Here is a 115,343-nt window from a genome sequence, read left to right on the forward strand (position 1 = left end):
TATGCCCCGGTCGTAGAGTTGCATGTGTTTTTCGGGTCCGAAGCGTGCGAATACTTTTTGCCGCTGCTCTTCAGTAAGCCGCCCCAGGTCCAACTCGTCGTGGTTGCGCAGGAATTGTGCCCATTGTGCCGTCGGGAACAACCCTTTGGTTGCTTCCAGGGCTTTAACCAAGGGTTCGGTATCAGCGGTAGCCAGGGTATAAAAAACATGCTGGTTCACATAGAAGTTAAACATCAAGTGAATGCCGTCACCTTCTTCGCCAAAGTATGGCTGGGTCTCTTCCGGCAGCACATTGGCCTCGCCCAGCAGCACGGCATCGCCCTGCCGCCATTGCAGGAAACGGCGCATCTCACGCAGGTACTCAAACTTCAGCTTGTGCTGGTCTTTGCCCGGAACGGTGCTTTCAAGTATAAAAGGAACGGCATCTACCCGGAAACCAGCTACCCCCAGCTCCAGCCAGAACCCCATGATCTTGTAAACCTCTGCCCGTACTTCGGGATTGTCCATGTTCAGGTCGGGTTGGTGCTCAAAGAAGCGGTGAAAAAAGTAGGCGCCTGCTTTCTTATCGTACGTCCAGGTAGCTTTCTGTACTCCCGGGAATACCATGCCTTCGTCCCAGTTGGAAGGTTTTTCTTCAGACCAGACATACCAGTCGTAATACCGGGAGCCTTTGCCATTTCGCGCTTCCTGGAACCAGGGGTGCTGGTCCGAAGTGTGGTTCACCACGAGGTCCATGATCACTTTGATGCCGCGTTTTTTAGCCTGGTGCATGAACTCCACAAAATCGCCGCTGGAGCCATGCCGGCGGTCTACACCATAGTAATCGCTGATGTCGTAGCCGTTGTCTTTGTTCGGGCTGGGCTGGAAGGGAGCAAGCCAGACGGTATCTACCCCCAGAGAGTTGAGATAGTCCAGGCGGCGGCAAAGCCCTTCAAAGTCGCCTACGCCATCTCCGTTCACATCCATGAATGTTTCAAGGTCGAGGCTGTAGATAACTGCATTTTTGTACCAGAGGTCTTCTATCATAGAGGTGTTTGTGTGTAGGAAAAGAATAATCAGCGATTCGGGTTCTAGGTGATCAGGCGTGCGGCATTATACTTTGTATAACATGGAGCGATGCTGCCTTCAGGTATACTTATACTATAATGCTTGCCGGGCAGAGACTACTCAACAACCCTGTAACTGCACGCGCCTTCGGTCTGATATTCTATTTTCTCATCGGCCATCAATTCCTCTATTATTTTATCGGTATACTCCTTACTAAAGCCCAGGCTTTCTCCTAAGGCTCTTTCGTCGAGTTTGCCATCGTTTTGCCGCAGGGCTTCCAGGTATTTTTCTTTGTCTTTCTCCATGGTTTTTAAGTTGGTGGTTGGTTGGCCAGGTAAAGCATACCTGGCTGGTTTAGCCTTCCTGTATACTTCTTTCAAAATGGCATGGTTGTGTTGGCGGAGCTTAGGTAAAGGTTTCGCTGTGCTTTTCTCCATACTTCTGTGGTGCGTAGTGCTGGCTTCTGTTTGCTGCCAGAAAGTATGGTTAGGCTGCAACTGTACCAAATGTTTTTTAACCTAAGTGCTGTATCGGGTGCCACACACTTCTGGAGTTTTTATACTTACTGTCAAGGTGTAGAAAGGGGATGTTCTATTGGCTAAACACCAAAGTTGTGACACAGCTGCAGTGTCGTGACTTTGGTGTTTAGCCAATAATTGTGAGGCCGGCTGCATGCCCTGAAATAGCTCAGAAAAACTGTATAGCATGCGGTAAAATAAAATGAATATATGAAAAGTGGAATGTTACTTTTTGCATTAAAATGGCCTTGTTGAAGTGCGTTGTATCTTGTCTTTTAGTCTTAAAATTCAATTTTGTCCTGTAAATACGTCTGACGAAGCTTGTTACTTTTTGGTGAGGTTTTTCCTTTAAATCAAGGTTGTTATTTCTAATATTTGACATACAACATTTTATTCTCACCTAAAAACAAGTTAACTATCATGATTAAAAATTACTTAACAGCAGGCAAGTCTGCTGTAATTATGGCCATGCTGTCTGCCGCTGTACTTACAAGCTGCGAGAAGGAAACGTTAATGGAGAACAATGAATTCGCAACTTCTCAGACGTCTGAGGCTGCTGCCGGAAAGCAGAACTTCGTAGCCAACGAGGTGCTTGTGAAATTCAAAGCAGGTGTATCAGCAGAAGCAAGAGCCGCAGTCCTGGAGCGCATTGGAGGAAATGTAAAGGAGAGAATCCTTACAAAAGCAATGGAGCGCTTTGGTGACAAAGAAGGTCTTACATTGGTACATACGCCAATGGCAGCGCTTGAAGCGTTAAGCAAGCTGAAAGGAGCCGCAGAAATAGAGTTTGCAGAGCCTAACTACATCTACACGCATAATGCAACCTCTTCAGATCCTTACTACACCAACGGTTCGCTGTGGGGCTTGTATGGCGATGCTACAACTCCTGCCAACCAGTATGGCAGCCAGGCTGGCGAAGCCTGGGCAGGTGGTAACACCGGATCCAAGTCAGTAGTAATAGGTATCATTGACGAAGGTGTACAGTATACACACCCTGATCTGGCCGCTAACGTATGGACAAACCCTTACGACCCGGCTGACGGCGTAGACAACGACGGCAACGGTTACGTAGATGATACCCATGGCTGGGATTTTGATGGCAATAACAGCCAGGTTTATGACGGCGGATCAAGCGGTGGTACGGATGACCACGGTACGCACGTAGCTGGTACTATTGGTGCCGTAAACGACGGCAAAGGCGTGGTAGGCGTTAACTGGAACGTGACCATGATCTCTTGCAAGTTCCTGGGCCGCAGAGGTGGTACTACTGCCAATGCTGTAAAAGCAGTTGACTACCTGACTGACCTGAAAAAGCGACATGGTATGAACATCGTAGCCAGCAACAACTCATGGGGTGGCGGTGGCTTCTCTCAGGCATTGTATGATGCCGTTAACCGTGCCAACAGCAACGAAATTTTGTTCGTAGCAGCAGCCGGCAACGGTGGCAGCGACGGTGTTGGTGACAACAACGACGTTACAGCCAGCTATCCATCTAACATGGACCTGCCAAACGTGATCGCGGTAGCAGCTATCACTAACACAGGTGCTAAATCTTCGTTCTCTAACTACGGTGCCACTACTGTAGATATCGGAGCACCAGGTTCAGCTATCAACTCTACTACAGCGTTCAACACGTATTCTTCTTACAACGGTACGTCTATGGCAACGCCTCACGTAACCGGTGGTGTAGCCCTGTATGCAGCTTCGCACCCAGGTTCTACAGCAGCAGCTATTAAGAATGCCATCATGAGCAGCGCAGTTCCTACTGCTTCTCTGTCTGGCAAGTGCGTTTCAGGTGGTCGCCTGAACGTAAGCGGTTTCTAAGAGAACATCCTGATAAGCTTAAAAGCCGCTCCAGCAACAGCTGGAGCGGCTTTTTTCTGTTTTATACTTTCTGAAATACGGCATAAGCAACTCCTTGTACCTGCACAGAGGGACATCCGGTTATGTAGGGGAAGTATAAACTGAAGCAAATGGCTATACAAAAGTATAGCTTCAGGGCCACTTACCATACTTGCTGGTTTGCCCGGGTTACACTTGTGCTTTTATTTTCAGCTTTACCCAAAGGTTCTGCCGTTGGTGCGTATAGTTAGTAAACGAAAGCTAAAGATACTATGGAGGATAAAGTTAACATGACACCCCTGGTTCAGGTGCTCGCCCAGCTGCGGAAGGAAGGTATTGCCACAGATTTTACGATAACGGAAGAAGGAAGGCTCAGCACCATGGATGGGAAAGAATCTTTTACGCCACAGCAGGTACAGATCGTGAATTTTTACCGTTTTGAAGGAGAGTCTTACCCCGGCGATATGGCCATACTCTATGTGCTGGAAACCAGTACCGGCTTAAAAGGGACCATCTCCGATGCCTATGGATTATACTCCGACGAAGCGATAGAGAACTTTATGAAGCAGGTAAAAGACCTGGGCAAAGACCTGGATAAGCACAGCGGCAACTAAGTATAAAGCCGGCTACGTTACAGCAACAGCGCATCAATGCGGTGGGCGTGCACCATCCCTTCGCACGGCGACCAGGTAAAGATCGTGAAACGGCCATCCTGCGACGCTATCAGGGCGAGGGTGTTGCGCTGGTCGTGTACAAACTGTGCTGCCGAAAGGTGCCGGGTGCCGCCGCTTTGGGATGGATGAACGATTACGGCTCCTTCGTTCACGACCGGTTCGGTCATGATTATCTGTTCTACGGGTGTGTGGCCTCTGCGGCGCCCTATTTTAGCGCCGAAAGCAAGCAACTCATACTTGTCGCTGATCACGGTGGCGCCATCCACTGCCGTAAGCCCTGCTATGTTGTCGATTACCCGTTGGTTTTCCCTTTGCCAGAGCGATTGCTGTTGTTCCTCTTTGCTCTGCTGCATCAGGTCCGACAGACCTGAAAAATGCGGTTGTACAGCGTAGGTAATCGGTTGGATGATGGATTCCTGCCATTCGTCTGTATCGGCCGGCACTACCAGCAGCGAACCGCCGTGCCCGTGCGCACGCATGGATACAGCCAGTTGTACAAGCACATTTACCGAGCTGGTCCAGGAAGAAGGGGAGGAGAAGCCCAAAAGCGAAGTAAGTACTTCCGGGCAGTCTGGCAGGCTGGCGCTTTCTTCATCTACTACCTTTACCTGATCGCCTTTGAGCACCACCACATTGGCAAATTTGCCCATGCCCTTTTTGCGCCGGTGCTTTACCACCAGCAAACCGGGCTCAGAAACATCCACTACAAAGCAGAAGTACTTGATATCGCGCGTGGTTCCCCAGATATACAGCTCATCATCCTCATACCAAACCCCAAGGTGAATGCCGGGGCGCTCCACTCCGGGCGATAGTTTGGCAAGTACATCGGGTTTGAAGGGCAGGCGCTGCTTAAACAGCAGGGGCAAACCTGCCATCTCAGGCGGCAGAAAAACCAGCGAAATTTTTGGAGACTGGCCTTCTTCGTGCCGGAGACTTGCCCAGAAAGCAGTGTCGATGATGGTCTCGATAACCTGGGCGGAAGGTACAGGTGCTAGTTTCTGCTCGCCGCGCTCGCGTGCAGCGGCATAATAATCTGCGAAATGCTGTTCTACTGTTTTGGCTACTTTCTGTGCTGCCTGGTAAGTTGATTTTCCGATCATCGTTACGATTTCAATGCTCCTGTGGGCCAAGCCTGCGGTAGAAGAAGCATGCACCAGGCATACTGTTCTTCCACATGCTCCATTTTTTACACCTTACCAGCTAAAATAGTTTTGTGGCGAACACCACAAAAGGAGAGGAGAAGGGCATTGTAACGATAAATCGCAGCAACTTAAAGGGCAATGACAGCAGCAGCCGGCTACTGACTTACCTGGTCGAAGAAGCGTACTTTCAGGCTGCCGGGTACCAGTTTTAAGCCTTTCGGAATGCCCTGGTGCGCCTCTTTCATGTGGTCTTTATACCATACTTTGTAGCTGTCTTCATCTGTCCAGGAGGTCATCACCCAAAACTCATTTACATTCTCCTGCGGCGAGAATACCTTCATACCTAAAAAGCCAATGGCGGTGTCTACCTGGTGGGGCCTTGCAATAAAAGCTTCTTTTACCTCTTTTGCCATGTCGTTGGCAATTTCAAATACACTAAGTGCTATAAACATTTGTTCTTTCAATAGTATGAATTCTCAACTTCACTAAAGCTTTGCTTCTGCCCAGGCGCGTGTCTGTTACGCTTCTTCTTTTTTAAAGTATAACTTAAAGGTAGTGCCTTCTCCCAGCTTACTCTTTACTTTGATTTTGCCGCCTGCATTATCCATGATGCGCTTTACAATATACAGCCCCATACCTGTGCCGTCCACATGCGAGTGGAAACGTTTGAACAGTGTAAACAGCTTGGTCTGATTATCCTCGCTGATACCAAGTCCGTTGTCAGCAACCGACAGCACCACGTACCCGTCTTTCTGTTCGGTTTGGATCTTTACCACAGGTGTTCGGTCCGGAGCCTGGTATTTGATGGCGTTGCTCAACAGGTTGTACAAAATGCTGTACAGGTTCTTTTTAGAAAAACTGATGCAGGTATCCTCCGTAAAGTTTACCTCCACCTGTGCGTTCGACTCGGTAAGCAGCTCCTGCAGATTGGCTTTCACATCTTCTAAAACAGCCTTCATGTCCACCGATTCAGCTTTGCCGTCCACGTCACGCTGTACTTTGGCTATATCGGTCAGGTCTTTGATCACGTTTTTAAAGCGCCAGATAGAATCTTTGATCATGTCGAACAAAGGCTTGGTTGGTTCTCCCGGCAGTGGGTCGGCTGCTTCTATCTGCTCTTCCAGCAGCAGCATCAGACCTTCGATATTGCTGATCGGCGATTTCAGGTCATGCGATGCAGTATAAACAAAGGTATCCAGGTCCTCGATCACACGCAGCAGGTGCTCGTTTGTGAGTTGGAGCTTCTCCTGGGTTGCTTTCAGGTCTGTTAGGTCGATGAAGGAGCCCAGCACGCGGTAAGGAATCTGGTACTCGTTGTGCATGATGTAGGCACGGTTCGATACATAGGAATAAGTGCCGTCTGCTTTCTCCAGCCGATACTCGCCCGACCATTGGTCTTTGCCCATGTTGATGGCCTTGTTGATTCCTTTTACAACCTCTTCGCGATCATCCGGGTGAATTTTGTCGAACCAGCCTTTTACGCCCTGGCCCATCTGGCTTTCATCATACCCAAACATGGTACCGAGGCTATCGCTCCACCATAATTCGTTGCTTACCAGGTTCCAGTCCCAGATCACGTCGTTGGTGGCCATGGAAACCAGTCGGAAACGCTCTTCGCTCGCTGCCAGTGCATTGGTGCGTTCCGCTACCCGTTTCTCCAGTTCGTTATTCAGTTTGATCAGGTTTTCTTCGGCTAACTTGATTTCTTCGTAAGCCATCAGCACCTTCTCTTCGCTGCTTTTCTTTTCGGTGATGTCAGCCATGGTCACGGTTACACCATTGCCCATTTTAACTGCTGCGATCTCGAACCAGGATCTCTGCCCGTTTATTTCGAGTTGCTGCTCGATGTGCAACGGCTGCCCGGTTTCGGCTACTTTTACATACTTGCGGAACAAACCGGTCTTTCTCAGGAACGGCATTTTTGACAGCACACTGGAGTTCAGGAGCTCAGCGTGTGATGCTCCCAGCATTTCTTCTGTCTTTTTATTCAGCAGGCTCCAGGAGAAATCCGTTATTTCCTGCTTCTCGTTCAAAACACTGCTAAACGCCATGATGCTGTTCAGCGAGCTGTTCAACACCCCCTGCACCACGTTGCTGAGCGTTTTAAGGGTAGTTACATCTACAAAACTGATCACCACGCCATCCTTGTTGCCGTCGTGTTTCAGGTAAGGTATGATGCGCATAAGGTAATACTTACCGGAAGTTGTCTCGATTTCCTGTTCTATCTCAGACGAGGTGTTGTTCACCTGCTGGATGTCTTCCATCAGGCGGGAGTACTTCATGTTATGCGACAGGTGGTGTATCGGCCTGCCCACATCGCTGTCGATGATGTTTATAAGCCCTTCGATGGAAGGCGTGAATTTTCGGATCGTCAGGTGGTGGTCTACGAACAACTGGCCGATGTTGGAGCTTCGGATGTAGTTGTCCAGGTCCTCGTTGAGTTCCTGCAGCTCTTTTATCTTCAGCTGGTGCTCGGAATTTACTGTGTGAAGTTCCTCATTGAGTGACTGCATTTCCTCATTGGAGCTTTGCAGTTCTTCGTTAGACGACATGAGTTCTTCGTTGCTCGACTGCAGCTCTTCGTTGGAGGTGCTCAGGTCCTGTACGGTCAGGTGCAGGCTCTCGCGGGCTTCTTTCAGCTCCGTTTCCAGAGCCGTAAGCTGTTGGTAGTAATCAGAATCCGAAACAAACGTAAGGTCCGAAACTTTCGGCAACGGAGTGACTTCGCCCATTTCCTGCAGCAGCACCAGGATTACCTTTGGCTGCCCTTTTTCCATGGTTATCGGGCGGATGGAAACGTGCACCAGCTGTTCCTTTTTACCTAACCTTACCTTTACCTGCCGGGCCACTACTTTGCGGTCCTGCTTCAGTGCCTTGCGTATGCCCACACTCAGGGTTACAGCCAGCTCTTCGGGCACCATTTTGATCAGGTTGAAGTGCAGGCGCTTGTCCGGAAACTTGAGAAATCGGTTGATATCGCCAATGCCGTGCAACAGCTGGTAATTCTCGTCTACATAGAGCCCTATCACCTTAAAGTCTTCGGCAACGGCATCCATAAAGGAATCGTTGTAGCGCCCCAGCGTAGTATTTTTGTACTGCGTGGATTGGCTCAGGTAATTGGAGCTGCTGGAATAATCTTTTATACCATAGGTTTTCTGAATGCTGCTGCTCTCCTTTATTTTCCGGTAGAGCTTCCATTTGCGGTTCTCTTCCGAAAAGAAGGACTGCATTTCACCTATGTTTTCACTCGGGCCCAGGAGCAGGTACCCACCCAGGTTCAGGGCGTATGGAAACAAGGCAAGCACCTTATTCTGAAGAGCAGGGTTCAGGTAAATGAGCATGTTGCGGCACGTGATCAGGTCGATCCGGCTGTAAGGCGGATCTTTCTGAAGATCGTGCTGGGCAAACACCACCAGCTTGCGGGTGTCTTCGTTCACAATGTAACGGTCGCCTTTCAAATAGAAACGGCGCGCCAGCCTTTCGGCAGACACATCCTGGGCAATGGAGAAAGGGTAACTTCCTTTAGATGCCTGCGTGATAGCCTCCTGATCAATATCGGTGGCGAATAGTTTTACCTGGGGTTCACGCCCCAGCTTTTCGTAGGCTTCCTGGAAAAGTATAGCCAGCGAGTATACTTCCTCGCCGGTGCTGCAGGCAGCCACCCATACTTTCACTGCTTCGTTCTCGGCCTTCTCGTCAATGATCTGCGGTATCACTTCCTGTTCCAGCAACTCGAACGCTTCCGGATCGCGGAAGAAGCGGGTTACGTTGATAAAGAACTCCTGGCAAAGTTTCTTGATCTCGGCAGGGTTTTCATGCAGGAAGTTCAGGTAATCCTTCAAATCCTGGACCTTCAGGTGATCCATCCGTTTCCGGATCCTGCGGTTTATGGTAGCCTGCTTGTAATCTGTAAAGTCCGTTTGTGTATGGGTGCAGATCAGGTCCAGGATCTCCTGCAATACAAGATCATCCTCGCTCTGTTCGCTCTGTTCAATCAATGTTTTCACCAGTGGAATTTTACGGGTGTATTCTTTTATCTCCTCAGGCATCTGCTCCGGAGGAAGCACGAAATCGTAATAGCCGGCATCGATGGCGCTGCGGGGCATGCCGTCGAATTTGGCCGAATCAGGATCCTGTACCACTACCATGCCTCCGGCAGATTTAATTGCCTTTGTACCTTTGGTGCCATCGGTGCCGGTGCCGGATAACACAACACCTATGGCATACTTGCCACGGCTTTTCGCCATCGATTCGAAGAACAGGTCGATGGCAAAGTTCGGTTCGCGGCTCCGGGTCTTATCTGCCAGGCGCAGCCGCCCGTGTTCCATGGTAAGCTGTTTGCCGCTGGGCAGTACGTACACACAGTTAGGCCTGGTGAACATATTGTCCTCGGCCTCCTGCACCTGCATGCTCGTGTGTTTGGACAAGAGCTCTGCCATCAGGCTTTTATGGTCCGGCGACAGGTGCTGAATGATCACAAAAGAAAAGCTGGAATTGCTTGGAAAATGGTCAAAGAGCTTATGGATTGCTTCAAGCCCGCCCGCAGAAGCGCCTATACCGATCAGGTAATGATCTGCAGGTTTCATGAGTGCCTCTTTGTTAGTGGTCTTGGAATCCATTCTGCTTTGTTCTTTTTCCATATCTTATCCGGGTGTTTCTGGCAGCTATCGTATGGCAGTTATACTTTAAAATCGTTCTTTGATGATCTTTTCCAGCACAGCGTTACGCAGTGTTTCAGCGGCATCTTTCTCTTCTTCCTGCCACGGAAGCGAAGTATACTTTACGGTTTCTTTGTAAGTAGCAAAGGAGTTGCGGGGGTGATACGTCTTTCCGTCCGGCTCCATCTGGATGGCATTATTCGGGTTTCCGCCCCAGTTCACCGTCTGCACCACTTCCGGCCTGAAACCCAGAATGTACTCTCCCTGCTCGGCATTGATTGGCAGCGCTATCAGGCCGCTTGCTACGTCTTTATACTCTTTGCTGTGCGGGTATTCAAGTGGCAGCGTATCGGTAGCGTATAGTTTTTGCGCTTTATTGCGACGCAGCCAGGATACCAGTTCTTTTAACTCCTGCCTGGAAGGAGTAGTTCCGCTGGTCCAGGTATTGCCTTCGAAGATCACTGCTGCTCCCGATAGCGATAACAGGCTCTGTACCGTAGTGGCGCCTTCCAGCAAGCCTTCAGCAAAGTTCGGGGTGGTATACAGTTGCTCCAGCAGTTCTGCATGCAGGCCTCGCATTTTTACCCGAAGCATCATGTTCTTTTCTTTTTCTTTTGCAGCCACCTGCGCCGATAAAATACCGGAGAGTAATTCCATAGCCGAGCGCATCTCATAGCTTGGGAGCTTGGCCGTTTTGTGGTGGCAGGAGATCAGGCCCCAGAGCTGGTTATCGATGATCAGGGGCAACGACATTGAAGCCGTAATGTTCAGGTTTGCCAGGTACTCCAGGTGCACGGTTGCTACACTACGCAGGTTGCAATCCGAAAGATCGGTGAAGCGCTGGGTAAGCGGGTTTACGATAGGGATAAGGCGAGCCGGCACATAATCCTTTGTCGGGATCATGCGGTACGGATTTTTGAAGTACAGATCGCGTGCCTGCTTGGGTACATCCGATGCCGGAAAGCGCAGGTCCATGTAATCATCCATATCGTCCTCTTTCGCCTGGGCGATCACGATACCGTTCCAGTGCGGATCGAACTGGTAAACCAGTATGCGGTCGAATCCGGTAAATTTCTTTAGCTCTTCGGCTGCAAGTTGTGACACTTCCCGGGTTTCTGCTGACTGCTTCAGGAGCGACGTAACATACTTTATGTGCTGGTAAAGGGTGATGAAAGACTCCTGCGGAGTGCTCTTGCTTTCTTCCATCTCTACCAACACGTAGTCCGGACCGGGATGTACCAGCGCTGTAAAGGCTGTTTCTTTTCCGGATACCGAGAAGTTAAGTGTAAAGGGTATCTTTTCCTGGTTGTTCTGACTGTTGATCTTGGCCAGCATGTCGTCGTATTGCCCGGCTGGGAGGAATTGCGAAAGCGGCTGCTCCAGCAGTTGATCAACCGGGGTGGAGAGAAACTGCTCTGCATTTTCGCTGGCCTGTACAATGCGCAGTTCCACTTTATCCAGCACCAGCAAAATACCGTAGGGTTGTATCAGGTTTACCAGGTGAAGCGGTATACTTCCGCAAAACTCTGAATCGTAATTCTTCTCGATGGTGATGTTAATCAGTGCTGTGTTGTTTTCCATAGGTAAAGTAATAGGTTAATATTGGTAGAAGCGATCTATACTAGTTGTCAGCAAACGCTTCCTTTTTACTATCATACCATCATTACTTGAAGCAGCTTTTCAGAGCGTTTTCTTGGGATGGGTATCAGGCGAAAGTGCCTGCCTGGCTTGCAGGTAATGCAGGTGTAAAACCAGCTATTACCAGGAGAAGTTTATCCTTTTGTTACCAAGCCTTTTATTTCTGTGCATTATCAGCATGTAATTTACTCTTTATTTCAGCCACTCTCACTATTATGCTATGATTTGCTTGTAAAAACCTGGTATAATCCTGTTTTGGCCAAGTATACCCATTGGTTTTCAAATAAATAACAGCAGAGAAAAAGCGGGATCAGCAGGAGGTAGTATTATAGTTTTCGAGCCATTCCATTGCTTCCTTTTTGTTGCCGAAGGTATGGAATCGTACCTGGCTATCGAGGATGGAGCGTAGGCTTTTTCCAATTTTATCGCCAAAGGTATTTGGCTTTGCCACATGTATAAAATTAGTGACACCAATTCCCTGCATCTTTGGCATCCAGTTACGGGAAAACCATTGGAGGGAATCTGCCCAGACAGAAATAATTTTGCTGCAATCGTTCATAATGGAGGTGCAGGGCATGAAGCGGGCCTGCTCTTCGATCCAGTTGGTTACCTGCTCAATCTGTTGGTTTGTAGTATAACCGTGCCATTCTACTACAACTGTGCAGAAGTCGTGCAAATAGCTGACTTTACTGAAAGTCTTGCCAAATTCATTTTCGAATTCTCTCTCCATGTAAATGAATGGGTTGGCAGGTGGAGTTTGGGTATTTGCTATAACGTTAATCTTTGTATGGTTCAGGATAATGAAGCACTGGTGCAGGCTGATCGATAGGATTTATCCTGACAAAAAGTAAGTATAAACTGCTATTCAGATACTTTATCAGTTTAGCAGTTTTGGGAGTAACAGTGCTTTTACAAAGATACGTGCAAATAACGGCTAAGAGGCCGTGTTGTTACTAAAGTGGTGTAAAGAAACCCGCTATTTTATTGTCGTATTTTCTGCGACAAGAGCAGAAGAAGGTTAAGCCAGGTAGGTAAGGGTGAAGTTCCACCTGGTAGCCTGCCAGGCACCATTTCAACTACTTTTCACCATAGGTTTCCTGTGGCCTGCAGCCTGCACCTGTACTGTAACAACTGGTTGCGTTAAACTCCTGAATTGCAAATGCTTTTAGTAGGCTACGACAGTACGACCTGTCAACTGGTAAGAAAGTTGAGGGCATAAACGAAGGCCTGTTCATGCAGCACAATCAGGTTGTAGCTGCAAACTGTTGCCTGGCAGTTTTGTAAAATATACCGCCTCTCTTTTGAGTCTTTTTGAAGTAGGAGCAAGCCCTGTGACAGGCATTGTATTGTCTGCCTGCAGTGCATCGCTGAGAGCAATTGGAATGGATTGTCTGTAAATTGTGTTGGTTTTAAATCTTTGCCTGTGCCTTCGCCTGTTTGCATGTTAGGCGGCTGATACTTTCACAGGTATACTTTTGCTATAGGGTTTCGGCTTTAAAGCGACAGCGTTTTCAGATGCCATAATGCAATATGCCCTTGTCCGGCATGTGCACAGAAGCAGTTTGTTTAACCTAAAATCTAAATTATGTCTGATACCTCATGCATTGCTTTACCGGAAAAAACCAGTACCCAGGCTTTGTTATTTTCCAGCGTATTTGATGCCCAATCAGGTTTAACCTTGCTGCTCTCACCGCAACTTATCATACAAGGTATATCAGACGCTTTGCTCAGGGAGACATTTACGGTAAGGGAAGATATTATCGGAAGGAGTCTGTTTGATGTTTTTCCGGATAACCCCGCTGCTCCGGAAGCCCAGGCAACCACAAACGCAAGAACTTCCATTGAACTGGCACTTGCAACCCGCACGACTCAGAAAATGCACCTGCAGCAGTACGATATACCAGATCCTGCCAGTCCAGGTAAATTTATCGAACGCTACTGGAGCACCACCAGTATTCCGATTCTCGGTGAGCAGGGGGAAGTACTCTGTATCCTGCACGAAACAAACAATATTACAGAAGAAGTACAAGCCAAACACCAGTTAAAGGAAAGTCAGGGAAGGGAGCAGACGGCCATGGCACAGGCTGAACAGCAACAGTTGCGCCTGAAGCGCCTGTTTGATCAGGCGCCGGCTGCCATGGCCATTTTAGAGGGACCGGAACTGGTTTTCAAAGAGATAAATGATACGTACAGGCAGCTGTTTCCCGGGCGCCGGCTGCTCGGCCTGCCGTTGTTTGAAGCGCTCCCGGAATTAAAGTATAACCCAGCAGGCGCTGCCATCCGGAAGGTGTTTGAGACTGGGGAGACCTTTGAAGGAAAAGAAGTCCTGGTTCCGGTTGCCCGCTACCAGGATCAGCCGGAGGAGGATATTTACTGGGATTTTATCAACCAGGCAATTTACGATGCGCACGGGAAGGTAAGCGGTGTGTTAGTATTTGCCCTTGATGTTACCGACTACGTAGAGACGCGCCGGAAAGTAGAGAAGAATTCGGAAGCACTGCGATACTTGAATCAGGAGTTAGAGGAGCGGGTAAGGCAGCGAACAAGAGAACTGCAGTTAGCCGAAGCCGAAGCCGACCGGCAAAGCAAACGCCTGAGAAATTTATTTATGCAGGCCCCGGCGGCCATCTGCATACTTGACGGACCCGAACTGGTGTATGAACTGGTAAATCCGGTGTATGAAAAACTTTTTCCGGGGCGCGAACTGCTCGGGAAACCTATCCTGGAGGCCCTGCCCGAAATAGAGCATAACCCGGTTTATACAGCGTTTCGGGAAGTATATGAAACAGGAGAGACCCACGAGGAAGCAGAGCTGCTGATACCATTTGCCCACCCGGAAGATGGCGTGCTGGAAAACAGATACTTCCGGTACATTCTGCAAGCCCGTTTTAATGAGCAGGAGCAGGTGGATGGCATTGTGGTTTTTGCGCTGGAAATAACAGAGCAGGTAGAGGCACGCAAAGCAGCAGAAGCAAGTGAACAACAGCTCAGGCTGGTAACAGATGCGCTACCCGTACTTATTGGTTACCTCGACAAAGAAGAGAAATACCGCTTTACAAACAAGGCCTATGAACGGTGGTTTCCAGTGAAGTCAGAAGAGCTTATCGGCCGGAGGGTACGCGATGTGATAGGCGAAGCTTCTTATCAGAACGTGAAAGGATATATAGAGCACGCCTTTACCGGTACTGCGGTTGATTTTGAAGCCTGTATGCCTTACCGGGATAATTTTACAAAGTATATCCAGACCAGCTATGTGCCGGATGTTAAAAATGGAAGTGTGCAGGGGTTTTATACTTTGGTAACAGATGTCTCAGAACAGGTACAGGCTCGCAAGGCACTGGAAGAGAGTGAGCATAAAGCCAAACTAATAGCCGAAAAGCTGGCCATAGCCAACCAGGATCTTAAAGCGGCGAACGAAGAGTTGGGCAAGTATAATTCTCAACTGGAGGAACGTGTAGCAATCCGAACTTCTGCCCTGCAAAAATCAAACAAGCTGTTGCAGGAACAGATTGCAGAGAACAAGAAAGCTGAAGCTTCCCTTTTTGCATCGCATAAGCAGCTAAAGGCACTTACCAAGCACCTGCAGGTAATGCGGGAGGAGGAGCGGAAGTATATTGCCCGGGAACTGCACGACGAACTGGGGCAATCGTTTACAGCGCTGAAGATCGATGTATCGTTGTTGCTCAAAAAGCTGGGTGCCGGTACGGTAGAGCAGCAGGTGCTGCACGGAGAGTTGCAGTCCATGATGAGTACCATCAACGGCTCCATTGCATCAGTGCGTAAAATTGTAGCCACCCTGCGGCCGGCGCTGCTCGATAACTTCGGGTTGCTATCCGAGATAGAGTCGCAGGCACAGGACCTGCAGAAGCGTACTTCCATTTCCGTTGAAGTGCATTCTGACCTGGATTACGTGGACCTGGGGCAGGAGGTGTCTATCGAGGTTTTCCGCATCATACAGGAGTCCATGACCAACATTGCCCGGCATGCGGAGGCATCCAGGGCAGTTATCACCGTTTCCAGATCTGACGGTCATTACCAGTTCATGGTCTCAGACAACGGTAAAGGAATACCTGCCACAGGCTCACCGAAGTTAAAAAGCTTTGGCCTGCTCGGCATGCACGAAAGAGCAGAACGGATTGGTGCTACGCTTTCCATCGACTCAAAGCCAAAGAAGGGCACTTTGGTAAAACTAAAAGTGCCTTTCCATGAAACTGGCCATCTTGTAAATGATTTAAAAATACACCTGAACGATGATTAATCTATTGATTGCAGATGATTATGTACTGATCAGAGAAGGGCTGAAAAAAGTACTGAAAGATGAACCTGAAATCAAAGTAGTAGCCGAAGCTGTGAATGGAGCTGAGGTGCTGCATAAACTGAAAAAAAGCCAGACTAATTTTGTTGTGCTGGATATTAATATGCCCGTTAAAAGTGGGCTGGATGTGCTTCTGGACATCAGGCGTATGCACCCGAACATACCTGTACTCATACTGAGCATGTACCCCGAAAAGACCTATGCGCTTCGGTCGTTGAAGGCAGGGGCAGCCGGTTATCTTTCCAAGGAAAGTGCTGCGGATGAACTGGTGACAGCTATATATAAGATACAAAGCGGCGGCAAGTATATCTCGGCTTCGCTGGCAGAACTCCTTGCCGAATCAGTGGTAAATAACGGCAAACCCGATATGGCACACGAGATACTTTCGGACCGGGAGTTTCAGATCCTGTGCAAGATCGCAGAAGGAGAGTCGCTGAAAAGTATAGCCGATAACCTGAGCCTCACGCTGAGCACCGTGAATACATACCGTAACCGCATCTTTGAGAAAATGAAGTTTGCTTCCAACACCGACCTGATCCGCTACTGCCTGACAAACGAGCTGGCCTAAATCCTTCCTCCTATCAAGGGCACTGTGATAGGTTACCTAGCAGAATAAAGCGGCTGAATACAGTTGCACTTCTTTTCAGCCAGGTACACCAAATAAGCTCGATGCTACTTCACGTAACACGTTACTTGAAGCAGCTTTCACAAGTATAAAATAAATTGATAGTGGTCGCTGCAATGGGCTCTACCTACGTAGTCTTTCCTGGTTAGCCCCTACTGCCAGCTTGTTGAAGCTGGCAGTTTTTATTGATAAGCCCCCTCATGTTGTCTTCAGACATTTGCCTGGAAGAAGGACGGTGAAAAATAATCAGTCTTACCTTCACCTTCTCATTCAAAAGGCGCGTAAGCTTATTCGGATTGATATATTTTTATATAATTATCAGTTGGTATTAGGATAATGACTCACTAATTTTCTAACACTAATACAAAGTGCCTTTCAGCATGAACAAGAACTTCGAGCGCCTATACCAGATCATCAACAAAGAAACCAGGAATATCATAGGCCTAATGTCCGGTACATCGCTCGATGGGCTTGACATAGCGCTGTGCCAGTTTACAGGGCATGGTACAGCAACAGAGGTAAAGGTACAGAAATTTGCAACCATGCCTTATCCACCTGCTTTCAAAGAAGAGGTGAAGCAGGTCTTTTCCAGGAGACAGGCAGACCTGGAAAAAGTTTGTATCCTGAATGCTTACATCGGGACCTACCATGCGGATCTTATACTAGCCTGTTTGCAGGAGTGGGGTGTGAATCCGGAGGAGGTGGATGTAATAGCAAGTCATGGACAAACCATCTATCATGCTCCGGCCTCTCTGCACCAGCAGCGCAACAGCCCAAATGCTACCCTGCAAATAGGAGACGGGGATCACATAGCTGTTAAAACAGGTATTATTACCTTAAGTGATTTCAGGCAGAAGCATATCGCAGCAGGGGGCGAAGGAGCACCTCTGGCAGTTTATGGAGATTATCTTCTCTTCTCAGAAAAGGGGCAGAACAGGATCATGCTCAACATTGGCGGCATCGCTAATTTTACTTACCTGCCTGGGAGCCTGGACACCACAAAAATCTTTTCGACGGATGTGGGGCCTGGCAACACCCTGATGGATGCTTATGTACAATCCCGGTTTGAGGGTAAATTCTACGACGCCAATTCAGAAATTGCGCTTGGCGGCACCTTTAATCCAGAGCTGTTAGCAGCGCTGTTGGATCATCCTTTCTTCTCCTACGACTTCCCTAAAACAACCGGGCCTGAATTGTTTAACCTGCAGTACCTGATGCAGGCACAGGAAAAGGCCGGGCTAACTCATCTTTCTCCGGAAGACACGATGGCTACGCTGAACTGCTTTTCTGCAGTCGGAATTTGCGAAGCATTGAAGAGCAGCCTTCAGGGGGAAATATTTGAAATATTTGTGAGTGGAGGAGGCATGCACAATCCCTTGCTGATACGCAATATCAGAGAGTTACTGCCGGGTATTAAAATCAGAGATACTGCCGAGCTGGGCATTGCGCCGGATGCGAAGGAGGCAGTACTTTTTGCCACCCTGGCTAATGAAACGCTGGTTGGGAACAGGATCGATTTTGGACCGCACCAGGTCCGCTTGCCTTCCGTGCACATGGGGAAGATCAGCTTACCTGAATAAAATTAACCTTTCAAATAAACAGTGCTAAATCAATAATCTATGAGAAGAATCTACTCATCTGGATGGCCCAAATTGAAGGTGACCTTCATGTGGGCATTCATGCTTTGCCTGATGAGCCAGCTGGCATTCGGGCAGGCTACGCGCTACACCATTACAGGAACTGTAACCGACGCCCGTACCAAAGGGGCCTTGCCGGGCGTGGTGGTAAGGTTTCAGAACAACAACATTGCCACGGCAACCGATGCAAACGGCACGTATAACCTGGCAGCGAGCCTGCCTGCCGGAACCTACCAGCTGACCTTCTCCTTTCTGGGGTTTAAACCCGAAACACGTTCTGTGGTTTTAGGAACTTCCGAAACAGTAGACTTGAGCGTGCAATTAGCAGAAGATATCGTAGGTCTGGAAGAGGTGATCGTAACCGGAACGTCCGTTGCGACCAGCAAAAAGCAATTGGGCAATGCCGTTTCTACCGTTTCGGCCGCTGCTCTGCAAAACAGCGTGGCTACCTCGGTAGACCAGGCGTTGGCCGGTAAAGTACCGGGTGCCCAGATCACCCAGAACTCGGGTAACCCCGCTGGTGGTATCAGTGTGCGTTTGCGCGGTACCAGCACGGTAGTAGGCTCAGGTGACCCGTTATACATTGTAGATGGTGTGATCATCAACAACAGCTCGCCGGAACTGATTGACCTGGGCGGCTATGCTCAGAACCGTTTAGTGGATATCAACCCGAACGATATTGATCGCATTGAGATCATAAAAGGAGCGGCTGCGGCAGCTATTTACGGATCGCGGGCGAGCAATGGGGTGGTGCAGATATTTACCAAGCGCGGTAAGGAAGGCAAGCCGAAAGTGTCGGCCTCCACTCAATTCCGGGTAAGCAAAATTCGCGAAACGCTGGACTATAACGATTATCCTTTCCGTTTTATAAATACTGACCGTACAGACCTGACACAGGAACCGGTGCAGCGCTACGACTACCAGGATATGATATTCCGCACTGGTTATGGTACCGAGAATAACGTGTCCGTATCGGGTGGCAGTGCCAACACGCAGTATTTTTTAAGTGGTAATTTCTTAAGCAACCAGGGCATTGTCGATAAAACAAAATTCGACAGGGGAGGTGCGCGCCTGCGTATTGACCAGACGTTTAACGACTGGCTTTCTGTGTCGTTAGGAGCCAACTATGTGCTGAGTACAAGCGAGGAAATTCCGAATGGTGGCTTGGTGGAGGCATACGGCGCGTTAACCGGTTTTATTTTCAGCAACAACTTCATCAACCCGGAACCGGACCCTGTAACTGGTGTGTATCCGTCAACCGCCCCAACAGCCATACTGCGAAGAACAAATCCGCTGGAGGCGATCAACCGCTTCGACTTCCGTCAGCGCACCAACCGCTTTATTGGTGACTTGCAGGTGATGCTGACGCCGATCAACAACCTGAACGTGAATTATACTTTAGGGTATGATAATGCTACTCAAATTGCCACCGGGTTTATTCCGGTAGGCAACACCACGCCTTCGTACAACGGCGGCTACTCCCGCCGCGCCGACCTGACTTCGTACCGGCTGAACAACGACCTCAATGCTTCTTATAAAACTATGCTGGCCGACTGGGTGGAATCTACAACGGGTATCGGGGCAACAGCGCAGGTCGAGAAGAACTATGGTACCGCTATTTCGGCCACGCAGCTCGGGCCGATAGCAACCACTGTTAATGCCGGCGCAAACATTATCGCAGGCGAAAGCAGAAGTGATATCAACATCCTGGGCTTCTTTGCGCAGCAGACCTTTGGTTTAGGCGATCGCCTGTTCCTGACTGGTGCCGGGCGCTACGATGTATCGTCTGTTTTTGGAGCAGAGAACAGGTGGCAGTTTTACCCGAAAGTGAGCGGTAGCTACCTGATCTCCAATGAAAGTTTCTGGCAAAACCTGAGCAGTATCGTACCGATCTTAAAACTACGCGCATCCTACGGGCAGGCGGGTAACTTAACAGCGATTCCTGCCTACGGGCGTTATACCAACTACAATCCGGTGTCCTTGCCTGGTTTACCAGGTGTCGTTTCTTCGACTCAGTTAGGAAACGAAGGCATCAAGCCGGAGAGACAGGTGGAAACAGAAGTTGGTGCTGATATGAGTTTCCTGAATGGCAGACTAGGCCTGGAGTTCTCCTTTTACAAAAAGGACGTGGAAGATCTGCTGTTGTTCATCAACCTGACGCCTTCCTCCGGTTTTGTGAACCAGTACGCCAACGTGGGCACCATGACCAATAAAGGATTTGAGCTGATGCTGAATGGTGCCCCGGTTCAGAATGAGAATTTCAAGTGGACATCAACGCTCATCTACTCCAGGAATAAAAACAAGCTGGATAATATACCGGGAGGTGTGGTGACATTTCCGGGCGGATTCGGACAGGTAGCCGCTGTGAATGGCTATCCGATAGGCGCGTTTTATAGTACCTACTTTGCCCGCAACCCCGATGGCTCGCTCTTGTTAACACCAGCCGGGCTGCCGCAGCCGGAGCGGGCCAGCCGTAACCCGGAAACAGGGCAGCCAACAGGCGCCACGGTGCCTAAAGTGATCGGCGACCCGAACCCGGACTGGACAGGCTCCTGGGTGAACGAATTAACGGTAGGGAGTAATTTCTCTTTCCGTTTGCAGTTTGATGCTGCCTATGGCTTTGACGTGTTCAACTTTACCCGCCGTGTGGGAGAGCGTGATTTGTATGGTGGTTTGGCAGGCTATGAGCCGGAACTGCGGGGCGAAGTGCCAAAAGGAACATCAGCGGCTCTGTTCAGTATCTTTGAGAACTACATAGAAGATGGTTCTTATATCAAGCTAAGGGAAATATCGGCTGCCTACGATCTAAAGCCTGCCTTTTTAGGAAACAACAGCATGCGCCTGACGCTGGCAGCACGCAATCTTTTCTCTATTGACGATTACAGTGGTTACGATCCGGAGGTAAATGCAGCAGGTCAGACCAATGCTGTTCGCGGCTTCGACTTTGTGGAGGTACCGATACCAAGAACCTATGCACTGGGTGTTACCGTCAACTTCTAATCTTCTTTACTTCAAACAGAAAATTACATGAGAAATATAAGTTCATACTTAAAGATCGGTGTTCTGTCGGGTTGCCTGCTGCTTACCAGCGGATGCGAGCTTGATTTACCGAACCCGAATGCTGCAAGCGACCAGCAGGTGCTTACTACCCGGGAAGGTATAATAGCCCTGAGCGTCGGGGTAAGGCAATTTTACTCAACAGCTGGTATAGAGGCTGCTTACTTATACCCTGGCGTAACCGGCCGCGAGCTGAAAGGCGTAGCCACTTTTACTAATGTGCTGGAGCTGGAAGCCGGCGGCACTGCTTTGCCAACTTTTAACGGTAACATACTTTCGTTGTGGTCACGGATGCAGCGCACCATGCTCATGAGCGAGCAGCTACTGGACAACGCTCCGAATATTCCGACTTTGACAGGCGGTACGCTGAGCGGAATTCTGGCGCAGGCGCACTTGTTTAAGGCCATAGCCTTAGGCAATTTAGCGCTGGCCTATGAGCAGGCAAACACAGAGACAAGTATAACAGAAAAGGTAACCTTTAAACCAAGAGCTGAAGTGCTGGCAGCGGCTATTGCGCACCTTAATGAGGGCATTGCGCTGTTGGACGCTACCCCAATTTCACCGGAGTTTATTTCGCTGGTCACAGGTCCGGCCTTCGATCTGAAAAATACACTGTATGCATTCAATGCAAGGTATAACCTGTATGCAGGTAATTATGAGGCGGCCATATCAAATGCCAACCTTGTCGATTTAACTAAAAGCTCCACCTTTGTGTACAGCACCCAGAGCATCAATCCTGTTTTTAATGCTACGGACGCGAATATCGGGCTAGGCTACTTCAGGCCGCGGAATAATTTTGGTTTACCAGCCGAGCTGTTTGAGGAAGGGGATGACCGCGAGGATTTTTATATGCAGGATCCAAGTGCCGTTGTGAATGGAGATTCGGTACGTACGTTAAAAGGCTTCTTTGCAACGCAGACCTCCAGCATACCGGTGTACCTGCCCGATGAGATGAAGCTGATAAAAGCGGAAGCCATACTTCGTAGCAATGGCTCGCTGGATGAGGCACTGGCACTGATCAACGAAGTACGCACCCAGACTGCCGGCGACCTGTTTGGCGTAAATGCCGCTTTACCTGCCTACAGTGGCCCGGTTACGCAGGACGCGTTGCTGCTGGAAGTATACAAGCAGCGCTCGGCGGAGCTATACTTAACTGGCCAGAAGTGGGAAGACAGCCGCCGTTTCAATCGTCCCGGGCCGCCGGAGAGTACTGAGGAACGAAACAGGAACTTCTATCCGTATCCGAATCAGGAGCGGTTAACCAATCCAAATACGCCGGCGGATCCGGCTATCTAAACAAGAAAGGCGGCCTTTAGGGCCGCCTTTCTTGTTTTAACAACTGATGCAGCAAAGACATCAGACCTCAATTATTGCTATAAGAGGCTAGTTGATGGTAGTTGCGGTAGCTGGTTTCAGCAACGTAATCTTCTCCAGGTTAGCCTGCTTTGTCAATTGATTGAATTCAGCAATGTCCTTGTTGATCAGCGCTGTCATCTTTTCTTTTGATTTCTGCCACGAAGAAGTAAGTTCAGCCAGTCTTTCCTGCTGTGACCTGGTCACATAAGGCATGTCCGTATCCAGATCATCTTTCAGGTACAGGAAGTGAGCACTTAACTTACTTTCAAAGTTGAGGAAGTCGTTGTTGGACTTGGAGCGGTTCTGTACCAGTTCCTCTTCCCACGCATCAAGTTTCTTAACCAGGCTTTTCCCTTGCGTAATTACGGGTTTCATACTTTGATCTTCCTCCAGGAGCTCTACTAGGGCATTTACCTGGTCCTTCACTTTACGCATGCGAAGTATGGAATTATGGATGTCGCGTACGCCGTCTTCTAAAGCAATAAGAACTTTCTCCTGCTCTTCGAAGTCTTTTTCGGAAGCCTTCAGGCGTGGATCAGCCAAGGTTTTGAAGGAGACCAGCTTTTCCTGGTTGCCCACTTTCAGGCGAGCCTGGTAAGTGCCCGGTGCAGCTTTATGGCCAACGTAACTGTTTGGCATAAATGCTGTCGGTACGCCCGGAAGTGTAGCATAGCGCATATCCCAGACAAAACGGTTCAGGCCAGGCTTGTTAGGCAACACAGGATCAGCAGACGGGCTGCCGGGATAGGCAACAAACTTCGGATCTGCTTTGCTGGAATATTTGCGAATCAGGTTACCTTTTCCATCCAGTATTTCCAGTGTAATCAGGCTGTCTTTGTGCACGTTAGTTGGCAATTGGTAGTAAAGCACCACACCTGTGGAAGGGTTTGTGCCTGCTGCTGATATGTTTTCCTCTTCTGTTTTATCCAGTGCACTGCTACCGGATACTCTGAAGGCATCCTCTGGCTGGTACAAAACCACATCTTTGGGCGAAGCCTGTTTGTTGTAATTACGGATCATAGCCAAGTCATCCAGGATCCAGAAAGATCTGCCTTGTGTTGCTGCCAGCAGATCGCCGTTGTGTACTTTCAGATCGGCAATTGGCGTAACAGGTAGGTTCAGCTGGAAGTTTGTCCACTCTTTTCCTCCATCATAGGAGATGTATAAACCAGTTTCGGTGCCTGCAAAAAGCAGGTCCTTGCGTTGATTGTCTTCCCGTACTACACGCGTAAAGGCGCCATCGGGTATGCCTTTGGTTATCTTCTTCCATGACTTGCCATAGTCGGTAGTTTTGTAAATAGATGGTCTGAAATCGTTGAACTTGTAACGTGTGGTTGCAATGTAAGCAGTTGCTTTATCATGCGGAGAAACTTCAATGCTGTTTACGAGACATTCTTCCAGGCCTTTCGGCGTCACGTTTGTCCAGGTTTTGCCTCCGTCGCGGGTCAGTTGCACCAAACCATCGTCGCTGCCCGACCATAGTACCCCTTTTTCATGTGGCGATTCGATCAGGTAAGCAATGGTGCCATAGTTTTCTCCACCAGCTCCCTCGTTTGTGAAAGGTGCTCCGCTGATCACCATTTTAGTAGAATCGTGGCGGGTTAGGTCAGGGGAGATGGTAGACCAGGTTTTGCCCATGTCGTTGGTTTTAAAAACAACATTACCGCCATGGTAAAACGTGTTTGGTTCGTGCGCTGAATAGATGATCGGGGCATTCCAGTTGAAGCGGTATTTCATGTTCTTCGGCGTCATGCCAAGGTACAGGATAGGGGATACCATGATCGATTTTCGCAAATTTGTCTGGGTATCGTGAACATCGATATTGCCCTGATAGCTGCCACCCACCACATAACGCGGATCATTCGGGTTGAAAGCAAGGAAAGCACTTTCGCCCCCGGCTGTTTCCCACCAGTCTTTGTCGCCAATCTGGCCACCTGCGGTGTTTCTGCTGGAGATCTTTATCGTTGAATTGTCCTGCTGACCGCCGTAGAGGTTGTAAGGGAACAGGTTGTCGGCGTTAACGCGGTAGAACTGGGCAGTAGGCTGGTTGTTTTGTGTCGTCCAGGTTTTGCTCCCGTTAAAGCTGATGGCTGCACCACCATCGTTGGAAACGATCATGTTCTCGCTGTTCTTCGGGTTGATCCAAAGCTCATGGTAATCGCCGTGCGTGCCTGAGATCTGCGTCCAGGTTTTGCCCCCGTCTGTAGATTTCAGGCCCGGGGCGTTGAGCACATACACGGTGTTTTCATGCTGCGGATCAGCGAATACTTCGATGTAGTACCAGGCGCGTTGCGTTAGCCGGTGGTCTTTGCTGACACGGCTCCACTTTTCGCCGCCATCTTCACTCACAAATAAGCCACCCTGTTCTTTGTAAGTATCGCTTTCGATAACCGCGTATACTTTGTTGGAATTGGCTCTTGATACAGATACGCCTATTTTACCCAGTTCTTTCGGGAGTCCGTTCTCCAGCTTTTTCCAGGTCTCGCCTCCGTCTGTAGATTTGTAGAGACCGCTGCCTTTTCCGCCACTTATCACCTGCCAGGGCGTACGGCGGTGATCCCACATGGCAGCATACAGAATGCGTGGGTTGTTCATGTCCATTTTGATATCGGCACAGCCTGTATTCTCATCTACAAACAGCGTTCGCTTCCAGGTCTTGCCACCATCCGTGGATTTATACACCCCGCGCTCTTTGTTTGGTCCATGCAGTGCACCCTGCGCCGCCACGTATACAATATCGGGGTTCTGAGGATGAATGCTGATACCGGCAATATGGCGCGTTAAATCCAGGCCTAGCTTAGACCATGTCTTACCTGCGTCAGTGGATTTGTAGACGCCGTCTCCGTAGGAGGTCATGACACCGCGCGGCGCATGCTCGCCCATGCCTACATACACCAGGTTCGGGTCTGATTCTGAAACGGCTACGGCCCCAACAGAGCCTGTTTTAAAATACTTGTCCGAGATATTAAACCAGCTCTGGCCGGCATCTTCTGTTTTCCAAACACCGCCACCTGTGGTGCCCATGTAGTATACCAATGGGTTGTTTACTACACCGCTGGCTGTATTTGAGCGACCGCCACGGGATGGCCCCACGTTGCGCCACTTTACCGGCTTAAAGTACTGGTCGGGGCTGGTTACCTGGTCTGATTTTGAGGCAGGCTTGTTGCCTGCATTTTTCTTCTGGGCTGATACACCCGAGACGGACAGGCAGAACAGTAGAAAGTATAAAGGCTTTTTCATAAAGAGAAGAGTTTGTTTGACATGATTTAAGGTGATGGCTAAGATGTTGAAGTATACTTTTGCTCAACTTAAACTGAGACTTATACTTTACAGGTTGGTCCTTATATAAGGAAATCTACCAGCCCTGCGTAGAGGGCTGGTAGATTTAATGGAGGCATCGAAGAAGATATACCTCTTTATACTTTTGCTTCAGATACTGTGCAGAAGTATAAGTACTAGTTGATGGATGAGGTTGCTTTTGACTCTGATTTCTGGTTTTTCAGGGTAATGGCATCTATTCCTTTATCCTTTACAACCTTATTCAGGGCCGGTACATCCTGCGCCTTTATCTGCTTAAACAGGCTCAGCTGCTCATCGATCTTTGCTGTTACTTCTTTCTTAAATTCATATGCCTGCTCTGTTGGTCTGAAATCGCCGGCATTAACCTGTGAAGCCAGGTTTGCCAGCTTATTGTTAAGGCGGATTGGGAAGTTGAGCGGATCCTGGTTACTGCGGTTCTTGGTCTGGTATAACGTTTCCTCAATAGCCGTGATTTTCTTATCTATAGCATTAGCAGATTCTACTACATCCTTATAATTATCCTGGCCTTTCAGGTTACCTTTCAGTGTATTAAGCTGGGCACGGATCGCACGAATCTCCTTGATGGCATCGTGTGTTTCGCTGAGCTTGTCGCGGGACTCCATCAGGAACGCAAACTGGGCCTGCAGGTCTTCCGGAGTAGCCGAGGAGCGAGGGTCTTTCAGAATAGCAAAATTCGTTTCCTGGCTTTCCTTGTTCACTGTTAATCTCGCCTTGTAGTTACCCGGTAAAGCTCTCGGGCCTCTGGTGTTGCCACCCCACATGATCAGACCGTCAAAGCCGCTGGCATCAGGGTAGTACATATCCCACACAAAGCGGTTCATGCCTTTCTTTACATCCAGTTTCTCTTTCTTATCCTTGGCATTGCTGGCGTAGCTGCGGATCAGCTTGCCGTTCTGGTCCAGAATCTCCAGTTTAACTGTGGTGGAAGTGTCTGGCTTTTGCTGCATGAAATAATGCACCATCACGCCACCCGGGTGGTTCTGACCTTCCAGTTTCAGGTTAGGTCCGCCCCAGCCGCTTGGCGCTCCCATTTTATAAGAGTCCATTGGTTTGTACAGGTGGAATTTGCTTTCTGCAACCGATTTGTTTAACTGGTGCAGTGGCGTCAGATCATCAATAATCCAGAAGCTACGGCCTTGTGTGGCAGCGATCAGGTTATCGTTCTTGATGGTCAGGTCGGTGATCGGAACAATAGGCAGGTTCATCTGGAACGGCTGCCAGTTCTTGCCATCATTGAACGAGACATACATGCCATACTCTGTGCCGGCATACAGCAAACCATTTCGTTTAGGGTCTACACGAACCACGCGTGTAAAATGGTTGTCGTCAATTCCTTTGGTGATCTTGTCCCAGCTCTTGCCATAATCTGTGGTCTTGTAGATGTAGGGTCTGAAGTCACCGGATTTATACATGGTGGCAGCCACGTACGCTGTTCCTTTTATACTTGGGTGCGCATCAATGCTGTTAATCATGATCCACTCCGGCATACCTTTCGGCGTAACGTTTGTCCAGTTCTTGCCACCATCGCGGGTTACGTGGATCAAGCCATCATCCGAGCCGGTCCAGATAACGCCTGCTTCCGCCGGCGATTCGTTAATGGCGAAGATAGTACCGTAGTACTCTACACTGGTATTGTCCTGTGTGATCGGTCCGCCGGAAGAGCCGAGTTTTTTAGAATCGTTACGTGTCAGGTCCGGGCTAATGGTTTGCCAGGAATGTCCGTTGTTGGTTGTGAAATGTACGTGGTTGGAAGTGGTGTACAACTTCTTCGGATCGTGCGGGGAATACATGATCGGGAAGTTCCACTGGAACCTGTACTTCATACTTTCAGCTCCGGCTCCCATCGGGTTATCGGGCCACACGTTAACAGTGCGTTGCTGTCCGCTGTTGTGGTCTACCATTTCCAGGAAGCCGCCGTAATTGCCGCCAAATACAAGATCAGGATTTTCAGGGCTCACCGCTATATGGGCGCTTTCTGACCCTGCGGTTACTTCCCAGTCATTCTCAGTTATACTTCTGCCATCTGTGCGGTGCGAGATCCTTACGGTTGTATTGTCCTGCTGGGCTCCGTAAATGCGGTACGGGAAATGGTTATCTGTCACTACGCGGTAGAACTGCGCGGTAGGTTGGTTCATGTAGGTGCTCCAGTTCATGCCGCCGTCTGTAGAGACCTGCGCTCCACCATCATCTGCTATTACCATGCGGCGCGGGTCTTCAGGTGCTATCCAAAGGTCGTGGTGGTCGCCATGAGGAGCATTGAAGCTTTCAAATGTTTTGCCGCCATCCTTGCTGCGGTGGTAAGAAACGTTCATTACGTACACCTGGTCCACATTCTTCGGGTCGGCATAAACGCGGGTATAGTACCACGCACGCTGACGCAGGTTCCGGTCGTCGTTTACTTTGGTCCAGGAAACACCGCCATTATCTGAACGGAACAAACCTCCGTCTTCGGCTTCCACCATGGCAAACACGCGCTCAGAGTTTACCGGGGAAACGGTAACCCCGATAATGCCCAATGTACCTTTGGGCAGGCCCTCGTTTCTTGAAATATCTTTCCAATTGTCGCCGCCGTCTGTACTTTTCCATAAGCCCGAACCCGGACCACCGGAAGAGAAGCTATACGGGGTGCGGCGTGCGTTCCAGGTGCTGGCGTACACAATCCGCGGATTCGAAGGGTCGAGGATGAGGTCTACGGCCCCGGCGTCCTTGTTGGCAAACAGCGTTCGCTTCCAGGTCTTGCCACCATCCGTACTCTTGTATACACCACGCTCTTCACCAGACTTATAGATGTCGCCAATGGCTGCCACATACACGATGTCAGGGTTCTGAGGGTGTATGCGGATGCGGCCAATATGCTTTGAATTTTTGAGCCCAACATGGTGCCATGTTTTACCGGCATCCACTGACTTCCACACGCCAAACCCAGAGGAAACGTTTCCGCGCAGCGTCTGCTCACCTTCCCCTACATATATAATATTCGGATCGGCTTCGCTCACGGCAACAGCTCCGATCGAGCCCCCGAAGAAACCGTCCGAGATGTTTTCCCAGGAAGCACCGCCATCAGTAGTGCGCCATAATCCTCCACCAGTTGCCCCGGAATAATAGAGGTTCGGTTTGCCTGGCACGCCCGTTACACTGCTTGCCCTTCCACCCCTGAAAGGGCCTATAGAGCGCCATGTGAGGCCATTGTACAGGTCCGGAGAAAAAGCGACATCAGTCTTTTTACTCTTTGACCGTTGCTGTTGAGCTTCACTAGGCGGTCCTGCCAGCAGGAGCGCCAGTCCTAAGCCTAGCATGAAAGTAGGCTTCAGAGCGCCGGGTAAATTGTTCTTCATGAGGTTATGGTTTAAAGTGAAAGAAATTGATTGCTTAACTATAAAGAGGTGACTTTTCAATGAAAAATGAAGGGGTATTCATTGAAAAGTATAAAATTGATGTTTGATTTACAAATTATATATATGAAAAGCAAGTAGTTTTGGTAACTGTTAAAGGATAAATTTTTATACTTATCTTAAATTGTCTTTATGTTAGCTGATATTATCCTGAGCTTGTAAAGGTGTTTGTTATTTTATATAATTATTCTGCTGTAGTTGATTCTGTATGTGATCACCTGTTTAAACCTCTTTGGTTAACAGTATCGCCTGGTGCTATGTCTGTTTATCTGGAAGGACAACGTTCCCGATAAGAATATCAGAGGATTGTTAGCTTGCTGCCTGTGCTCTTGCTGTTTTGCTGACCAGACGAGAGAAAAGTTTTACCAGGTACAGCAAAGCACGCAAAGGGGAGCTGGTAAAGGCTTGTAAAGCCCTGATGATGAATGTTTGTTGTGCTTATAAACTCTTTGGGTATTTTATAGTATAACTATATACCTATATAAATAGCAAAGCATAAGATTGTCTCCTTCACAAGTAGAGATCAATCTGTTGACCATATTTTTCCATGTTTATCTATTTCTAGAATAAGATTCTAGGAAGTGAAAAAGGCAAGATCTTTCCCGAGATCAGATCAGCATGGTGATCTAAATATCCTGAAGTGAGGCTCGCGTTTTAAATGCGGGATTGTATAATATTGTTTAGGGGCCTGTGCTTTTACAGTTGTGTTTTTTGAAGCTGTTATGTCAATGCCTTGTGTAGTTGTTTGCTTCTGAAGCAATAGGAGTAGCCAATAAGATCACAATAAAATTACCCAGTAAGTATTTGCTGTTACGTCCAGTTGTACCTGAATTGTCCAAATTCAGGCAGGAGTTGCTTTGCTTTGTTTTCTAACCATAATTTTAATCTCACCTCTTAACATTTTCTCTTTATGAAACAGATTATACTTGTCTTTCTTGTCTGCTGCCTGGCTGCTGTCAATGCGATGGCACAAGGGCGTACCATAACCGGGAAGGTAACCTCCCGGGAGGATGGTACTGGGCTCATTGGGGTTAGTGTTATCTTAAAAGGTACTTCAACCGGTGTTACAACCGGCCTGGACGGTGCCTATCAGTTAAATGTTCCTGCTGAGGGAGGCACCTTGTTATTCAAGTATATAGGATATCAGCAACTGGAGGTCGTAATCGGGAGCCAGAATGAGGTAAATGCAAGTCTTGTAACCGATACAAAAAATCTGAAAGAGGTGGTTATTACCGGCTACGGCGAACAGGACCGTAAGACACTGACCAGCGCGCAGACGTCGGTGAGCGCCAAGGCTATAGAAAATATTCCGGCGGCAGGCAGCGACCAGCTGATGCAGGGCAGGGCAGCAGGTGTGCAGGTAAGCTCCAACTCGGGTACACCGGGCGGTGGGGTGTTCGTACGCGTACGTGGTACTTCTTCTATCAATGGCTCCAGCGACCCATTGTATGTAGTGGACGGCGTACCGATTCAGGCAAATAACTTGTCCGGCGTAGGTGTTGGGGGTGGTACAACGAGCCCCATCGCTGATATAAACCCAGCCGATATCGAATCGATGGAGATTCTGAAAGACGCTTCTGCTACAGCAATTTATGGTGCCAGGGCCGCAAACGGTGTGGTATTAATTACAACGAAGCGGGGTGCGAATAAAAAAGCAAAAATCAGCTTTGGCTCCTACTATGGTGCACAAACGGCACCCAGAATGCCAGACGTGGTGGATGGCCCCACCAATGAAAGACTACAGAACGAAGCAGCTGCCAACAACTGGATTGATAGTTATGGTTCTTTGAACGCACTTAATCCGAAAGGGGATCCTTTTAAAGCACCTTTTGCTAACCCGGATGCTGCCATCACCACCGATTGGGCTGATGCTGTTTTCAGAACCGGTATCCTGCAGAATTATGACGTATCGGTAAGCGGGGGCAGTGATAAGGTGCAGTACATGGTTTCGGGCAACAACTTCAACCAGGAAGGCATCCTGAGAGCTATGGACTTCGACAGAAAGACCGGACGTATTAACCTGGACTTTTTTCCTGTAGATAAACTGAAGGTTGGTACCAGCATGTTATATGCGCGTACCAAACGCAATCGTCTCAGAAACGATGACTCTATTTTCGGAGCAGTGCCGGGCTCATTCTCTATTCCAACGAACCTTCCTTTTTATAAAGAGGATGGCTCTTATACCAAATTCAGTATTTTCGAAAACCCTATTGCTGCAGTAGAAGAGGGGCATCATGTCATGAACACGAACCGCTTTTTAGGTAGTATTTATGGAGAGTATGAAATCCTGAACGGCCTTCGTCTTAGATCAAGCTTCAGCCTGGATTACACTGGCCTGCAGGAAGATCTTTATGACAACACATTTCTGAACAGCGGTGCAGGATCGAACGGATTCGGGCAATCTGTAGCAGCTACTGATAATAACTGGATCCAGGAAAACGTACTGAGCTACCAGTTTGGCAAAGCCGACCATGCGTTCAATGTACTGGTAGGTACAACTTTGCAGGAGTCTTCTTTTGACAGAACCATTGCTACTGGCGAACAATTTCCAAGCAACGACTTCAGGAAGATCATTTCGGCGGCCGTACAGCGTGCAAGCTCTGAGTCTACCAGCTGGGGTATCGCTTCTTTGTTTACCCGCATCAACTACGATTTCAAGAGCAAATACATCGCTACCATAAACGTTCGCCGGGATGCTTCTTCCAGATTTGGTAAAGACAACCGCTGGGGTACTTTCCCTTCTATAGCTTTGGGGTGGGTAGTGTCCGAAGAGCCTTTCTTCAAAGAGTCGATAGAAAGTATAAGCAGTTTAAAGCTGAGAGCTAGCTACGGTATCACCGGTAACCAGAGTGGCATTACCAACTTCCAGTCACTGGGTACCTGGTCGGGTACACCGTATGCCGACCTGCCAGGTATAAGCCCGGTGCAACTGGCTAACCCTGATCTTAAATGGGAGACAACAGCTCAGACAGACATTGGCATCGATTTAGGCCTGTTCCAGAACAAGCTTAATTTAACTGCAGATTATTATGTGAAGAAAACGACTGACCTGCTGCTGGCTGTTCCTTTACCAAAAACATCCGGCTTCAGCTCGCAGGTGCAGAACTATGGATCGTTGGAAAACAAAGGGATTGAATTAGGCATCAATGCTACCGTATTGCAGAAAGGTGATTTTAACTGGGATGCAAACTTCAACATAGCCGGTAACAGAAACAAAATCACAAAGCTGGCAGCTCCTTTCAACGTTTACAACCGCGACATCTTCCGGTATGAGGAGGGTTACCCGATGTATTCCTTCTATTTTCATGAGCAAACCGGGGTAGACCCACAAACCGGAGCTCCGATCTTCAAAGACGTGAACGGGGATGACAAATTTGATCCGAACGTAGATCGTAAGATCGTTGGGAATGCAAACCCGGACTTCTTTGGAGGCCTGACAAATACCCTGAATTACAAACGCTTTGACTTGTCTTTCTTCTTCCAGTATTCTTACGGCAATGAGCAGTTAAACTGGAACCGCTTTTTCGGCGAACACGGCGGTACAAGACAATTCGGATTTATGGGCAGTCAGCTAGACAGATGGCAGAAACCGGGAGACAACACCATGATCCCGAGAATGAGCCAGGCAAACTATAACGCTAACCTGAGACCATCCCGCTTCCTGGAAGATGGCTCTTACCTGAGAATGAAGAACATCACCTTAGGGTATGCGCTACCAACTTCTCTGATTGAAAAGGCTGGCATATCTGCTGCCAGAATTTATGTGTCCGGGCAGAACGTGCTGACCTTCACAAAGTATTCAGGTCTTGATCCGGAGATTACCGGTACTGCATCTACCACCCTCACACAAGGTATCGAGTTTTACAGCGTGCCACAGCCAAGGGTATTCATGGGTGGTTTCAATGTTACTTTCTAAATGTTAATTGCTATGGTTATGAAAAAAAGTATATATAAATCGGTACCTGTGATGGCAGCAAAGCAACTAACGGGACTGTCATCTATTGCACCTGTTAAGAAAGGAATTGCTTATACTTTGCTGGCATGTTCACTGATGCTTGCTACCGGTTGCGAATCCGTTTTAGACCAGGAGCCACAGACCGAAGTATCAGAAGATGTAGCGATCGCAAATCTAAAAGGCGCACAGGCAGCGCTGGCAGGTATGTACAACCAACTGCAGGATGGTAACTACTATGGCCGTAACCTGCAGATCATGTCGGATGTTTCTTCGGACCAGGCGCAGAGTGTCGGTACCTGGGACTTCTATCGGGAGATGGATACCTATGTGATCGATAAGGGTAACATCGAGAACGGAAACTTCTGGCTGCGTGCTTACCAGGCAATCAACGTGGCGAATAACATACTTGAGAAGGTTCCTTTGTTAACGGATGTGTCAGAAGCTGATAAAAGCAATATTATGGGGCAGGCACATTTTGTGAGAGCCTTAGCTTATTTTGATCTGACGAGAGTGTATGGCGGGGTTCCGGGTGTAGTAGGCACGCTGGGGGTACCACTGGTTACCACTCCATCTAAGAAAGTGGATGATTCTCTTTTTCCTGCCCGGGCTACGCTGGATGCCTCGTATGGCCAGGTAGAAAGTGATTTGCTGAAAGCGCTTGAACTGTTACCGGAATCGCAGAAAAATGATGCCATGACCAGGTCGCAGGCAGTAAAAGGAACAGCACGCGCCCTGCTCTCCAGGCTATACCTGTACACGAACAAACCGGATCAGGTTATTAAGTATGCCGATGAAGTACTGGCGGATACCAAGTATAAACTTTCGGATAGCTACGAAAATATTTTCGCCAACAAGCTTACTTCAGAGTCTGTTTTCGAACTGAACTTCAACAGCGCTGACCAGAGCGGTATCAGAAACTGGTACTTCCCGTCAACTTCCGGCGGCAGAGGTGATGTGGCTGCCCATACAAGCTTTTACCAGGAAATATCAGCTGATCCGAATGATGCAAGAGGTAAAATGTTTGCCCAGAATACGGTATCGAATGTGTACTACCCGATCAAGTACAGCAAAGCAGGCAACATCGATAACATACATATCATAAGAGTAGCAGAAGTATACCTGAACCGTGCGGAGGCAAAAGCAAAGCTCAACGACGTGGAAGGTGCCCTGGCCGATCTGAACAAGATCAGAACCCGTGCAGGAGTAGCTCCAATCACAAGTGTAGCAGGACAACAGGAGTTGCTGGAAGCGATCTGGAAAGAGAGAGACTTTGAATTAGCCTTCGAAGGCCACAGCTTTTTTGACCTGGTACGCACCGGCCGTGCACTTACAAAGCTTACCAACGTGGCCCGTAAGAACGGGCCTCCGGTAAGCCTTTCCGCCGCAGGCCGCCAAGTATTCCCGATTCCGGCTTTTGACATCGATGCCAACAAGAACCTGGAGCAGAACGAAGCTTACAGGTAATTTAAAAACAGCTTTTCTACAAAGCCGCCCCTAAAGTATAGGGGCGGCTTTGTTTTTTATACGTTAATCACTCTTGACTTTGGCAGTGAAGCGCTAGCCTGCTGCTGAGAACGTAACCTTTAGCAGGTTTAACCGGAAAGATAACCTATGGCAAACTATGCAAGAATAGCAGAAACAGGAAAACCGCGGGTGGTGGTAGTGGGTGGAGGCTTTGGTGGCCTGGAGTTGGTGAAGTCTCTGGAAAAGGCAGACGTGCAGGTTATCCTGATCGACAAGCAAAACTTTCTTACGTTCCAGCCTTTGCTGTACCAGGTTGCTACCTCCGGCGTAGATGCCGACTCCATCGTTCACCCTTTCCGAAAGATCCTGCATAACCAGGAAAACTTTTATTTCCGGCTTGCGGAGGTGCAGTCCGTTGACACGCAAAGGCAGTTTGTAGAGACATCCATCGGCCTTATAAAGTATGATTTCCTGGTGATAGCAACCGGCGCTACTACCAACTACTTTGGCAATGATCAGATGGAACAAAATGCCATCTCAATGAAAAACATCAGCGATGCCACCACGCTGCGGAACACAATCCTTTGCAATTTTGAGAATGCCCTGCAACTGGATGATGAGGTGCAGCTCAACAGTCTGATGGATTACGTGATTGTGGGAGGTGGTCCGACGGGCGTAGAACTGGCGGGCGCCCTTTGCGAGTTGCGCAAGTACGTATTTCCGAAAGATTACCGGGAACTCAATTTCAAAGAAATGGACATCCACCTGATCCAGAGCGGAGATCAGTTGCTGAAAGGTATGTCCGGAGAAGCCTCCCTAAAGGCGCTGGAGTATTTGCAGGATCTGGGTGTAAAAGTATGGCTGAACCGGCGTGTGAAAACTTATGACGGCTATACGGTTACCATGGACTCCGGCGAAACGCTGATCACGCGCACGCTGATCTGGGCCGCAGGCGTAAAAGCAGCACCCGTAGACGGAATACGGAAAGAGAGCCTGTTGAAAGGAGGCCGCCTGCAGGTGGATCAGTACAACCGGGTGGCAGGCTATGAAAATGTTTTTGCCATAGGCGATGTGGCTGCGATGGTTACAGAAACTAACCCGCAAGGCCACCCCATGCTGGCACAGCCTGCCATGCAGCAGGGGGAACTGCTGGGTGAAAACATCGCAAACATTATCGCCGGCAAGACATTGCATCCATTTGAATACAAAGACCGAGGCGCTATGGCAACAGTAGGGCGCAACCGGGCGGTGGCAGATCTGAAGCTGTTTAATAAGGAAATCAAAACCCAGGGCTTTCTGGCCTGGCTCATCTGGATGTTCATCCACCTGATCTCGATCATAGGGTTCCGGAACAAGCTTGCCGTTATAACAAACTGGGTATGGAATTATTTTACCTTTAACTCCGATAACCGCCTCATACTTGGAAACAAGCAGGAAAACATCCCCATTGCCGAAACCATCACGCATAAAACGTTGATCTGATAAAGTATAAGCCAAAGATGTGACAAAGAATAAAATAACTCCCTCTTTTAAGAGACGTCTTGACTATTTGAATTCTGTAGCATCTACCATTTGCTTTTAAAACAAGGTTTTATAATTTTGTTAACCAAATGGTTAAACACCGTGGTTAACAACATGCAACAATCAACAGAAGAGAAAATATTAGCGGCAGCTGCGAAGGTCTTTATGGAGAAAGGTATGGCCGGTGCACGCATGCAGGACATTGCCGACGAAGCGGGTATAAACAAAGCCCTGCTGCACTACTACTTTCGCAGTAAAGAAAAGCTGTTTGACGAAATATTCAAGGAGGTTTCCGGGCAACTGCTTCCGCGCCTGAACCAGATCATCGAGTCTGATATCTCGCTTTTTGATAAGATCTGGGCTTTTTGCCAGGAATACATCTCCCGTATGGTAGAGAATCCCTACCTGCCGCTTTTTATCGTAGAAGAAACTAATAAGCAGCAAGGTGCCTTCCTGGAGCGCCATCTTGGAAATAAAAGGCTGAGGCTGGATAAACTTGCACAGCAGGTGCAGCAGGAAGTGGCCAGAGGAACTATAAAGCCTATTCACCCTTTAGAGCTTTTCTTGACCATAATATCGATGTGTGCATTTCCTTTTCTGGGGAAGCCTTTATTGCAGCACATGTCAGGTATGAACGATGACATGTTTAACGCTATGATGGAGGCCCGCAAAAGCGAAGTGCCAAAATTTATCATCAACGCAATCAAGAAATAAAAAATTTATGCGGGGATTAACTGGATGGTTAAATTTTGTAGTTAACGTAATCTTGCTGTTTTTGGGCCTGTTACCCGGCATGGTATACGCCCAGCAGAACAAGACACTGACGCTGGAGCAGGCACAGGAGTTAGCCCGGCAGAACTATCCTGTAACGCAGCAGTTTGAGTTGCTGCGTCAAACAGAGCAGTATTCACTGGAAAATCTCAGCAAGGGGTTTTTGCCGCAATTTACCCTTGTCGGGCAGGCAACTTACCAGTCAGATGTTACCATAGTACCTGTAGATGTTCCTAGTATAGAAATTCCTGCACCCGCCAAAGATCAGTACAGGATTAATGCCAATGTCAGCCAACTCCTCTATGATGGCGGCCAGATAAGGCAGCAAAAGAAAGTAGAGCAGCTCAATACCATAGTAGAAAACCAGCGGGTGGAAGTAGAACTGCACAAGCTACGCGACCGCATCAACCAGTTATACCTGGGCACGCTCTTGCTGGACGAGCAACTGAAACAGGTAGACCTGGTACAGCAGGACCTGGAAACAGGCCTTCGAAAAGTAGAAGCTCAGGTTAAAAACGGAGTCAGTTTCAAATCGAATTTATACTTGCTGCAGGCCGAGCTGCTCAATAATGAACAACGCCGGGCAGAGTTGCAGGCTTCCCGCAGGGCTACACTGCAAACCCTGGGCCTGTTCCTGGGAGAGCCGCTCAGCGAAGGCGTTGTACTGGCTACACCTGCTGCAGCAGAAATAAACGGAAATGTAGAAATACAGCGCCCCGAACTGAAACTTTACACCAGTCAGCAGACGCTGTTGGAGCAACTGAACCGCCTGCTGTATGCCCGCAACCTGCCTAGAACCAGCTTGTTCGGGGAAAGCGGCTACGGCAGGCCGGGCCTGAACTTCCTGCAGAATACACCGGACTGGTGGTATATAGGCGGCATACGGGTGAGTTGGCCGCTTGGTAATTTTTATACTTACCGTAACGACCGGAAGCTCATCGATGTAAGCCAGCAACAAACCGAAGTGCAGCGCGAAACCTTTCTGCTCAACACCAATGCCGAGCTGACGCAGCAGCGGGCCGAGGTAGATAAACTGAAAGAAATGCTGGAGGCGGACAGGGAAATTGTGGCGCTACGCGAGAAAGTAAAACTTGCTGCCAATTCCCAGCTCGAGAACGGCGTCATCACGGCTAACGACTACCTGCGCGAAGTATACGCCGAAGACCAGGCCAGGCAACAGCTCATCCTGCACCAATTACAGCTGTTACAGGCACAAATCAACTATAAAACCGTACTTGGCTACTAACCCGATTATGCTATGCTTAAGAATAACACAACGTTTCTGTATGTTCTGTTAGCCGGATTTATACTTTCCGGCTGTGGCAACAAAGGGCCGGAATTCGACGCATCCGGTACGTTCGAGGCCGATGAAGTGATTGTGTCATCGGAGCTTGCCGGCAGAATAGACTCCTTCACGGTGGAGGAGGGGCAGCGGCTGGCAGCAGGCAAGGTGGTCGGCATAATTGATTCGGAGAACCTGACCTTGCAGAAAGAGCAGGTAGAGGCAAGTATAGACGCCCTGCAGGAAAAAACACTGGATGTACAGCCGCAGATAAAGCTGCTGCTGGATCAGTTGGACGTGCAGAAAACCCAGATGGTAACCCTGGAGCGGGAGCGGAAGCGTACCCAGAACCTGCTGGCCGCGGATGCTGCCACCGGCAAGCAGCTCGACGACATCAATGATCAGATTGAGGTGCTGAAAGGGCAGATGCTCGTAACGCAGCAACAGATCCGGGTGCAGCGCACCAACGTCTCTACCCAGAACCGGGGCATCCTGAGCGAACACAAGCCTTTGCAGAAACGCGTAGCGCAGCTGGAAGATCAGCTTTCGGATGCTAACATCACAAACCCCATCAACGGCACCGTGCTCGATACTTATGCGGAGCAGGGAGAAGTTACGGCTGCCGGCAAAGCCCTTTACAAGATAGCTGACCTTACCTACCTGAACCTGCGCGCCTACATTACCGGCGACCAGTTGCCCCAGGTGCGGCTGGGGGAGCGGGTAAAAGTACTGATAGACCAGGGAAAAGGCTACAGGGAGCTGCCCGGCACCATCACCTGGATATCGGATAAAGCGGAGTTTACTCCCAAAACCATCCAGACCAAAGACGAACGGGCCAACCTGGTATACGCCATGAAGGTGCGGGTAAAGAACGACGGTTACCTGAAAATAGGCATGTATGGCGAGGTGATGTTACCGGAACAAGAGCCGAAAAAGAAATGAACGCAGCTGTGATCGCTCAAAACCTGGTAAAAACCTATGGCACCAAAAAAGAAGAAGTACAGGCGCTGAAAGGTGTCTCGTTTGAGGTGGCACCAGGGGAGATTTTTGGTATCATCGGCCCGGACGGGGCTGGCAAGACCTCGCTCTTCCGCATCCTGACAACGCTGCTGTTACCCGATGAAGGGCAGGCACAGGTAGATGGATTTGATGTGGTAAAGGACTACGAGGCTATCCGGCACCGGGTGGGCTATATGCCGGGCCGTTTCTCGCTGTACCAGGACCTCTCGGTAGAGGAGAACCTGAAGTTCTTTGCTTCCATTTTCCACACCACCATCAGGGAGCATTATGAATTGATTAAAGACATCTACGAGCAGATCGAGCCATTCAAGGACCGGAGAGCCGGGAAGCTTTCCGGAGGTATGAAGCAGAAGCTGGCGCTATGCTGCGCTCTGATTCACCGGCCTACTGTGTTGTTTCTGGACGAGCCTACTACTGGGGTTGATGCCGTGTCGCGGAAAGAGTTCTGGGAGATGCTACGGAACCTGAAACAGCAGGGTATTACCATACTTGTCTCCACACCTTACATGGACGAAGCCAGCCTCTGCGACCGGGTGGCGCTGATCCAGAACGGGGAGATCATGTCAATCGATACGCCCGAAGGTATCGTCCGCAGTTTTGAACATCCGTTACTGGCTGTTAGGGCCGCAAACATGTTCCGCCTGCTCAAAGACCTGCAGCAATTCCCCGGGCTGTTAGACACCTATCCTTTTGGTGAATACCACCATGTGGTACTAAAGCCGGAGACAACGGAGCAGGGATTGTATGCTTACCTGCAGCAAAAAGGCCACACGGAAACCAAACTGCAGCAGGTTGAGCCAAACGTGGAAGATTGTTTTATAGCACTGATGAAAACGGCTACCTGATGGAAAGAGAAAAGGTGATCACTGCAAAAGGACTTACCAAACGCTTCGGAGATTTTACAGCCGTGGATGCGATTTCTTTTGAGGTGGGAAAAGGGGAGATCTTCGGTTTCCTGGGAGCCAACGGTGCCGGCAAAACCACAGCCATCCGCATGCTTTGCGGACTTTCTATCCCAACAGACGGCGAGGCCACTGTGGCGGGCTTTGATGTATACCGGCAAACGGAGCAGATTAAACGCAACATCGGCTACATGAGCCAGAAGTTCTCGCTTTACAATGACCTGACAGTGCGTGAGAACATCCGGTTCTTTGCAGGTATTTATGGCAAGAGCCATCAATTTATAAAGGAAAACACAGAGCGACTGTTGGACCGGCTGCACCTGCAGGCGGAAAGTAACAAGCAGGTAAAGTCGCTGCCGCTGGGCTGGAAGCAGAAACTGGCTTTTTCGGTGGCCATTTTTCATGAACCGGATATCGTGTTCCTGGATGAGCCCACCGGTGGTGTAGACCCCGTAACGCGTCGTGAGTTCTGGAACATGATCTACGAGGCGGCAGAGTCGGGCATTACGGTCTTTGTAACCACGCACTACATGGACGAGGCCGAGTACTGCAACCGCGTTTCGATCATGGTGGACGGACGCATTGATGCCCTGGGCACGCCACAGGATCTGAAGCAGCAGTTCAAGGCAGAAAGTATGGACAACGTATTCCTGAAGCTGGCAAGGAAAGCCACAAGAGGAGAGTAAGCTATACTTGTACTCCAGGCTGATGGAAAGTTAAAGACCTTATTATGAAACAGTTCCTATCCTTTGTCAGGAAAGAATTCTACCACATCTTCCGCGATGCGCGTACGATGCTCATTTTGCTGGGCATGCCGGTGGCCCAGATCATTATCTTTGGTTTTGCCCTCACCAACGAAGTAAAAAACTCCAGGATTGCCGTGCTCGACATGTCGAAGGATGCGGCGACAGCTTCGCTTATTACCGAACTGGAAGCCAGCCGGTACTTTGAGGTCGAAAAGCGCCTGCATACTTACAAGGAGGTGGAGGAGGAGTTTAAACTAGGGAACATAAAAATGGCCGTGGTCCTGCCGCAGAACTTTGGCGCCGACTTGCTGCACTTCAACACAGCCCAGGTACAGCTCATCGCCGACGCCTCCGACCCGAACGTGGCCAATACCCTGACCAATTATGCTTCTGCCATCATACAGGACTATCAGAACCGGATAACGGATGGCCGCAGGCTCCCTTATACCATCAAAACGGAGCTGCGCATGCTCTACAACCCCCAGATGGAAGGCGCTTATAGCTTTGTTCCGGGTGTGATGGCGATGGTGCTGCTGCTTGTCTGCACCATGATGACGGCCATCACCATTGTGCGGGAAAAGGAAATGGGTACGATGGAAGTATTGCTTGTATCCCCAATACAGCCAATAAAAATCATAGTGGCAAAGGCGGTGCCCTACCTGCTGCTTTCCATGGTAAATATTGCCAGCATCCTGTTGCTGAGCGTGTTCCTGCTGGATGTGCCTATTAACGGAAGCCTTGTGCTGCTGGTGCTCGAAAGTATTCTTTTCACGGTAACCTCGCTGGTGCTGGGCCTGTTTATTTCTACCATCACGGATTCGCAGCAGGTAGCTATGTTTATCTCGCTTACGGGTTTGTTTATGCCTACCGTCATGCTCAGCGGCTTCATGTTCCCGATCGAGAACATGCCCCGTGTATTGCAACTTATCTCCAACATCGTGCCTGCCAAATGGTACTACATCATAGTTCGATCTGTCATGATAAAGGGCGTCGGGCTGGAAGCTGTGTGGAAGGAAACGCTTGTCCTGTTTGGCATGATGGTTTTCTTTTTGATCATGAGTATCCGCAAGTTTAAAATCAGGCTGGCATGAGAACATTGCTGTTTTTACTTCAGAAAGAGTTCCGGCAGATTTTCCGGGACAGGGCTATACTTCGGGTGATCTTTGTCATGCCGATTCTGCAGCTGATCCTACTACCAAACGCTGCCGATTATGAAATGAAGAACATTCGCCTGAGCGTAGTAGACCACGACCGTTCCGAATACGCGCGACAGCTGGTGCAGAAGATCACCTCCTCGGGCTATTTCCGGTTGAATTCGTATACCGCTTCCTATGCTGACGCTATGCGTGAAGTGGAGTTAGATCATGCTGATCTTATCCTGGAGATCCCGGCTGACTTTGAGAGAACGTTGGTGCGGGAGAACGAAGCCATGTTGTTTATGTCGCTGAACGCCATAAACGGTGTAAAAGCCAACCTGGGCGGTTCCTACCTGCGCTCCATTATTCAGGATTATAACCGGGAAGTACGCCTGCACTGGATACAGTTGCCACGCTTTAATCCTGAAACCAACATTGAGATTACCTCCTCTAACTGGTTTAACCCGGAAATGAATTACAAGCTTTTCATGGTGCCGGGCATTCTGGTAATACTGGTAACCCTGGTAGGTTCTTTCCTGACGTCGCTTAACATTGTGCGGGAGAAGGAAATCGGTACCATGGAGCAGATCAACGTGACACCCATCCGGAAGCACCATTTTATACTTGGCAAGCTCATCCCGTTCTGGATACTGGGGCTGTTGGTACTTACGGTAGGGATGTTTATTTCGTGGGTAGGGTATGGCATTGTACCGGTGGGCAGCTTTTTTACGATTTACGTGTTTGCAGCTGTTTTCCTGCTGGCCGTATTAGGGCTGGGGCTGCTCACCTCCACTTACTCCGACACACAGCAGCAGGCCATGCTTATCTCTTTCTTCATGATGATGATCTTTATCCTGCTCAGCGGCCTGTACACCCCGATCGACAGCATGCCGGAATGGGCGCAATACATTACCCACCTTAACCCCGTTGCCTACTTTATAGACGTTATGAGGCTGGTGGTGCTGAAAGGGGCGGGGCTGTACGAAATCCGCCGGCAGCTGCTGATCATGCTGGGTTTTGCCGTGGTGCTGAACGGTTGGGCTGTGCTCAGTTACCGGAAGCGGTCGTAGTGCAGGCGATCTTCTCCTCCGGGACCGGAGTTTATCAGATTTTATAAACCCTTCTGCCGCCGATAAGGTAAGAACTATATGTGTTGAATTTCAAGTAATACAATAGTCCTATGCCTGAACAGATGAGAGCGGCTACCTATACCGAATTTGGTGGCCCGGAGAAAGTAAGTATAAACAGCGTTGCCATACCTGAACTGAAGGAAGGAGAAGTGCTGATCCGCATCAAAGCAGCCGGTGTAAACCCGGTGGACTATGCCGTGCGGGAAGGCTACCTGAAAGATTTCCTGCCTACACAATTTCCGGTCATTCCGGGTTGGGATGTGGCCGGTGTGATAGAAGACAGGGGCTTCAGCGCCCGAAGGTTTGCGGTGGGCGAAGAAGTATACGCCTACGCGCGGCGGCCGGTGGTGCAGTACGGTACCTTTGCCGAATACATCGTTATACCTGAAAGCTACATTTCTATCAGGCCCAAAAGTATAAGCTGGGAGGAGGCAGCCGGTATTCCGCTGGTGGGCCTAACGGCGTACCAATCGTTGTTTGACGCGGGCAACCTGCAGCAGAACCAGACGGTGCTGATACTGGGTGCGTCGGGTGGCGTGGGAAGCTTAGGCATACAGCTGGCAAAAGCGAAAGGTGCCTGTGTGATAGGCGTAGCCAGCAGCAAAAACCACGCGTTTATGCAAGAGCTCGGTGCTGACCATACGGTAGACTACAAGAACAACCACGTAGGCGAAGCGGTACAGGCTATCGTGCCGGAAGGTGTGGACCTGATCTTCGACTGCGCGAGCGGCGAAACATTGCAGCAGAGTTTGCAGGCGCTGAAGCCATCCGGCAAGCTGGTTTCCATCCTTAACCAGGGCCAGGACCTGGATAAAAGTATAAATTTCACTTACGTGTTTGTAGAGCCCAACTCAAGCCAACTGGACCACCTGCGGGAACTGGCCGACGCTGGCAAACTGCGCGTGCACGTAAGCCAGACTTATACTTTGGACGAAACAGTGGAGGCGATGAAGCAGATCCAGACGCAGCATACCACAGGTAAAATTGTGATCGTGCCGTAGGCGCTGCAGTACAGATAAGTATAAAAAGTATGGCCCTGCCTTCGATCGAAGGCAGGGCCATACTTTTTAGAGCAGTTTGTTAAGCTTACGAACTGCAGGACAGCATTGAGCAGCCAGCCTTCTGGCTCGCCCACTCCGGCCTTGTCTGGAAGAACTCGTCGAACTTATCCGAGTAGGGCTCTTTCATGGCCTCCTGCAATTTCAGGAACAACGTGTTCTCGCCTTTCTCCAGTTCTTCGATGGCCTGGTGCAGCAGGTAGTTGCGAAGTATAAACCGAGGACTTGTTTCCCGCATGCGCTGCTGCGACTCTGCCCGCTTGATGGTGTTTTTGTTAAGCCGCTCCAGGTAAGTCGCAATCAACGTGAACAGCAGCTCGCTTTGCTCCGGGCTCAGCTCATCATACAAAGCGTCTTTAAAATGATCGGCTACTTCCTGTGCCGTATCCATGTAAAGCGGCAGGTCGATGAGCAGTTGGTAAAAGATCGTCATGTCGGGCTTGACAGCCGCAAGCGTTTTCTCGAACTGCGTGATCAGCTCCACATCCTTTTCCGTAGTCAGCCCATCCAGCCCGAGCTTGTTGGCCATCATGGTATAGTACTTTGTCCAGTAGATTTCCTGGAAGCTTTCCAGTGCCGCAACCAATTGGTCTTTGTGTGTTAAAGGCAGCAAGGCGCCGGCCAGACAGCCCAGGTTCCAGTAGGCAATGGAGGGCTGCTTGCCAAAGGCATACCTTCTGCCCGGCAAATCGGTGGTGTTGGGCGTAAAGTTCGGGTCGTAGTCGTCTACAAAAGAGTAAGGGCCGTAGTCGATCGTCAGGCCAAGTATAGACATGTTGTCGGTGTTCATTACGCCGTGTACAAAGCCCACGCGCTGCCACTCCACCATCAGGCTGGCGGTACGCTCCACTACCTCTGCGAACCAGTCCAGCACTTTGTTTTCGCCCTGGATGTGCGGGTAGTAGCGCTCGATGGTCCAGTCTACGACCTTGCGCAGGTTGTCTGTTTCTTTGCGGGCATTCAGCAGCTCGAAGTTACCGAAGCGCAGGAAACTCGGCGCCACGCGCATCACGATCGCACCGGGCTCGTATGCGGCGTTGCCGTTGTAGAACATATCGCGCAGCACGGGCTCGCCGGTGGCTACCAGGCTTAGCGCCCGTGTAGTAGGCACACCCAGGTAGTGCATGGCTTCGCTCATCAGGTACTCGCGCACCGACGAACGCAACACCGCCCGGCCATCGGCACGGCGGGAGTAGGGAGTAGGGCCGGCACCTTTCAGCTGCAGTTCCCAGGTTTCACTGTTGGCAGCTTCCCACTCGCCTAAAGTAATGGCGCGGCCATCGCCCAGCTGCCCCGCCCAGTGGCCGAACTGATGCCCGGCATAGCAGGCTGCGTACGGGTACATGGTGTCGGTAACGCGGTTACCGCCCAGTATGTCGATCTCCTTCTGCTCAGTTGGTTTCTGCACGCCTAGTTTCCGGGCCAGTTCTTCGGACCAGGCCAGCAGCGTTACTTTTTCTACCGGCGTAGGAATGGCTTTGCTGTACAACACGCCCGGCGTCTGGCGCGGCTTCAGGTCACCGCTGTCGTCGCCATCGAAGGTGCTGACAAATTCTTTTTTATAGGCTTTTGAGCTGAGGCTCTCCATAAATCTGGTTTTAAAGTATAAATAGGTTGATACGGCGTCCTGCCTGTACCAACATCCTCTCTTAACAAGAATTCTGCAAGATTAGTTAAATTTTGACGAAGGTTCTTCCTAAGGCTCTAAAACAGCGGCCGCGCTTCCAGGATAGCGCACAAACAAAGTATAATAGGCAGCCTGCAGGCTGATGCGGTTAATCTGTAGCAAAACTTCTATATCTTATCTGCAGGGCCTGACGTATCTAGTAGGAAAAATAAAAAAAGCGACAACATCATGGAAAATACATCACTGCTGGGCCTGGTACAGAATCCCACAAGTCTTGCTGACATCATCAACGATCCTGCAAAAAAAGGAATGGAGTTCTATCAAGGCCTTTCTGTTAGAGAAAAACAATACATCCTTTTTGCTGCTGCTGCAGGCCTTATCGGTTATGCCATCTACTTGGGCAGACAGGAAAGTGGTGCTTATACTTCTTCTTCTTCTGGAGGAAGTTCCACTACCGGAGGAAATGCTAATACTTCAGACAAATCAAAACAATAGTAATTTGCTGTCGTATAATCAGATACACATTTTTTGTTATCGCTCTGACAGGGTGCAAACCTGAATAAAGCTTGTAGAAGCTTTTAGAAGCTAGCTTCTATGTTTGATCGATTCACAAAAGTGAAAGGCCTGCCTTAAGTTATACTTAGGGCAGGCTCTTTTTATGCCTTTGCTTGCTGCTCAGGCTGTCTTTTTACCTCCCTCTTGATTTTCCCCAACTATAAACACCAGTCCTTTAGCGAAGTATAAATCTGTTGCTACAGCGATCATATTGTTTCAACAGCGAAAATTTCTTTGTTCCATTATAAAGTATAAATTGCTGCTGATACTACCGTTTTACTATGTCATTTCTTATCGTTAACCAGGGCAGGTATATCAGCCATTGGGTGCAGGCCCTGAAAGAGAAAAAGCCGGATCTGGATGTGCGGGTTTATCCGGAGGTGGGTGCCCCGGAAGATATTGAGTTTGCGCTGTCCTGGAACCATCCTTTGGGTGCTTTCAAGCAATTCCCCAACCTCAAGTGCATTGCCTCTACCGGCGCCGGGGTAGACCATATCCTGCGCGATCCTGACCTGCCCGAGCAGGTGCAGATCACCCGCATCATAGATGAGAACCTTACCCGCGATATGGCCACTTTTGTGCTGGCGCTGGTGCTAAACCATATGCGGGATCTGTCGCACTACAAAGCGCTGGAAAGTACCCATACCTGGAAGCCAAAACGCTACCTTCGCACAGAAGACGTGACGGTAGGTATCATGGGACTTGGCGTACTAGGAAGCCACACTGCCAGTCAGCTGGTGAATCTAGGCTTTAACGTGAACGGCTGGGCACGAACGGGTAAGGAGCTCGATAACGTAACCGTGTACACGGGCGCTGAGCAGTTGGATACGTTCCTTGCCACAGCCGACATCCTGGTCTGCCTGCTCCCGCTCACCAAAGAAACAGCCAATATTCTGAATAAAAACCTTTTTGAAAAGCTGCCGCAAAATGCATTTGTGATAAACGTAGCCCGGGGCGAGCACCTGGTGGAGGCAGATCTGATCGAAATGATCGACAAGGGGCATTTGTCGGGAGCGAGCCTGGATGTTTTCCGGGAGGAGCCTTTGCCGGAGAACCACCCGTTCTGGTCGCATCCCAAGGTCAACATCACGCCGCATATTGCCAGCACTACCGATCCGGATTCTGCTGTATTGCAGATACTGGAAAACTATGAGCGGCTGCAGCAGCACAAGCCGCTGATTAATGTAGTTTCACGAACCAAAGGATACTAAAATATGAATGCATTTCACTACGCTTTCAAAGTAAAGGACATCGAATCGACCCGCAGGTTTTATGTAGACATCCTAGGTTGCCAGGAGGGCCGCAGCACCGAGCACTGGATCGACTTCGACTTTTTCGGGCACCAGCTTTCTGCCCACGTAAGTGCCAACATTCCCGAGCTGGACTACTGCGGAAAAGTAGACGGCATCAGCGTGCCGGTGCCGCATTTCGGCTGTATTTTAACGCTGGAGCAGTTCGACCAGCTGCAGGAAAAACTGACGCAGCATGAGGTGAAATTTGTGGTAAAACCTTACACCCGCTACGAAGGGCAGGTAGGAGAGCAACGCACTATGTTCACCCTGGACCTGAGCGGCAACCCGCTGGAATTTAAAGCCTTCCGGAACCCGGAGGAAGTATTTGCTTCGTAAGTATAGCTTTTACTTTTTACCCTTCTTGGCTTTCTTCTCTTTGTTGTACTGAGCTTTAAGATCTTTGTACTCGTCGTTCGAGACGGTAACCGTATATTCCACAGAAGATAAGATAGACTGCTGTTCTTCCTCGTCATACATCATCAGCACCGACAGGAATTTATTTTCATTCAGCACGTAGTCATCCTCTACTTTATCATACACCTGGAAGTCGTATTCACCTTCTTCCAGGTGCTTGGTATCCATGCGGGCCAGCTGATCGCCGGTGATGACAACTGGCTCCTCCAGATCCACGATCAGGTTGAAGGGCTGGTAGTACTTGCCGTCTTTTTTGTGGGTAACATACTCTACCCGGTCTATCAGCAGCTCGATGCCTGCATTTTTGCTGTCTCTCTTGTTCTTGATGTTGAGTATGTTGCCTGTTAATTTCATATGCTGATGTATACTTTGTAGCTCTATAGGTTATACTTAAAAGTGCTGCCTGAAGCAGATGAGCGTGCTGCAAAATTACGCTTAATTTTATTTGCCTTCTCTTTAAAATTCACTCGTAACTTTGTCTCTTATCTGAAAATGCCTCTATACAAGACTGTCAGCTTTTGGAGTAGTTGCAGGCAAAGTATAAAACAGGGGCAGCGTACAGCTATAGTTTGAGTATAAAGCATGTCTACTGTCGATACGAACGATTTTTTTAAAGAACAGCGCAGCACTTCCGAGATTAAGTCGGAGCTGCTGAACGAGTATTTCAAGGCCTGGAGCAGCACCACTTTGCAGGGGCAGCGCTACATCTCCAATCCTGTACTGGCTTTTATCGACCTGTATGCCGGCGAAGGAAAAGCAGAAGACGGCAAGCCGGCCACACCTGTCAAGATCCTCAACAGCATTTTCGGGGCTACCGATAAATTCAACCTCAACAAGATCGTCAGGACTTTTTTTAACGACGAGAAGAAGGCCGTTGCCGCCAAGCTGAAGCAAAACCTGGAAAGCCTTCCCTATTACGAGAACCTGGTGCACAAGCCGGTGATGCTGCACGAAGAAGCCAATTTCAGTTTGCTGGCCAGGCTGCTTGGCAACGACACGCCCACGCTGCTGTACCTCGACCCGTTCGGCTACGCGTTTTCGCAGCAGTTGCTCCTGCAGTCCATCAGACGCTGGGGGCTGGATGTGTTCATGCTCTTTACGCCGGCCAAGCTGCGCGAAGCCGTAGTAAGCGCTACCGAAGGCGACGTGGTGACCGATATTTTCGGGGCGGAGCGGCTAACCAAGATCAAAGAATTTTTCGAGCGCTACCAGAACGCTCAGCAGCGCGAAGACTTTATGGTGGACAGTTTTGAAGATATTTTCCGGGAGCGGGAGTATAAGACCTTCCGTTTCAAGATCAGTTTGCCGAAGAAGAACCAGACCAGCCATTACCTCTTCTTTGTGTCTAAAACAGATACAGCTTACATGAAAATGAAAGAGCTCCTGCTCATGTACAGCGATTACCAGGAAGACGGCGTGCCGCTGTTCGGAGCCAACATCAAGCACCAGCTCTCGCTTTTCCAGGAACAGTACCGTTACTCCATCAAAAACCTGATCGCTGATTTAGCTAGCAAACCTAACTACTACCACAACCTGTCGCTGGACAGCATTTACCGGCACCACAACATCGGCACCAATTACATCCGTGGTAATTACATTGAAGCATTCGAGCACCTCAAAAAAGAAGGCGTAGTGGAAGCCATCAACCCGGTATCGCGGCAGCCCATGCGCAAGGTATCGTTTAACTCGATCATTGCATACCGGTAGGGGTTGGAAGGTCCTTGGCGCTATTCTCCTGATTCGTGAATAAATAATGAGGTTGAGTCTCTGACCCGACTGGGCCAGAGGCCCACATGATAGCCAGTCACGAGCGAGGACGCTCGCGCCATGAACAGCAACTATGAAAGTATAACCTCAGCAAAAGCAAAGGCAGAAAATACCCTCCCGTAGACTAGCCAAAACGAGAGCTTTGAGCTAGCGAGCGCAGCTCTCAAGGGTAGGAAAAAAAGTATAAACTTTATTCAAACTGATCAAACAAAATAACACAATGCCACAACCTAAACTCTTTATGCTGATGCTGGGCTGCCGGCCGGAAGGGCGCAACACCGAGCAACACGACATGTTCTTCAGCGTCGGAAATACGATAAAAGACCTGGTGCCGGAGATAAAGGCTTTTTGGCCTGAGGCAAAAGGCAACATCCACGTGGATGCCTGGCGTGAGGTAACGCAGGTAAATGGGTACCGCATTACGGTTGTGCCTAAAGAGGGGGAAGCAACTGCAGAAGAAGCAACCGACAAACTATTCTTCCTGAACCTGGGCGGGTACAAGCCCGGCGAGTTTGACGAATTTCACTACAAGATGCTGGCCGTTGCCGGCGATCAGGCAGGCGCCATAAAGCAGGCGAGGGAAACGGCTTTTTACAAGCACACTGGTTTTAAAGGTGCCACCTCGCACATCGATGATAAGTTTGGGGTGGATGTGGACGAGCTATTCCAGGTTAAGGACATTCTGCCGGAAGCTGTGAAGCAGCAGTACAGTCTGCAGGTCACTGCTAGCAACACGGACGTGGAAGATGAAATGCACCTCGGGTATTTTCAGCTGCACAAGCTTTAGCCGCTACTGATAAGATGTTTTATACTTTTTGAAAGTATAAAGTAAACGAACATGCGCGGGCTTGCTGCGTTATTAAGGGGAGTGATTTCAAACCTAAAAGTGAAAGCTATGAACAGAAACTTTGAGAATAACGATCGCCCCCGCAAAAACCATTACGCTGACTTCGACGAGCACGGCAACCCGCGCACAGGTAACGTGAACAGCCTCTCCCGCCACGAGCCGGAGAGCAGAGACAGAGCCAACTATAGAAATTACCAGGGTAACTATGGACAGGGCAGTAACTATGGCCGTGTAAGCCACGATGCCCGCGCTTATGGCGATTACAGCCAGGGTACCCGCTACGGAGAGGGAGGAAGTACATCCGGTGGTGGGTCTGCTTACGGTAACTCATACTATGGTATGCACGGCGAGCAAGGCCCGCGCAACCGTGACTCCGACAGAAACCGTTCCGGCGATGTACAGCGTGGCTACGGCGACTACAACGACTACAGCAGCCGCAACTATGGCAGCTTCGGCGGCAACGAGTACAGTGGCTACATGAGCGACGACAGAAACACAGGTTACCGCGGCGCTGGCTACGACGAACGTTTCAAACCAGACTATGGCGCCACAGGCCGCGAAAGTACTGGCTACGATCGCGGTTTCCGAAACTACAGCGGCACCGGCTACGGCTCAACCGGTTACGATAACCGCGACATGGATCGCGAACGCAGTGCCTACAGTAACTACGGCGATTACCAGGACCGCAACTCCCGAAATGAGAATCGTGAACATAGAAATGAAAGCCGCAGCGACTACCGATCACAAAACCAAGGCCGCAACAACGAGCGCAATCGTCCGCTAGGCCTCTTCAATCCTAACCGCGATCCGAACCGTAACAGGTAAGCGATTATACTTTATACTTTGAAAAAAGCAGCCGCTTGTTCTTCGGAATAAGCGGCTGCTTTTTTTCTGGCCTGCCGGATCTCCTGAAGAGAGTATAGTTCTACTTTTATACTTTAAGGCATTGGGTATAGCCGCAGAATTGCGTACTTTTTGGCTATGAAAATTCCGATCTCTAAAGTTTTATTTCTGTTGGTAGTATGCACCCTGTTTCATACTATCGCCTGGTCACAGGCTGTGCCTGCAAAGCTTACTGCTGCTTTTGCAAAGTTTGAGCAGGACCCGCAGCTGCGGAATGCCATTGCCTCTTTGTATGTAGCCGATGCACAAACAGGGCAGGTCGTGTTCCATAAAAATGGGCAGGTGGGGCTGGCACCGGCTTCTACCATGAAAGTAATTACCAGCATCAGTGCTTACGAATTGCTGGGCAAGAACTTCCGCTACGAGACCAAATTTGCCTACCGCAAAGAGCAAGGAAAAGGAAAGGCAAGCCTGTTTATTTTGCCAAGCGGCGACCCCACCTTTGGCAGCTGGCGCTGGCCCGAAACCAGGGAAGCCGTTGTTCTAAGTAAGCTAACGCAGGCAATCCGGAAAACAGGTTTTCGTACGTTCGAAGGCGTGTATGTATCCAATGAAGGCTGGAATGAAGAGACTGTTCCGGATGGCTGGATGTGGCAGGATATTGCCAATTACTACGGGGCAGGTCCTGCCAAACTGAACTGGCGGGAAAACCAATACGATGTGATTTTACAGTCAGGCAAATCTTTAGGCGACCCGGTGAAAGTCGTGAAGACTGTGCCACGGCTCAATGGCTATGGGCTGCGGTCGGAGCTTACGTCAGCCGCCGCCGGCACCGGCGATAACGCCTATATTTATTTCCCGTTGAGCGCCTCCGCTGCTACTATACGTGGTACCATCCCTGTCAACGAAAACAGTTTTAAAATATCTGGCTCCATGCCTTCAGCTGCCACCCAGTTTGTCAGCACCCTGTCTGATACCTTAAAAACTCTTGGTATACAGCTGCCGCAGCAACCCGTGTTGCAGCATGTCAAGAAGCAGCCGTCTGAGCAGTATACTTTGTTCCACACCGTTTCGTCGCCTCCGCTCGACAGCATCGTGTACTGGTTTAACCGGAAAAGCATCAACCTGTATGGCGAGGCCTTGCTGAAAACAATCGCATATCAGAAACAGGGGAGCAGCGATTCGGATAAAGGCCTGGAGCTGATCCGGGATTTCTGGCAGAAACAGGGTATCGCCAAAACCGAACTGGCCATGGTCGATGGCTCTGGCCTCTCGCCGCTGAACCGCGTTACGACCCACGCACAGGTGCAACTGCTGCAGCATGCCCGTAAGCAGGACTGGTACCAAGGTTTTTATACTTCGCTACCGGTATACAATGGCATGAAAATGAAGAGCGGAACGATCAGGGGCGTGAAGGGCTATTGCGGCTACCACAAAGGCAAAGACGGAAAAGAGTATGTTTTTTCTTTCCTGGTGAACAACTACAACGGTTCGGCTTCGGAACTGGTGCAGAAGATGTACAAAGTGCTCGATGAGCTGAAATAAACGGCTGGCAACAAGTATAAAACCAGAAGCCCCGGCATATGCCGGGGCTTCTGGTTTTATGTTAATATTAACGTATAATCTTACTCTTTCTCGTTGCCGAGGCCTTCCTTGTTTTTATGGCCTTTCAGTGTGCTGGCGTTCGGTTGGTTGTTGCGGAACTCCTTATCAGAGCTATCAGCCCCACGGTTATCAGATGGGTTGGCATGTGAGCCTTGCGGGCTGTTCTGGTTAGGTGTATTTTTACCAGCTTTGGCACCGCCACTGCTGCCTTCCCGGCTTGGCTTGTTCTCGCCACGCGTGTTGTCCGCGCCACCTGCCACAGGACCCGACTGTGATCCGCCCTGTCCGCTTACATTCTGGCCTTTTCTTGAGTTATTATCTCCTGAGATATTTCTGTTATTACTGCTCATCGCTTTTCTCCTTCTCTTTTATAAAACAAATCATATTCAGCCGCCGGATTTCGCCGGGGTAAGTAAGTTGTACGGAGGAAAGCAGCGTTAGGGTTAAGAAAGTGTGCTGTGCCGGTAGGCAAAATTGCCGCTGATAACGTAAAAAGCTATGCTTTATCTGTTACAAAAAAGCTTCAGGAAGAGCCCGTTGCTGCATCATCCTGAATATAGTCTAAACCTATGTAAATCATTTTTATTCAGGTGAAAAACGGCACTCCAACTTTATTAAGAAAAGAGAGTTAATAGGAGGGTCATCTGGAAATATACTTGTCGGATAGGCTTTTGTAGAATTGTATGAAATTTCACCGGTTTATAAAGTTTTCCCTGATAGTTGTAGGGCTCGTACTTTCGTTGGTACTGGTGGTCCTGCTGATGCTGCCCATGCTCTACCAGGAGAAAGCGCCCGCTTTGCTGCGCCAAAAGTTCGAAAGCAGTTCCGACATGGTCCTGGCACCTTTCCAGATGGAGATCTCGAGTTGGAGGAATTTTCCCTATCTTACTTTTTCCATTGATGATGTTGCTTTAGTAGATACCAGTAACAACAGGTCCATAGAGGTGCTGCGAATAAAACATGCGGAAGCACTTGTTTCGGTGTTGCAGTGGCCGTTTGGAGTTGTACGGGTAAGTAAAGTATACCTCGACGGGCTGGTGTTCCATCAGCAGGTAGATTCTACCGGGAAAAAGATCGGCCTTTCTTTCAGGGAGCGCGAAAGTGCAACCGATGCTTCCGGCGATGTATCGCTCCATATTCCGCACGTCAGAATTCGGAACGCCCGCATCCTTAGCGAAAATCACTACAAAAAAGGTGCGTTTTCCATACAACTGCTCAACTCTGACCTGGCTTTGGAGGTGCGAAACAATGCGTTGAATCTAAAAGGCAAGCTGAACGGAAAGATCGACTACATTGCCAGCAGAGAGCTGCGCCTGTTTCAGGACAAGAAGTTTACGGCTGATGCCTTTTATACTTATGATCTGAAGAAAAAGCTGGGCAGGATACAGAACAGCAAGGCGATACTGAACGGGAACGAAGTTTTGATCTCGGGCACGCACCAAAAGCCAACCACAGGTCCGGGTGCCGAACTGGACCTTCACTTCCAGGGGGACCAGCCGTTTTTCTTCTTGCTGAACCAGATGGAATCCGTGCGGTCTATCCCGTTGCTGAAGCGGGTGAAGAGCGAGGGCCGCGTAAAATTACACTACCACATTGCCGGGAACTCCAGCCCGATGCAGCGCCCCAGATCCAGGTTATACTTTGCCCTGCAGGATGGCAAGTTGCACTGGCCTACAAGCCGCATTACCTTGTCGCATATACAAATTGCAGGGCAGCTCGACAACGGACCTGAGCATTCGCCTGAGTCGAGCTCGTTTACGCTGCACAACCTGTCTGCCCGCTCCGGTACCGACAGTGTACAACTAAAAGCAACGATCACCAACTTCACCGAACCGTTTGTAGACGCTCACCTCAGCGGAAGCTATACCCTGGACAGCCTGGCGCAGGTGTTGCCGCCCACTTACATTGCATTGCCTAAGGGCACACTTGCCGGTAATATCGCCATCAAAGGGAACCTGCATGCCAACGATGGCCGGAAGAAAGAGCAGGACCTGCAATGGAAAGGCGCCATCAGCCTGCAAAACGTGGCTTTCCGGCCGGCAAACCTGACCGTTGCCTGCACAGAAGTAAACGGGAAAGCCGTGCTGACGGGCAACGAACTGCGCTTGCCGCAATTTAGCGGTAAAGTAGGAGGGGAGCCTTTCTCGGTAACTGGCTCTGTGAAAGATGTCATGAACTATCTGTTGGGGCAAAGCCCTACGATAACTGTAGATGGAGCGGTCCGGCTGAAGCAGGTAAATACCGCCTGGATAAAGCTGGAAGCGGGTGCTGAGGCAGGCAGGCAGAAGAAGGCTGTGGCCAGTACAGTAAAAACAGATAACAGTATACTTCCGGCTTTCCTGCGCCTCAACATGCGCCTGCAGTGTGAGCAGCTTGAACTTGAGAAAGCGACGATCCGGAAAATGCATGCCCGCTTAAGAAGCAACGGCAATCGGCTTACCCTTTCCGATATAGGTTTGACCACACAGGGCATCACAGTGAAGGGCAACCTCTCGGTGCCGAACAACAGCAGGCAACTGCACGCAGCCAACCTGCAGCTCTCTGCTAACCTCGACTCGCTGGACCTGACCAGCATGCAGCAGATCAACGCGTTGGCAAATACCAGCGGCCGCGACAAAGCTGCTGAAGCTACGCAGAAAAATGGTCTGGCATACATCCTTCCCCTGCAAAAGGCGCAGCTTTCCGTACATGTCAGGAACGTAAATCTGCCCGGTAACGAAGATATGAAGAACTTCTCGCTGCAGCTAAACAAAAACCGCAACCACGTAACCATGCGTGACATGCGTTTTACAACCTCAAAAGGCGGTAAGGCTACAGCCAGCGGTGGTTTTCAGTTGAACAAATCAAAATTGACCAAGCCTTACCTGGATGTAGCCATGCAGTATAAATTCCTGGACCTGCAGGCATTTATGCAAAACTTTGCCGCGCTCAAGACCCTGCTTCCGCCCCCTGACACAGCAAGCACTCCGGCCAGGGCAGACGGTAAGTATAAGTTCAAGGAGAAAGCATACGACTTAAGCTTATACATAAAAGCCGGTGAACTGAAGTATGAATACCTGCGGGGCGCCAACCTGGCTATAAATGCCCGCATGAACCGGGAGCAGGCGCAGCTGGACAGGCTGTACCTCGACGCTTTTGGAGGCATGATCTACGCGCACGGCCTCATGGACCTGAACGAGCCGACCGATACCGTGCCGGTAAGGCTGAAAGCACAGGTACAGGATGTCGATCTGAAACAAATATTTGCGTTTGCCGAGCAAATGGAATTGGACGTGCTGGGCAGCCGGAACATAGAAGGCAAAGCCGACTGCAACCTGACTGTTTTCACTAAACTGGACCAGACGTTTACCCCAAGCTTTGACCGGACGGTTGCCTATACAAAAGCTACGTTCCGGGGGATGGAGCTAAAGGACATAATGCCGATACAGGAAGCGCTCGGCTTTATGAGAAAAGAGCGGACCGAGCACCTGTACTTTGAGGATGTGAATGCCGATTTTGTGCTGTACAAAAACAAGTTCTTAACGCCCGGTTTCAGTCTGAACAATAACCTGTCTTCCTTCGACTTAAGAGGGTCCTATACCATGAAAGGAAATGCGAACCTGAGCATGGATGTGAACGTGCTCAATATTTTGTTCGGTAACAACGAGCGCCGCATAGAGCAGATCCAGGAAGACTCGCTGGCCTTAAAAAGCAACAAAAGGCAGCAGCATCTGCTATTGGTGCGGGAACAGGACAAGTATAAAGTAAAACTCAGCAACCGAAAGGAAAGAGAAAGTATAACAGATACCCTCCGCAACGAGTTTACGGATGTGCTGAACCGCTACCAGATCGATACCGTGTTTACAGTGGTAAAATAGCGACTAACATTGTGCTCACTCTTTAAGAGTGGCACAAATAGATCAACAGAAGTATACTTTTGCTGCACCCAGCCTTTGCCTTAGAGTAGCGCCCGGGTATTCTGAGAAAGTCCCATCCCTTATCGGGCTATTATAATCATAAATTTACTTATTTTTATACCTTCAGACTGTGCTGGCGCGTGCGTCTTCGCTCGTGTCGAACTATGTTGCGGTCCTCTGGCCCGGTTATATTACAGAATATCTTTAGCTGCAGGTTTGAAAGCGTGTGATAGAGAAGAGCAAAACTTGACAGACATGCGCCATAGAAGCAGTACAGCAAACTGTAACATTCCTGCTGATCAGGTCTGAAATTTTATTTTTACCGGGCAACCCTTCTGAAAGTCGCCTTGTCTTACCATCAGAACCGCAAGCTGAAAAGTATGAGAAGACATGTATCAAACATAGGCATCCTGCAACTGCTGGCCGTTATCCTGTTGCTGTGGGGGTGCGATAAAACCGAAGAGGATGTGATCCCGCGGTCTTTTCAGGAGTTCACACTTTACCCGGATGATATTTATACTTTCAACAGCAATTCCGACTGGATCAACCGGCTCGATCCGTTGGCAAATGACAGCGTAAAAGCGCAGGTAAAAGTAACCTACAGCCAGCCCCAGCATGGGCAGCTGCTACCGGAGTTCGATGGCCCCGGCACCATGGGCTACAAACCCAACAACGACTTTTACGGGATAGACAGCTTCACCTATACCGTTTGCACGAGCGAAATTTGTAAATCGGAAACGATCCGAATGATTGTGGAAAAGCCCTACGATCCGGCTACCTGCACCACACTGCTGGCGCCTGATTCGCTGGAAACAACTAAAAACACCTTCAAAGGGATCCGGATCTTTGAGAATGATAGGATCTGCTTCAACGACAGCTATGGTGGCAACTACATCGAGAAGCCGGTGAAAGGCACTTTCCGGACCATTGAGTATTCCGGCAGCTACAAGAACACCATCTATGTATACTACCCGCCAAAAGATTATGTAGGCGAAGATTCCTTCCGCTACCGGGTGTATACCAGCCGTGACCGTTCCACTTACCAGGAAATTATCGTGAAGGTGACGGTTAAATAATATGAGCGACAGCAGCTTATACTTCAATCGCTCTGAACGCTACTCCACACGGGCCGCAGGTGCATACCTGGGGCTTTTCCTGTTTGCAGTTGAATCTCTGAACGTGTGCCGCATCCTTAACCCGTAGCATTTGAGATAAGTGTACTCAGAAGAAGAGATCATTGCGGGCTGCCAGATGGAGAAGGCATCGTTCCAGGAAAAGCTGTACCAGCTCTATTCCCGGCGCATGATGGCCGTGTGCGTGCGCTACACCCGATCCAGGTTTGAGGCAGAGGACATTTTTCACGAGGCGTTTGTGAAGGTGTTCAGGAATATCAGTGCGTACAACGGGGGTTCCTTTGAAGGATGGGTACGCCGCATTTTTGTGAATACTGCCATCAACCATTACCACAAAAACCGCAAGTACCAGGACCAGCTGGACTATAGCTCGGTGGAAGAAAGTGTACCTGCAGATGATGACATCATCAGTACTATTTCCGGCCAGGAACTACTGGCGCTGATAAACCAGCTGCCGGAAGGCTACAGGCTGATCTTTAACCTGTACGTGGTGGAGGGATTCAACCACCGTGAGATTGCCGAGATGCTGAACATTGCGGAAGGCACGTCTAAGTCGCAATTGGCGAAGGCAAAAAGCCATTTAAAGAAGATGCTCCAAAAACTTTCAATCTCTGAAAATGCTGACTGATAAAGAACAGGAAGAAATACGGCGCAAACTGCTGGGGCTCGAGGAAGAGCCGCCTGCCGACGGTTGGGGCAGGATCTTGCCAGAGATCCAACCTCAACAGAAACCACGTTTGGTGTGGTGGCCTGCCGCTGCCGCGCTGCTGTTGCTTTTATCCCTGGTAGGCGGGTATTACCTCCTGCAGGATAAACCTGCTACCCTTGTGCAGGTAAGCAGCGGCAAGTATAAACAGGAGCAGGCACCGGCGGTTGCTGTGGCTCCCTCTGAAAGTATAAACACAGAGCAGCATACCAAGCAGGGAAAAGAGACCTCATCCGGAACAGGAATCTCCCTGCCTGCTGACAAGCCCTATTATTCAAAAAACTCTGTCGAAAAACCTACCCAGCAGAAAGAAGAAACAACAGATCAGATCGAAAAACCAGTAGAAAAAGGTACAGTGGCCGCGCATGATCCGGTAAACAAAGAGCAAGCAGCTAAACCGGTTATTGCAGCTCCCTCGGAACCACAAGACAAGTATGATGCTGAGACGCTAGCTACTGCAGTAAAAGCCGATAGGCTCGGTACAGAATCTGCCGATGCGCTGTCCGGCGTAAAGCCCGAGCTCCAGAGCAATGGCGCGTTTGTGTTGCCCGATTCGGTATGTAGCACCTTGACTGAAAGTGCAGTGGCCAGAACAGAAACAGCAGCAGATTCGAGTGCAGCAGTGGAACCGAAGGAATGGTTTATCGGAGTTACTGCAGCCCCCCGCTATGCTTTCCGGTCGTTTACGCCTACAGGCACAGACGATATCTACATCACGAAGTTCAATAACATGAAAAAACTGGACCCGGAGCGCATGGGCTATGAGTTTGGGCTGAACTTTGGCAAGGAGATCAGGCAGAATTTATACCTGGAAACTAGCCTGTCTGTCATGCAGCTGCGCGAGAACGTTTCCTATTCATTTACGACCGGCAAAGTGGATACACTGATCAAGCGACTGGCAAGTGATGGATCGTTTCAGGCAACGCCGGTGTATGTGGAAGGGGAGCGCCAGTTAAAGAGTTCGTTTACGTATGGCGGCCTTCGTGTTGGGGCAACCTATTTCTTCCTCGAAGGCCTGCAAAGCCGCCTCAGCCTGACCATGGCGGGCGGCGTGAACGTGCTGGTAAAAGGCCATACAGAAGAATACCTTAACGGTGAATTAAACGAAACCATCGTTTTCCCTTCAGAAGATAACCTGCTGGAGCAGACAAACTATAACCTGCTGCTGGGGGTGGGTTATAACAGGAGGCTGCACGACAAGTATGAACTGATGCTGATGCCAACCCTGAATTATTTCCTGGGCTCTACCTTTAGCAAACGCGAACCCTTCGGATTGCGGCCTTATACTCTGGGGGTAAGTTTCCAGGTAAGAAGGCGGCTTAGCAGGTAACCGGCTGCTGATCTGAGGTATCAAAAAGCGCCGTGGTATTACGCCACGGCGCTTTTTGATGCAAGTATGTTTCTTTGAAGAAGACAGCTTAGCGGAGCAGAAATAAATTCTGAAAATTTTTATGCTCCAGGCAACGGTTTCGATTGGGGGCTGGTCTTACCCTTGAACGAACAAAATACTACTATGAAATCTACTACTTTACTGCTTCTGGCGGGTATCAGCTTATCTGTCGTGCTGTCGTCCTGTGATAAGGAGGATGTACTGCCTCTTACCCAGCCAAAGCCAGCGCCGGGCACCACGCCGGGCTCTGGTGGAAACACAACGCCCCCGGGCACTACACCAACTCCTGGATCCGGTTCTACACCACCGCCTACTACCACGCCGCCACCCACCAACCAGACACCACCGCCACCAACAAACCAGACGCCTCCGCCTGTAACCGCCAGCAGCCTGCTTGCGCAATTCGGAACGAAGGTCCTGAAGTATGATGCACAAGGCCGGCTGATTGACGTAAGTTATTCTGACCTGACTCACTTGGGCTATGCCATTGTGTACGAAGGCGATAAACCGGTTCGACTCAACTACAAAACCGGCGGCTGGCTGATTTATACTTATGAGGGCGACAAAGTTACAGAGGCGGTATCTTATTACGGCGAGAACCTGGTTAACTATCGTTACAGGTTCGAATACAACGGCGACAAGCTGGTGAAAACGACGGAGATGAGCTATGCGCGCTACGATGAAGGACGCCTTGGCATTACGACGTATAGCTACGATGCAAACGGCAATCTTGCAGAACTGGTCGTTCGGTGGTCGACCAGCAACAAAGCCGAAGATTTGGGCCGTCCGTCTGTGATCAAGTGGGGCAACTACGATAGCAATCCAAATCCGATGCCGTATGCCGAGAGTACTTTATACCTGCCCGGCATAAAGCTGTTCAACAACAACCCGGGGTATCGTGACCCAGGCTCTGGTAAAGAATTGTACAGCTACATTTACCATGATTCCGGTATGCCACAGCAGCGCTACACCAAACTGGAAGCGTACCCGCATGTGCAGCCTTTTACGGACAGGTATACTTATAAGTAAGCATTAAAGTATAAACCCGCCTTCTACACAAATTAGAAGGCGGGTTTATACTTTATAATGATCTGTATTATCTGCAGACACTGTCTTTGTTTAGGATAAGAACGACATCCACAATTTTATGCGCGAGCTCCGTATCCAGGTCCAGGGCAGAGTATAAGTATTGAATAAGCTCTTTTTCCTTGTTTGTAACCACACAATCCGAAAGCACCAGCTGAATGGTAAGGGCAAAAAGTGTTGCTTTGTTTTCTGCAGAAATCTTATCTACTGCCTGGTCAATCAGTACTTTGCTACCGTACTGTGCGTGGGCATAAAAAACAGTGCGGCTGTAGGCCATGATGTCGTGTCCTTCGAAAAGTTTTTTATCCGCCAAGGTCTGGGCTAAAACATCAAGCTCTTCATCGGCAACATTACCATCCACCGCTATACAGGCCTGCATGATGGCAATCCAGGCTTCCTGCTCGTTTTGCGGTGTATAAGTATGAGAGGCAGGTACTGTTGAGTTGCCTTTGGTATTAAAGATCCCTTCCATAAAATTTTAATGTGTATACTTCTAACGTTGTTACTCCGTTAGGCCTGCATTTGTTATCCTTCCCATCCTATGCTGGTATAGTCTTATATTTTTCTAACTTTATATATAAATAGTGCGTTTGTTGGCTTAAGTAAACGCTTGTATATTAATGGTATAGGCTAAGCGGAGTCTGAACTTACACAAAATAAAAGCACTATGGACAGATTTTTAGGTACTTACAGCCCACAGTTGTATGCTATACTTCGGATTGTGGCAGGATTGATGTTTGCCATGCACGGAACCCAGAAATTGTTTGGCTGGCCGGGAGGCGGCGACACCGTAGAAGTAGCCTCGCTGATGGGACTGGCAGGTATCATTGAACTGGTAGGTGGCCTGATGATAGCATTTGGCTTGCTAACCAGCTGGGCTGCCTTTATTTGCAGCGGTGAGATGGCAGTTGCCTACTTTATGGCGCATGCCTCGCAGGACTGGGCTCCTTTAATCAATAAAGGGGAACTGGCTATTTTATACTGCTTTCTTTTCCTGTACATGGCTGCCCGCGGATCGGGTATCTGGAGTATAGACGCTGCTACGGGCCGAGGCGTGAGAACCCGGGATGTAGGTCATAGTTATTAAAGAAAAGCCAAGCTAACTTTCCAGCTTCGAAGAGATTATAGTTGCATATTGCTAATAATATTAGTAATATGCAGCTAATTACTCCACTTACAGTAACTTTATATTTCTTTTTGCGTAAAATATTAGCAAAAAGAAGTAATAATATGAAACTGAAGATAGAAGAAAAACCATTTCTGCCGGAAGGAAGGCACGTCGTGAAGATCACAGAAGTGGAAGAAGGGAGAAGCGAAAACAAGGACATTCCTTTTATCAACTGCCGGCTCGAGAACGAAGAAGGGTTTGTGAACCAGCGCTTTTACCTGAGCGAACCGGGGCAGCCGATCCTGGCATCTTTCCTGAAAGCGCTGGGTATAGATAAAACCGAAGTAGATTCAAAAGAGCTGAAGGGCAAATCCCTGTCTGTGGAAGTAGAGGAGCGATCTTACGAGGACGCTGATGGCAAAGAGAAAACCATCAAACAGGCTACTCATTTCGAAGCTGTTGGCAAGGCAGATACTTCAAACCGGTTTTAAGTACTGTAAGTATAAAAAACAAAAAGGAGCGCTTGCGCTCCTTTTTGTTTTAAAGCATTTGCTGCGGTAAGTTATCTGTTTACGGTAGCAAAGCCTACGTTCAGATATTTGCCGGTTCCGACTGCTTGGCTTGTGCCTGGTTTGTTTGGGGCTGCTGGTTTTCGTTGAAGCTCACCATCCACTGCACCCCGAATTTATCGGTCAGCATGCCGAAGTAATCGCCCCAGAACGTATCCTCCATTGGCATGTTTACCTTGCCGCCTGCCGATAACCCGTTGAAGATTCTGTCTGCTTCTACCTTGCTTTCCACACCTATTGAGAGTGAGAAATTATTGCCGGCATTCAGCTTTTGCCCCATCGACTCGAGCATGTCGGTTGCCATCAGAATGGTGCCCTGGCCTACAGGCAGCGCAATGTGCATGATCTTGTCCTGTTCCGCTTCCGGAACCCTGCTACTTTCGGGGGGTGTCTCTGAAGCGGAGCAGCATCAGAAACTCTCCTCCAAAAACGGATCTGTAAAAAGTAAAGGCTTCTTCGGTGTTGCCTGCAAAGTTCAGATAAGGATTGATAGTTGCCATAGTTTATACTTTGTAAGAGGTTTAAGCTTGTACTTTCAGTTTTGCAAGGTAATCTTCCAACTGGTCGAAGGTGCCGGTGCAGCCCTTATGCAGTGCATCAAGAGCTTGCTCAAATGTTTTGCGCTCTTCTGCAGTCGCATGAATGGGCTGAGACCTTTGGGTGAGGGTAGTTTTGCCATCCTGTTCGGTCAGGGTCAGGGTGTTGTGGATTTCCAGCGGCCATTCCTGGCTGAACGGAGCGCGGATTATTTCGCCTGTCTCATCCGAAAAGGAGTTGATGTACACAAGGCGCTCTGGCTCCACAATGCTGCTGTAGATAAAACGCCCCCACATGCTCTGGCCATCCGGCAGCCCTATGCAGTAGTGAAACATGCCACCCGGTCGCATTTCAAGTTTGGCTACTTTCAAAGATAGTCCTTTCGGTCCCCACCATTGCTCCAGTTGTTCTGCCTCGGTCCAGGCTTTAAAAACAAGGTTGCGGGGCGCATCAAATACGCGTGAGATAACAAATTCTCGTGCTGCTGTTTCCGGCCTCGTTTCATTCAGATTTTCCATGTTTATAGGTGTTTTTAGAGTTTCAGATCTTATTCGCTATAGTACTTTTTCTTCCAGGCTTACAGCCGGTTTATTCGTTTTTTGCAGCGTGCAAAAGGGAAAAGAAGTATACATAATTAATGCTATTATTCCCAATTGCGACAGTACAAACATACTATAAAGGAAAGGGAAAAAGCGGGTATAAATCCGGCAATGAAAGGGTTGATTGCGACAACAAAATCGTATACCTTAGAAGTATGAAGCATATATCCATTCTTGTTCCGAAAGGGGCTGTTTTGGGCAGTATTGAAGGCCCACGGCAGGTTTTTACAGAAGTAAACAAGCTGATGCAAAGTATGGGAAAACCTGCTTTGTTTGATGTGCAACTGGTGGGGCTTTCTGAAAACGTGTCAGCTGCCGGCGGTATTTACACCGTGTATACCGACGTGGTGGTACAGGATGTCAGCAAAACAGACCTGATCGTAATTCCTGCGCTGGATGGCGACATTGTGAAAAGCCTGGAGTATAACCATGGCTTTGTGCCCTGGATTGTGGAGCAGCACCAAAATGGAGCTGAAGTAGCGAGCCTGTGCCTGGGCGCCTTCCTGCTGGCCTCCACCGGGCTCGTTACCGGGAAGCAATGCGCCACCCACTGGATGGCTGCCAACGATTTCAGGAAGATGTTTCCGCAGGTGCAGTTGGTAGAAGATAAGATCATTACGGATGAGCAGGGGATCTACTCCAGCGGAGGCGCCTTCTCATACCTGAACCTTATTCTGTACCTGATAGAGAAGTATGCCGGGCGGGATGTGGCCATTTTTATGTCGAAGGCTTTCCAGATAGAAATTGAGCGCCGCAGCCAGTCGCCGTTCATGATCTTTAAAGGGCAGAAAGAGCACGACGATGAACAGGTAAAAGCCGCGCAGGAATACATCGAGAAAAATTTTCAGGAAAAAATAACGGTAGACGAGCTGGCTTCCATGGTGGCCCTGAGCCGCAGAAATCTGGAGCGCCGCTTCAAGAAAGCGACGGCTAACTCCATTGTAGAATACATCCAGCGCGTGAAAATTGAAGCAGCCAAAATGAGCCTGGAAACCTCCGGTGAGCATGTGAACGAGGTCATGTATAACGTCGGTTACTCTGACCCGAAAGCCTTCCGGACCACCTTTAAACGCATCACAGGTTTATCGCCGGTGCAGTACCGCAGCAAGTATAACCGGGAGATGGTGGCGGTGTAAAAGTATAAATTATACTTTGTGCCTGTCCCGGATCATGCTCAGGAAGCTGTCGCGGTAGGTTTCACCCAAAGGGATTTCCTTTTCGCCAATGTAAACGGTATGGCCGTCTATCATACTTACTTTATCGATGGAGATGATGTAAGAGCGGTGCACGCGGTAAAATGGCGGCTGGGGTAGCTGCTCTGACAGGTCTGTTAAGGATTGGTAGGTAACCAGCCGTTGCCCCGGCAGGAACAGCGATACATAATTTTTCAGGCCTTCCACATACAGGATGTCGCTGTAAGCCACCTTCAGGAATTTATTCTTGCTTTCGCCCTTTACGAACATGTAATCCGGTACCGGTGATGCGGCAACCGGCTCGGCAGGTTTTAGGGCTACAGCCGGCGCTACTTTTACCGGCTCCTGAAGCTGCAGCATACTTTGCGCCTTGTGCACTGCCTTCAAAAACCGGTCGAAGGGAATGGGCTTGAGCAGGTAATCCACCACGTCGTGCTCGTAACCTTCCAGCGCATACTCCGGGTAGGCGGTTGTAAGTATAACTTTGCACTTGCTGCCGCAGATCTTCAGAAACTGTATGCCCGTCAGTTCCGGCATCTGTATATCCAGGAACACCAGGTCTACCTTACCTTCCTGCACCCAGTTGATAGCCTCTATCGGGCTGGTGGTTTTGCCGACCAGCTCCAGGAAAGGCACCTTGCTGATGTAATCGGCAATGATATTGGCAGCGTACGCTTCGTCGTCAACGGCAATGCAGCGGATCATGGGTTTTAATTATGAATTACGAATTACGAATTATAGGAAGTGTAAGGATTTTCAGGATTAAAATAACACAATTAGGATTAATATACCGCATTGTCATTGTAAAATCACTTTTACTTTAATCCTCACTATCCTTTCTTATCAACTCCTGTCCATCCTTCCAAATCCTGTAAATCCTGATTCAGACAGCTTTGTCAAAGACCTCACAGCGTCTTTCAGACCTGTGAGTGTCTCGCTAAAACGAAGCAACACCTGTACCTCAGACGCTCACAGGTTTGTTAAACACTGTGAGGTCTAATGTTCAGCCAGTCTGCAGCCTCAGCATGGTTTTATACTGCCGGCCATCTTCGTGTACGTACAGGCTATACTTTCCGGGGTAGATCAGCTCCAGGCGGCGGCGGATGTTGGGCAGGCCGATGCCGGTGGTCTGGTCTTTCTGGCTTTTGTTGATGCGGTTGCTCACCTCAAAGTATAAACTGTCCTTTTCCAGCTGAAGGTTGATAGTTAACGGGGCGGAGGCATCGTCTACCACGCCATGCTTCAGGGCGTTCTCTACAAATGGGATCAGCACCAACGACGGCACCCGCTGCCCGTTTACCTGGCCCTGAATGGTAAAGTTCACAAAGAAGTTGTCCTCGAAGCGAAGTCGGTAGATGTCGAGGTAATTGTGCAGGTAATCCACCTCTTTCTGCAAGTCCACTTTGCCGTCTTTGCTCTCGTGCAGCATGTAGCGCATTAGGTCAGAAAGTTTAATAATAGCGCCGGCCAGTTTATCAGAAACTGGGTAAGCCAGAGAGTATAAATAGTTGAGCGTGTTGTAAAGGAAGTGCGGGTTGATCTGCGTTTTCAGGAAGGCCAGTTCGGCCTGCGTTTTTTCCTGCTTCAGGTTGCGGTTTTCACGTTCCTTCTGCAGGGTTGTCTCAAATGCCCATACTACTCCTCCCAGAAAAATGCCTGGCATAGACCAATACAGGTTATCAAAGAAAAAATAAGAAAGAGTAGTGTTTATTCCGTAGTTCCGGAAGCCAAACAGGTACGGGTACAGGGTTTCTTCGATAATATAGCGAAGGGCGATATAGGTGAACATGACGCCAACAATACCCAGCACAAGTAGGAACCAGTTTTTAAACTTCAGCCAGAGCGGAAAAACCAGAAAATAGCAAAGGTAGAACTCCACCATGCGCAACACATCCTGTGAAAAGGAAAGCATCAGGATATTGAATTTCCAGTTGTAGATAAAATAACCTAAAAGGGTATAGCTGAAATAGAGCGTCCAGCCCAGCAGGTGAAGTCCTATCTTTTTTTGTAGTGCATTCATACTCTAAAAGTATAAATAAGTAAGCTCAGGCGCACTTTTATTATATCAGCCCATTGTTTTATTATGCCAACCCTCGCTTTTCTGATTTCAATCCGTATTCGGCTGCTATTTCAGGTTTAGGATAGTAGTTGAGGCGGTTCGGATAATATAATTTAGATCGCATAAACGGTGCTGCATCTTTGGCTCAATATCAACAGAACAAATACCTGAGCCATGAAAAAAGCATTTACCACTACGACAAAAGCCAAAGGACAAAAGGCGTTCAGAAGTATAGCCTTGGCTATAGTTTTCTGCTTTATAGCATTTACTGCATGGGCACAAACAGGCGCAACGGTGAAAGGGGCCGTCACAAACGCTACCACGCAAAAGCCGCTGGACTATGTGTCGGTGGTGTTGCTGCAGTTGCCCGATTCGGCAGTAGCGGCCTCGGAGATGACCGATGCGGCAGGTGCTTATACCTTTGCGCAGGTGAAGCCGGGCAGGTATACCGTTAAAGCGCTGATGGTAGGTTTTACCCCGGGCAGAAGTATGGCCTTTGAGGTGAAGCAGCAGGTGGTGCAGGTGCCGGGTATAGCCTTGCAGGAAAGAAGTAATGCACTGCAGGAAGTGGTGGTAAAAGGCCAGAAGCCGCTGCTGGAGCAGGAGGCAGATCGTGTGGTGATGAACGTAGAGCAGCTGAACACGGCAGGCGACAACGCCCTGGAGGTGCTCAAGTATGCGCCGGGCGTACGGCTGGACAAAGACGACAACATCCTCTTTCGGGGAAGCGGCAGCGTGCAGGTGCTGATCAACGGCAAAATGACCTACATGAGCGGTGCCGAGCTGCAGAGTTACCTGAAATCGCTTCCGGCCTCTGCGGTAAGCAAAGTGGAGCTGATCGCCAATCCGCCAGCCTCTTTCGATGCAGCGGGAACAGCCGGTATCATCAACATCAAGCTTAAAAGAGACGAAACCCTGGGCATGAACGGCTCGGCGAACCTTGGTACCGGCTATGGAAAGTATGAGAAAGTATGGGGAGGCCTGAACCTGAACTATAACACCGGCAAAGTGAGCCTGTACACCCGCCTGAACGCCGGCCACTACAACTCTTTCAACCGCCTTATTTTAAAGCGCAACATCAACGACAGCCTTTACAACCAGGTTAACTACTGGCACCCGGTCACCAACAGCTACAATGTAACGGCAGGTGCCGATTATTTTATCAGCAAAAAACATACGGTAGGGATCATGGCCAAAGGATACGCCTCGCCGGAGAACACCCTTACCACCAGCAACTCCACCAATTACGATGCCGCCGGCAAAACTTTCGGGCGTATGAGCATGCACAACCCTAAAGAGTCCGGCACCGACAACTACAGCCTGAACCTGAACTATAAATTCGACATCGACAGCACAGGCCGCAGCTTAACCTTGGATGCGGATTATGTAAACTACAGCAGCTATGCCGATGAGCACTTCACGAATAACTTTTACACCGCTTCCGGAGAGGCTACACAGGCTCCTTTGCAGCTGCGCAGCTTCAGCAAAGGCGAGGCAAGTATACGGTCGCTGAAAGTGGATTATGTACAACCCTTTGGCAAAGGCTACAAAGCAGAGGCAGGCTTCAAAACCAGTAGGGTAAGCAACGAGAGCGATATCAGGTTTGAAGAGCAGCAGGAGCAGGAATGGGTAAACGACGGGAAGCGCACCAACAGCTTTGTATACAACGAAACCATACATGCGGCCTACCTGAGCCTGAACGGGAAGCTTAGCGAAAAGCTAAGTATGAAAGCCGGTCTACGGGCAGAGCAAACCATTGCCGATGGCCACTCTGCCACCACAGGAGAAAAGATAAACCCGGACTACCTGAAGTTTTTTCCAAGCGTGTTTGTAAGCTACAATGCGAATAAAAACAATCAGTTCTCGGTATCCTACAGCCGCCGCATCAGCCGCCCATCCTACCGCAGTATAAATCCATTCACTTTTTACGCTGATCCCTACACAGCTATACAGGGCAACCCATTTCTGCAGCCTTCTTTCTCTAACTCGCTGCAGTTTAATTACAACTACAAAAGCTTCCAGTTACTGAGCCTGAGCTATATCGAGACGAACGATTTTGTGTCAAACGTAATTAAGCAAAACGATGAGACAAAAGTGAGCATCAGCCGGCCCGAAAACCTGAGCAAAGCCACCTACCTGAGTGCCAGCAGCGGCGGCAGCCTGCCAGTAAAGGATTGGTGGACAGCTACCCTGCAACTGGAAGGTTCTTATAACACCGTTACGTCGCCACTACAGGGCTCGGAGTATAACCACTCCCGCTTCAGCTGGTCGGCCAGCACCGAAGAGAACTTTAACCTGCCTAAAGACTACAAACTGCAGCTTTCTGCCTACTACATGTCGCCGTCGGTGCAGGGTTTGTACAAGACAAAAGCCGGCTACCAGCTGGACCTGGGTGCGCAGAAGATCCTGTTGGGCGGCAAAGCCACGCTCAGCCTGAAACTGCGGGACGTGTTTAACACCAGCCGCTTCAGAGCCAACTTAGCGTACAACAACGTGAACATGTACTGGCAAAACCAATGGGAGAGCCGCCGCCTGAACCTGACGTTCGACTATAAATTTGGCAGCAGTAAAGTAAAGACAGCCCGCAACCGCAAATCCGGTACCAGCGAGGAGGAGGGAAGGCTGTAACAGCTCAGGCGGCGGTATTTCGCCGCCAACAACTCTTCTGCAAGGGATGTCTCCAACAGAGTTCATGCGGAAATGGATGTCCTCATGAACTCTGCCCCTTACCTATTACCCATTACTTTGGCATTAGGATTTATACTATCGACGGCTTTTATACTTTGCGCAACCGAAAACTTACCTGCACAGCAGCACCGGTTTCTCGTATGCTATAAAGTGCTCATACTTTATCAGATGCGAAGAAATGGTAACAGCAAGAGGCAAGTATAAAACTGGTAGGCTAACTACAAAACCAGGCAAAACAGGCAGCAATGCCGAACCGAAAACGGGTTTCCAGCGGCTCGGGTTGGATACGCAGAAGGACGGATTCATTTACGTACCCCAACGGTATGACAGCAGTCGTCCGGCTGCGCTGGCTGTTATGCTGCACGGCGCAGGAGCCCCGGCCGAACAAGGGCTCTCGCTGCTCCATGACTATGCCGATGAGGAAAACATCATCCTGATTGCGCCGGCTGCACGGTCCTATACCTGGGATCTTATCGCAAGCGATGCCTTCGGATCGGACGTCATTTTTATAGACCAGGCACTTGCCCAAGCATTTGGAAACTATGCCATCGATACAACGCGTGTTGCTATTGGTGGTTTTTCGGATGGTGCTTCGTACGCGCTCTGCATCGGCCTGACAAACGGCGACCTGTTTACCCACATTATTGCCTTCTCACCGGGTTTTGCCTACGCCCTCCAAAAGAAAGGGAAGCCTGCCGTATTCATATCGCACGGCGTGCAGGATGCTGTCCTGCCCATCGACCCATGCGGAAGGCGGATCGTGCCGTTGCTGAAACACGATGGGCTGGAAGTAAAGTATACCGAATTTCAGGGAGGGCACGAAATTCCGCCTGCTATAGCTCAGAGTGCGGTAGAGTGGCTCACCAGGTAACGTATAACCAGTAACTCAGAAAAAGCATCTTATGGCAACTGCTGCTAAAAACGTGTTTACCTTTCACAAAGAACCGCACGGCACCTGGTACATCGACCTGCCAGCTTACCCCGGCCCCAAAGGCGATTTGGCCATGGTGGCCGGTGCCGACGACATGCTGGACCACCTGGCCAAGGGCAGAACACGCGTTGTAGTAGAAATGAGCGAAAAGCCCTTTGACGGCGCACTGGCAATGGAGCAGGTAAAAGCAGGAGAGCCCGGAGGTGGGGCTTATTACAAACCCATCGACCACAAGATCCAGTCGGTATGGCTTTGCGATGTGACTACATTTGCCTTGGGCCACTTCCCGGAGAAGATCTATTTCCGGGCTGTAGCATAACAGTTACATTAGTCGTCCGACTTATCCGAAGCATCAGTAGGGTTGTATAAAGGCGCAGTCTCTTCTTCGGCATACGCTTCCTTGCCGAGTATATAACCGTAGGGGTGTAGCCGCGGAACACGATCAAAAATCACTTTCAGGCTGGCAAACAAAGGCACGAACAGGATCATGCCGGGTATGCCCCAGAGCAGGTTGCCCAGCAAGATCACCATGATCGTGGCAAGGGGGTTCAGCTTAACCCGGGAGCCGGTAATATAGGGCGTCAGCAGGTTGGCCTCAATCAACTGGGTTACCATAAAAAAGATCAGCACCAGCACCGGCGCCCAGAATGAATCTTCGGTCAGGAACGCGAATGCGATCGGGAAAGCAATGCCCAGGAAGGAACCAAAGTAGGGTACGATGCGCAGCAGCGCTGTAATAATGGCAAAAAGCAGCACATGTTCCAGTCCGATTGCCCAGAAGCCCAGCGCGTAGGTTACAGCCAGCACCGTGATAACAGTAAACGTGCCTTTCAGGTAATCGTGGATGATCCGGGAGATCCGGGCCAGCATCACTTTTGATTCCTTCTGGCTCTCAAATAGCCGCAGCCTGACAAAGAAGTTCTGGATTCTTTGCTGGTAGATCAGGAAGAAGAAAGTATAGGTGAGGACGATGAAAACAAACAGCAGGACGGAAAGCCCCTGCACCAGGAAATCCCTGACGCTTTTGAAAACGGCTTTTGCAATATCCGGCTTCTTTTCCTCGATGATCTCTTCTTGCTCATTTTGCGTCAGGTCGGTTGTTTCGTACAGCAGCCACTGCAGCCGCTTAGTTTTTTCCTTTACCTTTTGCTCCAGCCTAGGCAGGTCAGCTTCCAGGCTCCTCACCTGATGGTAAACAACGGTACTTAGAAAGACAAAGGCAGCCAGCAACACGAGGATAGCGATCAGCGAGGCCACAGAGTCCTTCATGTTATACTTGCGCTGCAGCCTGTGCACCATCGGGTACAGCAACATGGCAAAAAAAGCGGCAATGGCTAAGGGTACAAGAAAGGGCTTCCCCAGGTACAAAAGTATGGATACCAGCACTACTGAAAGTAAACCTTTATTCAGCCGGCTCAGGTTGATATTTTTTGTGTTCATCTGTAAAGAGAAGTAAACGCAAAAGCCCGGCCGATGTTGGTACTGCCTGTACGGGAGTTCAGACTGTTATTACAATTTGCTGTTGTTGTCGGCTAGTACTGCAATAACAACCGTCTGGGAGAGGCGTAGAATCAGTGAGATAGTATGTTAGTTACAAGCGCAGGAGCAGCGCGGAAGAAGCTTTTTCTTATAATCAGATAAATTGCAGCCTAGAAAGCTAAACAGAACATCACCATGAGTCAAACCTATAAGCCCATAGACCCGGCTTTTCGCGATGAACTGCAGGTACTGGCAGCTAAAAGAGCCGCTGCGCGCATCCAATTCTACAGCGACATACACGAGTTCCTGAGCCTGCATGCTACATTGAAGGAAATGGTGTCGAAAGAGGATGGCGAATACCTGGTGCTAACCACCGGCGAGGAGATCCGGCTCGACAGGATCGTAAGGATCGGTGACAAACCTGCCCCGGGATATGATGATGATTTCTTTAAATGCGACCTGGGAAGGTAGTATTTACCTGTTCTGCTTCTGCGGAAGAACTGCCTGCACTGCCTCCAGTATTTTTCCCCAAACCGGCGACTGCGGCGCCACCACATCAAAATGGCCGGCATTTGGAAGGAGCATCGTTTCAGCTGCATCGCCTTTGCTCTTAGCAAGGGTTACATATGCAGTTGCCTGGCTTACGGGCACAATAGGGTCCAGCATGCCTTGCACCAGCCGCTGCGGCACCCTGAGCGGCAGCAACTGTATAGGGGCGGCCTGTGCATAACGGGCCGGAACGTCTGCCGGCATGCCGCCCATCAGCTTCGGTACGGCAGCATTGCAGCTTCCTTTGTCTGCTGCATATTGCTCCAGGTCGGCAATGCCCGCCAGCGAGACAACTCCTTTCAATTTTAAGGGCTTTCTGGTGTAGAGCTCACTTTTGCGCGGCAGGTTTTTGCGGCCTGCCAGCCATAATGCCAGGTGCCCGCCTGCCGAATGCCCTATAACGGCTACCTGCTTTCGGTCCAGCGGGTATTTCTTTGCCAGTTCACGCACAAAGTCGGTGCCTTTAGCTACATCCAGGAAAGTACCGGGCCAGCCGCCTCCCACATCTCCCACGCGCCGGAACTCAAGGTTCCAGGTAGCATAACCGGCCTGGGTAAGGGCCGCGCTAAGTTGCGACATATACTGCAGATCATACTGCGATAACCAGCAACCGCCGTGCACCACAACCACCACCGGAAACGGGCCTTTGCCCTCAGGCAAACGCAACTCCCCGAACTGCAGCGAGTCGGAGCCATAAGCAATGCGGGAACCTGCAACAGGGGCGGGAAGGGCTGCGATGTCCTGCCAGGTAATCAGTTTCGGCTTTTGCTCCTGAGCGAAAAGTGTGGAAGATAAAAGAAGGCAGAAAAGCAGGGTGCAAAGTATAAAGCGCATAAGGGTGTGGATGGTGTGAGGGCGTAAAGATACTCGAATCAGTCTGGTTTTGTATGGCTAAATTCGTTGAGTACGCTTGCCAGTTCCCGCTGGTAATCCGGGTTCTCGTTCATGCCGTTGTGTCCCTGTCCCTGCAGTATGATCACTTTATCCTTTGGTTTCAAGTGCGGCCTTAATTTCTCTGAAGAGCCCTGGTAAATGATCTCGTCCGCATCACCATGGAAAAGCACGACAGGGGCGCGTGTTTGCTCAACAAAGCGGTACGTCTCGAATTTATACTTTAGCAGAAAGGCAGGTACAAACGGGTAGAGGCTCTGCATCAGATCAGCGAGGCTGTAATACGGCGCCTGCAGGATCAGGAGTTTAGGGCTATTGGCAGCGGCAAGCATGGCCGCCGCTGCTGTTCCGATCGAGTACCCGGCAACTATTGTGTTGTCTTCGTTATACCTCGTTTTCATGTGATCGTAGGCAGTCTGCACGTCTTCGTAAAACTGTTTCTCGCTGCTTATTTTCCCTTCGCTTTTGCCGTAGCCGCGGTAGTCAAGCACAAAAATATCGTAGTTCAGGTTGGTATAGGTTGGCGCAATCCAGCCCCAGGAATCAACCGAACCTGCATTGCCGTGCAGGTAAAAGACCAGCCCCTTGGGTGCAGCAGCTTTGAAAAGTATACCGTGCAGCCTGGCCCCATCCCTGGCGGGTATAAAGATCTCTTCAAATTCCTGATCAAAGCTAAACCGATGTTGTTGCGGAAGCTTCTCAGGGAAAAAGATCAGGCTCTCCTGTTGAAAAGATAAAAGGCTCATGAGCAGAAGATAAATAACTAAAAGTATACTTCCTGTGACTAGGATTTTCTTTCCCAATATTCTTTAAGAGTATAGCCAAATGGATGTTAATCATGTTCAGGGTCTCCCGCCACATGGTCGGCGTGGTATGCGTTCCGCTGGCCCAACGGTTTTTCTGCGCCAACGGTGGTGTCTTTAGCGGTCTGATGTTCCAGTTCCGAGTTGATTTCGGCGCCCAGCAGGATAATGAAACTGGTCAGGTTAAACCACAGCATCAGGATAATGACCGATGCCACCGGGCCATACGTTTCGTTGTAATTAGCGAAATTGTTTACATACAAGGAGAACAGGAAAGAGCCAAGCAGCCATAAGATGGTGGCGAAGGCAGATCCCCAGCTAACCCATTTGAATTTTGGATTATCCCGGTCGGGAGCGATTTTATAGATAAGGGCTAAGCCAAGCATTACGATAACTGCCAGTAAAAGCCATCTGCCTAAACCAATCAGGGTTTTTATAACGTCGGGAAAGCCCAGTGTGTCTATGACGGCAGGAAAAGCTATTACCAGCAGCAGGCTAATGAGGCCTACAAGTATACCTGCAAAGGTAAAAAGCATGGTAAGCCCGTTCAACTTGAAAAAGCCGCGTTTGATCTCTTCATCATAAGCGATATTGATGCCTTCAAACAACGATTTTGTACCACTATTGGCACTCCATAAACTCAGAAGTATACTTAACAGAAAGCCCCAACCCAGTGTAGTGTCTGAATTTTGTACAATGCTGTGCAGCCTTTCGGTAAGCATTTCGTGTGTGTCGCGTGGCAGGTAAGCCGTCAGGTCGGAGAGGTGGCGTTCTACTTCGGCGGGCTCTGTAACAAGCCCGTAAAGGGATATGAAAGCCGCCAGCGTAGGAAACAAAGCCAGGAAAAAGTAAAAGGCGACTCCGGCAGCAACAATGCTGATGTTATCGGTGCCTACCTGTTCTTTTACCCGCAGCAACACATCTTTCCATCCGGCTTTAGGTATTTCACCCGGGCTCTTTGCTTCTCTTCCTCTGGTATTATCTTTCATGTATACTTGCCTGTAACTTCCATAGCTTCAAACGAAGTGCAGTTTCGATGGTTAACGATTTTTGGAAATCCCTGACCTGAAACATCAACTTTGAGGAGTATGCGTAAATGAATTGATTTGAATATACCATTTATAAAAGCCTGCCAGAGTATGTTTTGAAATCAGGCTAAAGGTAGGTAAGAATAATCAGGCTATACTTTAGAAGCTATGAAACAACTACTACTGCTAACATGCTTACTGGTACTAAGTACAAATCTTTTCGGCCAGGGCAACCAGGTCCGGTATGCTGAGCTGGTAAACAGGCTGACAGATCTGAAAGCCCTGGCTGTATCGCCTGCGGCAGGAGAGGGCAGCGCCATGTGGTCAAGCTACGACCGCCGGAGCAAAGTTGACGCCAACGGGAAATTCATTTTTTGGGACGCTAACAACGATGGCTTAAGCCCGCAGTACATCCGCAAAGAAGGAAAGAATATGGTGCTGGCCGAAATGGAAGGCCCGGGAGCCATTGTGCGGATGTGGTCGGCCAGCCCGGGAAAAGGACATGTGAAAATATACATTGATGGCCAAAAGACGCCCGTAGTAGATCTGCCTTTTATCAAGTATTTCGATACTACTTCCATTCCTGCTTTTGGCTACCCGCAACTGGTGTATGAAACTGCTGCTAGAGGCTTCAATAACTACGTGCCTATTCCGTACCAGAAATCCTGTAAAATAGTGGCGGAGCCGGAGTGGGGGCAATACTATCATTTCAATTACATCAGCTTTCCAAAAGGAACAAAGCTGGAAACTTTTACTTCAAAACTTTCTTCCGAGAACAAAGCTGCCTTAGCCAAAGTCAACCGGTTTTTTGATGATCAGCTTGAGGAGCTACCCTATACGGTGAAGGAGGCCGAGACTCGGAAGTTATCGGAAAGTATACCAGCTGGCGAAACAAAGACCATTAAGATCAAAGGCAGAAAAGCGATCTATGCACTGAAGGCAAGCCTCATGGTAGAAGATAAAAACCGGCTGGACGAGGCGCTGCGGAAGCTGGTGCTGCAGATCCGGTGGGATGATGAAAAGGAACCTGCCGTATGGTCGCCTATCGGAGATTTTTTTGGCTCTGCTCCTGGCTATAACCTGTACAAAACCCTGCCTATGGGCATGACAGAAGAAGCCATGTACAGCTACTGGTACATGCCTTTCGAGCAATCTGCAACCATAGACCTGATCAACAACTTCGACCAACCTGTGCAATTATACCTTACTCTCGGACTGGAAGAGTTAAGCGGAAAGGAGGCAAACCTGAGCCGGTTCCATGCCAAATGGCACCACAACCTGGAGCCCATAGCCGACACAGCCCGCTGGCCCGACTGGACGGTTTTGGAAACAGAAGGCAGGGGCCGTTTTCTGGGCATGTCGCTGCTGGTCTGGAACCCCAAGGGAGGCTCCAACAAGCAGTACGGCGGCGAAGGCAGTTGGTGGTGGGGCGAAGGCGACGAAAAGTTCTTTGTAGATGGAGAGAAGTTTCCGTCCACGTTCGGGACCGGTACCGAAGACTATTTTGGCTATGCCTGGTGTATCCCCAATTATTTTACCCGCGCTTTTCACAGCCAGAACCACACCGAAGGCAACATGGGCTACCAGTCCCTCAACCGATGGCAAATCATCGACAATGTACCGTTTCAGAAGTCTTTCAACGCCTACCTCGAGAAATATTTTCCTGATAAATGGCCCACGCAATATGCTGTTACAGCTTACTGGTATCTTGATAAAGGAGGAAAAGATTCCATTAAACCCACACCTGTCGCCGAGCTCTATGGTTTCGAAAACCGCTTTGAAGCATACCGCATGCCCGGTGTGATAGAAGGAGAAAGTATGAAAGTGGAGAAGAACACCGGTGGCTGGGAAAATACGGATTGGTTTGTAGACGAGCAGCTGTTTGATCAGGTAAGCGGGCATAAGGTGCTGATCTGGCATGGAGAGCCGAAAAAAGAGAGCAGGCTTTCTGCTGCCTTCAACATCGATCAGCCGGGAAAGTATAAACTGGCGTTGCAGGTAATAAAGTCTCCGGATGGAGGCAAATTTCAGGCGGCAGTGAACGGGCAGGCTGTAAAACAGGAGCTTAACTTTAAAAGCGAGGTTAAACCTGGCAAAGCTGAAACAATAGAGCTGGGTACTTTTGATCTGAAGCAGGGAAAGCAGGTACTGGAATTTAGCTGGATTCCATCGAAGTCTGGCCAGAATCTGATGATCGATTTCATAGACCTAGAAGCTGTTCAGCAATAGCCCTTACTGCTAAGAAGACAAAGTATAAATGGCTTCAGACTGGATGTTTTCTGCTGATACTTTAGTGATGGCGGGTGAGGTCAGTGGATATACATAGCAGAGCAATTTTTTTCATACACATTGAATGTCTAAAAGGACACTGAAAAGGTATCAGGTTTGCAGGAGGAGCAATGCTGAAACAGGATAAATACTGATAAAAAATCGGTGTTTGTCCCCGGAGAGCGTTAAATCTTGTTCGTTACCTTTATAAAACATTTCGGTCTGATGATCAGTCTCAAATCCCCGGAAAACAAAAAATATGGTAGAGAATGTGTCGCAGGTTTTGGAGAAGTTTGAAGGTTTGGTGAAAGACGGGAAAATAACCGCTTTCCGGGTAGCTGTAGCTGACGAATGCCTTCAGATAAAAGCCGTCAACAATCCGTTGCAGCAGATAGTGCCTCTGTCCCAAGACATATACGAATCCCTTCATACGTTCTTTCATGGGGTTGGTCAGATTGCCAACGAATCACACGATTACGCAAACCTTAAAAGCTTCGTCAACACCAGGGTAATGCTCGACAAATTGCTAAGCCAAGGCCGTAGCTAAGTTCAACTCCTTTTCCTATCATTGATCATAGAGCTGCAACCGCGTGTTTTTCAAATGCAGCAGCAGTAATCTATACTTCGCGCATCTTTCTTGTATTCTTCCTTTCCGTTTTCAGGCTTATAGTTTCAAAGTAAATAGTTCTATCTGAATATAGAGGTATCTGTTTAAAATACAATTTTTGAAACTTTGAATCTATAGATTAGTATCTATTTAGACTTGAATTTAGTATTTGTTCAGAAGCAGGTCCTTTTACCGGATTCTGAAAAGTACTAATTCATACTTTGTTCAACACTAACTGAAAACAAACTTATGCTGGCAATGAACTACCGGGGGCCCCAGCGGGTCCGCATTGATCATAAACCTGAACCCAAGATTCTGCATCCGGAGGATGCCATCGTTCGGGTTACCCGGTCCTGTATCTGTGGGTCTGACCTTCATTTATACAATGGCAACGTACCGGATACCCGCGTGGGCACGACCTTCGGGCATGAATTTACCGGGGTTGTAGAAGAGATAGGCCCGGAGGTAACAAAACTGAAAGTAGGCGACCATGTGCTGGTGCCTTTTAACATTGCCTGCGGCAAGTGCCACTTCTGTAAACAAGGCTTGTTCGGCAACTGCCATGAATCCAACTCTCAGGCCACTGCAGTAGGAGGTATCTTCGGGTACTCGCACACTGCGGGTGGTTATGATGGGGGCCAGGCAGAATACGTGCGTGTACCTTATGCTAACGTGGGACCTACCGTGATACCCGAAGGTATGGACCCGGACGATGCCGTACTGCTGACCGACGTGGTGCCTACCGGCTACCAGGCGGCCGAAATGGGCGGCATTCAGCCCGGCGACACCGTTGTGATTTTCGGAGCTGGTCCGATTGGTATTATGGCTGCTAAATGCTCGTGGCTGTTCGGAGCCGGCCGCGTTATCGTGATCGACAAGATTGATTATCGCCTGGAGTTTGTCCGCAACTATGCAAACTGCGAGGCCTACAACTACAAAGAGATGGATGATCCGGTGGTGTTCGTCAAGAAAACCACCGACTGGATGGGGGCCGACGTAGTGATTGACGCCGTAGGTGCGGAAGCTACGGGTAACGCGATGCAAAGCATTACGGGCCGAAAGCTCCTGTTGCAGGCAGGCTCTGCTACGGCGCTGCACTGGGCCATCAACTCGGTAAAAAAGGGCGGTATTGTTTCTATTGTGGGTATTTACGGGCCTACTGATAACCTTGTGCCAATTGGCAACGTGGTGAACAAAGGCATTACCATCCGGGCTAACCAGGCCTCCGTGAAGCGCCTGCTGCCAAGGTTGATCGACCATGTGATGAACGGAGTTTTGAACCCGAAAGCGATCATTACGCACCGCATTCCGCTGGAAGATGTAGCCGATGGTTACCGCATCTTCTCCGATAAACTGGACAACTGCATCAAGCCGGTTCTTATTCCGCCATCAGCCAGAATTTAAAGAAAGAGAACGATTATGGAAAATAGAGCTAAAGATTATTCGCATATAAAAGGGTGGGGTATAGATGCCGATCCGAAGAACGATCCGACATACCCCATGAAGCATCGTACCGATGCCGAACAGACAGGCTACAGCTGGCCTCGGCCGACGCAGCAGCCCGAAACTGTGGAAGTGTTGCATTCCATCGAGCGTCCGAATGTAAGCGCAGTGTTTGGTACCTCTGTACCGCCCAGCGGCCTGAGCGGCATGATCCGGCGCCTTGCTTTTAAGGACAGCGAGTCGAGCTACGGACACTGGTTGCCCCTGCTTATTGCCGACCGGGTGAATGTGGTAGAAGGCATCATAGATGACCTGAGCCGCGGTAAGGTGCCGAACATTTTTGCGGAGAAAGGCATGGCAGCGGAATGGAAGTATAACAAGACCAGCTTCTTTACCAAACTGGCTGTTACAGCGCTCATTACGACGGCTGCCATCTCCATGCTTACCGGGGGTAAGAAGAAAAAGAAGTCGAAGAAGAAGCGCTTCGGCAAGTATGGCAGCTACAGCACCTATGGCCGTGATTATCAGTCAGAGCCATTGATGTAACAAGTTGCAAGCTGCCAACCGGTGCCTGTTCTGCAGGAAAATACTTGCAAGGCTAACCGGTGCTTAAAAGTAAAAGCCCCATCCTAAAACATGAAACTTGTTGCAGGATGGGGCTTTTTATACTTATACTTTCAGGATCAGGCAAGTGCTTTTTCCAGCTTAAAGAAGGACCTGGAGATTGGGATGAGCATGATACCAGCAAAGGCAAACGCAATAAACGATACTTTCAGGTTAAAGGCATGAGCCAGGTAGCCGATCATCGGAGGGCCGATCAGCATACCCACGATACCAAAAGTGGCGATCAGGGAAATAGCAATACCCGGCGAATACTTCGTGGAGGCTCCGGCTAAGGTATAGGTCATCGGGATAACGGCTGCCGTCCCAAAACCAACCAGCGAGAAGCCAACCATGGCCGGCCAAAAGCTTGGGAAAGCAATGGACAGGCAAATGCCCGTAAAGATCAGGGCGGCGCTCAGCACGTAGGTTCTGGCCATTCCGAGCCTTTCGATGATACGGTCTGAAATAAAACGGGAAAGCGCCATAAACGACATGAAGATCAGGTAGCCGGCCGTGAACACTTCTTCTCTTACCACCTGCTGAAAGTAGATGCCGCTCCAGTCGAACATACCGCCTTCACATACGGCAGCAAAAAATACGAGCAGGCCCAGGTATAAAATGTAAGGGTCCGGCTTTCCGAAAGCCAGTTTGTTGCCTGAGGTGGAGCGGTCATTACGCAGCATAAACCGGAAGGAAAGCAAAGCAGCCACTACACTTACCACTGCTACCGAAGTTAAGTGGGGCACCATTTCTACTTTTAAGGAAACCAGCAAGGTGGTGAAGGCTACACCTACAATACCGCCAGTGCTCCACAGCCCGTGAAACGAGCCATTTATCTTCTTTTCGGACTGCTTCTGTAGCGTGATGGCCTGCGTGTTCACCGATATGTTGAATATCCGCATGCTCAGCGAGAACAGGAACAGGGCGATCACTAAGGTAAACGAGGAGTTTGCCAGACCGATAAAAGAAAGGCAGATCGAGTTTAACAGGAAAGCTACGGTCAAAGGTATCCTGGTCTCGAACCGGGATACAAGCCAGCCCGACAAAGGGAGCCCGATCAGGGAGCTCACCGGCATGGTCAGGAGAATGGTACCCAGTTCTGCCTCGTTCAGGCTTAAAGCCGATTTGATGGTAGGTATCCGGGAGGCCCAACTGGAAAAATTGAAACCGGAAAGGAAAAAGAATATACTAAGCGAAATACGCTGTTGGGTAAGTAATTGCATTCTGGTAAAATAAGAGCGCAAAGATGCGCATAAAATTCCGTTGTAGGTACAAAAGTTTATACCTGTTTAATTTAACAACCTGTTTGAAAGAGCGATAACAGCACCAGTCAGGTGCCCCACGGGTACATGTCTGGCGGTTCGTTCCGTACAGTGATCTTCTCGATCGGGCGCAGGGCATTGGTGCGGTCAATGTACACGAAGGCATCGTAGCGTTTGGGTATGACAGAGGGTACGTAGTTGCCCAGGTGCTCATACTCGGGGTTGTACACCACCCCAATAGCACGATGGCCTACGGAGCGGTTGAGGAGTTTTTCTTCCCTAATGTTTTTGGAAAGTATGATCTTATCGGCCGGGCTGAGCTGGTGCAGTAAATGTTCCCGGCTGCCTTCTGTGGCAGGCGGCACTTCTATCTTTTTCATGGGTGCGCCCCACTTTTGCGCCGCTATAACAGAGCCGCTGTACGAGCCGAAACCAACTATAAACACTTTTTCATCCCCGTACTCCTTCCGCGCAAGCTGGCCCACGTTCACCTCACCGGCTGCGGCCATGTTGGTGTAGCGGGCGTCGCCTACGTGGGTGTTGTGCTGCCAGACTATGGCCTTGGAATTTGGCCCATGGAAATCGAGCAGGCGTTTGAGGGTTTGCATCATGTGATGGTCGCGGATGTTCCAGGAGGCGGAGTTGCTGCTGACTGCCGTGCGGTAATACCGCTCGCCGTTGAGGGCTACCAATGCGTTCTGCTCTGCTACAAACTGCGCTTCGGTCTTAGCCTTTTCTGCTGACTGGGTTTGTTGTTCCATGGCTTTCCAGAGGCGGTTGGTCTCGGCCCTGCAGTTGGCATCGGCCTTGGCTACGGCTTCGGCGTATTGCATGGCATCGGCACTGAACGGCTGAAAGCACTGGTGTACCTGCTTTGCGGCTTTCACGAGCGCCTGATCTCCTTTTATGTGGGGCATAAGCTCAGTCATGGATTCCCAGAGGCAGTATACATCCAGGCCAAAGAAGCCTGCTTTATCTGCTGACGGTTTGCCCTGGTTGTACTTGTTGAGCCAGGTTACCAGCGAAGCGACCTCGTGGTTGCCCCACATCCAGGTAGGCCATCTGTTGTACTGCCTGAGTAGGGCAACGGTGGCAGCGCTGTCGCGCAGCTCGCCTTTAATGTATTGGTTCACCCGGTACGAGTCAGCCCATTCGCCTTCCACCGCTATAAAATCAAAGCCTTTTTCCTGCAGTAGCCGCTTGCTGATGGCTGCACGTCAGGTATAATACTCTGCTGTGCCATGCGAGGCCTCGCCCAGCAACACCACCCGTGCGTCCCCGATCTCTTGTAGCAGTATGTCCAGGTCCTGCTCGCTACGGAGCGGGTGGTTGGGTATGGTTAGCGTAACGGTCTTTGCTGCTTTCTGCCCTTGTTGCTGTGGGGGGGGGTGCTGCACCCAAGCGGCACAAGCCACAACAGCAGCAATACCAAACTCCACCGGCCTTGTCGTTTCAAAATATGCATACAGCACCTCCCATGGTTAAGGTAAATTTTATTCTTATACATGCTGCTGAGTTGCAGCATCAATCTGGCTTATGAGCTGAACTGACGCTGATGCAGCCGTTCATACTTCGATTTTTATAGCTCTGCATCGTTTACTGAAATCTTGTTGTCCATCAGGCTTTTAAATGCGGAAGTAACTTCCGCTACCACCTGTTGCCATACGTCCGGCTCTCCGTTCAGGAAAAACTTCTGATTTACTTCCAGCTCAAATCCTGCATATTGCTCGTCTGTGAACTTCTTCCTGAGGTACGTTGGGAAGCCATCCGCAGTGCCCGCATACGGGGAGTTGTACAGTATCTTCCGGTCCGGATTTTGTTCTGTAAAGTAGTCTTTCAGTTTTCGGGCAAGTGTTGCCTCCCAATTACGGTCCGGGTCGAAAAGGATCCCGATGTCTGCCTCGCGCACTTCCCCATCCATAGCAGGGGTAAAAGTGTGCACGGCCAGGTGTACTACCTGGTTGCCCGCCGCAATTTCTCCCTGTACCTTTTTCTCCACTTTGTCACGATGCGGGTAATAGATCTTTCCCAGCAGTATTTTCTTGTCCTTTTCAGAAAGATCTTTCGAGTACTCTGAAAAGAGCTCTTCACTGTCGGGGGAACGGTTTGCCTCGGCCAGCAAACGAGAGACAGTGGTGCAGTAGAGCGGGAGCCTGGTTTCGGAGGCCAGGTGTTTTGCCAGCCTCAGTGCACCAAAGTCAATGGCTTTGTGGGTATAAAGTATTTCTTCTTTCCCCTTAAACAGGTATTCATATTCTTCCGGCACTTCATTGCCGGCGTGCTCACAGGTAAGTATATAAGTAACTGGCATGTTTTTGTACAGATAAAAGTGTTTGCTTGTCGGGTTCAACTATCAGGCTGAATGGCTGACCTGCTTTGCAGTGAGTCAGTATATAAAGCGAAGTGTAGTGCCTTTTCCGGAAACATCCAGCTGGGCGTTTGCACCAAAAACCAGGGCTTTGTTTACACCGCTGTGGCCGGCCGGAAAACCAAAGCAGACCGGGAAATCATAGTCCTTTACCACATCCAGGATGATCTCTTCCGGCGTTTTGCCAAAGGGCGGATCGTCTTCTGTGATATCTGTTAAATGGCCCACCAGCAGGCCCTTCAGGTACTTAAACTTCCCGGCTTGTTTCAGGGAAACGAGGTAACTGTCGAGGCGGAACTGTTTCTCGCCCACTTCTTCAAGAAACAGGATCTTGCCGTTGGTGTTTGCCTCCGACATGGTTCCTTTGGCATTGCAAAGTATACTCACGGTACCACCTATCAGTATGGCTTCCGCTTTGCCTTCGCGGTTTAGAGGGTGGGCTTTTATGTGGTACTCTAGGGGCTCCCCGAACAGGGCTTTGCGCAGGCTCTCCCAGGACGAGGCATGGTAGCCCGCTTCCAGGTCAGCGGCCATGGTGCCGTGGATGGTGGCCGTACTCAGCATCCCCTGCACGTGGCTGTGCAGAAAGGTGGTATCGCTGTAACCAACCAGCCATTTGGGTTTATACTTGAATTTGTTAAAGTTCACCTGCTCGATCACCCGGATAATACCGTATCCGCCCATTGTTTCGAATACAGCTCTGATCTGGTCGTTATCCAGCATTTGCTGCAGGTCGTTGCAGCGAAGTGCGTCTGATCCGGCGAAGCTTCCTCTGCGTGCCCCAATGGTCTTGCCCAGCACAGGCTGCAGTTTCCATTCTTTCAGGATACTCACCAGCTCATCGATGTACTTCTGTTCCGTGTAGTTACTGGTACTGAGTACGCCCACTTTATCCCCTGCTTTCAGAAAAGGAGGTAGTATCATAGTTCAGCTTTTCCTCCTCGCAACGATGAAAAACGCGCTTCAGTTGGGAAAACGGCTAAAACCGGGTACTTCTCCTGGCTGCATCTGGAAATTTACCGTTGGTTTCTTCAGTATTACTACTTAGTTCGGGATGTGGCAATAGCACAGGTTACTGAAGTTATACCCTGACATATGAAGTATCAAGAAGCTATACTTACACTACAGGGTTAGTGGCTGTGCTCTTCTGTTTCTGTAGTGATGGATGCACCGGAATTAACATTTTCAGTGCCACAGGGTATACTAAACTTTCTTCTGTAGTTGCAGAAGGAAGCGTCACACCTAAACCTGACACACGATGCGCCTTGTAACTGTTAAAGCCCCGGAAGGGGAGGGTAAAAATGTTGCTGATGTAGCCTTTGCAGCAGGAATCAGCCAGATCTCTGTACAGCAGGCGAAACAATACACAGCCGATCATCAGGAAAAAGTGCTGGATGTGGTGGAAGTGGAAACAGCCACGCCAAAGGCCAAAGTATACCTCGAAAGCCTGATGAAAGCTCCTTTTTATGATCCTGCAACTTTCGCTTTTTCTGTGCGGCACCCGGAGTCGATCTTTGCTGCCGAGCCCCCGGAAAAAGAAACATACCCCATTGTAAGACCTACCACGGATGTGTACGAAGAACTGTGGCAGTTTACCCGTGTTACCATCAGCCTGGTGGGAAGGGTGTTCCTCTCTTCTGTATTGCTGGCCTACGGAATGGTAGAAGACATGCTTCCGCTGATCATTGCCGGGCTTTTGTTCCTGCCTTTCCACCACCATATGCTCGGGTTTGCGCTGGGCGCTGTGTTGCGGGAGCGGCGTTTTCTGTTACAGGGGCTGTTGGCGCTGGTGGTTACTACCGTGCTGATTTTTCTGGCGGGTGCCTGTGTGGCTTTGTTCACGGAGCCCCCCATTGGCTTTGAGGAGCCTGGTACCCCTTTATCAGGTGCTGTACTTGCTGCAGTTATTGGGGTGGCCGCTGCTCTGGCTGCCACAGACGATGCCGGGCGCAGGGAATTGATCGGCCTGGCCGCTACGGCACACATTTCTATTTACCCGGCGTGGTTTGGGCTGAAAATGGTGTTTGGCTTCCACGAAACAGGTATATTGGCGGAGCACTTGCTTACTTTCGGCATCAACGTAACCACCCTGACACTGGCAGCAGGACTTACCTTTGCAGTGATGGGGATGCGGAGCAAAGGAATACTGCGTTTTGTGCATCAGAAGTCAGGGGAGAAGTAAAGCCATCTTAAGGGCTACAGTATAGTACCCGGAAACAAAAAGGTGCGGCTGTATTGTCCGCACCTTTTTGTTTATATTAGAACTATAGTTTTCCAAAACTACCTGGCAACAGCTTTTTTCAGTTCCGGCTGGTGCGTTTTCTCCCATTCTTCTGCATTCCTGATGCCTAATTTTGCAGCATCAAAAACGGGGTCTATGCCCGCCTTGCGCTGCGCCTGGTAATCTTTCAGCGCCCGAAGAGCAGGTTTCTGTAGTAAAAGGATTGCAACCACGTTCAGCCAGGCTATAACACCTACGCCAATATCGCCCAGCGCCCATGCCGACTCAGCTGTTTTAACCGAGCCATAAAAGGTTGAAATAAGTATGACTGCACGCAGCACCCAAAGCATCCATTTGTTATTGCCCTTATCGTTGAGGTAGCTCAGGTTGGTTTCAGCAATGTAGTAGTAGGCCATAATGGTGGTGAAGGCAAAGAACAGGAGGGAAACCGCCACAAAGACGCTGCCAAGGGAAGGGAAGTACGTGTTGACCGCCTGTTGGGTATACTCAGGGCCAATGGCTATGCCGGGCAGGTTCTCCACTATAAAACCGCCTTCCGGGTTCAGGACATTGTATTTCCCGGTAAACAAGATCATAAAGGCAGTAGCAGTACACACAAAAAGGGTATCCACATACACCGAGAAGGCCTGAACCAACCCTTGCTTTACCGGGTGGCTAACCTCTGCTGCAGCGGCTGCATGCGGAGCTGTTCCCTGTCCGGCTTCGTTCGAATAAATACCCCTTTTAACACCCCACGAGATAGCAAGACCAAATACACCGGCAAAGGCTGGCTCTATGTCAAAAGCAGAACTGATAATGAGGCTTAGCATAGCGGGCACCTCGGTTATGTTCATGAGGATGATCACTACAGCCATCAGGATGTAGGCTCCCGCCATAAAAGGGACCACAACCTCTGCCACTTTACCAATGCGCTTTACACCTCCGAAAATGATCAAAGCAAGTAAAATTGTTACGGCGGCACCTGTTACAGCAACAGGTATCTGAAAGGCTGTGTTCATACCGGAAGCAATGCTGTTGCTTTGAACACCGGGTAAAAACAGTGCCATACTGATGATGGTAGCTACAGCAAAAATCACGGCATACCACTTCATTCCCAATCCTTTCTCGATGTAAAAGGCAGGGCCCCCTCTGTATTCCCCATTCTTCACCTGCTTGTAGATCTGGCCCAGGGTGGCTTCAATAAAAGCAGAAGAACTCCCGAGAAGTGCAATCATCCACATCCAGAAAATGGCTCCCGGCCCGCCCATGGCAATGGCAGTGGCTACACCGGCAATGTTGCCTGTGCCCACCCGGCCGGCAATGGCTATGGAAAACGCCTGGAAAGAACTCACCCCTTTGTCCGACGACTTGCCACCGAAGAGCAGGCGTATCATTTCGCGCAGGTAGCGGATCTGCAGGAACCGGGTAACAATTGAAAAATAAACCCCTGCCCCAAGGCAAAGTATGATAAGTGCATTGCTCCAGACTATGTTGTTTACTGCGTTGATGATTTCTTCCATGGTGTTCTTTTTGGCGGGGAAAACTTAGTAAAAAGCAGATGCTTCCTGGCTGTTCAGGTAGGTAAGCGTTTTACTAAGATAGAATAATTTTTTAAAAGTATAAACCCGAACTGGCAGCCGGCGGCACATCATGCCTGTGCCAAAGCGGTTACCTCAAAGATGAATAACAGTTGAGTACAACTTTTCCGGCAAGTATACCTGGTCTCGTACCTGCTGTGCCTGAGCTTTGATCCGGGGTACTATTTTTTTCTGTTTGCCTTCCTGTTGCAGATGCTTCAAAAATGCTTCTGCTGCGCAGCCTTTGTTTTTCAAAAACTTATGGGAATGGTATAGTACAATTATGGATTATTTACGTACAAAGATAAATTGAAAAATTTATTCAGGTATAGACTATGAAGTATGCGCTGGTTTTACAGGCCGAGTTCCACAATCCCAGCTTCTGGGTATGTTATGCTTTGGCTAATACGTTGGAGAACTTACAACGTCATATTTGCTACGATCCCTCTGTTCAGCTGATGCTGCACAAGGAGCATTATAAAGGAAACCCCATTACGGAAATACAACTCCCAAGCTGCGTATCGGGGAGCTATGCAAGCTTTATTGTGATGGAAGTGAAAGCACCCATCGGCCTGGCAATGCGGTACGAGCTCTGAGTTTTGTAGCAGGAGCAAAAAAATAAGCAGCCTTCTGCAGTTTTGCCATATAAGTATGGCGGAGCCGCCATGCTGTTAAATACACAAAACAGATATGCCCTTTAAGGCAGCCAAAGGCTTTGATGTTTTTTTACCATCAAGATCTTTTGGCAGAGGCTTCGGCGTATCTCTTTTCTGTGTAGCGGCTATAGCAGTTCCGTAAGTATAATTACTAGCCTGCTGAAGCGAAGTGCAAGTGCTTCCGGGCGTAAGCGACTGCTTACGCCCGGGAAAAAGGTATTACTTACCTGTGTTTGCAGATACCGGAGGCTGAGGCGCCGGAACAACATTGCTGACCGGTTTTGTTGATTTCAGGTAGGCGAAGACGGCTTTCAACTCTTCGTCGGTCATGTGCCGGTAATGCTGCCATGGCATGGGAGGCAGCAACATGCGCCCGTTCGCCATACCTTTCGATTTACCTTCGCGCATCGCTGTGATAAAGTTCTTTTCCTGCCAGTTCCCGATGCCTGTTTTATCAGAGGTCAGGTTAGCTGCATAGGAGATGCCCCAGGGGCCTGTCCAGGCGGTCAGCGTTTGCGTAACGGCCAATCCTTTTTTCTCAAATGCTGCCCGGTCTATATCTGGGGGTGGCATTTTAGCCGGGTGACCTGACAACAGCCGGGAACTGTCGGCCTCCGGACCGTGCGCTGTCATTTTCTTCGGTGTGTGGCAGTCGTGGCAACCAGCAATTATAACCAGGTGCTCTCCATACAGGAGTTGGGTTTTAAACCCGCCGTAGTTACTCTGTTGAGCGCCTGTTTGTATGGCTTCCTTGCTGCCGGTTTTCGTACCTTCTTTTTCAGAGCGCGCTTCAGAACATTGTACAAGTATGGGGATGGCTGCCAGCAAGATCGCATAAATTGTAAAAGTCTTTCTTTTCATGATGTGGCTGTTAATATGTTGTTAATTAATGTATTAAGTATCTAAAGTATAGAATGGCGGACTTGAAAGAAATGAAATGCAGCAATATTGCGTGGAGGCATAAAAGAGGGAGGTAAATGCAGATTTTTCAGGGCCGAAGTAAAAACCAGGAAGCACCTGCAACGGATGCAAAGTATGGTCTGGGTCAGCACATCAGGAAATTTTATCTCAAACAAAAAAGCCTGCTACTAACAGAGCAGGCTTTTTTGTTTTAAGTATGTTTAATCATGTATTCAGCGATCTGCTGTGTACATCCCGGATAAACCTGACAAGTCCTTCAAAGTATGTTTTCTGGTCGTCGTACATGGCCATGTGGCTGCCTTCGGAGCAGTGCAGGTAGTGGCCTTCCGGCAGTTGTTTAGCCATCCATTTCATGTGCTCCGGGTCCATGGTGTCGTGCTGGCCGCCTATGGTAAGGGTAGGTACTTTTATCTGCGGCAGATCACCGGAACGGTCCCAGTTCCTGAGCGAGGCTTCGCCCCGGATGCCAAATTCACTCGGTCCCTGCATCTGCACGTAAACGGTCTGGTTCATGTGGTTGAACATCCGGTTTACCGGGTCGGGCCATTGCTCCAGCGGCATGCGCAGCGCATGTTTGGTATAAAAATGCGGCATCAGCAGCTCCATGTACCTGGGGTTGGCAAAGTCGTTATTTGCTTCGATCTGCTGCAGTTCCGTCAGCACTTCCGGGTCCATTTGCGGGCCCAGTACTTCATCGGCATACCGGTTGTAGGCTGGTACGCTCGACATCATGTTCGAAATGATCAGGCCCTTCAGGTGCTGCTGGTATTTCAGTGCGTATTCCATGGCCAGTATGCCGCCCCACGAGTGCCCCAGCAGGAAGAAGTTACTTTTGTCCAGCCCAAGCGCCTGGCGCACCTGTTCCACTTCTTCTACAAACCGATCGGGTTCCCAAAGGCTGGTATCGTCGGGCTGGTCACTGTAATGAGAACCCAGCTGGTCGTAGTAATAGAATTCGATACCCGCTTTCGGCATAAAACTGTCGAAGCACTCAAACGCCTCGTGTGTGCCACCGGGACCGCCGTGCAGCAGCAACAGCTTCATGCCGGGGTTGTTGCCCCTGCGCTTTGTCCATACTTTAAACTCTCCTTTTGGTGTTGTGATCGTGATCAGGCGGGCTCCTCCGCTCAACTCTTCTTCCCGATCCGAATAGTCGAAGTACTCTGATAACGACGGGGCGCCTGCTGCTTCTGCAGAGCCCGGAGATAAGCGCATAATGGATAAGAATGATCTCATACGTATGGTTGCTTTAGGTGAGTAAAAGGAAATGAATTGTTCTTAAATATAGAAAATTTATGGCAGCAACCATACCGGGCAGCAGGCAAATTGATGAATATTACTTGTTGAATTCCGCTATGAAATAGCAGGATTGTTTTTATATTTGATATATAGGATACCTGCTATGAAAAAACTGTACGTGCTGCTATTGGCTGTTTTGGTGCTCAGCGCCTGCGATAAGGAAGAAGAAGGCCCTCAGCTTGATTACCCTGCTGCATTCGAGCTACAGGAGCTCTACAACACAACTCCTGTTCGGATGTACACCCGCAGGGGAGAAGTGAAGGATGCTGCGCTTATCAAACGCTTTGCTGAGCAGTGGGGTGCCTGGTATCACCTGGAAGATAAAAAAGAAACCACATCCGCAGGAGAAACGATCATGTTTCAGTCTGCTTCGGACGTTCAGGTGAACCGGGGCAATTACTCACTTAAGATGCAAGGCCAGGACCTGCTGATCACTTCCAAAGGAGAGGGTACCGGTATGTATTATCAGAACGAAGAATTTTACTTTGATCTCTGGCTGGCCATCAGTAAGTACAGATCCCATATTTACGACCGGAAACCGTTGGCATCCGGCTCCGGGAATATTTCTTACGGCTATAAAATAAAAGATCAATGGGTAGCCACCCTGCCGGGAGATGACCTGCACATCCACAGGATGGTGAGCACCCTTAAAAGTGGCGATGGCACTGCTTTCTCTGTTAAAACTACCAGCAGTTCCAACCGCTTCGATCCGGGAGGGCTTTCGCTACTCCGTAGTACAGATACGTTGCTGGTGCAGGAGTTTGTGCTGGTTGGCAAAAGAAAACAGTAGCACAGGTGGTCTATAGTATAAGGAAGTATAAAGTATAAAAGCCTTGCAACTTTCGGCTGCAAGGCTTTTATACTTTATACTATGTGTAACTCCTACATTGTTCTTGTAGTAGGACCTGGCCCTGTTGCTGCACCTGGTATTGTACCTGTGCCGGAAGGTGGAACCGATCTGGTATGCTTCTTATTATTTTTCAGCGGGCTGTTTTTGCCCAGCAAAGCGATGGCTGCGGCTCCGGCAGCTGCCACTACGGCGCCCGTCAGCACCGGGTGCATGGTAGCACGTGTGTACAGGCTGGTCTTCATGGTGTGGCCTTCGTAGTTGCCATACCTGCGTCCGCCGTCTGCGTGCTGGTGCAGGGCATCGCTCTTGCGACGTGCCGGCTTCTTTTTAAGCTGCATTTTGGTCATCATTTTGCTGTTCATCCAGTCAATAACGCCCGGAGCATACTTGTTGGTGCTGCTGAAGGCTTTGGAAGCGCTGCCTATGTAAATGTCGCGTTCCGGATGCTCGGCGGCATAAAGGATGGCATTGGCTACTTCTTCCGGAGCGTAAACTGGTGGCGGAAGCGTCAGCTCATGTTCGGTGTAGTTTTTGGCGTGCTCAGAGTAAGGGGTATCAATGCCGGCAGGTTTGATCAGCGTAACCGATACAGGCGCCTTGTCCTCCATGAGCTCCATGCGCAGGGCATCGGTAAAGCCTTTAACGGCATGCTTGCTGGCCGAATACATCCCCTGCAGCGGAATGGCCAGGTCCGATAGCTCGCTGCCGATGTTGATGATGGCGCCCCCCTTGTTTTTCAGGAAATTGGAGGCAATCAGCGATCCGGAAACAACTCCCCAGAAATTGGTGTCGAAAAGGCGGCGGCTGTCTTCTTCGTTTACCTCGTCCAGCTTGCCGTAAATGGAAACGCCTGCATTGTTTACCCAAGTATCAAAGCCGCCAAAGTGCCTGATAGCCGCTTCGGCTATCTTGTGCATGTCCTCGCGGTTGCCGACATCTGCTACTACGTAAATAGCCCGCCCTCCTTCGTTTTTTATTTGCTCCACGATCTCGGACAAAGCCCCCTCGTTGCGGGCTGCCAGCACAAGTTTTGCCCCTCTTTTTGCCGCAGCCTGCGCTGTGGTCAGGCCGATGCCGCTGGAGGCACCCGTAATCACGATCACCTGCTCCTCAATTGGTTTTAATGTAATTGCCATGTCTTTTAAGTTTGTTTTAGAATAAAAAATGAATAGCTGTACTAGTACTTACGCATTCTGGCAGCAGGACTGTTGTAAAATATTGTAAAACAGTACCTATAGGAAGTATAAAGCAGCTTGCTTTTAGTCGTGCAGGATCAGGCGCTGCCGGCAGAAATCAGGTGGGCAAAACCTGCGTTGCGCTGATGCTTACTGCTGTACTTCAGCAAGTATAGCAGTAAGCTCCCGGCAAGTATAAATTGCTTCACAGGGGTGAGGCCGGCAAACGCGGAGGTATGGGGCGGTGTCGTTTCATTTCATTTAAAATTACTGAGCCACAATTTTATCTTCATGCTGTTAAGAAACTTGGTTGAAGGGAGAACAGGCTTTCGCTACAGGGCCACAAGATCCTTTCAGGATGACAAAAGAGAAAAGTATGAAACGACCCAGAATTATAGGGGAGGGATAGAAAAGCAAAGGCGCGAACGTAAATGCCCGCGCCTGCTGAAGGAAAACTGCTGTTGTATCAGAAGTTTCAGATGGTTTGTCTAACAAACTGCCTGAACCTGATTTAAAATGAATGTTTAATGCAGAAAGGTTAAGCTGTTGCGTAAGCCGGTTCTTCCTGTCTTGCGTTGATAGAGGCCAGTACCTCGGCTGTTATATCTTTTCCGCCTGAGAAATTGGTGATGAAGGAGCCAATTGTGTAGATCGGTCCCCACGGAATACCCCACCATCCCAGGAACAAGGTCAGGAACGTAAACGGAAGGCTATACTTCAGAGCGGATTCGCCGGACCGGATAAAGTAAACGTCGGTACCTCTTTTAAAGGTCATGATTACAATGGAGATACAGTACTGGAATACGACAAACTTAGCGCCGTTCTGTAACTCCTCGTTGATCTCCTCGGTCGTCAGACCCTCCAGGTTTTTGATTGTTGCCATATGCTGCTTGTTTTATTAGGTGACAGAACAATAGCCTCACGTTTACAGCAGTTTGTAAGACCAGCTCAACAGGACTGTTTTACGCGAGTTATACTATATAGTAAGAGTCTAATATAAGTATAGTTCTATAAACTACAAGCGATTGTAATGGTTTTATTTGCGTTGCTTCAGTATATGGGAATTGTACTGTTTAGTGGGCCTGTTTAGTAGCTTATGGCTGCCGCAAAGTACAGTAGCAGGTATACTTACCGGCTACCATTCCATGTCATCATCGTCGTCCTCGTATTCTTCAAAATCATCTGCCTCCTCTTCGGTGTCTTCAGGCTCATACCGGGCGTAGGGCTCCTCGGTAAATCCTGCCAGCCCTGCCTTTGACAGTAATTCTTCTACCAGTTCCGATTGTGCTTCCTCGTAGATCAGTTCGCCGCGTTGCAGAAAACGGTTGGCGTCGAGCATCACCTCGTAAATGGGCGTATGGATGTGCCTGGGTATTTTAAAAAGCCGCGGGTCGTTTTTATCGAAGGGTGTGGCCACCTTTGATCCGAACAGGTAGGGGATAAGGGTTTTGGAACAGCTGATGGCAATGCGGTGTACCTCATGATCCTCGAAATACTCCTGCAGCCGCCCGTTGATGTTCTCGAAGAACTCGACCGTTTCGCCGAGCCGCACCCGTGACCCGGCCCTGGACTTGCCCTTGGTTTTAAGGTATTTGATCTGGCTCTTTCCCTGTTTTTTCCGCACCATGTACGAGCGGAATACTTTGTGGTCCAGGTTCCTGCCATTCTCGAAGTAGCCCAGCGCGCAGTTCCCCGACTGGATCAGCAGGATCACGTAGTTCACCTGCGCTTTTTCTGCTGGCTTGTCATTACCTGGAGCCGGAACCGTGATGGGTAGGCGAAAGTATAGCTGCTCGTTGCGGTTTTCGTCCAGCAGCGCCAGCCGATGCTTCTCCGGGTCATACGCGGTTCGCAGGGAGGACTCCCGGATGGTGCGGAGCAGGTCGGTTGCTTTGTCTTTTGGTAAAAAACGGTTCATAGATAGCAGCGTTGATGGCATCATCTGCAATTTATACTTAAGCAAACTGCCGGCAGGCAAGTTCGGAAAAGCACAGGAATTAAAATAATGTGCCCTTGCCGTTTACGCTGATGCGGGAGGTGAAAGCTGCCCAGAGTTATACTTTCCGGCGCTCGTTCGAAGCACAAAGGAGGTGCCCGAAAAAGAAAATCCCTGCTCCTAAGCGGAAGCAGGGATTTTTGAAAAGGGTTGATATATATCTGGTACTTTACCTGTTATCTGAAGTCGTACTGCAACAGGTTTTCTGCTCTGTTGCCTACCAGACTCTCACGGCGCGATTCTGGCTGTAAATTGCGCTGCAGCAGATCCAGCGGAGCCAGCAGTTCTTCCTCTTCTTTTACCATCTCCTCAAAGGTTACCTCGCCCAGGTATAAGTTGAACTGATCGGCGGTGGCAGGCGTAACAAGGTCCATCGAATCAACATCCAGGGAGCGTAACTCCGGAGAAATATGCTTATTGCTCTTTAGCTTCATGAGCTTAAACAGCGGGCACATGTTCTCCTGGGCCACGGTGTGTACAATCAGACCTCTGAAGCTGTGCTGGTTGTTCCTGAAAACGTTCTCTGCTGTATCTATATTGGCAAGATCAAAGTCACCGGAAGCAACAAGCTCAGCCTTGGCATTCCGGTGCGTAGCAACCAGTAGCGTGCAGCGGTTAGCATAAGCAGCCTCGGTCACAATTACCCAGTCTTTATCCCATCTTCCTTCTTTATACAAACGAATTATTTCATTCTGAACATGGTGTATGTCCTTGATATTTGGGGTATGGGTATCTTTTGCCCTGAAAATGATGGTGTTTTCTCTTAAGAAGTCGATGATAACCCCAGCTTTATCCTGCGGAATGCTGCTACCTGGTAACTGAGGTGCGCCGGCAACTTTAGTTGTTATGATAAAACCATTAGGTGAAGTATAGTCCAGGTTACCTGGTTCTGTGTCTGTTTCAATTTCGAAATTTATACCGAAATTCTTCAGCTCATTCAGATTTGAGAATACTCTCTTCTTGAACACACCAACTGCTCCAAGTACTATTTGCTTTTTGGGATCCCAGTTTGGTATGTATCCAAACTGTCTTCTCATCTCTCTTAGTACTGCTCTATTTAATGTTCTCATAGCTTGGAAATAGTTTTATAGGATTTAAAATATATAAAATGATACTTAAACTATTAACGGTTATACGCAGAGCTTGCTTCTGTGCCTAAGCCTTTAACTAAGTTATAACACCGTTACACCTGCTACAGCAGGACGTTCAGAGTATAGAGAAATGCTATACTTATAAAAAGGGTGATGTGGGTGAGAGAAGTCTGCTGTTTTGCCGGTGTGTTTTTGTGGCTGTATTTGTGCCCGCTCATGCATGTTATTGCGAAAGCTGCTGCACCTGCTCTGCTACCCGCAGGTGGCTACAAGAGCAACCTGATCTTTTATCGGAAAGAAAACTCTGGAAACAGGGGCAAACCGGGTTTAGCTATTGCTGATTTGCTGTCTTCAGGAAAGATGCTTTTTAAGCCTGTGAAATAGTGGGTTTGGCAGCCTGGCCTTTAGGTCGTTTCGCTATGCCTAACAAACCTGTTCCAGGGCCATGTTAAAGGTAAAGCCAAGTATAAGCGCCAGCAAACACAGCGTATTATTCCTGTATCACGATTTATACTTTCTGTGCTCATGCTTCCGCTTTTTAATAGCTGCCTGTAAAGGTTAAAATAGTTGACATGCGCCGCACAGATAACTGCAAATTCAGGAGCCTTATCCTGAAATGATCAGTGCAGCTGCTTGTAAGTTGCTAAACCGCACAGCCTTACAGTCGTTAAAAGAAGGTGTGATTTTAATTAACCTAATTGAAAGCTATGGACAGACGAGACAGAGATCGCCACGATCGTGATGATTACAGAACTGATTACGGCAGGCACGAGAGCTACAGCCGGGATGATGACCGTTACCACGGCGCACGGAATCTGACCAACGAGTTCGAACGCCACTACAAAGGCGACCGCGACCGATGGGAAGGTAATTTTGAGCGAAGCCGCCGACGCCGCAGCTACCACGAGGGCAACGACCTGGGAGATACCTACGAACGCCTTAGCAGAGAACGGGGCAACGTTCGCAGCGATACCAGCTACGACATGATGAGCAGCGGCCGCGACAGGGATTATTCCGATAGCTACGACCGCGACCGTAACCGTGACCGTGATAGGTACAGCAACTACCAGGACGATTACAGGAGCTACCTGGGCAGAGACCAGGACAGGGACAGAAGCCGGGTGAGTGGCAACTTGGGGCAGGGATACGGCGCCTCCGGCCGCTACAATACCTATGGCAGCGACTATGACCGCGACCGAAGAACAGGCCAGGCCTATTACTCCGCAGGCTCCGACGATATCCGAAGCTCAGGTTACCGCGACAGGGGGGATAGCGGCAGCTCAGGCCACACAGGCTCCGACCGAGGCAGCCTGTTCAGCGGCTGGTCTTCCCGATCTTCCTCTGACTACGATGACTACGGGCGAGGCAGCGACCGTGGGTATGACCGTGGCAGCAGAAGGGGAGAAAGCCGCCGCAGCTCCGACCGCTACTACGATGAAGGCGAATACTAATCGCTGATAATATTCAGAGAACAGGCCACTGCTTAAGAGCAGTGGCCTGTTTGTTTCAGGGCCAGTTGCTCCTCCCGCAGGGTCGGGCCTGCAGCTTATACTTTAACCGGTGCCAGTGTTTTAGCTCCAAGTAAAATAAAAAGGCACGAGCTTTAAGCTCGTGCCTGCGGGAGAAACTATAGCTATAAGGGTTATTTCTTCCGAACGAATTTCCAGGTATAAACACCCACTTTCGATGTGGTCTTCTGCTCGTTTGGCGCTTCTTCCGGGAAGCCGGCCCAAGGTAATTCGTCTACCCAGATCATGGCTGTATCTGATAAAGCAGTGATCTTGTAATCGGTTGTCTGGTTGCCCTGCTGCAGCTGGATGTAAGTAGAATCGTCTTTGTTCGGGAAGCTGTAGTTCCATACATCTTTGTTTGAGCTGCCTTCCAGGGTAACGGTCATGCGCTGGCCGTCGAAATTAAAGAAAGCACGGCGCTCGGAGGTGTCAGCAAACATTACTTCGTTCTGGTCGGAGTAGTAGGTTCTTTCCACGGAAGTATTAACCCAGTCGCCTCTCATATCCGCATCGATCTTAGAGACAGGGGGTTTTATCTCTGCATCTTCGTCTTTGTTGCAGGCAGTTAAAAACAGTGAAAACAGAAGGGGAATTAATAGTAATTTTTTCATGGCAAAATACAATTATTGTAAATAAAGGGGTTCGTGTTTAAAAAGGTATGGCTTTATAGATATCACTGAATATTCAGGTTTTTTGCTAACATAGTACGTGCACTTTGCTGTAGGGTTTATCGGAAATTTTATAGCAGAGAAAAATCTGTGGAAGTAGCTGTTAATCATAGAATAAAAAAAGCGGTACAAAATACAGGCAGCCTGTTGACTAAGGTAATTTACCGGTGAGGAGCGATCGTGTGCAACCTGAGCAGGCAGCTTGTGACACGGGCAAACCTGCGCCGGTAAGGCAACAGGGCACTTCATACTACAACCCGGAAGAAAGTATAACTTTAGTTACAAAATTTTCTTTCCAAGGTTCTATAAATATTAGCGATTCCTTATATTTATAGAACCATCCATCCTATGCTTTCAGGAAAATAGCTATTCGCATGAAAACATTCTCTAAACTTATTGCCGCCGCAGCGCTCGCTATCTCTGCAGCTTCCTTTGCTCAGACTGCCGAGGCCCAGCAAATAAACATTGAGGCGGCCACCCGCTACTGGGAAATAACAGACGCCCTGCGCCAGAACCAGCTCCTGACCGATGAAGTATGGAACAGCTTCCTGGAGCTACAGGGAAACAAAGTATATGTAAAAAGTGTGTTCAATGAACCTGACCTGAAAGCCTACCGCAAAGCTGTGGAGGTGGTATACATGCCGCAGCACGACTCCCTGCTGCAGGCAAAACTGAAAGCCGGCTCCTGGTACTATGTGCTGGTGAACGACTACAAGACCAACGAAGCGAAACACCGCAAATTTGTACAGGACACAAAAGAAAACCCACAGTACCTGGACCTGATGTATAAGCTGGCGTATGAGTACCTGCCACAACGGGCCCGCACCCGGGTAGAGGATCTGAAGCTATACTACTGTGCTCTGGGCAATGATGCGACATCCAGAAGTGAGGGCATTTTCTTTAGTATAAACTCGGCAATCACCTGGGGTAACGTAAAGGAGGGCGCACTGGAGGCCCATGAGATTCACCACCAGATCAGGCCCGGAAAAGACTTCGGGACAATCAGTGAAGCTGACATGGGTTTGATGTGGGCGCTGTCTGCCATCCAGAACGAAGGGATCGCCGACCAGATCGATAAAAGAGTGATGTTACAAAAAGGAGGTAATGATGCAGCCCTTCTCGAGGAGTGGCTACTGAAGCCAGCCCCTGCTATCATCCAGAAACTGGATACGATCCTGTTGACGCTGGCAAAAGATGCCGGCAAAGCCAGCCACCCTGTAAAGCACTACAGCCAGATGTTCAGGGGCAGCGGCGGCCATATCCCAGGCTTTTACATGGCTTCTGTGATCGAGCGCAACGGCTACCGCAACAAAATGGTGGAGACCGCTGACGATCTGTTTGCCTTTGTACGCCTTTACCAGAAAGCCGCAGCCAAAGACAAGTCGAATGCCCCTGTATTCGCCAAAGCTTCTATGGCTTACCTGAAAAAACTGGAGCAGAAGTATACCGGTAAAAAACGCACAGACAGCAAAGCGGTAGCCGCACTTTAGATAGTATGGATGGAGCATAGCCGCGTAACCCTGCTCAGTCTGCCGGCTCCTTTACCAACTGTACATGGTGGGTAGGTATCCGGTATACTTACCCACTATTTTTTTTTATTTATTTACAGTGCTCCTGCCATAGAGCGGGGCATCTTCATTCTCAGTTTGATTTGCCCTGCCACGCTTCTGTGCTTATCTTTAGGCAAATAATACCGGAAGATCAGGTTTCGCCATACGGTTTCTGACCGGCACCTGCCCTTGTTACTGTAACTAAAAAGGCTGCTGATACGTGCAAGCTCCTTTCTAAACCCTATTAGATGGAAAACGCTATACAAGTAAATATCCCCCTTACGGTTTCTTATAATGCGCTGGAAAGTGTGCTGCAACAGCAGCTGGTCGGCATGTATATTCCCAGGCCCGAAGATGGCCTAACGGCAAACCCCTATGCGCAGGTGTTGGGGGTAGGTATAACAGGCAGTAAGGCAGGCGACAACATTGTGCTGCTGCGGGTGCAGATCCGGATTCTGCGCACCGTGCTGAAGCGCGATAAGGTAGATCTGTACGCCTCCGTTGCCATGGCCTACGACAACGCCACCCAGCAAGTATACGTGCAGCAGTTTTCAATGGAGTCTGCTACCTCAAGTGGCTTTTACAACACGGCGCTCGAAGTGCTGGTAAACAAAGTAGCCTATAACCAGATCATTGAAAAAGCCCGGATAGACCTGAAACCCATCATTGCGGCAGAATTGCAGAAAGTGAACACCCAGCTGGAGCAAGGCATGGAGCTGAAAGGGCTTAAGCTCAAAGGTGCCGTAGAGGCGGTAGGGGTGCAGGACATTGTTCCGAAGAAGGATGGGCTTTCGCTTCGGTTGCAGGCACAAGGCAACCTGGAGGTAGCAGTACACGATCTCTCCAGCTTTTTGCAACCAAAGGCAGAGGAAGTATAAGGCAGGGTAACGTAACTCGTGCAGAAGGTACAGCCGCGTGGAAGCTATAAGACAAGAGCTGCATACGCCTGCCAACGAAAACTTGTGCCAACATCATGATTCGTAAATTACCCAGGTCGCATTAAATTGCAACAGAAACATCCGCAGGTACGATGGAAGAACTTCAGAAACTGAAGCAACTGGTAACCGGCATTCGCCCGTTGTCTGAACAAGACTGGGAGGCTTTCGCTGCTGTCTGGACCCGCCATACCGCCAAAAGAAAGGAGCCCCTAACCCTGGCAGGCGAGGTGGAGCATTATTTATACTTTGTAGCGGATGGGGTGCAGCGGGTGTATTACTTCGATGACCAGGACCGGGAAGCAACGCTTGTCTTCACCTATTCTCCGTCTTTTGGCGGCGTGCTCGATTCCTTTATGTTGCAGCAGCCATCCCGTTACTACTATGAAACCTTAACTCCATCTGTTTTCCTGAGAGCGCCTTTCCCGGAGCTGCAACGGCTCATGCAAACCCGGCCGGCCATCGAATCCATGATCCGGGAAGGGCTGAGCCACAGCTTGTCGGGTTTGCTGGAGCGCCTGGTTGAGCTGCAGTGTTATACGTCGGAGGAGCGGTTCCGGAAACTGCTGCAGCGCAGCCCCCACATCCTGCAGCTGGTGCCGCACAAGTACCTGGCCAATTACCTGGGCATCGACCCGACCAACTTCAGCAAACTCCTCAATAAAGTGCGGATCTGAAATCTTGGTATTTACCAAGAATAGTCTTTCCGGGACCCGCCATCTTTGTAACAGAAACTTAAACAAAGTATGTTATGAAGACGCAACGAACCGTGGCCCTGGCCTCTAAAGGCTTTATTCTCCTCTCGGCGCTCAGCCTCTTGTCTGTCAGTGTAATGGCTTTCGCCAACCCGCAGTCTGTGATGGACCTGGTGAACGTGCAGCTAAACAATACCGATGCCCTCAGCTCCATACGCGGGGTGTACGGTGGTGTAGGTATGACACTCGTTCTAAGCCTGATTTACCTCATGCTGCGCGACACACAAAGCGGCTTGCTGTTTCTGTGCCTGCTCTGGGGCTTTTATGCCTTGTCACGCACCATCACCATTTTCGCAGAAGGGGCCCTGGGCGACTTCGGTAACCAATGGCTAATGACAGAGTCGGTGTTTTTTATACTTGCCCTGGCACTGGCGCTGGCAAACAGGAAAGCTGCACCCACTAAAGAGGCTGTTTAAATGAAGGCTGTAAGCAAGGAACAGCTGCTGCGGCGCCTGGAAGACACCGTGGAGCAGCACCTGCAGGAAACGGTTAGCATTTTCCAGAACCTGCCGGAAGATGACCTTTTAAAACCTGCCGCCAACGGAGGGTGGAGTATAGCCGCCTGCCTGGCTCACCTCAACAGCTACGGCAACTTTTACCTGCCCCGCATAAAGGCAGGTGTAGCCGGCCAGAAAGGAAAGCCGGCGGACGCAACCTTCAGGAGCAGCTGGATCGGGCGGTTCTTCATCGGCATGATGGACCCTGCCACCGGTAACAGAAAGTATAAAGCCATTGCCGCGCATCTGCCGCCCGCAGACCTGGACGCTTACGCCGTTGTCCGGGAGTTTATACGGCAGCAGGAGGAGCTCCTTTTATGCCTGCGGAGCTGCCAGCACGTCAACCTAAACAGCACCCGCATACCGACGTCTGTTTTAAGCTGGCTGTACCTTAAGCTGGGCGATGTGCTGCAGTTTCTGATAGCCCATAACCAAAGGCACCTGCTACAGGCCAGGAGAAATCTCGCTGGCGAGAGCTCGCAGCTCGTGCCTCCAAATACAAGCTATACTTAAGAAGCGCAAGCATAACTAACAGAAGCCTTTCTCTCCTATAGCGGGAAATAAAGCTACTTGGAGGTAAAAGGCACGAGCTGCAAGCCCGCGCCAGCGGAAGAAGACCAATGCTCGGGCTTATTCAACTAAAAAACCACAATCATTTCAAAATCAAACAAAATAAAACTATGAAAAAAGTAATGTTAGCTGCATGTTTTCTTTTTAGTGCCCTTTACTTTACCAGCTGCGAAGACGAGGAGCTGAGTAAAAGTACCTTTGCCCTGGAGGAGAGCAGCTCCGTTGTGAAGTGGAAAGGCTACAGCCCGGTTCTGTACCACGACGGCTCCTTTCAGGTGCAAAGCCAGGATATCCAGGTAGTGGATGGCAAGGTGACTTCCGGCACGTTCACCATTCCGATTGCGAGTATAGAGAACTTCGACTTGCCTGACGAGGTGAAGCCCGTGTTGCTCAATCACCTCAAGAGCCCCGACTTCTTTAACTTGGCGCTACACCCTACGGCCTCCTTCAACATCACGAAGGTGCAACCGCTTGCCAGCACAGCGGAGGGGGGCAACTACACCGTTACCGGCGACTTTAGCATGCTCGGGCAGACACACCCGGTCTCGTTTCCGGCCAAAATAAACCTGCAGGGGGGCAAACTGGAGCTGGAGGCAAGCTTTAAGCTGGACCGAACCAAATGGGGCATGACCTATGCAGCCGATCCTGCGCTGGGCGATCATCACGTCCTGCCGGAGGTGGACATACAATTCGACCTGACGGCAAACGAGAAGTAAATGTACTTGCCTGGAGCAAAGTGTAACGTATGATGGGGGCGCCTGCTACAGGCACCCCCGTCATACGTTATAAGGTATGTTGCTGATGCTGTGCTGGTGCGGGCTTGCAGCTCGTGTCTTTTCTGCAGTTATACTTTCAGCACGCGTAACAGTACGGGCTGCAAGCCCGCACCAGCATGTGCCGACATGTATAAAGCAGGCAGCCATACCACCAGTGCAAAGGCGGTATTGGTATAAACCGGAAGCTCATGAGCAATATAACAGGAAAGTATGCAGCTCCTGTTGTTCTGCTCTCATAATCATAAGTTTTGTTGGTATTTAGTTAATAATTAACACATTGCGAGGTAAAATTTGTACATTGCCCTATTGTGTAACTATGTCTTTATTCGCTTTACAGGTAATATTGGTAGCGGGAGCTGTGCAGGGTCTTTTACTGTCGGCCATACTGTTTACGCGCAAAAAAAATGTGCTGGCAAACAGGCTGCTGAGCATGCTCATCCTGCTGGTTTCTTTCCAGTCGGTGCTGGCAGGATTCGACACGCGCGAATTTTTCATGGCTTTTCCGCACCTGAGCAAGGTGGGGTGGCTGTTGCCCTCCCTTTTCGGCCCCCTGTTGTTTCTGTTTACCAAAAAACTGACGAGCGAGAACCCTGCTTGGAGAAGATACGAATGGCTGCATTTTACGCCGTTCTTCCTCATCTTCCTCTACCTCCTGCCTTATTACTTGCAGTCGGCAGAAGCGAAAATGGCCTACCTAAACGACTTCGAGAAAGCCTCAGAGGATGATTTTGGCGTGCTGAACCAGCTCCTGAACCTGTTGCACCTCAGCTACGGCCTGGCGGCGCTGCTGCTGATCCGCAAACACGAGCAACGTATACTTCATAACTTCTCTGAGATCAGGAAAGTACGTTTGCGCTGGCTAAAGCAGTTTATAGTGTTGGTCTTTTTTACCATCCTTTTTGGCGTCACGATCTTCTACGCCCGTAAATGGAACCTGCCTTTCCTGACCGGATTTTACCATTATCATTACCTTGGGGTGATCATCTGCATTTACTGGATCGGGTACAAAGCCTTGTCGCAGCCTTCCATTTTCCAGAGGTCCCTGGCCCTGACCGCTGTTCCGCAGCCTGCCGTAGTACCGGAGCCTGAAGCACCGGAAGACACGGCACCGCCAGTAGCGACGAAGTATGAACGCTCTGGAATAAGCGAAGAAGCTGTGGATGCCTACCTGTTGCAACTGCTGGAATACATGCAGGAGCAGAAGCCTTACCAGAACAGCGACCTGACGATACAGGAGCTGGCGGAGGCGATTGGTATGGCAAAGCACCATTTGTCGCGTGTAATAAACGAGCGGCTGGGGAAAAACTTTTTTGAGTTTGTGAATGAGTACCGGGTAAATGAAGCCAAACGCCTGCTGGTGCACCCGAATTTCAGCCACTACACCACGCTGGCAATTGCCATGGAAGCCGGATTCAACTCGAAAGCTACCTTCAACGCGGTCTTCAAAAAGCTTACCTCTATGACCCCTACCGCTTATGCGGCACAGGAGAAAGCTGCCGCGGCACATCCGGCCTGAAATCTTCTGCTCACAAGCATTTTTTTCTCAAACTACCTGTCCAGACTTAGCGGATAAGACGCATTCCTGCCTGCTGGTGCATTCTTTTGCATCATGTTAGATCATCATACTTCCTTTTTTAAACCTATCACTATGAGAAAAGTATCTTACCTCACGCTCATGCTATGCCTGCTTTTATCCTTCAGAAGCCTGCAGGCACAGGACACCACCACCTATAAGCTGCGCCTGTCGCTTTCCCTGCTAGACCTTCCGCAGCAAACCGACCTGCCCCAGCGCTATCCGTCCATGCAACAGAGTACCGAGCTCAGCAACAACCTCTACGACCTGGGTTTCTGGGGGATAAACGGCCTAGGCAACAAGCTGGTAAAAGTGGACCATACCAGCAGCACTAAGGGTAGAGCTTTCCTGAACAAATCGGTGAAGTACCTGCTCAGCCTCGGCTTTGTAAAGTATGGCAGCGAACTACCCATACCCCTGGGCGTGTGGGCGCATGAAGAGTATCACCGGGTGGTGCTTGGCGTGAACGGCGTATCTTCTAAAAATGGTAACTGGCTGCCCAACCGCTGGGATGGGACCGTTTACGGAGTTACGGATGCAGAACTTACAAACCTGAAAGCAAACAACCTGAACGGGCTGCTCTACTCGTATGTGGCAGGGGTGCAGTCAGAGAACCTGAGCACCCAAACCAACCTCCTCAACGATTTTTACAACAAGCGCAGCTTCTATAAAAATGCGCTGTACCTTTACAATGCCTATTATACCTGGGATTACCTGAAGTTCTCTGCCAGCCCGGCCAGCGACGATGTAAAACAGGACGTACCGCAGCATGAAAATGCCGACCCACGTGAACGCGATTATGCTGGCTCTGATCTTACTGCCTGGGCCTACGATATGTTCAACCCTGACCTGCCGTACACCAGCCGTGATCCGTTTCCGGGAGGGGAGGGCGTTAACCGCAGAGTAGGCTACAGCGATCTTACGGAGGAGGCCCAGGATTTCCTGCAGAAACAGAAACGGCTCTCCCTAATCAATTTTGCGAATCCGGCTATCTTATTTGTAAACCGCATCCGCATAAGTCCCGAGCTTTCCTTTATCTTTTTCGGCCAGTATGTGCCCACGCATTTCGGTAACGATGTGGCCCTGCAACTGCCCGTAAAGTATAAACAATACAACGTACTGCTTGGCCTGCATAGGTACCAGAACCGCCAGCACACGTACCCGGGCCTGAACCTGGCCCTGGCTGATCTGCCACTCGGTACGCAGGGGCGCTGGCATACCAGTGTAGCCCTGCAGGGCTGGAAGCAGCCGGCTCAGCAAAGCTTTTACGACGAAAGCAGCAAGCTCGGCGGGGCAGCCGAACTCAGCATGAAGTATAGCCTGGGCAGCCATTTTGCCTCTTTCGTAACAGTGGCCGGCAAAACAGAAGGCTGGCAATTGGGTAGTCCTTACCTGAAAGACAACCTGAGCCTGCGGGCAGGAATCAGCTTTGATGTGTTGGAGTAAAAAAACGTTGGCGCGAGCTTGCAGCTCGTGCCTTCACTATTCAGGCGTCTGAAAGTCCCGCGAACGTCTGACGCAACACAGTTGCTTTCTTCGTAACTCAGATGCCCGTAGGAGCTGCGCACGCTGCGAGGTCTGGGCATCCATTCATTCCGGCTTTCCTGGTTGAGTTCGGCTATACTTAGTCCCCCTTTGAAGGGGGGAGGGGGATGTTTATTGTTTGGAAGTATACGGCTTCTGCTCCTTCAGCAGTACGCCGGGATTATTGTCTTTGGCCCGGAAGGTGAGGTGCACGTGGCGGGGCATGATGCACCATGCATAGACCTCCAATCCTTTGTGCTCTCGGCAAAAGTCCAGACTATCGGTAAGTACAGCAAAGTGTTCCTCCCGCATGAACACGTCTATCCGGTACACTACCGCTAAAGTTACTAAGTATAACCCCTTTTTGTTTGCTGGTCTTCCTGGTCAGGTAAATAGGGTTGCCTTGCAGAATTAAAGAAGACCTCTCACCAACCCCGGATCATCATTAACTAATTCATTGTAGATTTTATCAGGAAAATAGAAAGCGTGTAACAGTCACTTTAATACAATCTTCGTAAAAATTATATTAAATATTGTATGGATTATGAATCTATACTTGAACCTCTGCCTGCTTTAAAAGCGGCTCCTGCTTCTCACCCCGAGTTTATTCCCATAAAACAACTCAATATTTAAAGCAACTATGAAAGCACTCTCTTTATTAAAAGCTGCCTTATTGTTTGTAGCCATTCCTTTCCTGTTTGGCTGTGAGAAGGAGACTTTGTCTGAGCTGAAAATAACCACTGAAAACCAGCTTGGTAAAACCGGCAAAGGGGTTGAAAAGCCATTAAAAGGAAAAATGATCTCCTCCACTTACCTTGAAGGTGATACAGCATCAGGCTGGGCTGATAACAACCTGTTGCCGGCCTGGCTCTACGGATCAGGGGAAGGAAACGCGACGCATATAGGCAAATACACCGCTTACTTTAGCCAATATGCCACAACTGTTGAACAAAATGTTGCCTATGTTACAGGGGTTCCGGTTACTATGTTCTTCAGGGAAGAGCTACTGGAGAATTTTTCGGAGGCTGAGGTAGACTTGATGGAAGAACTGGAAGTCAGCATTGTCCTGGTAGATAAGCATGGTAATTCCATCTGGGGCATACGTTTTCCGGAAACAAGAGCTGTTGACCCGGAGATAGTTGAAGATGCTCCGGTTTACCAGAAATTGAAAATAGTAGGGGGAACAGGCAGGTTTGCAGAGGCTTCAGGTCAATTTACACTTGAAGGCTTTTCTGATCTTAGCTTCTCAGGTCCTGGCTTGGGCAGGCTTGAGATCAACGGGGTGCTTGTGTATTGAGAACATCTGGTTTTACTTATTCTGATAAGGTGCTCAAGCCCGTGTTTATATTCGGCTAACCAATGAATAAGGACATGTGCCGGCTGATGATGGAGTTATGCTGCTAACATTATTAAATTTCTTAACCCATGAAATTAGGCTTCTCTTTGCTCTTTGCTGCTCTCATCGTGTGGACTACCTGCAGAGCGAATACTTCTAAAAACATCGCCGCTCGTCAGGGGCAGCAGACCCAGCAGGACTCCACAAAGCTTCTTGTCCAGCTGGTGAAGGACGCTTCGGAGCAGGTCCGCAAGAACGGAGAGAAGGCCTTTACAGAATTCCGGGAGAAAGGCAGCCGCTGGCGCAAAGGCGAGACCTACATCTTCGTGCTCGATACCAAGGGCAACATGCTCGTGCACAACGATCCGGAAATGGAAAACAAAAACCAGCTTCAGTTAAAGGATATCAACGGCAAACCAATCGTGCGGGGCCTCATCAGTGCCGCCACCACACAGCCCGACAAGCCCGAAGGCTGGTATCATTACGAGTGGCCGGTGCCGGGTGGGCTGCTGCCCCGCTGGAAGAGCAGCTACGTGCGGCTGGTAAAGGCGCCTTCGGGTAAAAGCTATGTGGTGGGCAGCGGCATGTACAACGACCGCATGGAGCGCGCGTTTGTAGTGGACCTGGTTACAAAAGGCGTGGCAGAAGTAGAGCAGCATGGCGAGGCAGCCTACAAAACCTTTCACGACCCCACAGGCCCTTACCTGGCCAAGGATGCCTATATCTTCGTCTTCACCATGGAAGGTGTCGAGATCGTGAACCCGGCCTTTCCGACGGTAGAGGGCAACAACAACTACGACATGAAGGACGCGGAGGGCAAGTACCTGGTCCGGGAGATTCTCAAAACAGCGACCACCAAAGGAGCCGGATGGGTAGATTATATGTGGCCCAAGCCGGGCGAGAGCATCCCAACCCAGAAATCTGCTTTTGTGCACCTGGCCAACATGCCGAACGGGAAACAGGTGGTAGTGGGTTGCGGCGTATACCTGGCCGATGCACCGAAGGCAAAAGTTGTTCAAACGAAAATGTCTGCAACAGAGCTGATGACGCTTGTGCGCCAGGCAGCGGCCGAGCTTGAAAAGCGGGGCGAAAAAGCCTTCCCGGACTTCAGCAAAAAAGGCTCGAAGTGGTACCAGGATGATACATACCTCTTTGTGAACAAATTAAACGGGGGCAGGGTCTTTCTTGCTACACAGCCGCAGACCGCGGGGCAGCAGGACACCAGCAGGACAGATGCAGTGGGCAGGCCTGTTGTAAAAATGTTCACGAGTGCAACTGCCTCTCCAGAAGGAGAAGGCTGGGTGCACTACGAGTTCCCGAAGCCCGGCGACATCTTCCCGACCTGGAAATCCAGCTTTGTGAAGCGGATTACTTTCCCCTCAGGTGAGCAGTATATTGTTGGCAGCGGCATCTATAACATGCAGATGGACAAAACCTTCATAGAGGATGTCGTGAACCGGGCTGCTGCCCTGGTGGAGAAGCAGGGCAAAGGAGCCTTTGATCAGCTGCGCGACAAGAAGGGTCCTTTCTATTTCATGGATACCTATGTGTTCGTAGAGAGCCCGGAAGGCGTAGAACTGGCTAACACGGCACAACCCAGCCTGGAAGGCAGAAACCTGATCAAAGAAAAAGACCTGAAAGGAAAACTTATGGTTCGCGATTACATTGATGCTGCCATGAAGAATGGCGCTGCCTGGGTAGATTACTACTGGTACAAGCCCGGCGAGAATACGCCTGCCCGAAAGCGCTCCTACGTGAAAAAGGTACAGCATGGGAATGAAACCTACATTATCGGTTCCGGCTATTACCCGGCCGAAGAAGCGAAAGGCGCCAGGGCAGGAGGCACCCGGGAGTAGGACAGATACTAGCTACGGATTACGGATTATTGATGGGTTGCTTCATCCCATGGCAATAGAAATCAACTATAAAACTATACTTCCAACAATACCTATAGCCTGAATTCCCCTCCTGAGAGGGATAGGGGTGTGTTACTCCCTTTCCTGTTTTGGAGTTAGAGGCCCTTGATAAGAGGTGAGAGCCCGGGAAGCTAAAACAAGGCAACTACAGAACGATAACCGGTAACGTGACGAAGACTGAAAATCTCCCTGCCTTGCTGATCAAAAAGAACCCTTATACTTCCGCCGGAAAGTATAGCCTGAACTCTGTGCCTTTATCTTCTTCGCTTTCCACTTCTATTTTACCTCCGGCATTCTCCAGTATGCGTTTTACCATGTACAGCCCAATGCCTGTGCCTTCCGCGTGGCTATGAAACCGCTTGAACATGGTGTATAGCTCCTTTTGCTGGCGGCCATTTATACCCATGCCGTTGTCTCTTATACTTAGCACCACATAATGCTCCTCCAGGCGCGAGGATAAGGTAATGATACATTCCCGGTCCGGCGACTGAAACTTGATGGCATTGCTGAGCAGGTTATACAAAATACTCCGGAAGTTTTTGCGGGAGAATTTCAGTATGTTCACCTGGAAATCAGTGTGTATGAAGCAGTCTTTCAGGTTGGCAGGTTTGTGCAGGTCCGCCATGATCTCTTCGTATACTTCCTTAATCGTGATCACTTCATCCGAAGGATTTTCGCTGAGGCCTTTCTGCATTCTGTTGATCTCGGTCAGGTCTGCTATGGTGCGTTTAAAACGGTTCACAGAATCCACTACATGCTGCACGATCTCTTCTGTTGCACTGTTCAGCGCGTCAGCCGCTTCCAGTTCATTTTTCAGAATAGACATCAACCCTTCTATATTCAGGATAGGGGAATGGAGGTCGTGGGAAGCCGTGTAAATGAAAGTATCCAGGTCGAGGTTGATCCGTTCAAGCTCGGTGTTCTTGAGCTCGAGCACACTTTGTTGCCGCTCGGCCAGTTTATCCTGCAGCTCTTTCTGCTCGGTTATGTCGCCGGTTATCTTCGTAAAACCAATGTGCTTTTCATTTTCATAAATAGGGGTGAGCTTGATGGTGGCCCAGAACAGGGAACCGTCTTTCCGCATGCGCCAGTCTTTGGTTTCATACAGGCCATCTTCTAAAGCTGATTTCAATTCTACTTTGGGCATGTCTGCCTGCTGGTACTCATCCGGGAAAAGCATCCCGTAAAACTCGCCCACAAATTCATTCTCCTTGTACCCTTTCAGCTGCTCTACTCCCTTGTTCCAGGTCGTGATAATACCCTCGGTATCCATCGCGAAAATGGCATAATCTTTTATCTGTTCGATAAAGTAAGAGTTGATCTTATCTGGGGTGTGCTGTTGGTGCATGAGTAATAGGCGATAGTTTCTTGTGTTTACTCTGTTACCTCGGCACAGGTTGTTGCACTATAAATTGAAGGTTGTTCTGAGGGAAGGCTCGCACCGGCAAAGTAAATACTGTTATGAAATATCTTAAGTTCTTGTTTTAATATTAAAATATTATATTTTTACAATATTACTGACATTGCTTAGTTGATTCCTTAATTTAAATTCATTTCAGTGAACGCTCGGAAGCTATTCGCTCATTTACCTGCTATAAACCAGGCATATATCAGGGTATTTGTTTTGTTTCTTATTGTTGCGACTTACAACAGCTGTGAGAAAAAAGAGGAGGCTCTGCCGGAGGTATTCGGGAGTGTGGCTGGTACCGTTTACAACGAGTTCAACCAACCACTGGATGGAGTAACTGTTACGGTAACAGGAAATGGAATCAACAAAAAAGTCTCGACGGCAAATGGTCTGTACGAGTTCAAAAGCCTTCGGGTGGGGCGGTATGAACTGTCTGTAGCGCAGCCCAACTATATTGGTTTATCATCCGCGATAAATATACCTAATGAGCAGACGGTTATAGAAAACTTCTATTTAAAGAGCGGCGAAGAATACCTGACCCTTTCAGATACCCTGGCCAAGGCTATGCCAACCCTCGGCTTTCGTGAATTATCCATTCAAAGTAACTCCAGTTGGACTATACATACTGACGCAGACTGGCTGACAATATCAAAAGCTGCAGGCTCAGGCAATAGCCAGGTAATGGTAAACTGGACCGAGAACAAAACTGCAGAGAGCAGAACCGGTCTTGTAAAAGTGTTTGCCGGAAGCATACAAAAGCAATTTAAAGTAAGGCAGGCTGCTAAATTAAGTATAGTAGCTCATGCTGGTATACCTGGTAATGGCGCAAAATCAGTGGCAGACTCTGTGTATGTGAGGTTTAATAAAAAGGTAAAAACCATCAAAGTGAAACCACACCTGCAAACCTGTATAAGTGGCATCAACACCACGTATACCGACAACAATTCAGGAGTCAGGTTCAGTTATACATGTGCCGAATTGGGAGGGGAGTATACTTTTGATCTTGAAGTGGAAGACGAAGACGGCCTGAACAGCAAGCATGTGCTGAAGGCAGGCTTTTACAGCCGAAAGCTGGAAGTGCCAGGTAACATTGTTAACTATTATGTTGATGAGTTGAATAAGACATATTGGGTGCTTACAGCTTCGCCTGACGCAATTTATGAGTTGGCAATGAGCGATCTGGAAGTGAAGCGTAAGTTTAATATTGCTTTTGAACCCAAGGGACTTGCCCTTAATCATCTGACCAACGAATTGTATGTGTACCAGGATTCGCCGATCCTTTCGGTGCTGAACAGAACGTCGGGAATGCTGAAGCGGGAGTTGACGATACCAGCAGATCCGGGTGATCATTCAGATCATCCAACAGTTTACCCTTACGACTTTAAAATTACCGGAAATGGTTTGGGCGTTCTGCTTCTCAAGGCCAAGGGCTCAAGTGCACTCAGCTGGCGTATGATCGATACCCAAAATAATGATTACTTCTATAAGCACGAGCAGCATAGCTTTTTTGGAGAAGACGCTTACGACGCTTTTCTCCAGGTTGAAGAGAATCATGATAGAAGTAAATTGTTGTTTTCCATCCCCTACGGCTCTGCCAAAGTGGCCATACTTGACCAGAATACCCGAAGGTTTACAAGTTATATGCCGCCTGAATATACACGGGGTGTTTTCATTACTCCTAACAGGAAGGACGACAGGCTCTACATCGCGCAACTTTATAACCAGAACATAGTGAACCTGGCGACAGGATTTTCGGGCAGACAGTCGTACGTCGATAACCGGGAAAATGGAAGTGCTGACTTTAGTTACAAGGCAAATGACGCCAATGTCATTTACTTCTGTGACAATGAATATCTGCAGGTCTTAAATTATGACCGTGTTAAAACGGATACATGGTATTCGGTAGTGTATGGGCTGAGAGGGGCAACCGCTACAACCGATGGGAAATACCTGCTGGCTTATAACTCGCAGAACTGGTACTACACAAGAGGAAACTCATACATAGTACAGTTCTCAACAGATATCTTCTAGTCTGGCGGGAGTATGCCCTCAGCCAGGGAGAGCTTGTGGCTCTTACTGTTACTTTTGCTAAAGGTATAGCTGAGCGGAAAATAAAAAACACGAGCAACAAACTCTCACCAGTGGGGGAGGTCTGAAAACGTATTGATTTTTAGCCGCTAAAAAATGTTTTTAAAACAAACTATATATAAATTTGATTATATATACTTGTGCTGTACATCTAAAGTGTCAAATTATGCAAATGCTCTGTCGCGTTATCGGAATCACGCTGCTGCTTCTGATAGCTTACAATGTTTCGTTAAAAGCCCAAGGCCATCGTAACAACGGCTATATCGGGGTAGGGCTGGGGCCAAGTTTTGTAACAGGAAACAACAATGTAAAAGCCGGCACAGGACTGCATTTGAATTTGCTAAACGTTGGCTATGTAATAGGCAAAGGCTTTGGAATAACCGGAACCTGGGTGGGAGGTGCGCATGCTTTTGATTCGGAAGCTACAGTTTATGATCAGGGATCCACTTATACTTTACCGGCACAAGCTGAACTGAGTTATGGTGTGCTGATGATTGGCCCGATGTACACGCTGAACCTGACAGACAACTCGTCCTTGGATTTTAAGGCAAGGGTGGGCAGGTTGTATACCCGCGAGAAATCTACTTCAGAAGCCTATGCTTCTACATCTGAGAACACAACCCTTGGCGCGTCGCTGGGTGTAGGTTACCGCAAAAAAATAGCAAACCGCTGGTGCCTGATGCTTTCTTCTGATTATTATGCGGGCAGGCAGCAATTAAGTTTTGCAGGAGACCAAAGCACCCATATCCTAAGCTTTACCTCCGGGATAGGCTTTGTGCTGTAAAGCCTGACGCATGCACTCCGAAATCGCTGTAACAGTTGTGCTTCAGCCGGACTCTGTGCTGGTGTTGCTCGTGCTGTAAGTATAGCTGCATGGAAAATAAAAGGCACGAGCTGCAAGCTCGAGCCATTGGGGAGAGAAATTGGTTATTCCTCTTATATTTGTTTATGCAAAGTTTAAATTCTCTACGCCTGTTTTTGGTGCTGTTGCTCCTTGCTTTTTCTTCATGCGATGGTGAAGATGATAAAGAGTATGAAACAAAGAAAGGGTTCCTTACGGCTCATACCTGGAAGTATGAAAGAGTAAGCATTAACGGAAGCGCAAACCGGGTTAACAGTTTTCCGGATGATCGTTTCAAGTTTAATATGGATGGTTCTTATATTAAAACTACTACTGATTTAGATGGAAATATTTCTAAGTATGATGGTAATTGGGAGCTTAACAGCGATGCCACACAGCTTACCTTCATACAAGGAACCATGCGCTTTACTGCACCCATTAGAGAGCTTTCAGCTAAGTATCTTAAAATAACAAGAAACGATGCTCCTGAAATTTTGATTGAGTTTGATTTTATACCCGAGTAATGCTAAACTAATTTATAATAACTATAAAGCCCTTGCCATAAGCAGGGGCTTTTGTTTTTACTATTGCTGCTAGTGCGAGCTTGTAGCTCGTACTGTGACTAGTGCTGAAGGTATAGCTGCGTGGAAAAGAAAAGCACGGTCTGCAAGCTCACGCCAGCGGGGGGACGGACGTAGGGGTATAAAGTTTCGGACTATAAACCGACAATGTCGAGGGGCGGAATTAATCTTGCTGTGGAATTGTGTATCTTGGAACATTAATTTTCATCTACAGCATGCAGCAAGCTAATTCTGTCGGGGGGCAAGTCCCGGCATCGGACTTTCAGGTAGTATTTAACAATATGTTAGGCAATTACTTGTTGCTGCAACCCAACCCGCCCTTTTTTACCATACTGGCCGTGAGTGACGAACATCTGCGCATTACAGGCCATGAAAGGCACGAGGTAGTGGGCAAAAGTGTTTTTGAGGCATATCCTGTGAACCCGGAAACTGACTCAACAACGGGTCCTTCCAGCCTAAAGGCTTCTCTTGAGAACGCGTTAAGCAACAAAGTGCTCGACCAGATGCCCATGGTGCGTTATGATTTGATAAACGCAGCCGGAGAATTTGAAGAGCGGTACTGGAAGTCAAGCAACAAGCCTGTTCTGGACGCGGAAGGCAATGTGCTGTATATTTTACATTCTCCAGTTGAGATCACGGAGCAAGTAGTGGCAGAAAGAAAGGGCACTGACATGC

General features: G+C 49.4%; 97 protein-coding genes and 1 pseudogene (2 of these 98 cut by a window edge). 60 read left to right on the forward strand and 38 right to left on the reverse strand.

What is annotated here, in order from left to right:
* Nucleotides 1–1,026 carry the 5' portion of an alpha-amylase family protein gene (locus MJ611_RS13590; RefSeq protein ID WP_250430364.1) on the reverse strand. Its footprint begins 645 nt before the window's first position, so only the first 1,026 of its 1,671 coding nucleotides appear in the window; its start codon is at nucleotides 1,024–1,026; the stop codon falls past the left edge of the window.
* Nucleotides 1,027–1,163: 137 nt separating this feature from the next.
* Entirely contained in the window at nucleotides 1,164–1,553 is a 390-nt protein-coding gene (locus MJ611_RS13595) for a hypothetical protein (protein ID WP_250430365.1), read from the reverse strand.
* Between the two features lie 432 nt (nucleotides 1,554–1,985).
* Here MJ611_RS13595 and MJ611_RS13600 point away from each other — a divergent pair, with 432 nt between their 5' ends.
* Entirely contained in the window at nucleotides 1,986–3,389 is a 1,404-nt protein-coding gene (locus tag MJ611_RS13600; RefSeq protein ID WP_250430366.1) for a S8 family peptidase, read from the forward strand.
* Nucleotides 3,390–3,679: 290 nt separating this feature from the next.
* Nucleotides 3,680–4,021, forward strand: a complete 342-nt coding sequence (locus MJ611_RS13605) for a hypothetical protein (protein ID WP_250430367.1) — start codon at nucleotides 3,680–3,682, stop codon at nucleotides 4,019–4,021.
* Between the two features lie 17 nt (nucleotides 4,022–4,038).
* On the opposite strand, the gene MJ611_RS13610 is transcribed toward MJ611_RS13605, so the two are convergent.
* The 6 genes from MJ611_RS13610 to MJ611_RS13635 all read right to left on the reverse strand — a co-directional run bounded on the left by MJ611_RS13610 (nucleotide 4,039) and on the right by MJ611_RS13635 (nucleotide 12,962).
* The gene (locus tag MJ611_RS13610; RefSeq protein ID WP_250430368.1) at nucleotides 4,039–5,181 is read right to left on the reverse strand and encodes a putative sensor domain DACNV-containing protein; all 1,143 of its coding nucleotides are present in this window, start codon (nucleotides 5,179–5,181) and stop codon (nucleotides 4,039–4,041) included.
* Between the two features lie 197 nt (nucleotides 5,182–5,378).
* Nucleotides 5,379–5,675 carry an antibiotic biosynthesis monooxygenase family protein gene (locus MJ611_RS13615; protein WP_250430369.1) on the reverse strand — a complete coding sequence of 99 codons (297 nt, stop codon included), beginning with the start codon at nucleotides 5,673–5,675 and terminating at the stop codon, nucleotides 5,379–5,381.
* A gap of 66 nt (nucleotides 5,676–5,741) precedes the next feature.
* Complete coding sequence (locus tag MJ611_RS13620) at nucleotides 5,742–9,863, reverse strand: chemotaxis protein CheB (protein ID WP_250430370.1); 4,122 nt, start codon at nucleotides 9,861–9,863, stop codon at nucleotides 5,742–5,744.
* Nucleotides 9,864–9,908: 45 nt separating this feature from the next.
* The gene (locus tag MJ611_RS13625; RefSeq protein WP_250430371.1) at nucleotides 9,909–11,462 is read right to left on the reverse strand and encodes a GAF domain-containing protein; all 1,554 of its coding nucleotides are present in this window, start codon (nucleotides 11,460–11,462) and stop codon (nucleotides 9,909–9,911) included.
* Between the two features lie 367 nt (nucleotides 11,463–11,829).
* Nucleotides 11,830–12,249: a hypothetical protein gene (locus MJ611_RS13630; RefSeq protein ID WP_250430372.1), complete on the reverse strand. Its 420-nt coding sequence runs from the start codon at nucleotides 12,247–12,249 to the stop codon at nucleotides 11,830–11,832.
* Nucleotides 12,250–12,710: 461 nt separating this feature from the next.
* Nucleotides 12,711–12,962 (reverse strand): hypothetical protein, encoded by a 252-nt coding sequence (locus tag MJ611_RS13635; RefSeq protein WP_250430373.1) that lies wholly within the window; start codon nucleotides 12,960–12,962, stop codon nucleotides 12,711–12,713.
* A gap of 142 nt (nucleotides 12,963–13,104) precedes the next feature.
* Here MJ611_RS13635 and MJ611_RS13640 point away from each other — a divergent pair, with 142 nt between their 5' ends.
* The 5 genes from MJ611_RS13640 (at nucleotide 13,105) to MJ611_RS13660 (ending at nucleotide 22,449) form a co-directional block, all read left to right on the forward strand.
* The gene (locus MJ611_RS13640; RefSeq protein WP_250430374.1) at nucleotides 13,105–15,777 is read left to right on the forward strand and encodes a PAS domain-containing protein; all 2,673 of its coding nucleotides are present in this window, start codon (nucleotides 13,105–13,107) and stop codon (nucleotides 15,775–15,777) included.
* Nucleotides 15,770–16,402, forward strand: coding sequence for a response regulator (locus MJ611_RS13645; protein ID WP_250430375.1), 633 nt, complete (start codon nucleotides 15,770–15,772; stop codon nucleotides 16,400–16,402). The genes MJ611_RS13640 and MJ611_RS13645 overlap by 8 nt, the downstream gene beginning before the upstream one ends.
* Nucleotides 16,403–16,839: 437 nt before the next feature.
* Nucleotides 16,840–18,039 (forward strand): anhydro-N-acetylmuramic acid kinase, encoded by a 1,200-nt coding sequence (locus MJ611_RS13650; RefSeq protein ID WP_250430376.1) that lies wholly within the window; start codon nucleotides 16,840–16,842, stop codon nucleotides 18,037–18,039.
* Nucleotides 18,040–18,078: 39 nt separating this feature from the next.
* Nucleotides 18,079–21,096, forward strand: a complete 3,018-nt coding sequence (locus tag MJ611_RS13655) for a SusC/RagA family TonB-linked outer membrane protein (RefSeq protein WP_250430377.1) — start codon at nucleotides 18,079–18,081, stop codon at nucleotides 21,094–21,096.
* Between the two features lie 27 nt (nucleotides 21,097–21,123).
* Nucleotides 21,124–22,449, forward strand: a complete 1,326-nt coding sequence (locus MJ611_RS13660; RefSeq protein ID WP_250430378.1) for a RagB/SusD family nutrient uptake outer membrane protein — start codon at nucleotides 21,124–21,126, stop codon at nucleotides 22,447–22,449.
* Nucleotides 22,450–22,536: 87 nt separating this feature from the next.
* Here MJ611_RS13660 and MJ611_RS13665 read toward each other — a convergent pair whose 3' ends face one another.
* Nucleotides 22,537–25,749, reverse strand: a complete 3,213-nt coding sequence (locus MJ611_RS13665) for a WD40/YVTN/BNR-like repeat-containing protein (RefSeq protein WP_250430379.1) — start codon at nucleotides 25,747–25,749, stop codon at nucleotides 22,537–22,539.
* Between the two features lie 215 nt (nucleotides 25,750–25,964).
* Nucleotides 25,965–29,165: a WD40/YVTN/BNR-like repeat-containing protein gene (locus tag MJ611_RS13670; RefSeq protein ID WP_250430380.1), complete on the reverse strand. Its 3,201-nt coding sequence runs from the start codon at nucleotides 29,163–29,165 to the stop codon at nucleotides 25,965–25,967.
* A gap of 967 nt (nucleotides 29,166–30,132) precedes the next feature.
* Between MJ611_RS13670 and MJ611_RS13675 the strand changes: the two genes are divergently transcribed.
* From MJ611_RS13675 to MJ611_RS13725, 11 genes are all read left to right on the forward strand, one after another.
* Complete coding sequence (locus tag MJ611_RS13675; protein WP_250430381.1) at nucleotides 30,133–33,138, forward strand: SusC/RagA family TonB-linked outer membrane protein; 3,006 nt, start codon at nucleotides 30,133–30,135, stop codon at nucleotides 33,136–33,138.
* A gap of 18 nt (nucleotides 33,139–33,156) precedes the next feature.
* A complete protein-coding gene (locus MJ611_RS13680; RefSeq protein WP_250430382.1) occupies nucleotides 33,157–34,641 on the forward strand; it encodes a RagB/SusD family nutrient uptake outer membrane protein in 1,485 nt (494 codons plus the stop codon).
* Between the two features lie 147 nt (nucleotides 34,642–34,788).
* Nucleotides 34,789–36,123: an NAD(P)/FAD-dependent oxidoreductase gene (locus MJ611_RS13685; protein WP_250430383.1), complete on the forward strand. Its 1,335-nt coding sequence runs from the start codon at nucleotides 34,789–34,791 to the stop codon at nucleotides 36,121–36,123.
* A gap of 153 nt (nucleotides 36,124–36,276) precedes the next feature.
* Nucleotides 36,277–36,876: a TetR/AcrR family transcriptional regulator gene (locus tag MJ611_RS13690; protein WP_250430384.1), complete on the forward strand. Its 600-nt coding sequence runs from the start codon at nucleotides 36,277–36,279 to the stop codon at nucleotides 36,874–36,876.
* Nucleotides 36,877–36,883: 7 nt separating this feature from the next.
* Entirely contained in the window at nucleotides 36,884–38,179 is a 1,296-nt protein-coding gene (locus MJ611_RS13695; protein WP_250430385.1) for a TolC family protein, read from the forward strand.
* Between the two features lie 12 nt (nucleotides 38,180–38,191).
* Nucleotides 38,192–39,157, forward strand: coding sequence for an HlyD family secretion protein (locus tag MJ611_RS13700; protein ID WP_250430386.1), 966 nt, complete (start codon nucleotides 38,192–38,194; stop codon nucleotides 39,155–39,157).
* Nucleotides 39,154–40,080 (forward strand): ABC transporter ATP-binding protein, encoded by a 927-nt coding sequence (locus MJ611_RS13705; RefSeq protein ID WP_250430387.1) that lies wholly within the window; start codon nucleotides 39,154–39,156, stop codon nucleotides 40,078–40,080. The genes MJ611_RS13700 and MJ611_RS13705 overlap by 4 nt, the downstream gene beginning before the upstream one ends.
* Complete coding sequence (locus MJ611_RS13710; protein WP_250430388.1) at nucleotides 40,080–40,823, forward strand: ABC transporter ATP-binding protein; 744 nt, start codon at nucleotides 40,080–40,082, stop codon at nucleotides 40,821–40,823. The genes MJ611_RS13705 and MJ611_RS13710 overlap by 1 nt, the downstream gene beginning before the upstream one ends.
* A gap of 44 nt (nucleotides 40,824–40,867) precedes the next feature.
* Nucleotides 40,868–41,974 (forward strand): ABC transporter permease, encoded by a 1,107-nt coding sequence (locus MJ611_RS13715; protein WP_250430389.1) that lies wholly within the window; start codon nucleotides 40,868–40,870, stop codon nucleotides 41,972–41,974.
* A complete protein-coding gene (locus MJ611_RS13720) occupies nucleotides 41,971–43,089 on the forward strand; it encodes an ABC transporter permease (RefSeq protein ID WP_250430390.1) in 1,119 nt (372 codons plus the stop codon). The genes MJ611_RS13715 and MJ611_RS13720 overlap by 4 nt, the downstream gene beginning before the upstream one ends.
* A 110-nt stretch (nucleotides 43,090–43,199) precedes the next feature.
* Nucleotides 43,200–44,150 carry an NADP-dependent oxidoreductase gene (locus MJ611_RS13725; RefSeq protein WP_250430391.1) on the forward strand — a complete coding sequence of 317 codons (951 nt, stop codon included), beginning with the start codon at nucleotides 43,200–43,202 and terminating at the stop codon, nucleotides 44,148–44,150.
* Nucleotides 44,151–44,235: 85 nt separating this feature from the next.
* On the opposite strand, the gene MJ611_RS13730 is transcribed toward MJ611_RS13725, so the two are convergent.
* Nucleotides 44,236–45,795: a protein adenylyltransferase SelO gene (locus tag MJ611_RS13730; protein ID WP_250430392.1), complete on the reverse strand. Its 1,560-nt coding sequence runs from the start codon at nucleotides 45,793–45,795 to the stop codon at nucleotides 44,236–44,238.
* A 267-nt stretch (nucleotides 45,796–46,062) separates the two neighbouring features.
* On the opposite strand from MJ611_RS13730, the gene MJ611_RS13735 reads away from it, so the two are divergent.
* The 3 genes from MJ611_RS13735 to MJ611_RS13745 all read left to right on the forward strand — a co-directional run bounded on the left by MJ611_RS13735 (nucleotide 46,063) and on the right by MJ611_RS13745 (nucleotide 48,017).
* Nucleotides 46,063–46,329, forward strand: a complete 267-nt coding sequence (locus MJ611_RS13735; RefSeq protein WP_250430393.1) for a hypothetical protein — start codon at nucleotides 46,063–46,065, stop codon at nucleotides 46,327–46,329.
* Between the two features lie 341 nt (nucleotides 46,330–46,670).
* Nucleotides 46,671–47,600, forward strand: coding sequence for a 2-hydroxyacid dehydrogenase (locus MJ611_RS13740; RefSeq protein ID WP_250430394.1), 930 nt, complete (start codon nucleotides 46,671–46,673; stop codon nucleotides 47,598–47,600).
* 3 nt (nucleotides 47,601–47,603) lie between these two features.
* Entirely contained in the window at nucleotides 47,604–48,017 is a 414-nt protein-coding gene (locus tag MJ611_RS13745) for a VOC family protein (RefSeq protein WP_250430395.1), read from the forward strand.
* A 9-nt stretch (nucleotides 48,018–48,026) separates the two neighbouring features.
* Here the strand turns inward: MJ611_RS13745 and MJ611_RS13750 are convergent, their stop codons facing one another.
* Complete coding sequence (locus MJ611_RS13750) at nucleotides 48,027–48,449, reverse strand: hypothetical protein (RefSeq protein WP_250430396.1); 423 nt, start codon at nucleotides 48,447–48,449, stop codon at nucleotides 48,027–48,029.
* A 228-nt stretch (nucleotides 48,450–48,677) separates the two neighbouring features.
* On the opposite strand from MJ611_RS13750, the gene tcmP reads away from it, so the two are divergent.
* From tcmP to dacB, 4 genes are all read left to right on the forward strand, one after another.
* On the forward strand, nucleotides 48,678–49,802 hold the full coding sequence (gene tcmP, locus MJ611_RS13755) for a three-Cys-motif partner protein TcmP (RefSeq protein ID WP_250430397.1): 1,125 nt from the start codon (nucleotides 48,678–48,680) through the stop codon (nucleotides 49,800–49,802).
* 280 nt (nucleotides 49,803–50,082) lie between these two features.
* Nucleotides 50,083–50,649, forward strand: a complete 567-nt coding sequence (locus MJ611_RS13760) for a DUF1543 domain-containing protein (protein ID WP_250430398.1) — start codon at nucleotides 50,083–50,085, stop codon at nucleotides 50,647–50,649.
* Nucleotides 50,650–50,757: 108 nt separating this feature from the next.
* A complete protein-coding gene (locus MJ611_RS13765; protein WP_250430399.1) occupies nucleotides 50,758–51,534 on the forward strand; it encodes a hypothetical protein in 777 nt (258 codons plus the stop codon).
* 156 nt (nucleotides 51,535–51,690) lie between these two features.
* Entirely contained in the window at nucleotides 51,691–53,097 is a 1,407-nt protein-coding gene (dacB, locus tag MJ611_RS13770; RefSeq protein WP_250430400.1) for a D-alanyl-D-alanine carboxypeptidase/D-alanyl-D-alanine endopeptidase, read from the forward strand.
* A gap of 80 nt (nucleotides 53,098–53,177) precedes the next feature.
* Here dacB and MJ611_RS13775 read toward each other — a convergent pair whose 3' ends face one another.
* Entirely contained in the window at nucleotides 53,178–53,507 is a 330-nt protein-coding gene (locus MJ611_RS13775; RefSeq protein WP_250430401.1) for a hypothetical protein, read from the reverse strand.
* 333 nt (nucleotides 53,508–53,840) lie between these two features.
* Here MJ611_RS13775 and MJ611_RS13780 point away from each other — a divergent pair, with 333 nt between their 5' ends.
* The 6 genes from MJ611_RS13780 to MJ611_RS13805 all read left to right on the forward strand — a co-directional run bounded on the left by MJ611_RS13780 (nucleotide 53,841) and on the right by MJ611_RS13805 (nucleotide 61,311).
* The gene (locus MJ611_RS13780) at nucleotides 53,841–57,014 is read left to right on the forward strand and encodes an AsmA family protein (protein ID WP_250430402.1); all 3,174 of its coding nucleotides are present in this window, start codon (nucleotides 53,841–53,843) and stop codon (nucleotides 57,012–57,014) included.
* Between the two features lie 419 nt (nucleotides 57,015–57,433).
* Entirely contained in the window at nucleotides 57,434–58,129 is a 696-nt protein-coding gene (locus MJ611_RS13785; RefSeq protein WP_250430403.1) for an Ig-like domain-containing protein, read from the forward strand.
* Between the two features lies 1 nt (nucleotide 58,130).
* Nucleotides 58,131–58,256: a heat shock 70 family protein gene (locus MJ611_RS13790; protein ID WP_250430404.1), complete on the forward strand. Its 126-nt coding sequence runs from the start codon at nucleotides 58,131–58,133 to the stop codon at nucleotides 58,254–58,256.
* A gap of 12 nt (nucleotides 58,257–58,268) precedes the next feature.
* On the forward strand, nucleotides 58,269–58,814 hold the full coding sequence (locus MJ611_RS13795) for an RNA polymerase sigma factor (RefSeq protein WP_250430405.1): 546 nt from the start codon (nucleotides 58,269–58,271) through the stop codon (nucleotides 58,812–58,814).
* The gene (locus tag MJ611_RS13800; protein ID WP_250430406.1) at nucleotides 58,804–60,222 is read left to right on the forward strand and encodes a hypothetical protein; all 1,419 of its coding nucleotides are present in this window, start codon (nucleotides 58,804–58,806) and stop codon (nucleotides 60,220–60,222) included. The genes MJ611_RS13795 and MJ611_RS13800 overlap by 11 nt, the downstream gene beginning before the upstream one ends.
* Nucleotides 60,223–60,405: 183 nt before the next feature.
* Nucleotides 60,406–61,311, forward strand: a complete 906-nt coding sequence (locus tag MJ611_RS13805; RefSeq protein WP_250430407.1) for a hypothetical protein — start codon at nucleotides 60,406–60,408, stop codon at nucleotides 61,309–61,311.
* 67 nt (nucleotides 61,312–61,378) lie between these two features.
* Here MJ611_RS13805 and MJ611_RS13810 read toward each other — a convergent pair whose 3' ends face one another.
* Complete coding sequence (locus MJ611_RS13810) at nucleotides 61,379–61,840, reverse strand: tellurite resistance TerB family protein (RefSeq protein ID WP_250430408.1); 462 nt, start codon at nucleotides 61,838–61,840, stop codon at nucleotides 61,379–61,381.
* Nucleotides 61,841–62,035: 195 nt separating this feature from the next.
* Here MJ611_RS13810 and MJ611_RS13815 point away from each other — a divergent pair, with 195 nt between their 5' ends.
* The gene (locus MJ611_RS13815; RefSeq protein WP_250430409.1) at nucleotides 62,036–62,455 is read left to right on the forward strand and encodes a DoxX family protein; all 420 of its coding nucleotides are present in this window, start codon (nucleotides 62,036–62,038) and stop codon (nucleotides 62,453–62,455) included.
* Nucleotides 62,456–62,598: 143 nt separating this feature from the next.
* Nucleotides 62,599–62,967, forward strand: coding sequence for a hypothetical protein (locus MJ611_RS13820; protein ID WP_250430410.1), 369 nt, complete (start codon nucleotides 62,599–62,601; stop codon nucleotides 62,965–62,967).
* A 100-nt stretch (nucleotides 62,968–63,067) separates the two neighbouring features.
* On the opposite strand, the gene MJ611_RS13825 is transcribed toward MJ611_RS13820, so the two are convergent.
* Genes MJ611_RS13825 through MJ611_RS13830 form a run of 3 tightly spaced genes read right to left on the reverse strand, consistent with a single transcriptional unit; the run spans nucleotide 63,068 to nucleotide 64,100 of the window.
* Nucleotides 63,068–63,388 carry a VOC family protein gene (locus tag MJ611_RS13825; RefSeq protein WP_317233143.1) on the reverse strand — a complete coding sequence of 107 codons (321 nt, stop codon included), beginning with the start codon at nucleotides 63,386–63,388 and terminating at the stop codon, nucleotides 63,068–63,070.
* 31 nt (nucleotides 63,389–63,419) lie between these two features.
* Entirely contained in the window at nucleotides 63,420–63,545 is a 126-nt protein-coding gene (locus MJ611_RS20645) for a VOC family protein (RefSeq protein ID WP_317233144.1), read from the reverse strand.
* Between the two features lie 21 nt (nucleotides 63,546–63,566).
* Nucleotides 63,567–64,100: an SRPBCC family protein gene (locus MJ611_RS13830; protein ID WP_250430411.1), complete on the reverse strand. Its 534-nt coding sequence runs from the start codon at nucleotides 64,098–64,100 to the stop codon at nucleotides 63,567–63,569.
* Between the two features lie 236 nt (nucleotides 64,101–64,336).
* Between MJ611_RS13830 and MJ611_RS13835 the strand changes: the two genes are divergently transcribed.
* Complete coding sequence (locus MJ611_RS13835; protein ID WP_250430412.1) at nucleotides 64,337–65,317, forward strand: GlxA family transcriptional regulator; 981 nt, start codon at nucleotides 64,337–64,339, stop codon at nucleotides 65,315–65,317.
* A gap of 9 nt (nucleotides 65,318–65,326) precedes the next feature.
* Here the strand turns inward: MJ611_RS13835 and MJ611_RS13840 are convergent, their stop codons facing one another.
* Complete coding sequence (locus tag MJ611_RS13840) at nucleotides 65,327–66,079, reverse strand: LytR/AlgR family response regulator transcription factor (protein ID WP_250430413.1); 753 nt, start codon at nucleotides 66,077–66,079, stop codon at nucleotides 65,327–65,329.
* A 298-nt stretch (nucleotides 66,080–66,377) separates the two neighbouring features.
* On the reverse strand, nucleotides 66,378–67,394 hold the full coding sequence (locus tag MJ611_RS13845; RefSeq protein WP_250430414.1) for a sensor histidine kinase: 1,017 nt from the start codon (nucleotides 67,392–67,394) through the stop codon (nucleotides 66,378–66,380).
* Between the two features lie 213 nt (nucleotides 67,395–67,607).
* Between MJ611_RS13845 and MJ611_RS13850 the strand changes: the two genes are divergently transcribed.
* The 3 genes from MJ611_RS13850 (at nucleotide 67,608) to MJ611_RS13860 (ending at nucleotide 71,371) form a co-directional block, all read left to right on the forward strand.
* On the forward strand, nucleotides 67,608–70,061 hold the full coding sequence (locus MJ611_RS13850) for a TonB-dependent receptor domain-containing protein (protein ID WP_250430415.1): 2,454 nt from the start codon (nucleotides 67,608–67,610) through the stop codon (nucleotides 70,059–70,061).
* 238 nt (nucleotides 70,062–70,299) lie between these two features.
* Nucleotides 70,300–70,992 carry an alpha/beta hydrolase gene (locus MJ611_RS13855; RefSeq protein WP_250430416.1) on the forward strand — a complete coding sequence of 231 codons (693 nt, stop codon included), beginning with the start codon at nucleotides 70,300–70,302 and terminating at the stop codon, nucleotides 70,990–70,992.
* Nucleotides 70,993–71,023: 31 nt separating this feature from the next.
* Nucleotides 71,024–71,371 (forward strand): DUF6717 family protein, encoded by a 348-nt coding sequence (locus MJ611_RS13860; RefSeq protein ID WP_250430417.1) that lies wholly within the window; start codon nucleotides 71,024–71,026, stop codon nucleotides 71,369–71,371.
* Between the two features lie 8 nt (nucleotides 71,372–71,379).
* Here MJ611_RS13860 and MJ611_RS13865 read toward each other — a convergent pair whose 3' ends face one another.
* Entirely contained in the window at nucleotides 71,380–72,492 is a 1,113-nt protein-coding gene (locus MJ611_RS13865) for an AI-2E family transporter (RefSeq protein ID WP_250430418.1), read from the reverse strand.
* 234 nt (nucleotides 72,493–72,726) lie between these two features.
* Here MJ611_RS13865 and MJ611_RS13870 point away from each other — a divergent pair, with 234 nt between their 5' ends.
* A complete protein-coding gene (locus MJ611_RS13870; RefSeq protein ID WP_250430419.1) occupies nucleotides 72,727–73,002 on the forward strand; it encodes a hypothetical protein in 276 nt (91 codons plus the stop codon).
* A gap of 3 nt (nucleotides 73,003–73,005) precedes the next feature.
* Here MJ611_RS13870 and MJ611_RS13875 read toward each other — a convergent pair whose 3' ends face one another.
* The 3 genes from MJ611_RS13875 to MJ611_RS13885 form a co-directional block, all read right to left on the reverse strand.
* Nucleotides 73,006–73,914 (reverse strand): alpha/beta hydrolase family protein, encoded by a 909-nt coding sequence (locus tag MJ611_RS13875; RefSeq protein WP_250430421.1) that lies wholly within the window; start codon nucleotides 73,912–73,914, stop codon nucleotides 73,006–73,008.
* Between the two features lie 38 nt (nucleotides 73,915–73,952).
* Nucleotides 73,953–74,717 carry an alpha/beta hydrolase gene (locus tag MJ611_RS13880; protein WP_250430423.1) on the reverse strand — a complete coding sequence of 255 codons (765 nt, stop codon included), beginning with the start codon at nucleotides 74,715–74,717 and terminating at the stop codon, nucleotides 73,953–73,955.
* 86 nt (nucleotides 74,718–74,803) lie between these two features.
* On the reverse strand, nucleotides 74,804–75,763 hold the full coding sequence (locus tag MJ611_RS13885) for a YihY/virulence factor BrkB family protein (RefSeq protein WP_250430425.1): 960 nt from the start codon (nucleotides 75,761–75,763) through the stop codon (nucleotides 74,804–74,806).
* Between the two features lie 207 nt (nucleotides 75,764–75,970).
* Between MJ611_RS13885 and MJ611_RS13890 the strand changes: the two genes are divergently transcribed.
* The 4 genes from MJ611_RS13890 to MJ611_RS13905 all read left to right on the forward strand — a co-directional run bounded on the left by MJ611_RS13890 (nucleotide 75,971) and on the right by MJ611_RS13905 (nucleotide 80,666).
* Nucleotides 75,971–78,031, forward strand: a complete 2,061-nt coding sequence (locus MJ611_RS13890) for a glycoside hydrolase family 172 protein (RefSeq protein WP_250430426.1) — start codon at nucleotides 75,971–75,973, stop codon at nucleotides 78,029–78,031.
* Nucleotides 78,032–78,329: 298 nt separating this feature from the next.
* The gene (locus MJ611_RS13895; RefSeq protein ID WP_250430427.1) at nucleotides 78,330–78,617 is read left to right on the forward strand and encodes a hypothetical protein; all 288 of its coding nucleotides are present in this window, start codon (nucleotides 78,330–78,332) and stop codon (nucleotides 78,615–78,617) included.
* A gap of 309 nt (nucleotides 78,618–78,926) precedes the next feature.
* Entirely contained in the window at nucleotides 78,927–80,081 is a 1,155-nt protein-coding gene (locus tag MJ611_RS13900; protein ID WP_250430429.1) for a zinc-dependent alcohol dehydrogenase, read from the forward strand.
* 15 nt (nucleotides 80,082–80,096) lie between these two features.
* On the forward strand, nucleotides 80,097–80,666 hold the full coding sequence (locus MJ611_RS13905; protein ID WP_250430431.1) for a hypothetical protein: 570 nt from the start codon (nucleotides 80,097–80,099) through the stop codon (nucleotides 80,664–80,666).
* A gap of 137 nt (nucleotides 80,667–80,803) precedes the next feature.
* Here the strand turns inward: MJ611_RS13905 and MJ611_RS13910 are convergent, their stop codons facing one another.
* From MJ611_RS13910 to MJ611_RS13930, 5 genes are all read right to left on the reverse strand, one after another.
* Nucleotides 80,804–81,946, reverse strand: a complete 1,143-nt coding sequence (locus tag MJ611_RS13910; protein ID WP_250430432.1) for an MFS transporter — start codon at nucleotides 81,944–81,946, stop codon at nucleotides 80,804–80,806.
* 107 nt (nucleotides 81,947–82,053) lie between these two features.
* Entirely contained in the window at nucleotides 82,054–83,193 is a 1,140-nt protein-coding gene (locus MJ611_RS13915; RefSeq protein WP_317233149.1) for an erythromycin esterase family protein, read from the reverse strand.
* Between the two features lie 9 nt (nucleotides 83,194–83,202).
* Nucleotides 83,203–83,457: a hypothetical protein gene (locus MJ611_RS13920; protein ID WP_250430436.1), complete on the reverse strand. Its 255-nt coding sequence runs from the start codon at nucleotides 83,455–83,457 to the stop codon at nucleotides 83,203–83,205.
* A gap of 107 nt (nucleotides 83,458–83,564) precedes the next feature.
* Nucleotides 83,565–84,296 (reverse strand): N-formylglutamate amidohydrolase, encoded by a 732-nt coding sequence (locus MJ611_RS13925; RefSeq protein ID WP_250430437.1) that lies wholly within the window; start codon nucleotides 84,294–84,296, stop codon nucleotides 83,565–83,567.
* A gap of 75 nt (nucleotides 84,297–84,371) precedes the next feature.
* Nucleotides 84,372–85,277 (reverse strand): S66 peptidase family protein, encoded by a 906-nt coding sequence (locus MJ611_RS13930; protein ID WP_250430439.1) that lies wholly within the window; start codon nucleotides 85,275–85,277, stop codon nucleotides 84,372–84,374.
* Between the two features lie 334 nt (nucleotides 85,278–85,611).
* Between MJ611_RS13930 and MJ611_RS13935 the strand changes: the two genes are divergently transcribed.
* On the forward strand, nucleotides 85,612–86,535 hold the full coding sequence (locus tag MJ611_RS13935) for a DUF389 domain-containing protein (RefSeq protein WP_250430441.1): 924 nt from the start codon (nucleotides 85,612–85,614) through the stop codon (nucleotides 86,533–86,535).
* A 98-nt stretch (nucleotides 86,536–86,633) separates the two neighbouring features.
* Here MJ611_RS13935 and MJ611_RS13940 read toward each other — a convergent pair whose 3' ends face one another.
* Nucleotides 86,634–88,094 (reverse strand): alanine/glycine:cation symporter family protein, encoded by a 1,461-nt coding sequence (locus MJ611_RS13940; protein ID WP_250430442.1) that lies wholly within the window; start codon nucleotides 88,092–88,094, stop codon nucleotides 86,634–86,636.
* A gap of 392 nt (nucleotides 88,095–88,486) precedes the next feature.
* Here MJ611_RS13940 and MJ611_RS13945 point away from each other — a divergent pair, with 392 nt between their 5' ends.
* On the forward strand, nucleotides 88,487–88,747 hold the full coding sequence (locus tag MJ611_RS13945) for a hypothetical protein (RefSeq protein WP_250430444.1): 261 nt from the start codon (nucleotides 88,487–88,489) through the stop codon (nucleotides 88,745–88,747).
* Nucleotides 88,748–89,026: 279 nt separating this feature from the next.
* On the opposite strand, the gene MJ611_RS13950 is transcribed toward MJ611_RS13945, so the two are convergent.
* Together MJ611_RS13950 and MJ611_RS13955 are read right to left on the reverse strand one after the other, a co-directional pair.
* Complete coding sequence (locus MJ611_RS13950) at nucleotides 89,027–89,668, reverse strand: cytochrome c (protein WP_250430446.1); 642 nt, start codon at nucleotides 89,666–89,668, stop codon at nucleotides 89,027–89,029.
* A 264-nt stretch (nucleotides 89,669–89,932) separates the two neighbouring features.
* Nucleotides 89,933–90,964, reverse strand: coding sequence for a proline iminopeptidase-family hydrolase (locus tag MJ611_RS13955; protein ID WP_250430447.1), 1,032 nt, complete (start codon nucleotides 90,962–90,964; stop codon nucleotides 89,933–89,935).
* A 166-nt stretch (nucleotides 90,965–91,130) separates the two neighbouring features.
* Here MJ611_RS13955 and MJ611_RS13960 point away from each other — a divergent pair, with 166 nt between their 5' ends.
* On the forward strand, nucleotides 91,131–91,817 hold the full coding sequence (locus MJ611_RS13960; protein WP_250430449.1) for a hypothetical protein: 687 nt from the start codon (nucleotides 91,131–91,133) through the stop codon (nucleotides 91,815–91,817).
* Nucleotides 91,818–91,909: 92 nt separating this feature from the next.
* On the opposite strand, the gene MJ611_RS13965 is transcribed toward MJ611_RS13960, so the two are convergent.
* The 4 genes from MJ611_RS13965 to MJ611_RS13980 all read right to left on the reverse strand — a co-directional run bounded on the left by MJ611_RS13965 (nucleotide 91,910) and on the right by MJ611_RS13980 (nucleotide 96,118).
* Nucleotides 91,910–93,013 (reverse strand): SDR family oxidoreductase, encoded by a 1,104-nt coding sequence (locus tag MJ611_RS13965; protein WP_250430450.1) that lies wholly within the window; start codon nucleotides 93,011–93,013, stop codon nucleotides 91,910–91,912.
* Nucleotides 93,014–93,590: 577 nt separating this feature from the next.
* The gene (locus MJ611_RS13970; protein WP_250430451.1) at nucleotides 93,591–93,935 is read right to left on the reverse strand and encodes a hypothetical protein; all 345 of its coding nucleotides are present in this window, start codon (nucleotides 93,933–93,935) and stop codon (nucleotides 93,591–93,593) included.
* A 252-nt stretch (nucleotides 93,936–94,187) separates the two neighbouring features.
* Nucleotides 94,188–94,970: a hypothetical protein gene (locus MJ611_RS13975; protein ID WP_250430453.1), complete on the reverse strand. Its 783-nt coding sequence runs from the start codon at nucleotides 94,968–94,970 to the stop codon at nucleotides 94,188–94,190.
* A gap of 254 nt (nucleotides 94,971–95,224) precedes the next feature.
* On the reverse strand, nucleotides 95,225–96,118 hold the full coding sequence (locus MJ611_RS13980; protein ID WP_250430455.1) for a hypothetical protein: 894 nt from the start codon (nucleotides 96,116–96,118) through the stop codon (nucleotides 95,225–95,227).
* Between the two features lie 728 nt (nucleotides 96,119–96,846).
* Between MJ611_RS13980 and MJ611_RS13985 the strand changes: the two genes are divergently transcribed.
* Nucleotides 96,847–97,590 (forward strand): hypothetical protein, encoded by a 744-nt coding sequence (locus MJ611_RS13985; RefSeq protein WP_250430456.1) that lies wholly within the window; start codon nucleotides 96,847–96,849, stop codon nucleotides 97,588–97,590.
* 191 nt (nucleotides 97,591–97,781) lie between these two features.
* On the opposite strand, the gene MJ611_RS13990 is transcribed toward MJ611_RS13985, so the two are convergent.
* Nucleotides 97,782–98,261, reverse strand: coding sequence for a hypothetical protein (locus tag MJ611_RS13990; protein ID WP_250430457.1), 480 nt, complete (start codon nucleotides 98,259–98,261; stop codon nucleotides 97,782–97,784).
* A 431-nt stretch (nucleotides 98,262–98,692) separates the two neighbouring features.
* Here MJ611_RS13990 and MJ611_RS13995 point away from each other — a divergent pair, with 431 nt between their 5' ends.
* The 8 genes from MJ611_RS13995 to MJ611_RS14030 all read left to right on the forward strand — a co-directional run bounded on the left by MJ611_RS13995 (nucleotide 98,693) and on the right by MJ611_RS14030 (nucleotide 106,420).
* Nucleotides 98,693–99,808: a DUF5700 domain-containing putative Zn-dependent protease gene (locus MJ611_RS13995; protein WP_250430459.1), complete on the forward strand. Its 1,116-nt coding sequence runs from the start codon at nucleotides 98,693–98,695 to the stop codon at nucleotides 99,806–99,808.
* 308 nt (nucleotides 99,809–100,116) lie between these two features.
* Nucleotides 100,117–100,746 (forward strand): DUF4403 family protein, encoded by a 630-nt coding sequence (locus MJ611_RS14000; RefSeq protein ID WP_250430460.1) that lies wholly within the window; start codon nucleotides 100,117–100,119, stop codon nucleotides 100,744–100,746.
* Between the two features lie 152 nt (nucleotides 100,747–100,898).
* Nucleotides 100,899–101,480: a Crp/Fnr family transcriptional regulator gene (locus tag MJ611_RS14005; RefSeq protein ID WP_250430461.1), complete on the forward strand. Its 582-nt coding sequence runs from the start codon at nucleotides 100,899–100,901 to the stop codon at nucleotides 101,478–101,480.
* Nucleotides 101,481–101,554: 74 nt separating this feature from the next.
* On the forward strand, nucleotides 101,555–101,974 hold the full coding sequence (locus tag MJ611_RS14010; RefSeq protein WP_250430463.1) for a DUF4345 domain-containing protein: 420 nt from the start codon (nucleotides 101,555–101,557) through the stop codon (nucleotides 101,972–101,974).
* Nucleotides 101,975–102,568, forward strand: coding sequence for a DinB family protein (locus tag MJ611_RS14015; RefSeq protein ID WP_250430465.1), 594 nt, complete (start codon nucleotides 101,975–101,977; stop codon nucleotides 102,566–102,568). It abuts the gene before it with no gap.
* A 167-nt stretch (nucleotides 102,569–102,735) separates the two neighbouring features.
* The gene (locus MJ611_RS14020; RefSeq protein ID WP_250430467.1) at nucleotides 102,736–103,341 is read left to right on the forward strand and encodes a YceI family protein; all 606 of its coding nucleotides are present in this window, start codon (nucleotides 102,736–102,738) and stop codon (nucleotides 103,339–103,341) included.
* Between the two features lie 376 nt (nucleotides 103,342–103,717).
* The gene (locus tag MJ611_RS14025) at nucleotides 103,718–104,917 is read left to right on the forward strand and encodes a helix-turn-helix domain-containing protein (protein ID WP_250430469.1); all 1,200 of its coding nucleotides are present in this window, start codon (nucleotides 103,718–103,720) and stop codon (nucleotides 104,915–104,917) included.
* Between the two features lie 132 nt (nucleotides 104,918–105,049).
* Nucleotides 105,050–106,420 (forward strand): hypothetical protein, encoded by a 1,371-nt coding sequence (locus tag MJ611_RS14030; RefSeq protein WP_250430470.1) that lies wholly within the window; start codon nucleotides 105,050–105,052, stop codon nucleotides 106,418–106,420.
* Nucleotides 106,421–106,630: 210 nt separating this feature from the next.
* On the opposite strand, the pseudogene MJ611_RS14035 reads toward MJ611_RS14030, so the two are convergent.
* Nucleotides 106,631–106,840: pseudogene (locus MJ611_RS14035) on the reverse strand (transposase); the annotation flags it as partial.
* A 298-nt stretch (nucleotides 106,841–107,138) separates the two neighbouring features.
* Between MJ611_RS14035 and MJ611_RS14040 the strand changes: the two are divergent.
* Complete coding sequence (locus MJ611_RS14040) at nucleotides 107,139–107,795, forward strand: hypothetical protein (RefSeq protein ID WP_250430473.1); 657 nt, start codon at nucleotides 107,139–107,141, stop codon at nucleotides 107,793–107,795.
* 128 nt (nucleotides 107,796–107,923) lie between these two features.
* Nucleotides 107,924–109,690: a cache domain-containing protein gene (locus tag MJ611_RS14045; RefSeq protein WP_250430475.1), complete on the forward strand. Its 1,767-nt coding sequence runs from the start codon at nucleotides 107,924–107,926 to the stop codon at nucleotides 109,688–109,690.
* Between the two features lie 274 nt (nucleotides 109,691–109,964).
* Here MJ611_RS14045 and MJ611_RS14050 read toward each other — a convergent pair whose 3' ends face one another.
* Complete coding sequence (locus MJ611_RS14050) at nucleotides 109,965–111,098, reverse strand: sensor histidine kinase (RefSeq protein ID WP_250430476.1); 1,134 nt, start codon at nucleotides 111,096–111,098, stop codon at nucleotides 109,965–109,967.
* A gap of 276 nt (nucleotides 111,099–111,374) precedes the next feature.
* Between MJ611_RS14050 and MJ611_RS14055 the strand changes: the two genes are divergently transcribed.
* The 4 genes from MJ611_RS14055 to MJ611_RS14070 all read left to right on the forward strand — a co-directional run.
* Nucleotides 111,375–113,189, forward strand: coding sequence for a carboxypeptidase regulatory-like domain-containing protein (locus MJ611_RS14055; protein ID WP_250430478.1), 1,815 nt, complete (start codon nucleotides 111,375–111,377; stop codon nucleotides 113,187–113,189).
* A 223-nt stretch (nucleotides 113,190–113,412) separates the two neighbouring features.
* Nucleotides 113,413–114,030 carry a hypothetical protein gene (locus MJ611_RS14060; RefSeq protein WP_250430480.1) on the forward strand — a complete coding sequence of 206 codons (618 nt, stop codon included), beginning with the start codon at nucleotides 113,413–113,415 and terminating at the stop codon, nucleotides 114,028–114,030.
* A gap of 89 nt (nucleotides 114,031–114,119) precedes the next feature.
* Nucleotides 114,120–114,611 (forward strand): hypothetical protein, encoded by a 492-nt coding sequence (locus MJ611_RS14065; protein WP_250430482.1) that lies wholly within the window; start codon nucleotides 114,120–114,122, stop codon nucleotides 114,609–114,611.
* A gap of 338 nt (nucleotides 114,612–114,949) precedes the next feature.
* A protein-coding gene (locus MJ611_RS14070; protein ID WP_250430484.1) for a PAS domain-containing sensor histidine kinase crosses the window boundary here: on the forward strand, nucleotides 114,950–115,343 show its beginning. It continues 2,261 nt past the right edge of the window; 394 of the gene's 2,655 nt are visible here — the first part of the coding sequence; its start codon is at nucleotides 114,950–114,952; its stop codon lies beyond the right edge, outside the window.

This window comes from Pontibacter ruber, from assembly GCF_023630205.1.
Lineage (GTDB): Bacteria > Bacteroidota > Bacteroidia > Cytophagales > Hymenobacteraceae > Pontibacter > Pontibacter ruber.

Excerpts from the sequence above, each read along its gene's own strand:
- MJ611_RS13670 (WP_250430380.1), bottom strand. The coding sequence starts at position 29,165 with ATGAAGAACAATTTACCCGGCGCTCTGAAGCCTACTTTCATGCTAGGC.
- MJ611_RS13825 (WP_317233143.1), bottom strand. The coding sequence starts at position 63,388 with ATGCACATTGCGCTGCCTGTAGGCCAGGGCACCATTCTGATGGCAACC.
- MJ611_RS13690 (WP_250430384.1), top strand. The coding sequence starts at position 36,277 with ATGCAACAATCAACAGAAGAGAAAATATTAGCGGCAGCTGCGAAGGTC.
- MJ611_RS13865 (WP_250430418.1), bottom strand. The coding sequence starts at position 72,492 with ATGAACACAAAAAATATCAACCTGAGCCGGCTGAATAAAGGTTTACTT.
- MJ611_RS13930 (WP_250430439.1), bottom strand. The coding sequence starts at position 85,277 with ATGATACTACCTCCTTTTCTGAAAGCAGGGGATAAAGTGGGCGTACTC.
- MJ611_RS13695 (WP_250430385.1), top strand. The coding sequence starts at position 36,884 with ATGCGGGGATTAACTGGATGGTTAAATTTTGTAGTTAACGTAATCTTG.
- MJ611_RS13935 (WP_250430441.1), top strand. The coding sequence starts at position 85,612 with ATGCGCCTTGTAACTGTTAAAGCCCCGGAAGGGGAGGGTAAAAATGTT.
- MJ611_RS14030 (WP_250430470.1), top strand. The coding sequence starts at position 105,050 with ATGAGAAAAGTATCTTACCTCACGCTCATGCTATGCCTGCTTTTATCC.
- MJ611_RS13805 (WP_250430407.1), top strand. The coding sequence starts at position 60,406 with ATGAAATCTACTACTTTACTGCTTCTGGCGGGTATCAGCTTATCTGTC.
- MJ611_RS14020 (WP_250430467.1), top strand. The coding sequence starts at position 102,736 with ATGAAAAAAGTAATGTTAGCTGCATGTTTTCTTTTTAGTGCCCTTTAC.
- MJ611_RS13895 (WP_250430427.1), top strand. The coding sequence starts at position 78,330 with ATGGTAGAGAATGTGTCGCAGGTTTTGGAGAAGTTTGAAGGTTTGGTG.
- MJ611_RS13645 (WP_250430375.1), top strand. The coding sequence starts at position 15,770 with ATGATTAATCTATTGATTGCAGATGATTATGTACTGATCAGAGAAGGG.
- MJ611_RS14015 (WP_250430465.1), top strand. The coding sequence starts at position 101,975 with ATGAAGGCTGTAAGCAAGGAACAGCTGCTGCGGCGCCTGGAAGACACC.
- MJ611_RS13685 (WP_250430383.1), top strand. The coding sequence starts at position 34,789 with ATGGCAAACTATGCAAGAATAGCAGAAACAGGAAAACCGCGGGTGGTG.
- MJ611_RS13790 (WP_250430404.1), top strand. The coding sequence starts at position 58,131 with ATGAGCGACAGCAGCTTATACTTCAATCGCTCTGAACGCTACTCCACA.
- MJ611_RS13800 (WP_250430406.1), top strand. The coding sequence starts at position 58,804 with ATGCTGACTGATAAAGAACAGGAAGAAATACGGCGCAAACTGCTGGGG.
- MJ611_RS13860 (WP_250430417.1), top strand. The coding sequence starts at position 71,024 with ATGGCAACTGCTGCTAAAAACGTGTTTACCTTTCACAAAGAACCGCAC.
- MJ611_RS13995 (WP_250430459.1), top strand. The coding sequence starts at position 98,693 with ATGAAAACATTCTCTAAACTTATTGCCGCCGCAGCGCTCGCTATCTCT.
- MJ611_RS13700 (WP_250430386.1), top strand. The coding sequence starts at position 38,192 with ATGCTTAAGAATAACACAACGTTTCTGTATGTTCTGTTAGCCGGATTT.
- MJ611_RS13745 (WP_250430395.1), top strand. The coding sequence starts at position 47,604 with ATGAATGCATTTCACTACGCTTTCAAAGTAAAGGACATCGAATCGACC.
- MJ611_RS13820 (WP_250430410.1), top strand. The coding sequence starts at position 62,599 with ATGAAACTGAAGATAGAAGAAAAACCATTTCTGCCGGAAGGAAGGCAC.
- MJ611_RS13735 (WP_250430393.1), top strand. The coding sequence starts at position 46,063 with ATGGAAAATACATCACTGCTGGGCCTGGTACAGAATCCCACAAGTCTT.
- MJ611_RS13810 (WP_250430408.1), bottom strand. The coding sequence starts at position 61,840 with ATGGAAGGGATCTTTAATACCAAAGGCAACTCAACAGTACCTGCCTCT.
- MJ611_RS13945 (WP_250430444.1), top strand. The coding sequence starts at position 88,487 with ATGAAGTATGCGCTGGTTTTACAGGCCGAGTTCCACAATCCCAGCTTC.
- MJ611_RS13855 (WP_250430416.1), top strand. The coding sequence starts at position 70,300 with ATGGTAACAGCAAGAGGCAAGTATAAAACTGGTAGGCTAACTACAAAA.
- MJ611_RS13605 (WP_250430367.1), top strand. The coding sequence starts at position 3,680 with ATGGAGGATAAAGTTAACATGACACCCCTGGTTCAGGTGCTCGCCCAG.
- MJ611_RS13675 (WP_250430381.1), top strand. The coding sequence starts at position 30,133 with ATGAAACAGATTATACTTGTCTTTCTTGTCTGCTGCCTGGCTGCTGTC.
- MJ611_RS13780 (WP_250430402.1), top strand. The coding sequence starts at position 53,841 with ATGAAATTTCACCGGTTTATAAAGTTTTCCCTGATAGTTGTAGGGCTC.
- MJ611_RS13615 (WP_250430369.1), bottom strand. The coding sequence starts at position 5,675 with ATGTTTATAGCACTTAGTGTATTTGAAATTGCCAACGACATGGCAAAA.
- MJ611_RS13665 (WP_250430379.1), bottom strand. The coding sequence starts at position 25,749 with ATGAAAAAGCCTTTATACTTTCTACTGTTCTGCCTGTCCGTCTCGGGT.
- MJ611_RS13600 (WP_250430366.1), top strand. The coding sequence starts at position 1,986 with ATGATTAAAAATTACTTAACAGCAGGCAAGTCTGCTGTAATTATGGCC.
- MJ611_RS13905 (WP_250430431.1), top strand. The coding sequence starts at position 80,097 with ATGGAAAATAGAGCTAAAGATTATTCGCATATAAAAGGGTGGGGTATA.
- MJ611_RS14060 (WP_250430480.1), top strand. The coding sequence starts at position 113,413 with ATGCAAATGCTCTGTCGCGTTATCGGAATCACGCTGCTGCTTCTGATA.
- MJ611_RS13750 (WP_250430396.1), bottom strand. The coding sequence starts at position 48,449 with ATGAAATTAACAGGCAACATACTCAACATCAAGAACAAGAGAGACAGC.
- MJ611_RS13975 (WP_250430453.1), bottom strand. The coding sequence starts at position 94,970 with ATGAACCGTTTTTTACCAAAAGACAAAGCAACCGACCTGCTCCGCACC.
- MJ611_RS13885 (WP_250430425.1), bottom strand. The coding sequence starts at position 75,763 with ATGAAAGATAATACCAGAGGAAGAGAAGCAAAGAGCCCGGGTGAAATA.
- MJ611_RS13725 (WP_250430391.1), top strand. The coding sequence starts at position 43,200 with ATGCCTGAACAGATGAGAGCGGCTACCTATACCGAATTTGGTGGCCCG.
- MJ611_RS13875 (WP_250430421.1), bottom strand. The coding sequence starts at position 73,914 with ATGCGCTTTATACTTTGCACCCTGCTTTTCTGCCTTCTTTTATCTTCC.
- MJ611_RS13880 (WP_250430423.1), bottom strand. The coding sequence starts at position 74,717 with ATGAGCCTTTTATCTTTTCAACAGGAGAGCCTGATCTTTTTCCCTGAG.
- MJ611_RS13720 (WP_250430390.1), top strand. The coding sequence starts at position 41,971 with ATGAGAACATTGCTGTTTTTACTTCAGAAAGAGTTCCGGCAGATTTTC.
- MJ611_RS13815 (WP_250430409.1), top strand. The coding sequence starts at position 62,036 with ATGGACAGATTTTTAGGTACTTACAGCCCACAGTTGTATGCTATACTT.
- MJ611_RS13640 (WP_250430374.1), top strand. The coding sequence starts at position 13,105 with ATGTCTGATACCTCATGCATTGCTTTACCGGAAAAAACCAGTACCCAG.
- MJ611_RS13740 (WP_250430394.1), top strand. The coding sequence starts at position 46,671 with ATGTCATTTCTTATCGTTAACCAGGGCAGGTATATCAGCCATTGGGTG.
- MJ611_RS14005 (WP_250430461.1), top strand. The coding sequence starts at position 100,899 with ATGGAAGAACTTCAGAAACTGAAGCAACTGGTAACCGGCATTCGCCCG.
- MJ611_RS14025 (WP_250430469.1), top strand. The coding sequence starts at position 103,718 with ATGTCTTTATTCGCTTTACAGGTAATATTGGTAGCGGGAGCTGTGCAG.
- MJ611_RS13705 (WP_250430387.1), top strand. The coding sequence starts at position 39,154 with ATGAACGCAGCTGTGATCGCTCAAAACCTGGTAAAAACCTATGGCACC.
- MJ611_RS14050 (WP_250430476.1), bottom strand. The coding sequence starts at position 111,098 with ATGCACCAACAGCACACCCCAGATAAGATCAACTCTTACTTTATCGAA.
- MJ611_RS13630 (WP_250430372.1), bottom strand. The coding sequence starts at position 12,249 with ATGGAGAGAGAATTCGAAAATGAATTTGGCAAGACTTTCAGTAAAGTC.
- MJ611_RS13890 (WP_250430426.1), top strand. The coding sequence starts at position 75,971 with ATGAAACAACTACTACTGCTAACATGCTTACTGGTACTAAGTACAAAT.
- MJ611_RS13610 (WP_250430368.1), bottom strand. The coding sequence starts at position 5,181 with ATGATCGGAAAATCAACTTACCAGGCAGCACAGAAAGTAGCCAAAACA.
- MJ611_RS13775 (WP_250430401.1), bottom strand. The coding sequence starts at position 53,507 with ATGAGCAGTAATAACAGAAATATCTCAGGAGATAATAACTCAAGAAAA.
- MJ611_RS13625 (WP_250430371.1), bottom strand. The coding sequence starts at position 11,462 with ATGGAAAACAACACAGCACTGATTAACATCACCATCGAGAAGAATTAC.
- MJ611_RS14010 (WP_250430463.1), top strand. The coding sequence starts at position 101,555 with ATGAAGACGCAACGAACCGTGGCCCTGGCCTCTAAAGGCTTTATTCTC.
- MJ611_RS13985 (WP_250430456.1), top strand. The coding sequence starts at position 96,847 with ATGGACAGACGAGACAGAGATCGCCACGATCGTGATGATTACAGAACT.
- MJ611_RS13840 (WP_250430413.1), bottom strand. The coding sequence starts at position 66,079 with ATGATCCGCTGCATTGCCGTTGACGACGAAGCGTACGCTGCCAATATC.
- MJ611_RS13620 (WP_250430370.1), bottom strand. The coding sequence starts at position 9,863 with ATGGAAAAAGAACAAAGCAGAATGGATTCCAAGACCACTAACAAAGAG.
- MJ611_RS13960 (WP_250430449.1), top strand. The coding sequence starts at position 91,131 with ATGAAAAAACTGTACGTGCTGCTATTGGCTGTTTTGGTGCTCAGCGCC.
- MJ611_RS13730 (WP_250430392.1), bottom strand. The coding sequence starts at position 45,795 with ATGGAGAGCCTCAGCTCAAAAGCCTATAAAAAAGAATTTGTCAGCACC.
- MJ611_RS13925 (WP_250430437.1), bottom strand. The coding sequence starts at position 84,296 with ATGCCAGTTACTTATATACTTACCTGTGAGCACGCCGGCAATGAAGTG.
- MJ611_RS13710 (WP_250430388.1), top strand. The coding sequence starts at position 40,080 with ATGGAAAGAGAAAAGGTGATCACTGCAAAAGGACTTACCAAACGCTTC.
- MJ611_RS13940 (WP_250430442.1), bottom strand. The coding sequence starts at position 88,094 with ATGGAAGAAATCATCAACGCAGTAAACAACATAGTCTGGAGCAATGCA.
- MJ611_RS14065 (WP_250430482.1), top strand. The coding sequence starts at position 114,120 with ATGGAAAATAAAAGGCACGAGCTGCAAGCTCGAGCCATTGGGGAGAGA.
- MJ611_RS13785 (WP_250430403.1), top strand. The coding sequence starts at position 57,434 with ATGAGAAGACATGTATCAAACATAGGCATCCTGCAACTGCTGGCCGTT.
- MJ611_RS13850 (WP_250430415.1), top strand. The coding sequence starts at position 67,608 with ATGAAAAAAGCATTTACCACTACGACAAAAGCCAAAGGACAAAAGGCG.
- MJ611_RS13845 (WP_250430414.1), bottom strand. The coding sequence starts at position 67,394 with ATGAATGCACTACAAAAAAAGATAGGACTTCACCTGCTGGGCTGGACG.
- MJ611_RS13715 (WP_250430389.1), top strand. The coding sequence starts at position 40,868 with ATGAAACAGTTCCTATCCTTTGTCAGGAAAGAATTCTACCACATCTTC.
- tcmP (WP_250430397.1), top strand. The coding sequence starts at position 48,678 with ATGTCTACTGTCGATACGAACGATTTTTTTAAAGAACAGCGCAGCACT.
- MJ611_RS14045 (WP_250430475.1), top strand. The coding sequence starts at position 107,924 with ATGAAATTAGGCTTCTCTTTGCTCTTTGCTGCTCTCATCGTGTGGACT.
- MJ611_RS13980 (WP_250430455.1), bottom strand. The coding sequence starts at position 96,118 with ATGAGAACATTAAATAGAGCAGTACTAAGAGAGATGAGAAGACAGTTT.
- MJ611_RS13970 (WP_250430451.1), bottom strand. The coding sequence starts at position 93,935 with ATGGCAACAATCAAAAACCTGGAGGGTCTGACGACCGAGGAGATCAAC.
- MJ611_RS14040 (WP_250430473.1), top strand. The coding sequence starts at position 107,139 with ATGAAAGCACTCTCTTTATTAAAAGCTGCCTTATTGTTTGTAGCCATT.
- MJ611_RS13660 (WP_250430378.1), top strand. The coding sequence starts at position 21,124 with ATGAGAAATATAAGTTCATACTTAAAGATCGGTGTTCTGTCGGGTTGC.
- MJ611_RS13950 (WP_250430446.1), bottom strand. The coding sequence starts at position 89,668 with ATGAAAAGAAAGACTTTTACAATTTATGCGATCTTGCTGGCAGCCATC.
- dacB (WP_250430400.1), top strand. The coding sequence starts at position 51,691 with ATGAAAATTCCGATCTCTAAAGTTTTATTTCTGTTGGTAGTATGCACC.
- MJ611_RS13835 (WP_250430412.1), top strand. The coding sequence starts at position 64,337 with ATGAAGCATATATCCATTCTTGTTCCGAAAGGGGCTGTTTTGGGCAGT.
- MJ611_RS14000 (WP_250430460.1), top strand. The coding sequence starts at position 100,117 with ATGGAAAACGCTATACAAGTAAATATCCCCCTTACGGTTTCTTATAAT.
- MJ611_RS13760 (WP_250430398.1), top strand. The coding sequence starts at position 50,083 with ATGCCACAACCTAAACTCTTTATGCTGATGCTGGGCTGCCGGCCGGAA.
- MJ611_RS13965 (WP_250430450.1), bottom strand. The coding sequence starts at position 93,013 with ATGGCAATTACATTAAAACCAATTGAGGAGCAGGTGATCGTGATTACG.
- MJ611_RS13650 (WP_250430376.1), top strand. The coding sequence starts at position 16,840 with ATGAACAAGAACTTCGAGCGCCTATACCAGATCATCAACAAAGAAACC.
- MJ611_RS13870 (WP_250430419.1), top strand. The coding sequence starts at position 72,727 with ATGAGTCAAACCTATAAGCCCATAGACCCGGCTTTTCGCGATGAACTG.
- MJ611_RS13655 (WP_250430377.1), top strand. The coding sequence starts at position 18,079 with ATGAGAAGAATCTACTCATCTGGATGGCCCAAATTGAAGGTGACCTTC.
- MJ611_RS13680 (WP_250430382.1), top strand. The coding sequence starts at position 33,157 with ATGAAAAAAAGTATATATAAATCGGTACCTGTGATGGCAGCAAAGCAA.
- MJ611_RS13635 (WP_250430373.1), bottom strand. The coding sequence starts at position 12,962 with ATGCAAACAGGCGAAGGCACAGGCAAAGATTTAAAACCAACACAATTT.
- MJ611_RS13990 (WP_250430457.1), bottom strand. The coding sequence starts at position 98,261 with ATGAAAAAATTACTATTAATTCCCCTTCTGTTTTCACTGTTTTTAACT.
- MJ611_RS13955 (WP_250430447.1), bottom strand. The coding sequence starts at position 90,964 with ATGAGATCATTCTTATCCATTATGCGCTTATCTCCGGGCTCTGCAGAA.
- MJ611_RS13910 (WP_250430432.1), bottom strand. The coding sequence starts at position 81,946 with ATGCAATTACTTACCCAACAGCGTATTTCGCTTAGTATATTCTTTTTC.
- MJ611_RS20645 (WP_317233144.1), bottom strand. The coding sequence starts at position 63,545 with ATGGCAACTATCAATCCTTATCTGAACTTTGCAGGCAACACCGAAGAA.
- MJ611_RS13830 (WP_250430411.1), bottom strand. The coding sequence starts at position 64,100 with ATGGAAAATCTGAATGAAACGAGGCCGGAAACAGCAGCACGAGAATTT.
- MJ611_RS13765 (WP_250430399.1), top strand. The coding sequence starts at position 50,758 with ATGAACAGAAACTTTGAGAATAACGATCGCCCCCGCAAAAACCATTAC.
- MJ611_RS13900 (WP_250430429.1), top strand. The coding sequence starts at position 78,927 with ATGCTGGCAATGAACTACCGGGGGCCCCAGCGGGTCCGCATTGATCAT.